The organism is Vibrio sp. 10N.261.52.C2 (genome assembly GCF_041471425.1).
Classification (GTDB): Bacteria; Pseudomonadota; Gammaproteobacteria; order Enterobacterales; family Vibrionaceae; genus Vibrio; species Vibrio crassostreae_C.
The window spans coordinates 57,672-146,511 of record NZ_JBFROH010000030.1 but is presented as its reverse complement, the minus strand read 5'-3'; the positions used below and the strand labels follow the sequence as shown (position 1 = coordinate 146,511).

Below are 88,840 nucleotides of genomic sequence, written 5' to 3'. Positions count from 1 at the left end.
GCACCAGTGATCATGTTTTTAACATAATCCGCGTGTCCTGGACAGTCTACGTGTGCGTAGTGACGTGCTGGAGTGTCGTACTCAACGTGAGAAGTTGCGATTGTGATACCGCGCTCACGCTCTTCTGGAGCGTTATCGATAGATGCGAAATCTTTAGCAACACCGCCGTATACTTTTGCAAGAGTAGTACAGATAGCAGCAGTTAGAGTTGTTTTACCGTGGTCAACGTGGCCGATAGTACCAACGTTTACGTGCGGTTTCGTACGTTCAAATTTTTCTTTAGACACAATCGTGTTCCTTCCTAGTTATGATTCGCCACGTTCATTATTGAGCGAGACGCGCCAGAAATTGCTATTTTATGCGCCAACTCTCGTTAGCGCAATATTTGGACGCATTGTTCTTTCAAAAAATGAAAAAAAATGCCTTCCTTTTGTTTAACCACGCTCTGCAATGATTGCTTTTGCAACATTGTTAGGCACTTCAGCGTACTCACTAAACTCCATAGAGTAAGAAGCACGACCTTGTGTCGCAGAACGTAAATCAGTTGCGTAACCGAACATGACAGACAACGGAACTTGTGCACGAATTATCTTCAGGCCAGCTGTCCCCTCGTCCATACCTTCGATGATGCCGCGACGACGGTTAATATCGCCAACAACGTCACCCATCCAGTCTTCTGGAGTAGTTACTTCAACTTTCATCATAGGCTCAAGCAGAACCGGTTGCGCTTCAAGTGCACCCGTTCTGAAAGCCATAGAGGCAGCGATTGTAAACGCCATCTCACTTGAATCTGTTTCATGGTAAGAACCATCATATAGTGTAGCTTTGATATCCAAAACTGGATAGCCAGCAAGCACACCATTGTTCATCTGCTCTTCAACGCCTTTAGCAACTGAAGCGATAAACTCTTTCGGTACGATACCATTGGCAATTTCATCCACAAAGACAAAGCCTTCGCCAGCTTCTGATGGTTCTAGTTTCAGCCATACGTGACCGTACTGACCTTTACCACCATGTTCACGGATAAATTTACCTTCCGCTTTCGCTGTACCACGAATAGTCTCACGGTAAGCCACTTGCGGGTTACCAACGTTGCAGTTCACGCTAAATTCGCGCTTCATACGGTCAACGATGATATCTAAGTGTAGTTCACCCATACCAGAAATCAGAGTCTGGCCAGTTTCCGCATCCATATCAACGCGGAACGATGGGTCTTCCGCTGCTAGTTTACCTAGAGCGATAGTCATTTTATCTTGATCAGCTTGAGAGCTTGGCTCTACAACGATCTGAATAACTGGGTCTGGGAACTCCATGCGCTCAAGAACAATCTTATGGTTCTGGTCACAAAGGGTTTCACCAGTAGTCACATCTTTCAGGCCAATGATGGCTGCGATGTCACCTGCTCGTACTTCTTTTACTTCTTCTCGCTTGTTTGAGTGCATTTGAACAATGCGACCTAAGCGTTCACGTTGTTTCTTCACAGAGTTATAAGCTGTTTTACCGCTTTCAACAACACCAGAGTAAACACGGATGAAAGTTAAAGTACCAACGAATGGGTCTGTTGCAATCTTAAATGCTAGCGCTGAGAACGGTTCTTTGTCGTCTGCGTGACGCTCTGCTTCGTTCTCATCTTCATCGATACCTTTAATTGCAGGTACATCGACTGGAGAAGGAAGGAAATCAACAACTGCATCTAGAACAGCTTGTACACCTTTGTTTTTGAATGCACTACCACAAGTAGCAAGTACGATTTCATTATTAAGGGTACGAGTACGAAGACCTTGTTTGATTTCAGCTTCTGTTAGTTCACCTTCTTCAAGGTACTTATCCATCAGCTCTTCATTTGCTTCTGCAGCAGCTTCAACAAGTTCTGTACGATATTCTTCAGCCATTTCTTGCATGTCTGCAGGAATATCTTCGTACGTGAAAGTCATGCCTTGGTCAGCTTCATTCCAGTTAATTGCCTTCATCTTGATAAGATCGACAACGCCTTGGAAGTTTTCTTCAGCACCAATGTTCAGTTGAATTGGAACAGGAGTTGCGCCTAAGCGGTCCTTGATCTGTTCAACTACGCGCAAGAAGTCAGCGCCGGTACGGTCCATTTTATTAACGAAAACCATACGTGGAACTTGGTACTTATCAGCTTGACGCCATACTGTCTCTGACTGAGGTTCAACACCAGATGAGCCACAGAACACAACAACTGCACCATCAAGCACACGCAGAGAACGTTCTACTTCGATTGTGAAGTCAACGTGTCCAGGAGTGTCGATGATGTTAATACGGTGGTCCGAGAACTGAGCTTCCATACCACGCCAAAACGTAGTGGTTGCTGCTGAAGTGATCGTAATACCGCGCTCTTGCTCTTGCTCCATCCAGTCCATGGTTGCTGCACCATCGTGAACTTCGCCGATTTTGTGAGAAAGACCGGTATAGAACAGAATACGTTCACTTGTGGTTGTTTTACCTGCATCTACGTGAGCAACGATACCGATATTACGGTATTGCTCTATAGGAGTTTTACGAGCCACGGTTGAATCCTCTTATTAGAGACTTAGGGACTATTGCTATGTCTAGATTAGGCGTTAAAAGCGATGCTTCGCTAAAAATTGCTTGCCCTAGAAATAGCAATAGTTCCTAGCATAAGCATAGGAACTAAAGAAGTGCTGCAAGGAACCTTGCAGCACTAAAAAGGTATTACCAACGGTAATGTGCGAACGCTTTGTTTGCGTCAGCCATGCGGTGAACGTCTTCACGTTTCTTAACCGCAGTACCTTTGTTCTCAGACGCGTCTAGCATTTCAGCAGCTAGGCGTTGAGCCATAGATTTTTCACCACGCTTACGCGCAGCTTCAACTACCCAACGCATAGCAAGAGCGTTACGGCGAACCGGACGAACTTCTACAGGTACTTGGTAAGTTGAACCACCTACACGGCGAGATTTAACTTCTACCGCTGGGCGAACATTTTCAAGAGCTTCTTCAAATACAGCTAAGTGGTCTTTACCAGACTTCTCAGCCATTGAATCTAGTGCAGTGTAAACGATTTTTTCTGCAGTAGATTTCTTTCCGTCAACCATAAGGATGTTAACGAATTTTGCCAGCAATTCAGATTTGAACTTAGGATCTGGAAGGATCTTACGCTGACCTATTACGCGACGACGTGGCATGGATATTCTCCGTTGTCTTCTTCAGGTTTTTTCCAAAACTTTTCAGAATAATAAATAAAATAGTGTTTGGCCTTACTTAACGATTTCTTTTTAAAAAAGAGAATCAATTAAGACTTAGGACGTTTCACACCGTACTTAGAACGACCTTGTTTACGGTCGTTAACGCCAGCACAGTCAAGTGCGCCGCGAACAGTGTGGTAACGAACACCCGGAAGGTCTTTTACACGACCGCCACGGATTAGTACAACACTGTGCTCTTGTAGGTTGTGGCCTTCACCGCCGATGTACGAAGTTACTTCGAAACCGTTAGTTAGACGTACACGACATACTTTACGTAGTGCCGAGTTAGGTTTTTTAGGTGTAGTAGTGTAAACACGAGTACATACACCACGTTTTTGTGGGCACGCTTCTAGTGCAGGCACGTTGCTTTTAACAACTTGCTTTACACGAGGTTTGCGAACCAACTGGTTAATAGTTGCCATTAACTAGCTCCTGAAATTTACTTGAAAGTAAGCTTTGTGAAAAATCTATCCCTAATCACAAGTCGTAATTAGGGACGCAAAATTCTATTCAGCAGTGGGAGGTGTGTCAAGAAATATACAGATCTTTTTTAGCCGTCTAGAGCTCAGGATGGTCTACTTTTAACCAAACTGATAAAACACAGCTACCAAGTGACTGATTTGTCGTTCAAAACCGTCAGTTTAACGAAGCCATCGAAGTCAACTTGATCAATGGTACTTGAGACAAGTAGTTGTAAACCTCGGCTATCGAGATCTGGTTTTAACACCGACACCTGCTCTACTGCGCAGATTTGAGTGAATAACTCATGATTGGGAAGGCAAACATACACCGCATCTTCCACCAAAAGATACTGATCTTGTGGCTGAGAATAGGTCAATGCGAGTTTAAGTTTGTCGACTGATTTTACAATATGAAGCATAGCGTCCCCTAGAAAGTCAGTATCTGTTGGCACTGAGCTAACTTCTGCGTTAACTCGTCGGCTTCAACGGTGGTCACATCGATCAGCAGGTTGTCTGCTGAAAGACCAAACTGACTCAGACTACGCTGACACACATACACCTGTTCGATGTCGTACAGGTCCATAAGTTTGAATGCAGAGATGTAGTCACGCGATAGTGTTTCGTCGGGCTGCTGCGCTTTGAGAAGCTGTGTCACGCCATCGCCAACAAAGAACACGGCAATGTCTTCACTATATGCGGACGCAGCAAGCAGGGCGTCTAACCCTTCTCTACCCGCAGCGGTCGTATGAGGGAAACTGTTAAATATAAAGGCTAACTTTCTCAAAACTGCACAACCCTATCTTGCGTTAGTAGCGCTTCCGATAAGCTTCCTAATCCGGCTTGAGTAAATCCAGTGGCTAGGTTAGAGGCACTTAGTTGATGTTGCTCTGCTTCTTCAGAGCTAATCACTCCGCGTCTTAGCGCAGCTGCCACACAGGTTTCAAGGCTAACATCGTGTTCATCAGCCAGCTTTTGCCAAGCAGAAGCTAAATCAAATTCATCGTTAGCCGGTACGGTAAGGTCTGAGCCGTTACTGATGCCATCTTGATAGAAGAACACACTGTGAAGTTTGTGGCCCTGTTTAATCAGAGCCACGGCAAACTGGTAGGCACTTCTTGCTGACTGTGAGCCATAAACTGGCCCATTCACTAGGAGTGTATAGCTTAGCAACCCTCTTCATCCTCTGTTTTACGTTGGCGGATGTATAGGTACACGGTGTGCTTAGAGATGTTCAGTCGCTCAGCAACGCGGTTGATCGCGTCTTTAATATCGAAAATACCTTTGTCGTACAGCTCCATCACGATCTGACGGTTCTTAGTATTGTTCGATACCGATTTGTCAGCGTTAATTTCTTCAATGGTGCGTTCAACCGTTTGGTCGACAAGTTCTTCAACGTCACTAGCGAAGTTAACCGATGATGCGGCTTCGTCTGCGTCTTGTGTAGGCATGAACGATTGCAGCACTTGTGAGAATGGCGCGTCTAGATTCACGTTAATACACAGTAGGCCAATCACTCGGTCTTCACCGTTGCGGATAGCAACCGTGATCGACTTCATCAACACTCCGCCTTTAGCGCGAGTGAAGTATGAACGTGAGAAGTTACGCTTAGAACCTTCAATATCTTTTAGCATCTTCAATGCAAGATCGGTGATCGGAGAGCCAACCTGACGACCTGTATTTTCGCCGTTGGCAATTTTAATCGCAGAAGTATTGAGGTCTTCTAAAGAGTGCAAAACGATTTCACAAAACGGACCAATAAGGCTCGCAATACCGTCAACAACGGCCTCATAAGATCTTAGAATGATTTTATCGTGTTCACTGAATGGCATAACGTGGACTGATTCCATTTCAAGTAACACATCTGCATTGACTGTTTCTGTAGTAGTCACTTATTCCTTACCTTCGTGTGAAAAATCAACAAATTTATGTAAGTTTATCAGAAAATTTTAATTGCACACCTAGCTAACATTGCAACTAGTGATTTAGAACAAGTTTAAAAATCAAATACTCATCTTCAAATCATAAAAAAAGCCTAACTCAAAGTTAGGCTTTTTATTCAATCAACGTATTTTAGTACGAGGCTTTTAACCGATATTACTGTGCAGGAGCTGCTTCAGCGTTATCGATGTTTAGTAGTTCTACTTCGAATACTAGCGTTGAGTTAGCTGGGATAGTCGGTGTGTCTTGCTCACCGTATGCTAGCTCTGGCGGGATAACGAACTTGTACTTAGAACCAACTTGCATCAGTTGTACGCCTTCAGTCCAGCCTGGGATTACGCGGTTTAGTGGGAATGTTGCTGGTTCGCCACGATCGTAAGAGCTGTCGAACTGAGTACCGTCTGTTAGCGTACCTTTGTAGTGTACTTGAACGGTATCAGTGTCTTTTGGAGAAGCGCCTTCACCAGCAGTCATTACTTGGTAAAGTAGACCAGATTCAGTTTGCTTAACGCCTTCAGTTTTAGCGAACTCAGCGCGGAAGTCATCACCGGCTTTCTTCACTTCTGCAGATTTTTCTGCCGCTTGTGCTTGCATCGTTTCAGCAACACGCTTGTCTAGAGCTTCAAGAGCTGCGCGAGTTTCTTCTTCGTTAAGTGCTGTTTTCTCTGCGAATACGTCTTCGATACCTTGAAGAACCATATCTTTGTCTAGGTTGATACCTAGCTCGCTTGGCTTATCAATGCTTGTGCTTAGGTAGTTAGCGAAAGATACACCGATTGCGTAAGCCGCTTTGTCATCTTCTGTTTTAAAGTTTACTGCTTCAACTTTAACTTCTTCTACCTGTGGAGCTTCTGCCTTTGGTTCTTCTTTCTGACAACCAACTGCTAGCATAACCGTTGCGGCAAGCAGTGATACTTTTAAAACTGATTTCATTGAATTCTCCAATTAATGGCCAAGCCATTGGTTATTGTGCACAAATCTAATGATTAGATTGGTGTGAATACGTTAGTTATAACAATATACTAGTCATATGTCTTTCGACACAAACCGGATTATTAGATGTGATGCGAATATTTTTCCACTCATTGCTATGTACAATTGTCATCACCTTGTTAAATGGTTGCTTTTTCTTCCAAGATGATGAGCAGCGTTGGGAAATTGAGCCCAATGGTGCCACCAGCTTTGCACTCAGCAGAGATGGACGCTTCGCCCTGCTCTACTCTCAGCAAAAGCAACTGCTCCTTTGGGACCTCGCCGAAGACCAAGAGTTGGCTCAGCTTGGTCCACAAGACCAGTTAGAAAACCAAGTATCGCGTATCCGTATCTCGGACAATGGCCGTTTTGCCATTACCGCTAGCCAGATGAACTTCGCCGTTTGGGACTTATCTTGGACTCAAGCACAAGGGCTCTGGTCTATCTCCGACGGCTTGATTCGCGATGTCGATATCTCTAGCAATGGTGAAAAAGTACTGCTTGGCCTTTCTAATGGAAAAGCCATCTATGTGGACTTAGTCACCGGACGCCGTCTGGAGTTCCTTGCTCACCGAGAAAAAGTGAATTCAGTCTCCCTCTCTTCTAATGGCCGCTACGCATTATCAGGCGGCAACGACTACAAAGCTTACCTTTGGGATACCGAGTCGGGCTTGGTGTTGCGCACCTTTGAGCATGAACAAAGAGTAGTACGAGTCGCGCTACAACGCGATGGTGAACTGGCTTTTACCTCTGATGGCGGCAATCAAGCGATGATTTGGGATCTTGAAACGGGCGAACCTCAAGCGCAATTGCAAAGCTGGTCTCGACAGTTGATTTTTTCGAGTGCTCGTTTTTCTGATGACGGCAGCATGTTGGTGACGGGCACGCCATCCAGCCAAGTGAGTGTGTGGAATACTCAGGATGGCAAACGAATTTCTCGCCACGATGCTGAGCCATTAAAAGATGCTCGCCCTCCTCGTGCGGTAGTGTATGATGCAGCCTTTGATGATAAGAACCGTGTGATATCGGGCACCTCTGCGGGCATTGCCCAAGCTTGGAATGTGGATTAAGAACGATGACAGAAAAGCGAGTTGAACAACTAGAAAGCCGCGTAAATGACCTAGAGTGTCAGCTAGCTTTCCAAGAACAGACCATTGAAGAACTCAATGAAGCGCTTAGCCAACAACAAATGTTAATCACGAGAATGCAAGATCAGATGAAGTTCGTGGTTGGCAAAGTAAAAAATATGGATGGCTCTAATCTAGCTGACGCATCAGAAGAGACGCCACCTCCACACTATTAAGTGCGGTTCAAAATAACCAATTAAATCTAACGACGCATATCGTTAGTTTCTCGTCCTCAATGTGTAAACACATTTCAGGACGGGACATAGAAAACTAAAAGGGCGACAGATACTTATCTGTCGCCCTTTTGTTTATTTCATCTCAGTGAATAAGCTAAAGCCAATTAAGCCGATACCAACTTAGTCGTCGGCATAAATCTTCACTTCAACACGACCTTGAGTATCAACGCTTGCACGATACATTCCTGAGCTGTTCATACCAAAATGTATATCGCCTTGGCCATCGATAGCGATCAAGCCACCTTCTCCACCCATGGTTTTCAATTCACCTTGAATGATCGTTTCACAAGCGGTGTGCACATCTTCTTTCAGATAACGCATTCGTGCTGCGACATCACTGGCGACCATTTTACGTAGGAAGAACTCACCCATCCCGGTTGTTGAGACGGCAACATTGCCATTTTCAGCGATGGTTCCTGCACCAATGATCGGAGAGTCACCCACACGACCGTATTTCTTATTGGTCACGCCACCGGTACTGGTTGCTGCCGCTAAGTTACCCGCTTGGTCTAATGCGACCGCACCAACCGTGCCGTACTTTTTATCGTCAGGGTATTTCTCAGCTTGCTGCTGATCATATTTCGCTTCAGACAGAGCAAAGATGCCTTTCTCTTTCATCGACTGAAGTTGGTCATAGCGGCGCTCAGTAAAGAAGTAGTCTTGCTCGGTAAAGGTGTAGTCATGCTCAAACGCAAACTTCTCGGCACCTTCACCAATCAGCAACACATGGTCGCTTTTCCGCATCACATCACGTGCAAGCTCAATTGGGTTTTTGATATGGCGAACGCCTGCAATAGCACCTGCATCCATTTCGCGGCCATGCATCACAGAAGCGTCCATCTCAACAAATTCATCATGCGTTAAAACAGAGCCCCTACCGGCATTAAAGTGCGGGCTGTCTTCCATCACCTTAACCGATGCCACTACCGCATCCAGAGCATCACCACCCGATTGCAATATTTGATAACCAGCCAAAACCGATTTTTCCAAAGCCTCGGTAATACCCGCTTTTAATTCATAGCTCATTTGCTCGCGCAAGATGGTTCCTGCACCACCATGAATGGCAATTGAAAAAGGCTGTGACATACAAACTCTCCACTGACGTCGTCTTATAATGTTGTGCTATCAATACCACATCCATGGTTCGATGTCTGATAACGAAAACCAAACTTTTACGAATGCTTAGATTTGCGGACACTTAGTTTGGTAGAGAAAAGCGAGGTCAAAAAGCGAGACTCCTAAACGCAAAAAGCCTCCACAAGGGAGGCTTTCAAGATTCTTAAACTAAACCGTTAATTCGGTATTAGTGAGAACCACAGCTACCGCCGCCGCAGCAGCCGTCTTTTTTCTCTTCACCGTGGTCATGGCCTTCGCCACCACAGCAACCGCCTTCGTGGTCATGATCGTGGTCGTGACCGCCACAGCCGCCTTCTTGGTGTACGTGACCGTGTTGAACTTCTTCTTCAGTCGCTTCACGAACCGCTACAACTTCAACGTCAAACGTTAGAGTTTGGCCAGCTAGCATGTGGTTACCATCAACAACAACTTCGTCGCCATCTACTTCAGTAACTTCAACTGGGATTGGACCTTGGTCAGTATCCGCTAGGAAACGCATGCCAACTTCGATTTGCTCAACACCTTGGAATACGTCAGCAGGAACACGTTGAACTAGTGCGTCGTTGTGTTCGCCGTATGCGTCTTCTGGAGTAACAGTTGCAGAGAACTTGTCGCCAGCTACTTTGCCTTCAAGCTCTTTTTCAAGACCTGTAATTAGGTTGTTGTGACCGTGAAGGTAATCTAGTGGAGCTTCTGCAGTTGATTGGTCAACTACTACGCCATCTTCAAGTTTCACTTGATATGCAACACTAACTACTACGTTCTTTTCAATTTTCATGAGAGCTCCAAGGAGGTTTGGACTAAGCTCGAACAGTTGAGCTTAGGAAAAATTCTGTACCGAGATATTATGGGGATCAATTAACGAAACTCAATCATTCTGGCTTAAAAATACCGATCATTTCTTGATTCGCGTGTTCAGATTTCTCTACAGTTTTCGGTTTACGCTGTTCTGTGAAGTCACAATCGACACATTCCACCAGCTCGATATTATTTTCAATCCACCAACGGAGTGTGTCTTGAGTGTTGCAACTTGGGCAGCTTGCCCCTGCGATAAAGCGTTTTTTCTGTTTCACGTTCATATCCTTTACTACTCTGGATTCGCGGTTCTTCCCACTCACTTTATTGATAAGTTAAGCAGAGACCGCGTTTATTATTAGGTTAGTTCTATAGTCTGTTATTTCTATGCCCAAGCTCTATTTCTAAGCTCAAGCATGAGTTATCACTTCAAGCTACTGCCAATAGTTTCGAGATTGGTGATCGTTTTCCATCTCGTGTCCAAAGATCTCTTCAAGTTCTTTACGAGCCTCTTTCGCTCTTTGGGCTAACTCGTCATCTTCGTTATGCTGAGGCAGCAACTCTTTCAGCATACCATTATCCAACTTTCTAAAGTGTGCTTCTGCTCGCTTCGCTTTATATGGATGCATGCCAAGTTCAGTCAATGTTTGACGACCTAAATCCAATGCTCCAAGGAAGGTTTCACGCGAATAGTTACTCACACCGTGGTTAAGTAGTTGATACGCTTCAACACGGCTTCGTGCACGCGCCAAGATCTTTAAGCGTGGGAAGTGCTGCTTACATAAATCGACGGTTTTCATGATTTCATCTGGGGAGTCAGTACACAACACAATCGCCTCTGCTTTATCAGCACCGGCTGCGCGTAATAGCTCTAGGTGAGTCGAGTCTCCGTAAAACACCTTGTAGCCGAACTTTCTAAGGATGTGTATTTGGCTGGCATCACTTTCAAGGACAGTGATACGAATCTTGTTGGCATACATCAGACGACCAATGATCTGACCAAAACGACCAAAGCCCGCAATAATCACTCGAGGGCTGCGATCAACCACATCCGAAGACATCGCACTTTCACTGATTTGATTAAGCTGACGTGCAAAGAATCGGTCTTGCAGTTTAAGCATCAATGGCGTGGTCACCATAGAAAGGCTCACAACCACCAGTAAGAACGACACTTGTTCGCCACTTAAGATGCCTTGAGCACTCGCCGCAGTAAAAATAACGAAAGCGAACTCACCACCTTGGCTAAGGATCATCGCCATTCGGCTACGTGCTTTAGCTTGAGTGCCGAAGATACGAGCCAGCGCATACAGCACCAAACCTTTCAATACGACTAGCGACGACACTGCAATAAGTATTGCGAATGGGCTTTCTGCCAGTAGACCTAGGTTTACCGCCATACCCACAGAGATAAAGAACAGACCAAGCAGTAAACCTTTGAATGGATCAATCGCGATCTCAAGCTCGTGTCGATATTCACTTTCAGCCAGAAGGACGCCCGCCAAGAAAGTACCTAATGCCATCGATAAGCCAATCTGCTGCATGATGACGGCAATACCAATCACCAATAACAACGCTGCAACCGTGAAAAGCTCACGGACACCGCTCATCACTACGTATCGGAACAGTGGCCTCAACAAGAAGTGACCACCGACCAGCAGACCAATCACACCGCCTAGCATCCACAGCATGTCAGCCCAACTGCCGCCCGTATTGCCAGCGAGCAAAGGCAGCATCGCCAACATAGGGATAACAGCTATATCTTGGAAAAGCAGTACTGCAAAGCCTGACTGCCCGGCTTCTTTACCACCAAGTTCTCGCTCTTCAATAACGCGTAAAGCAATGGCTGTCGAAGACAACGCTAAACCCATACCTATTACCAGGCTGGTTTGCCAAGTTAATCCAAATAGACAGGCGATGGCGGTAATAATCAGAGTGGTGATCAGCACTTGTGCGCCACCGAGTCCTAGAATCGGCGCTCGCATCTGCCACAGTTTTTTCGGATTAAGTTCGAGACCAATCAAGAAGAGCAGCAGTACCACCCCGAATTCGGAGAAGTGTAGAATCGCTTCGACATCACTGATTAAGCCAAGCCCCCATGGGCCAATTGCCACGCCCGCTAATAAGTAACCAAGTACTGAACCCAAACCGGCGCGCTGTGCGATAGGAACCGCAACCACAGCAGCCGCTAAAAATATAACGCTACTTTGTAGAAAATCATTAGTCAGAGCCATCATCTGCTCCTATATCTTGTAGCGGGTCTCGCAACCAATTTCGATACGCTTCGGCGTGTTGGTAACGCGTCATATCGGTGACATTTCGTGCCCAGTGTAAAACCAAAGGGGATATCCAGTTCATTTGACACAAAGCAGCGGTGAGCTCGAATGGTTGCAAGATCTCTTGTAATGGATATTTATTATAACCTGCGGCACCAAACGCCTCTTCTTTACCACCGGTAGTAATCACACTGCGCCAGTGTTTGCCTTTAAGCGCACTTTGCTCACCAAAAGCAAAGCCCTTGCCTAACACGCGATCAAACCACTCTTTTAACAATGAAGGACAGGAATACATGAACAGAGGATGCTGAAACACGATCACATCGTACTGAAGGAGCAATTCATGCTCATAAGGCACATCAATAAAGAAGTCAGGGTAGATGGCGTAGAGATCATGAACTTTGACATGACCGAGCGACTCTACCTTCTTAACCATCATCTGGTTAGCAATAGAGGTTTGCGGCTCTGGGTGCGCGTAGATGATCAACACCTTTGGCACGACTTTGTCTGTCGAGGGAGTATTACTCATTCCTTTGAAACATTCCTTTGAGGGCTAAACGGTGGCAAGGCCACAAGAATTTAAGCAAAAGTTATTAATATGTTATTGGCATCATAACGCAAATTGCATTGTGATCGACTTTTATCTGGTTTCAGCCTACTATGCAGGCGTCTGTTCACCTCTAATTTCTATGCTATTTCAATTATGATTACTTTCTCTGATATTCAATTGCTACGCGGCGGTAAGCCACTCCTCGACCAAGCATCTGCGACTTTTCACCCTGGCGACAAGATCGGTTTGGTTGGTAAAAACGGCTGTGGTAAATCTACGCTATTCGCCTTAATTAAGGACGAACTGTCTATTGATGCGGGCTCATTCAGCAAACCTGCCCATTGGGAAATGGCTTGGGTTGCTCAAGAAACCCCTGCATTAGAAAGAACAGCAATTGAATACGTGATTGATGGTGACCGTGAATACCGCGGCCTTGAAGATCAACTAGAGAAAGCTGAACAAGCCGACAATGGCACATTGGTAGCAGAGATCCACGGCAAGATTGAAACCATTGGTGGTTACAGCATAAAGGCACGTGCTGCCGAGTTACTGGATGGCCTAGGCTTTAGCCAAGAACAAATGACATGGAACCTGACTCAATTCTCAGGTGGTTGGCGTATGCGTTTGAACCTAGCGCAAGCCCTACTGTGTCGCAGTGACCTACTGCTACTCGATGAGCCTACCAACCACTTGGATTTAGACGCAGTAATGTGGCTAGAGCGTTGGTTACAAAGCTACCCTGGCACGCTAGTGCTTATCTCGCACGATAGAGACTTCTTAGACCCTATCGTCAACCGCATCGTGCACGTTGAAAACCAACAGCTCAATGAGTACACGGGTAACTACTCATCGTTCGAAACCCAACGAGCGCAAAAACTGATTCTGCAACAAGCGATGTACCAAAAGCAGCAGAAACAGATGTCTCACATGCAGAGCTACATTGACCGTTTCCGTTACAAAGCTTCAAAGGCTCGCCAAGCGCAAAGCCGTATTAAAGCGCTAGAGAAAATGGAACAAGTGCTGCCTGCTCAGTTTGATAACCCATTCAGCTTTGAATTTAGAGAACCAGACGCACTACCAAACCCAATCATGATGATGGATGAAGTATCAGCGGGCTATGATGACAATCTGATTCTAGAAAAGATTCGCTTGAACCTAGTACCGGGCAGTCGTATTGGTTTGCTTGGCCGAAATGGCGCTGGTAAATCAACACTGATTAAACTGCTTTCTGGCGAACTGAAACAGCAAGGCGGTGAACTGAGTTATTCGCAAGGCGTTAAGATTGGTTACTTTGCACAGCACCAGTTAGAAACGTTGCACCCAGAAGAAACACCGCTGCAGCACATGATGCAGATTGCCCCTAAACACACCGAGCAACAATTGCGTGATTACCTAGGTAGCTTCGGTTTCCAAGGTGAAAAAGCACTTGATAAAGTAGCACCCTTCTCAGGTGGTGAAAAAGCGCGTTTAGTATTAGCGCTACTGGTATGGCAAAAACCAAACCTGTTGCTACTCGATGAACCAACCAACCACTTGGATCTCGACATGCGTCAAGCGCTGACTTTTGCCCTGCAGACATTTGAAGGCGCAATGGTTATCGTATCGCACGACCGTTACCTACTGCGTGCGACTACCGATGATTTATACCTTGTACACGACCGCCAAGTAGCACCGTTTGATGGTGACTTAAGCGATTACTACAAGTGGCTAACCGAACAGCAGAAAGTTGAGCGCAAAGAAGCACAAGCATTGGCACCAGCAAAAGACGGCGCCAACAGTGCAGCAGCGAAAAAAGAGCAGAAACGAAAAGAAGCCGAGTTCCGTAAACTGACGGCACCACTTCGTAAAAAGCTCACTCAATTTGAAAAGCAGATGGATAAATTAACGTTGGCTCTTGAAGAAGCCGAGCAAGAATTATCCGACACTTCACTGTATGAAGCTGAAAATAAGGCTAAACTGAATAAAGTACTCGCTCTCCAAGCGAGCAGTAAATCACAGCTAGAAGAAGTTGAAATGGATTGGATGTCCACTCAAGAAGAGCTTGAGCAGATGGAACAGGATATGGATAGCTTATGAGCCCAGAGCACGCCCCAATATCACTAACACTGGAACGACTATGGCAATTTAGCCTTCAGTATTACAGTGTGCGTGGTGTAAAGGATGCGTGCCTAGCTTTACAAAACCAGTTTCACGGCAACGTCAATCTACTGCTGCTGCTCAAATGGCTTGATGAGCAGCAATTGTCTTTTGCCGAAGAAGAGTGGCACAAAGTTCAACAGTGCTTGAGCCGCTCTGAAACCCTGCTTCATAGTTATCGAGAGCTACGTAAGCATCTCAAAGCACACGTTGTTGATTCACTCTACCGTGAAGCCTTACAGTTCGAATTACAACTAGAGAAACAACAACAATCTGATCTCGTCGACTACATAAACTCTCTTCAGCTTTTCGCAAACCAACAAGCGCCTCTCGCTTTTCAATACTGTCGATTATTAGGGGCAGAAAACCTCTATGTTGCTTTTTCTGAACCAGCCCCTCAGCCCTAAGGCATTCCCTTTTCCTTTTGTTAGATCAAGATCCAAGCTTATTGGGGACTATCGTTCTTCGTGTTCACGCGATGGTGGCTCGGATTATTAGCAATATATAGAGCTTAACCTCGATAGTATTCAACCAGTTACCTACAACCTGTTTTGTAACCTGTATGAGTGAAACTCTTGCGCTTATGCCGAGAATCAACCAAGCTCAAATAAAAACATGGGCGTTTCACTAAAAGCTCAACACTTTATCAAAGCCCATAAAAGAAGCATGGACTGTTTTATGACAATATTTACCGCAGCGGCTGGTCTCTCTAACCCGCACTTACAAACCTTAGTGCCACGGTTTATTAGAAAGCAGGCGTTATTTGATCCTCAATGGCAAACCTTAGAAACTCCCGACGGTGATTTCCTCGACCTTGCATGGAGCGAGGACCCGAAGGGAGATAGCCCCAATAGTGATAATAAAAGCAGAGGAGATGCGAATAATAAGCCCATTTTCGTTCTATTCCACGGTTTGGAAGGCAGCTTTGAAAGCCCTTACGCCAATGGACTGATGAATGCGTTTGCTAAAGATGGTTGGTTATCCGTGATGATGCACTTTAGAGGATGCAGCGGAAAACCGAATCGCTTGGCTCGCGCGTACCATTCAGGAGAAGTAGAAGATGCTCGTTTCTTTCTACGACACTTACACGCGCAATTTCCCAATAACCCAAAGGTTGCGGTTGGTATATCTCTAGGCGGAAACATGCTGGCGAACTACTTGGCTGAGTATGCGGACGACCCATTACTGTCGGCGGCAACGATAGTTTCTGCTCCTTTTGATTTAGCTTGCTGCTCCAGTCGTATTGAAAGAGGCTTCTCTAGGCTCTATAAAAAATACCTGCTCAACTCACTCAAATCGAATGCCTTGAAAAAGGTTAAGCTGTTACAAGAAAAAATAGGTATCTCCGCTGAAACCATCAAAAAAATAGACAAACTGTATGAGTTTGATGAAAGGATCACTGCGCCTCTGCATGGATTTAAGAATGCTCAAGACTACTATGCTCAATGTTCAGCGCTTCCAAAACTGAATAAGATTAAGCTACCGACTCAGATCATTCATGCTAAAGACGATCCTTTCATGACTGATGATGTTATTCCAAAATTCGTACTACCAGACAATATTGATTATCGCTTGTTTCAGAAAGGTGGCCATGTGGGGTTCATTACCGGTAGCACGCTCAAGCCCAGGTTTTGGCTAGAAGAAGCATTGCCAGCCTACTATGAAAGTATCCAAGATTCGGCATAATGACCGAGCCTTTTTAAGGACTGAGTGGTAGACGTCACTAGACGCAGTAATCAACACATCAATAAACCTATTTATGAACATAAAAGAGAGAAGTATTTATGATCATCCCATGGCAAGACATTGCGCCAGAGACACTGGAAAACCTCATCAAAGAGTTCGTGCTGCGTGAAGGCACAGACTACGGAGACGTAGAGGTTTCACTGCAAAACAAGATTGATCAAGTGAAACATCAATTAGCTTCAGGAGAAGTCAGCATTGTGTTTTCTGAGCTCCATGAAACCGTTGATATTCAAGTCACAAAACGCTTCTAAGCTGCGCTCATAAAGGAGCCGTGTTATAGTGGTAAACGATTGCTAACAAGTAAGTTACTCAAAAGACAAGGGTTGTCATGTCCGCTAAACATCCAATTATTGCGGTGACGGGTTCATCTGGAGCCGGCACCACCACCACCTCAGAAGCCTTCCGTAAAATGTTCAATATGATGGACGTGAAGGCAGCTTGGGTTGAAGGAGATAGTTTCCATCGCTTCACTCGCCCAGAGATGGATGTCGAGATCCGTAAAGCGCGCGAGCAAGGTAAGCACATCAGCTACTTTGGTCCACAAGCCAACGATTTTGGTGCGCTAGAAGAGTTCTTCCGTAAATACGGTAACGAAGGTACAGGCAAGGTACGTAGCTACCTGCACACATTCGATGAAGCCGTTCCTTACAATCAAATGCCAGGCACCTTTACGCCATGGCAAGAGATCCCAGAAAATTCAGATGTGATGTTTTACGAAGGCCTGCACGGCGGTGTGGTTGATGGCGATATCAATGTTTCTCAACACGTCGACTTGCTGATCGGCATGGTACCTATCGTCAACTTAGAATGGATCCAGAAATTCGTTCGCGACACACGCGATCGTGGTCATTCTCGTGAAGCAGTAATGGACTCGATTGTTCGCTCGATGGATGATTACCTTAACTACATTACTCCTCAGTTTTCGCGTACTCACATCAACTTTCAGCGTGTTCCAACGGTAGACACATCAAACCCTCTCAACGCTAAAGGGATCCCAAGTTTAGACGAAAGCTTCGTTGTTATACGTTTGCGCGGCATCAAAAACGTCGATTTCCCTTACCTTTTAGCTATGATTGATGGCTCATTTATGTCTCGCCACAACACGCTTGTGGTACCAGGAGGGAAGATGAGTTTTGCTATGGAGCTCATTGTAAGGCCGATCCTACAACAACTCATCGAAACCGGAAAAATTGGTTAACAGAGCACCATTCTGGTTGATTACTTTTCATACCGTGATCATGTGCACAATTTTGCGTAAAAAATCGTAGCTTGGTCACGATTAAAATCAAGAAATAGTACCTGAAAAAGGATACTATTCTTAAACGAAACACAAGATAGCTTGCAGCGCTCAACGAGTGCTCTTATCCTACAAGTCAATCCAGGCTTAGCTAAAATACGGAAAGCGGCAAGCATACCCTGCAGAGGAAGTGAGATATTATGGTTCTAGGTAAACCTCAAACCGATCCAACATTAGAGTGGTTCCTTTCACACTGTCATATTCATAAGTACCCATCAAAAAGTACTTTGATTCATGCTGGTGAAAAGGCAGAAACCTTGTACTACATTGTTAAAGGTTCTGTGGCAGTTCTTATCAAAGACGAAGAAGGTAAGGAAATGATTCTTTCTTACCTAAACCAAGGCGACTTCATCGGTGAGCTAGGCTTATTCGAAGAAGACCAAGAGCGTACAGCTTGGGTTCGTGCAAAATCTCCTTGTGAAGTAGCTGAAATTTCTTTCAAGAAATTCCGTCAACTTATCCAAGTGAACCCAGACATCCTAATGCGTCTATCAGCGCAAATGGCAAACCGTCTACAAGTAACTAGCCAAAAAGTTGGTGACTTAGCGTTCCTTGACGTAACTGGTCGTATCGCACAAACGCTACTAAACCTAGCAAAACAACCAGATGCAATGACTCACCCTGACGGCATGCAAATCAAGATCACTCGCCAAGAGATTGGCCAGATTGTTGGTTGTTCTCGTGAGACAGTTGGTCGTATCTTGAAGATGCTAGAAGAGCAGAACCTAATTTCTGCACACGGTAAAACTATCGTGGTATATGGCACTCGTTAATCTCGATTAACTGAGCCAAAAATTTGAAAGCCACCAAATGCGAATTTGGTGGCTTTTTTGTTTTCTGAAGACCCAGAGAGCAGATGCGAGATACGATAAAAACTCACAGAATCCTATTTGTAAACTTCCTCGAAGCGAAGCGTACTCGAATCTCTAGGACAAAGTCCGTGCTCGTACCTTTTGTTAACCGTTGGTGCTCTCAAAAATTTTGTCAGCTGATGCTGCAACAAAACCTGTGTAAAGCTCACCGTTGACCATCGCATAACGCTTAGCGAACTCATAGAAGCCGCCAGGAATCATCTCATTGCCTTCAACAAATGAAACTGGGACTTTGTCTGCCATTGTTGATGATTGCTCTAATAAGACCTCTGGAGAGCCTTTAACCTGACCGCCAGATGCATTGATCGTGAAGCCTGACTCGCTCAGGTAGTCATTCACCGCCTGCACTTCATCAAATTCATTTAGCTGGTTCACACTCACCGTAAAGTGGTTTGCACCATATCCATGAGCCGCGAGCCAAGACGCGTATTCGCTCTCTTTCGCTAGTACTTGGAAGTCAGCGAAGCTCAAATCCCAAAGACGACCACCAAACAAGAACTCATGACCTTGAAGCTTACTTGAGTCCACTTGCTCAACCAACTTAGCAACAATCTGTTGCAAGTCACTTGAACACTCTTCTACCTTCAACTCACTAATGAACACTTTTGGTTGTTTTGGATCTGGGTGCTCGTAATGCTTAGCCACCAACTTCTTGCTCTCAAACAAGTAGTCGCCACACGCCTTATAGCCTAACTCTAGGAAAGGCTTCGCTAATGTTTCAATACCCAAAGGAGCAACATTGAAAGTACGCAATGCAATGTGATCATTAATCAGCGCTTCGTCTTCTTTCAGCAAGTGATGCACTTTCTCAGCCGATGGACAAAGCCTGTGAATGTAATCGTCCCAAAGTGATTTAAAGAGTAGATCGGGCGTCATGGTGACTCCTTGTCAATGGTTCTAGCAAGCTAGTAATTTGGATAAGAGAGGGAGAGGCTGAGACACAGAGTCAGCAGCCATCAGCCTGTGACATACTTTTTCTATTATTATCTACCGCCCAATCTAGGTGTCGGACGTGATGGAAAAGGAAAGCGATAACACCACTTCCCTATTTCAAGCTTAACGCATGAGCCTAAGACTCATTAGCCTAAATTAAAGCTCAATACCCGGGCTAAACGTTGCTGGAAGTTGAGTTTCACCGCCTTCCATTGAAGCCATAGGATAAGCACAGTAGTCCGCCGCATAGTAAGCACTTGGGCGTAGGTTGCCTGAAGCACCCGGACCACCAAATGGTGCATCACCACTTGCGCCTGTTAGCTGACGGTTACGGTTAACAATACCCGCACGGATATGGTCAACGAAGTATTCCCATTCAGAATCATCTGTTGATACAAGACCCGCAGACAAACCAAAACGAGTGTCGTTCGCTAACTCAACCGCTTGCTCTAGTGACTGGTAACGAACAACTTGTAGCAATGGACCGAAGTACTCTTCATCCGGCAGTTCAGCAATGTTGGTTGCATCGATAATACCCGGGGTTACGAATGCCGCTTGACCCGCTTTTGCTTCTACTAGGCTGACGCCGCCTAACGATTGTAGATTCGCTTGCGCGTCCAGAATGAACTTAGCCGCCGCTTCAGAGATCTGAGGACCCATGAAGGGTGCTGGTTCAGCGAATGGCTGATCAACACGAATCTTTTGCGTCGCTGCGACCAGCTTATCGAGTAGCAGATCCCCCTTCTCGCCAACAGGAACATACAAACGACGAGCACATGTACAACGTTGACCTGCACTGATGAAAGCCGATTGGATAATCGTATAAACCGTTGCGTCTGCGTCACCATATTGGTCACTGATCACCATAGGGTTATTGCCACCCATCTCTAGTGCCAGCATCTTGCCCGGTTGGCCCGCGAATTGACGGTGAAGGATATGACCGGTATTTGCACTACCTGTGAACAGCACGCCATCAAGACCTTTAGCATCGGCTAGTGCGATACCTGTCTCTTTAGCGCCTTGTACTAGGTTGATTACGCCAGCTGGAAGGCCCGCTTCTTGCCATAGTTTCATCGTAAACTCACCCGTCCAAGGTGTCTGCTCTGAAGGCTTAAATACCACGGTATTACCCGATAGCAGTGCAGGAACAATATGACCGTTTGGTAGGTGACCAGGGAAGTTATAAGGGCCAAATACTGCCATCACGCCTAATGGACGGTGACGAAGTACAATTTGGTTGCCAGCCGCTTCACGTGAAGCTTCACCTGTACGCTCGTGGTAAGCACGGATAGAGATGGCGATCTTGCCTGCCATCGCGCCCGCTTCAGTGCGAGTTTCCCAAATCGGTTTACCCGTCTCTTTTGCAATAATCTGTGCAATCTCTTCGCTGTTCTCTTTTACCTTCTCAGCAAAGTTCAACACGATCGCTTCACGCTCTGCAAAGCTCAATTTTTTCCAAACCAAGAAGGCTTCACGAGCTGCTGCTACTGCAGATTCAACCTGCGCTGGTGTTGCGCTATCACCCTGCCACACTACTTCATTGTTGTATGGGCTTACTGATGTCATGGCGTCACCTTGACCTGCCACCCACTGTCCTGCTATCCACTGAGTCATACTTCTATCCTTAAAATCTTCGACAGATAATCGCCGCTCTTACTGAGCCAACATGCGAACGAATTCGCCTTCTTTTACTTCAAGAGCGCTCGCTACTTCAGATGATAAAATCACTGTGTCGCTTGCTTGGTCATACGCACCTTTCGCGGCTACTGCGCGGAAGTTCTCAAACGAGGTATTACCAATTAGGAAGTCTTTAGAGCTAGAGTGCTCTGCAATTTGAACCTGTGCTCGAATTGAGTGACGCACAGATTCGATGTTTCTTAGATCACACTCAACCGTTGGGCCTGCATCAAAGATGTCGACATAACCACGGTTGGTGAAACCTTCACGTTCCAGCAACTTAAGTGCAGGGCGCGTATTGTCATGTACCTCTCCGATCACCGCTTGAGCTTCTTTGCTCAGTAGGTTCACGTAGATAGGTAGCTTAGGCATTAGGTCAGCAATGAAGCCTTTCTTACCAATACCGGTTAGGTAATCGGCAAGCGTGAAGTCAATCGAGAAGAAATGTTCTTGCAGCCATTGCCAGAAAGGAGAATTGCCTTCCGCATCTGATACACCACGCATCTCAGCAAAGATCGTTTTTGAGAAACGCTCTGGGTGCTCAGCCATCAGTAGGAAACGACACTTAGACATCAGTCGACCGTTTAAGCCTTTGCGGTAATCAGGACGTAAGAACAGCGTACAAATTTCGCTGCAGCCTGTGTAGTTATTACCAAACGTCAACAGCTTAACCACGTTATTCACTTTTAGGCGCTGTGAAGAGTGAACCACTTTACTGATGTGGTACGAGTAAAAAGGCACATCCCAGCCAATGGAAGCTTCGATACCCGTTGTACCAGCAACTTCGCCAGTTTCAGCGTCGAAACCCACCATTAGATAGCCTTCATCACCGGGTTCGGTCACGCCTTGTTTCGCGAAGCTGTATTCAGAGTGAGTAATACGATTGGTTAACAGTTCTTCGTTAACCGGAAGAGATGTGAATCCATGTCCTGACTCAACAGCGCAGGTATGCAACGCGTCGTAATCAGATAGTTTAATTGGGCGAACAACTAGCATCAATATTCCCTCCAGATGCAAAATAGGCCCAAAACCAGAAGCTTGGGCCTTTAGCAAAACGTCATGGGATCGCTCTAATGGCGATCATTCCTATGACGCCGCTTAGGCTAAACTAGCGTAGCGATTGCTTTGTCTAGTTTTGATAAGCCTTCTTCAATTTCTTGTGTAGTAATAACCAGTGATGGCGTAAAACGAACCACGTTTGCACCCGCAACCAGTACCATCAAGCCTTGTTCGCCTGCCGCTACTAATACGTCACGTGCACGTCCTTGCCACTCGTCATTTAGTGCAGCGCCTAACAATAGGCCTTTACCACGAACTTCACTGAATATTTGATATTTGTCATTAATCTTAGCTAAGCCGTCACGAAACAGCGCTTCACGCTCTTTTACGCCAGCTAAGGTTTCTGGTTGGCTAACGACGTCAACAACCGCTTCAGCAACGGCACACGCTAGTGGGTTACCGCCGTATGTTGAACCGTGCGTACCGACTTTTAGGTGTGTCGCGAGTTCAGTCGTTGTTAGCATCGCGCCGATAGGGAAACCACCACCGAGTGATTTTGCTGTACTTAAGATATCAGGTGTCACACCTAGGCCTTGATACGCATAAAAATTGCCCGTACGGCCATTACCTGTTTGCACTTCATCAAAAATAAGCAGCGCATTGTGCTTGTCACACAGCTCACGAACCGTGTTCACAAACTCAGAGGTTGGAGAGATGATGCCACCCTCACCTTGCAGAGGTTCCATCATGATTGCACATGTGCGATCAGAGATGTGCGCTTCTAGCGCGGCAATATCATTGTAAGGCAGGTGAGTTACATCGCCCGGTTTAGGACCGAAGCCGTCAGAATAAGCTTCTTGACCACCTACAGTTACAGTAAAGAAAGTACGACCATGGAAACCTTGTTTGAATGCAATGATTTCAGATTTCTCAGGGCCATGAACATCTGCCGCCCAACGACGAGCCAACTTCAATGCTGCTTCATTCGCTTCTGCGCCAGAGTTGGCAAAAAATACTTTTTCTGCAAAACATACGTCGGTTAGCTTCTTCGCTAGACGCAGTGCAGGTTCGTTGGTCATCACGTTACTCAGATGCCAAATCTTGTTTGCTTGCTCAGTAACGGCATTCACCATTGCTGGGTGACAGTGACCCAAGCAGCTCACAGCGATACCGCCAGCAAAGTCGATATACTCTCGGCCTTGTTGGTCCCAAACGCGTGCGCCTTCCCCTTTTACCGGGATCATTTCCATTGGGTTATAACAAGGCACCATCACCTCATTAAAAAGACTACGTTCTACATTATTTTCCACTGTCATCGTACATTCCTTCTCGATACCGCAAGCTTCGCAAATAAGCGTAATGGTTCATAAGTGAGATAAAGATATTTTGTCCCGCCATAATCCCGCTGCAGCATTATATTTACATTTAATTAACCTTTTCAATAGTAGATTATTCTTTAGCCATCCCTAACAACCAGCTAAACGTCACTACCTATGACTATTTATGCATCAAACAATCTGTTTTATGAAGCTTTTTTTAACTAAACGTCTATCCATCAACAGCAAAGCCTTACTGGTACAGCGGTATAAGGGGTTCGAGAGGAAATAAGGCGAATAATATTGCATAGACTAAAAACTTAGCCTGAAGAGGGAGAAATGTTATAAAAAGTGATCGGCGTCAGAGGGATGAAGACGCGGCGCGCCCGAATTAAAACGCTTAACGAACGAGGTAATACGTTTAACTGGCTTATTTGAACGAATGAAAAGCCAAATTTAAACACTCAACGCGCTAAGAAGTTAGCAAGAAGCTGGTGTCCTTGCTCTGTTTTAATCGATTCAGGGTGAAATTGGACGGCATCAATCGGCAAGGTTTTGTGTTGATAACCCATGATCTCATCCATACTGCCATCTTCAAATTCTGTCCAAGAAGTGAGTTCAAAGCAGTCAGGGAGCGTACCATTTTTCACCACTAAAGAGTGGTAACGAGTCACAGTCAGAGGATTATTGAGACCTTGAAAAACGCTCTTACCGTTATGACGGATCGGAGAGGTTTTACCATGCATCACTTGTCTGGCTCTCACCACTTCACCACCAAAGACTTGAGCAATGGCTTGATGACCAAGACACACACCTAAGATCGGCAACTTACCCACGAAGTGCTCAATGACTTGCAGAGAGATTCCCGCATCATTCGGCGTACAAGGACCCGGAGAGATAACAAGATGGCTAGGGCTCAGCGATTCTATACCCGCAATATCAATCTCATCGTTGCGAACAACTTTCACAGTGACCCCTAACTCACAGAAATACTGATACAAGTTATAGGTAAAAGAGTCGTAGTTATCGATGATAAGTAACATGGGTCGAAATCGTTTGCTAAATACTAAATGATTGAGAGATATAGGGGCGGTATTGTGCAATACCCATGGCGAAAGGCAAGTGGAAACTGCATTTCGCCAATAATTAAGGCCAACCTAAGTTGACCTTAATTGTTTACAGATAGCCCTAAGTTATCTGAATTGGCTTACTTGTATGGCAAGCCAATCTATTTGTGATTGAGCTACTTACGACGACGCCACATTGCTAAGCCAAATAGTGACATAAGAGCACCGAAGCCAAATGAACCGCCTACTCTTAGCTCAAGAACGGCAGGATCATGATCCGATGAACGGAAGTGATCTTGGTACTTAGGTAGGTCACCTTTGTACTCTTCGTTGTAGTCAAACAACGTCGACTCACCACCATTGATGTGCCAATCGGTAGCATCGACAACCCTATCTTTCAGGCTTTCGCTGATCAGCAGGTGGTCTAGAGCGCCAACTTCATCATTGTATGAGTAGCTCCAGCTGTCTGGGTGCTTTTGAGCCACAGCATTGATATAACCGTAGTTCTTCGTAATCACCGCACCGCTATCACCAAACTGCTCAACACCATCAATGTAGGTATTACGAGCTGCTTTGATCTGCTTGCCGTATTTCTCTTCCGAGTAATCGGTTAGCACCAGCATTGGATCTTCCATGCCGTACGAGTTCATATCACCCAGGATCACTTTGTGACCTTTGATGCCATCGAGCGCTTCACCTAATGCAACCGCCGCAGCAACACGGAAGTTCTCACATGAACCTTGCTTATCGGCATCAACGCCGCCTTGGCCGCCCTGCTCAATCGGAGCAGCATCTTCCCAACACTTAGAGCCTTTCGATTTAAAGTGGTTGATCGCTACGGTGAGTTTCTCTTTGGTGCCTTTAACTTTAAAGGTTGGCGCCAATGAGTCACGTTGGTAGTTCTTACCGTCTTCAATCACCTTGCCTGAATCGTCTAACACCTCTGGTGCTTGTTGGCTTGGCATCGCGATAACACGGCTGTCTTTAAGCTTAACCACCTTCTTACGGTAGATAACACCCGTTGTGATAACGTCAGTACCAATAGAGTCCATCTCGTCGGTTACGCCGTCTTCGTTCGAGTCGACAGCCACAAAGGTATAACGGTCTTTCTTACGCTCAATGCGATCATTCAGTTGGTTTACAAGTTGCTGAATGGCAGAGCCTTCACCAAAGCCATTGTTCTCAATTTCCATCAAGCCAATGATGTCTGCATCTAAGCGAAGAATCGCGTTCACAATCTTCTCTTGCTGCATCTCAAACTCAGTGATGGTGTTCGCGCCACGGTTATTGCCGTGCTGATTCGCGTCGCCACCAAATGGAGAGTTGAAGTAGTTCAATACGTTGAAGGTCGCAATACGTAGGTCGCCTTCATCCATGTCTGGTTTGTCGGTACGCGGATCGTTACGCACATAGTTTTCAGCCGAGATCTGGTTAGTCGCAATTAAACGGTACTCACCGTAGCTGTAAGTCAGCACGCCTTCTAGGCCAACAATGGTGTCATCAATGCGGATGTAATCTTCTGTTGAACCATCTTGGTCGATATCAGTGCGGCCAAAATCTGGGTAGAAAGGGACTTGTCCATCAGCCGCTTTTTGATCGGTTTCAACGAAAAGACGGCGGTCTGCGTTGTCTTCAGTTTGCTGCTTCGCTTCGTCAGATCCCGCGGCGAAAAGCTGGTTCGGCTGCATGTTAATACGCTCATGCGCCAGTACCATGTTGTTACGACGACCTGCGTAGTCATAACCAAAGGCACGCGTCACACGCATATCAAGCGCTTCGGTTGTTTTCACCAACATGCCTTCGTAGCGTTCAAGCGTTGCAGCGAAGTTCTCGTCACTGTCTAGCACTTCAATCGCCGTAGCTTCAGGTGCCTGCTGCTCGCCCTGTTTTAGCCATTGGTTGTTTTCTACTTTCAGCTGAGTGTGGCTGTAGTATTCTTGAACCTTGCCTTTCACACACACTACATCACCGGCTACTAGCTCTGAGCTCGACTGGTTGGTATGAATAAATAGACCCTCAGAAGTGCTTGAGTTGAAATCATCCTCAAGTGCTTGCAGGTAGAAGCCTTTAGTTAGGCCTGTTGTTACCGCACTTACCACACCTTTTACGAAATATTCATCGTCGGTGATGTATGGGTAGCCATCGATGAATGGCGATGTAGCGCCCTCACCTTGGATTTCTTGAATGGTGGTGAATACTGGGTCAGAGCCATCTTGTGTACAAGTGAACGCTTCTGGCAGTTCAACGCTGTCTAGTGAACCTAGGCCTTCAATGCTGTCTTTTGGTAGCGATACCCATTGTGAAGCATCAAACGTCGCAGAAGGTGTTTGTGTCGCACGAACCAAAGTAACATCTTTGCCCCAGTCCACATCGCCCATCAAACCAACAACATCATGTACCGAGCCGTCTGAATTCAAGATAGCCAGCGGGTCGTCACCATTATGATTGGCGATAGAGGCATTAATGATGTCAGCTTGAGCTTTAATCTCATCACTCGCACTAGAATGTGCGACCACGAGTACTTCACCGGGTGCTAAAACGTGTCCATCTAAAGGTAAAGTGGCACCCCATGATCCGTTGCCATTGGCAGATTTCGCCAATGAGTAACCATCTAAACTAATGCTGCTATCGCCACTATTGGCAATCTCAACCGCTTTGTTATAGCTGCCGCCTTCCACATATTGTGAAATAAACAAATCAGCGTGTGCGCTTGTAGTTAACAAGCTACCAATTGCCACTGCTAGCAATGAAGGTTTGTGTAAAAGAGCCATCCGTTTCACCTGAGTTCATCGAGTTATAGTCACTGCCATCTATGGGCAGTCATGTATTTTGTGGTAACTATCAGGTTTATTTATGAAAGGAATAAGTCAGTTGGCAAGAAAATGAGGAACTTATCACTTTGGAATCATCAATTGTTTGGCACGTTATATATTTCCAACATATATAGAAACGAGTGTGATTTTATAAAGCTTGAGGGTACCAAATAAGATCATCTGCACAGCATTACAGCGATGGATATGCTAGCTAAATACTGGGTAAATTATCAATTCAAACAAGGGGGTTTCGAGGAAGGCAAATGGAATGGGCATGAAAAAGCCCAAAGTAAACAACAGCTACTTTGGGCTCAAATTCTCAAGCGAGTTGTGTTAGTTCACCCTATGGGCGAGTAACAAAACCTACTGCTTCGTATGCTTTTTTCAGTGTCACTGCAGCACGTTCAGAGGCTTTTTCAGCACCGGCTTTCATTACTGCGTCCATGTAGGCACGGTCAGCACGGATACGGTGATATTCAGCTTGAATCGGCTCAAGCATCTCAACCAATGCTGCGCCTACGTCTTTCTTGAACGGACCGTACATTTCAACGCCTTGGTACTGCGCTTCGATCTCTTCGAACGTTTTACCCGTCGCTGCAGAGTACAGACCCATTAGGTTAGAGATACCCGCTTTGTTTTCCCAATCGTGAGCAATGCGTGGTGGTGTTTCTGCATCGGTTTGCGCTTTGTTGATCTTCTTGATGATCGACTTAGGCTCTTCTAGCAGAGTAATCACGTTCTTACGGTTGTCGTCTGACTTAGACATCTTCTTCGTCGCGTCTTGCAGGCTCATTACACGTGCATTCACTGTTGGAATGTAAGGTTCTGGTACTTGGAAGATTGGCGTTTCAGGACCGTAGATGTTGTTGAAGCGAGTTGCGATATCACGCGCTAGCTCTAGGTGTTGTTTCTGGTCGCTACCTACAGGTACTTGGTGAGCACCGTAAAGCAGGATGTCTGCAGCCATCAACACTGGGTAGTCGTATAGGCCTACGTTTACGTCGTTTGAGTGACGTGCAGACTTATCTTTAAACTGAGTCATACGGCTCAGTTCACCCATTTGTGTGTAACAGTTAAGAAGCCAACCAAGTTGAGCATGCTCTGGTACGTGTGACTGAACAAATAGCGTGCTCTTCTTTGGATCAACACCGACAGCAAGACAGATTGCTAGTGCGTCTAGAGTCGCTTCATGCAGTGCTTTCGGATCTTGGCGAACCGTAATTGCGTGAAGGTCTACAACACAGTATTGGCAATCGTAATCATCTTGCATCTGTTGCCATTGACGTAGAGCACCCAAGTAGTTACCGATACTTAGTTCACCAGATGGTTGAACACCACTCAATACGATGGGCTTGCTCATGGTTTTAATTCCTTTGCTTATTCGCTAAGTTTATTGAACGCTTAGCTTCTTAACTTAAATATAGAAAAGCCGCACAGCTCTTCTGTACGGCTCATCCAGTGTACTCATTGATAAGTATTTTGCCAGTAGGTTAGCTAACTTTTGTCCGCTTTATGCTGAAACTAGAACGACATCTAGTAATTGCGCGACGTTATCCGCGACATAGTCAGGGTTTGATGCTGAAATCGGCTCGCCGTGGTTATAACCGTAAGTCAGACCAAACGAGTGACAACCTGCATTCTTAGCCGCTTTAATGTCGTTGCTTGAATCACCAACCATCAACATCTCTTCCGCTTTAACGTTGTGCTTTTCTAGCAACCAGTTCAGCGCTACTGGATTCGGTTTTTTCTCTGGGAAAGAGTCGCCGCCTAAAACATCAACAAAGTACTTATCGATACCGTGTTGCGCCAGAACGTCGGGTACAAACTTCGATGGTTTGTTGGTCACAAGCGCCATAGTGAAACCCGCATTATGCAGCTCTGCCAGCGTCTCTTTTACTGATGGGTAAAGGTGGCTCAGCTTGTGGCCGCCCTGCTCGTAGAAATCATCAAACAAGATGCGTGCTTTCTTCAGCAGCTCAGGATCTAGGCTTGGATCAACAGTTAGGTTACGGCTGAGTGAACGCCCGATAAGCACGTCAGCACCATTGCCAACATAGTCGCGAACTTGTTCTTCACTCACTGAAGGGAAGCCCAACTCCTGACAAGCTTGGTCAGCAGCAACGGCCAAATCAGGCACGCTGTCTAACAAGGTTCCATCCAAATCAAAGGCGATCAGTTTTATTGAGCTTAATGACATCTTACTTTCCTATTTATTATGTTCGTCTTATGAGTTGAGCTATAAGACGTAAAAAAGGGGCAAATTAGCCCCTTAATATTCAATCTATCTGTAGTTTTACGATTATGCGTTTACTTTTGCAAGCTCTGCACGCATCTCATCAATCACTTCTTTGTAATCTGGTTGATTGAAGATAGCTGAACCCGCAACGAACATATCTGCGCCCGCTTCTGCGATTTCACGGATGTTATCAACCTTCACGCCGCCATCAATCTCAAGGCGAATGTCACGGCCTGACTCATCAATCAGCTTACGAACAGCACGTAGTTTATCTAGCGTGTGCGGAATGAAAGATTGACCGCCGAAGCCTGGGTTCACAGACATCAGTAGAATCATGTCTACTTTGTCTAGGATGTAATCTAAGCAAGAAAGCGGCGTTGCAGGGTTAAGAACCACACCCGCTTTACAGCCGTGCTCTTTGATTAGCTGTAGAGTGCGATCGATGTGCTCTGAAGCTTCAACGTGGAAGGTAATCATTGATGCGCCGGCTTTAGCAAACTCAGGCACGATGCTGTCTATTGGCTTAACCATAAGGTGAACATCGATAGGAGCCGTAATACCGTAGTCGCGCAGCGCTTTACAGATAGGCGCGCCAAAAGTCAGGTTAGGTACGTAGTGGTTGTCCATCACATCGAAGTGCACAACATCAGCACCAGCTGCGAGTACTTTTTCTACGTCTTCACCAAGACGAGCAAAATCTGCAGACAAAATCGATGGAGCGATTAGAAAATCTTTCATACCAAACCTCTTAAGAGTGAGTAAATTGCGAATATCACCGCCTTGTGACATCTCATATACAAATACAAGACTCAATTCCAAGACTATTTGGTGTGCAATTCTACCTAAGCAACTAAGCAGATCCTAGCAGTTCGAAAGATTAGTTTATGAAAGTACCCGTTGGTCACTCAATTTAATGAGTTCGAGGGTTATGTTGGCCGCTACAATTCTTCTGAAGCGTGTTGCTGGTTTTTCTCTTTATGAAAAAGTGCCAGTAACTCATCGACTTTATTGCGCCCTGCGCCATTACGGCTAATGGTGCGCTTAACCTTGACCACGTTCAGTTCTGCACCATGGTATAAACGGCGCGTTAAGGTGGTGTCATGGTTTGAGATCAAGACAGGGATGCCTCGTTCCATCGCTGCTTTTTCAGCAACATCCGCCAGTGCAGCTTGGTCATCTAAGCTAAAGCCATTACCTGCGTAAGAGGTAAAGTTTGCCGTGTTCGACAGTGGTGCGTATGGAGGATCGCAGTAAACCACACAGCCTTTGCGCGCGCGGCTAAAGGTTTCATGGTATCCCTCGCAGACGAAGGTGGCTTTTTTCGCTTTCTCGGCAAAAAATTCCAGCTCAGCTTCTGGGAAGTAAGGTTTTTTATAAGAACCGAATGGAACGTTAAAACCGCCCTTCTTGTTGTAACGACATAGGCCATTGAAGCCAAATCGGTTCATATACAAGAAAGCCAATGAACGATACATGACGTTATCTGTACCATTGAACTCAGCGCGAATATCTAAGAAGGCTTCTTTACGGTTGTTCTCAGGACAGAACCAGCGCTTCGCTTCCGTGATATAAGTTTCAGGATCGGTTTTAAGCAGGTTGTACAGGTTGATAAGATCGGGATTGATATCTGCAAGCAGGTACTGTTCAAAGTCAGTATTCAGAAATACTGAGCCGGCACCGACAAACGGTTCTACCAATTTACGAGCAGGTGGCAGGTGACGTTGGATGTCTTCAACTAGGCCATATTTACCACCAGCCCATTTTAGAAAGGCACGCTGCTTTTTCATTTACTGCTCTATCTATCAACTCAAAAATAAGGCTGCGGAATGTAACATATTTTGAGGCTAAGCTCAGGGTTATTTCGCACGTTCTATCTCTCGATGCACTTGATTCATCGATTTTGCCCAAGGTTCCAACTGTTGAAGGGGTTTTGATAACGCACTTACCGCGTCTCTCGCCACTTGAATCGTTGGGTAATCTTGATAAGTGATAATAAACCACTTGGTGTCGTTGCGAAGTGTTGGGTAAATACGAACCTTGTTCTCAAGGTCATACTCTTCAATGAAAGACTGTACGTCGTCCAATGAGGTCATCGCACTCAACTGCAAAGTATAAGCTCGCGGAGAGATAGCTTGTAACTCTTCGCGAGAAAATGAGAATGTAATTTTCTTAGTCGGTGGCGTGGACTGTGTTAGGTCTGTTGCTTCATCGGCTGAAGGCTGTGACTCCACTTTGTCTGCATCTGATTGCGAACTCACCGCGGCACCTGTGTTTTCTTCAACAGCAGCATCAATCGCACTGGTATCGGCACTTTCAGGTTTATCATCAAGCAAGGCATCAACCACATCAGAGGTGATTACGACACGCTGCTGATCTTGTTCGACTTCTCCAACACTCGCGGTATCTTCAACGACAGTCGGTGGCAAAGATGAGCTGTCGTCATCAGCACCTTGATAACTCATGTCAGCTTCGGCTTCAGAATCGTCCATTCCGTCGATTCCAGCTTGCTCGGTACCACTTTCCACTTCAAAAGTTGGGATAGCTGTCTGTTCAATCGGAGCGATAAGAGATTGCGCTTTATCGTCAGGGGTTGGTTGACTGAACATCCACCAATAACCACCACCAATTAAAATCAACAGCAAGGCCACCACAATCGCGATATTGATGGGTGAGCCAATAATTGAGCGAATAATAATCCTTTTTTCCACTTTCAATTCTCCTAAAGCCATTAACTCACCGGGCAGAGGTTGCGCTTTATTAAACGCACGTCGCACGCAAGTTTCAGACTCATCATCAACATATCGAATCACCAGTGATTCAAAGAAATGTTCAGCTTCTGGTTGCGAAAGGTCATCGATCTCAAGATCGATAGGTTTGTGTTGTTGACCGTAGCTCAAACGCGTTAATAACGTATCTAAGTGGCCAGGTTCCGAGAAGAGAACGATATTGATCGTCCATTGAGGGTTTGATTGAGCTTCCAGTACCAACATCCATAATTCGGATACCAATAGCTCAGAAAGTCGTTGGGCATCATCAACGACGATAACCACATTACACGGTTCTCCATCCAGTAACCTTGTTAGGCTATCCGATAAAGAATCATGTTGATTAAACAGGGGATCAGAAACAATTTGGCTAAGAATGAGCGCACGGCGTTGTTGATCGTCTTGGCTTGGATGACAAAGCAGTAAACACTGATTTTTTTCTGTCGACCATGCTTCAAGATAACGCTGAGCCAACCAAGATCGGCCAGAGCCAGCTTTGCCCGCCACCGTCACAAGGTTTGAACCAAAGTTAGTCAAAAGCTGTAAGCGCTCTAGCAGCTCAACTTGAGATTCTAACTCTAATACTCTTAATTCATGAGCCAAACTCATTGGGGATCCCTACTGATAAGATCGATCAGTAAAACGCTTCAGTTGCCTAGAGTTTAGCTAGGCAACCTCACAACCAAATTTAAAGAGTACGGCAGAAATCGATCGCTTGTTTAATGATGTCTTGAGGCACATCAGCAACCACTTCAGCAGTACCAATACTTGTTGGTAATACCAAACGCAACTGACCAGACAGCACTTTTTTATCGCGCATCATGTGCTTCATAAAGTCTTCAAAAGACATGCTTTCTGGCGTATGGATTGGTAGTTTCGCATTCTTGAGTATAGAAATAATTCGCTCAAGTTGCTGCTGAGAGATCAGCCCCTGCAATTGAGCAGTTTTCGCTGCCATTACAGTGCCTGACGACACAGCTTCACCATGTAGCCAATTACCATAGCCTAGTTCTGCTTCAATCGCATGACCAAATGTATGACCTAGGTTCAATAACGCTCTGATTCCTGACTCTTTTTCATCTAAAGCAACCACTTCAGCCTTAATTGCACAACAACGAGCAATCGCGGTGATCAGTGCCTCTTCATCAAGTTGATAAAGTTTCTCTAGATTCTGCTCCAACCAATCAAAGAAGGCTTCATCGTAAATGATGCCGTATTTGATCACCTCAGCAATGCCAGCTGCAAACTCACGCTCTGGAAGCGTTGATAAACAGTTAGTATCGATGATCACAGATTTCGGTTGGTAAAAAGCGCCGATCATATTCTTACCAAGAGGATGGTTTACTGCGGTTTTACCACCAACAGAAGAGTCCACTTGAGAAAGAAGGGTCGTCGGGATTTGAATGAAATCAATACCGCGCTGGTAACAAGAGGCAGCAAAACCGACCAAGTCACCGATTACACCACCACCTAAAGCAATCACCACCACATCGCGGCTGTAATTACCTTCAAGCATGTAGCTCATCACTGAATTGAACGTTTCAAGGGTTTTGTACTGTTCACCGTCTGGCAGCTCGAGAAGAGATGTCTGACAGCCTACTTGATCCAATAGCGATAAAATTTTATCTGCATAAAGAGGCGCTACTGTCACATTACTGATAACAACAACTTTCTGTTTGCCTGATAAAAAAGAAAGGTACGCCGGGTCTTCAAATAACCCGGCGCCAATAGAGATAGGGTAGCTACGCTCAGCTAGATTGACCGTAATCCGTTCCATGGGTTTGCTCTCCGAAAAAATGAACTTAACGTTCTTCTAGCATTTTTACGATCTGGTTGGCTACCACTTTTGCACTTTGGTCGTCAGTACGAACTGTGTAGTCCGCCACTTCTTCGTATAGTGCGTTGCGAGATACAGCTAGATCTTCTAGCACATCACGCGGGTTGTCTGTTTGAAGTAGAGGGCGTTTCTTGTCGCGGTTAGTGCGAGCAAGTTGCTTTTCAATTGTTGTCTCTAGGTATACAACAATGCCTCGTGCAGATAGACGGTTACGGTTTTCTTTGCTCAACACTGAACCACCACCTGTCGCAAGAACAATACCTTGTTCTTCTGTCAGATCATTGATTACAGATTCTTCGCGCTTACGGAAACCTTCTTCGCCCTCAACATCAAAAACCCATGCGATGTCTGCGCCAGTGCGCTCTTCGATCACAGTGTCAGAGTCTAGAAACTCCATATGAAGTTGGGAAGCTAGGTGTCTACCAATTGTACTTTTGCCGGCGCCCATTGGGCCAACAAGAAAAATATTGCGTTTCTCAGCCATGTTTTTAGCAGTAATTTACAACGTTAATTCAATGACATCGCCACAAGGTAGGTCAGTACAAGTACTGAAATTAAAAGGCCCGTGGCACCGATTCCTCACAGATAATTCGTGATAAGACCCGAAATTATCAAGGTTAGGTGCCACTAATGCAACTTTATTTTTAATCTAATTGTTCATTACTGAATCACAACTTTGGGTGTGACAAAAATAAGTAGTTCACTTTTACCCACATTTTCATAGCTGCGACGGAACAATGCACCCAAAACTGGCAGGTCTCCCAACAGAGGAACTTTATCCACCGTGCTGCTTACGCTGTGTTGAAATATCCCGCCAAGAACGACAGTTTCACCATTATTAACAAGCACTTGCGTACCTATTCTTTGCGTGTCAATTGCTACCGCTTCCCCTGTTCCGGTCTTGACCACTTGCCCAGGCCTATCTTGAGTCACGCTCAAATCCAATACCAAACGATTGTCGGGTGTGATCTGCGGCGTCACCTTGAGGCTCAATACCGCTTTCTTAAATGCGACCGACGTTGCACCACTTGAAGAAGACTCTAAGTAAGGGATTTCAGTACCTTGCTCAATATAAGCGGGCTTTTTATTGGTGGTGATTAAGCGTGGACTAGAAATGATTTCAGCTTTTGACTCTTGTTGCAGTGCCGACAGTTCAAGATCGAGTAAGGTATCTGAACCCAGTTTGGCCACCTGAAACGCAATACTCGAGGCGTTCGGCGATGTTGCCCCTAAATTGACGTTGAGGTAGTCATCAATTGCACTGTTGCCACCATCATCGTCATACGGTGTGATTTGTGATGGATGATTACCTTCTATTGAGCCACCAACGGTGAAGCTTCCGTTGGTCGAGGAAACACCCCAGCGCACGCCAAGCTCATCAAGATTACCCTCAGTGACGGTCACGATACGCGCCTCTATCTGCACCTGTTTCACGGGAATATCTAAGGATTCAATGATGCCTCGTATCACGGCAATGTTCTCCTCCAACTCACGAATCAATAAAGAGTTAGTGCGCTCATCAATGGTAATCGAACCGCGATCAGACAACATGCTGACCGCACCTTCACCGCCAATCATGTCGGCAATATCGGTGGCCTTAGCAAAGTTAATCTTGATGATTTCCGACTTAAGCTCCCCAAGCTCCTCTTCTAAACGCGATTTTTCTAACGCTTGTTGCTCTCGAAGATCCAACTCAGCTTTCGGCGCAACCAAGATGACATTGCCATCCACGCGCTTATCCAATCCTTTAACTTGCAAGATAATGTCGAGAACTTGCTGCCAAGGTACGCCATCTAAACGTAAAGTGAGGTTTCCGGCGACCGAATCAGATACGACTAAGTTAAAATCGTTATAGTCAGCAATCAGCTGCAGGACATTTCGTACTGGGATGTCTTGGAAGTTAATCGATATCAGCTTGCCCTCTTTCTCTAGAACGCTTTTTTCTTTGGTCACTTCATCGATAACTGGTTTGCTGATCACCACCTCAATAAAACGTCCCTTTAGATTGTATTCATACTGATAGTCATTGCTAATCGTCGCTAGAAGCCGAGTGCTTGGTGTCTCTTTATAGACTTCAATGCCTTCAACCAAGGTAGCGAAATCCTTCACATCCAGCAGGTAGAGCTTGTCATCATCAACTTGAGTATTGATTAGCTCGATACTTAACCCTTCCTGAGCTCGTTGAACATCCACCACTGCTGTGCTGGTCGCCAGCTCAATAATGATGACGGCGTCTTTATCCTTATTGACCCTAAAATCAATATTCTCCAATTTGTTCGGTAAGCTCTCGGCATGGCTGAGCACGCTAACAACCAACATCACAGACACAGCAAAACCTTGTAGAGCCTTGCTCACTAATCCACTTATTCCTTTAATCATATTTACATCTCATATCCACATCATGTGACATTGGTTTACTTCAGAGCCAGCCTAACGTTGCGCTTATGCCAACAACCTAAGCCATCTGGAAGAGTTTCATTAATCTGAACGTATTGGCTCGTCACCTTAGTAACTCGGCCATTGTTTAAGCCGATAAACTGGCCTTTCTTGACGTTTACCACGTTGCCTTTGGGTGTTTGCACTAAGCCAAACACGCTTGAGCCACTGCCCATCACGCCTCTTAAACGAAGCTTACTCAGCGGGTACTTCTCTAACTTGCCATTACGAGAACGGGCGCTGGGTTGCCAACAGTCTTTCTTAACCAAGGGTTGGTTTTGCACAATGGCTTCTTTAGGCAGTTCAAAGGGAGGACGCAAAGATCGGCGCTGATAAGTCGCCGCCGTGAATTCAGTTGCTGGGACAAGTTGCTCGACATCTTTTCTCGCCTTGGCTTCAACCTGCGCCACAAAATCTTGCAGTGAGTCTTGATTAGCTTTGCAGCCTGACAGTGCAAGCATCAATACGATTGAGTAAAACGCGCTATTGGGTTTCATCATTAACCTCCGATTTAAACTGGTAGGTATAAGCTCGAACCCTAAAGTGCAGCGTGCTGCTTTCTTGGCTGACTCGTTGCCAATTCACATCATCAAAGCTAATGATGCGCGGTAGCTTAGCGATGGCCGCAGAGAAGTCGCCAATCTCATGGTAGTCACCCGTCAGTTCGATATTGAGCGGTAAACGATAGAGGAACTCCTTGTTCTGCTTTTGTCCCCAATCGATTCGAGTGAAGGTCAGCGAGTTATCCAAGCCGAGTTCATTCACAGACGCCAACATACTGGCCAGCTCTTTTTGAACCGGCAGCTGCTCCAACAGATAATCGTAGCGACTAGTTAGCTCATCCAACTGGCTCTGCAACTTAGGTAAGGCTGCAACCTTGTTGGCCTTTATTCGCAAGGTCGCCTTTAAGGTTTGTTCTTGTTGCTTCATCTGTTGCAGTTCATCGTCGAGTGGCAACACATAAAGCCAAGTGCCTACACCTTGGATTAACACTATCAACACCAGAATCACGAGAAGCTGAGGCAGCAATGGCCATTCGGTGATCTCATCAACATCGAGATCTTGCAAGCTCATCCTGTTTTGTCTACTAATCCTATTTTGAAGGTTAGCCATGATGCGCCCCCTTATCTTTTCTGCTCGCGGTTGTGTTTTCTAAAGACACAGGGCTAAACACAAAAGAGACCTTGAAGGTCTGAAACTCTTTATTGAAGCGCTTGCGGTTATGAACGATAGAGTGCATCTCGACCCCTTTCAAAGAATCTGAACGTTCGAGGTTGTCCAACATGGTGGCGAGACGAGCAGTGCTGTCGCTGATGCCCGACATTTCAATCTCCTGACCATTCATCTTTATCTTGTCGACATAGACACCCTCTGGAATCAGCTCCGGCATCAAGTTCATGAAGTCGGTGGTCTTATTACGGCCAAGCTGCAGCGACTCAACCACATCAAGTCGAGTCAGAATGGCTTTGTGTTCTTGCTCTGCGACTTTTAACGACTGAATTTGTCGGTCGAGCTCAGCAATGTACTGATTGAGGTAATTGAGGCGAGCTTGCTGCTTGGCTTGTTGATCGTGAAAATAGTGACCAACCGCCCATTGCCCTATAAGCGCAATGATGACGCCAAGAATGACCAGATGGATAAAACGCTTCTTGTGCTGAGCACGAATCTCATCACGCCACGGCAGCAGGTTAATTTGATGCAACATGCTTCTCTCCCTGCCACTTGAGCCCACTCATCGCCATACCCGCCGCGATACCAAAGTGTTGCCAGTCAATCGGCAGTCGGCGTCTCTTGGCGACCTTATTCTCAAATAAAGACAAAGGATTCAATGACTCGCAGCTCAACTGAAAATGGCGTTCTAGCTCTTCGGTTACCATAGGGATGCTGGCGCCCTCGCCCATCAACCAAATCCCTGAGATAGGTTGCTGCGCATTTCCCGATGAATAGAGCTGCAATTGACGCTTGAGCTTCTCAATCAGGTTAACAATGAATTGATGTGTCTCTTCCATAGTACCGAACACGCTCTCGATATCACTCGGGTCATCTGAGCTGCGAAGATCTTGAGTGCCAAAGGCGATGTCTTTATAGAAAGGCGCCGAATTCTGCGGGATAACCCCTAGCGAGGTTTGGTCGATTCCAACATCCACTAGCAACCAGTTTTTCTTATCGGGATACAGGCGCGAGGCCAATTGCCAGATATTAAGTAGCCCATGCGCCTGTGTATCCACCACCACAGGTTTGAAGCCAGCCTTGGTTAATGCATCCGCTCGGCTATCCACAACTTCTTTACGAGTGGCGTATACCTGATAACTGCTTGTCGAACCTTTACCAAATCGTTTGTCTTCCAGCTTTACAAAATCTAAACTCAGCTCCTCGATAGGAAAGGGAGATTGATGGGCGAAGGTTTGATAGATAGAAAACTCTTTTTCTCTGTCTTCTAACTCACTCTCTATTTGCAGTACTTTGCTGATCACCGTGTTATCAGGTACCGAAATGGCGACGTTGCGACAGCCAAAAGGCAGTCCTTTCCTAAGTTCTTTAAGTTTCTTAACAGTTTTCTGATACTCCAAAGTATGGTTAGCTGTAAAAATGTCGTCCGAAATCGGCAGCTCTTTGTATCCCACTAGGGCATACAACTCCCCCACGGGTTTTAGTACCACGGCTTTGATGCTGTGATGATTTATATCTATACCTGTAATTAATGATGAACCCATGTGACCTAGCTCCTGAAGTGCCAAGCATTTCGTTGATTATCTAGGGGTTGTGATTATTAGTTAAATAAGCGTTAATAAACGAAAGCTAAGTTTTTAGCCTAGAGTACAAGGGTTTGCTGCTTATCAGCCTTAACTAATCAGGGATTATCCGGTGAAGTTCATAAAGCGATTATTCATATTTACATTGATTTGCATGATTCTTGGAGTCAGTACAATTTTCGGGTTTTATTTTTACGTAAAACCAGAGTTGCCTGATGTTGCCACTTTGCGCGACGTAGAACTCCAAACGCCGATGCAAGTCTTCAGTCAAGACGGTAAGCTGATCTCTCAATTTGGTGAAAAGCGTCGTAATCCAGTCACTTATGACGAGATTCCTCGCCACTTAGTTGAGGCTCTGATTGCCACCGAAGATAGCCGTTTCTATGAACACCCAGGTATTGACCCAATCGGTATCACACGTGCAGCACTCGTGGTTGCAATGTCGGGTTCAGCCAAACAAGGTGCTAGTACCATTACTCAGCAGCTTGCGCGTAACTTCTTCTTATCTAATGAGAAAAAGATCATGCGTAAGATCAAAGAGATCTTCATTGCGATCCACATTGAGCAACTTCTTAGTAAAGAAGAGATCATGGAGCTTTACGTCAACAAGATCTTCCTTGGTCACCGTTCGTATGGTTTTGGCGCGGCAGCACGTGTTTACTTCGGTAAAGATCTTCCTGATCTCACGCTGAGTGAAATTGCGACCCTTGCGGGTATGCCAAAAGCACCTTCGACAATGAACCCTATTTACTCTGTTGAGCGCGCGACTAACCGTCGTAACGTTGTATTGCGTCGTATGTTAGACGAGAAATACATCACTCAAGCAGAGTTCGATGACGCTCGTAGCGAAGAGCTTATCTCGAAATACCACGGTGCAGAGATCGAACTGAGCGCGCCATATGTTGCTGAAGTTGCACGTGCTTGGATGGTGGAACGCTATGGTGAAGAAGCTTATACATCAGGCATGAAGGTCTACACGACCGTTGATTCGAAACTGCAAAAAGCAGCGAACCAAGCCGCAATTAAGAACCTACTTGGCTACGATGAGCGTCACGGCTACCGTGGTGCTGAAAAAGTATTGTGGCAGACTGCGCAATCAGCGTGGGATCAAGAACAAATCGTTAAACACCTTAAGTCTCAACCAACCTATGGTGACCTAGTCCCTGCTGTTGTTACCGCGGTTGATTCGAAAAGTGCTCAAATTTGGGTTAAGAACCAAGGTGAAGGCACTATCGAATGGCAAGGCATGAACTGGGCGCGTAAATTCCTAACGGATAACCGCCAAGGACCAGCGCCTTCTCAAGCGAAAGAAATTCTGGCGGTTGGTGAACAAATCTGGGTTCGCCATGAAGCCGTTACCGGCGATGAAGTCTCTGAAGAGCCGACAGAAGAGTCAGCGACTGCAGAATCAGAAACACCGATTGTATGGCGACTAAGCCAAGTACCGAATGCGAACACAGCATTTGTTGCAATGAACCCGAACAACGGCGCGGTATTGTCGATGGTCGGTGGCTTTAACTTTGTCCACAACAAGTTCAACCGTGCAACGCAATCTATTCGTCAGGTGGGTTCTGGTATCAAACCCTTTATCTACTCAGCAGCGATTGAGAAAGGCTTAACGCTAGCCTCACTGATCAACGATGCACCGATTAACCAATGGGATAAGAGCCAAGGTACCGCATGGCGACCAAAGAACTCGCCACCGACTTACGTGGGTCCAACTCGTTTACGTATTGGCTTAGCTCAGTCTAAAAACGTAATGGCGGTACGTGTACTGCGCGAAGTAGGTCTAGATGATACTCGTAACTACCTAACTCGATTTGGCTTTGATATTGATGAAGTTCCGCGCTCTGAAACCATTGCTCTGGGTGCGGGTAGCTTAACGCCAATGAAAGTAGCTCAAGGTTACTCAGTATTCGCTAATGGCGGCTACTACGTTGAACCTTTCTACATCAGCCGCATTGAGACACCATTTGGTGAGACTGAATTTGAAGCGACACCAAAAGTGGTTTGTAAAGACGATTGCCAACAGCAAATGACCTCAGACCCAATGGCTGATGTGTTTGCAGAGCAAGATGTGGATGCCAAAGTACAATACGCACCTCAAGTTATCTCTGAACAGAACGCATTCCTTGTTCGTGAAATGATGTACAGCAACATCTGGGGTGGCGGTGATTGGAGCGCAGGTACGGGTTGGAACGGTACAGGTTGGCGTGCACAGCCGTTGAAGCGTCGTGACATTGGCGGAAAAACGGGTACCACCAACGATTCGAAAGATACTTGGTACAGCGGTTACGGCCCTGGCATGGTTGCAACGGTATGGGTTGGTTTTGATAACCACAACCGCAACCTAGGCAGAACCAAAGCGAACTCAAATCTTGGTAAGAACCAAATTACGGGTGCAGAAGCTGGCGCGAAAACAGCAGAACCTGCATGGGTTGATTTCATGGGTACGGCGTTAGCGGGTGTTCCTGCTGAGCGTAAAGAGATTCCTGAGAACATCGTCCGTGTTCGTATCGACCGTGAAACTGGCTTACTGACCAACAAGTTCGATAGCTCATCAATGTTCGAGTACTTCGAGAAAGGCACAGAGCCAACCGAGTACATCACTGAACGTTTCAATGATGACATCTACTCAACCTCATCAGGTGAAGCAGTAGAAGAACTGTTCTAACTAAGGTTTGTAGAACCTAGTAACATGAACCAACCAAAAGGGTTGATATGCATTCATATCAACCCTTTTTTTATATCTATATCTGACCAGACTAGGCTCTAAATTCAAGCGCTAAGCCGTCTTCTCCAGTTGAGTTCGAATCGTCTCAGCCAATTGCTCGAAACGTCCCTTCAATGGAGAGCCCGGACGGTAGGCAACAACAATGCGACGTGAAGGTGTTGGATTCACAGCAGGTACGTAACACACACCGTCTTTCTGCTTCTCTTTCGGCACCGATAGCTGAGGAAGCAAGGTAATCCCCGCCCCCGCCGCGACCATGTTACGCAGCGTTTCTAAGCTGGTTGCCTTAAAGCGCTCATCATCTTTGGCGCCCGCAGCAAAACAGAAGCCCAAGGCTTGGTCTCTCAAACAGTGACCGTCACCTAGCGCAAGTACGGTTTGTCCATTTAGCTGCAGCATATCGACAGTGTCTTGCTGAGCCCACTCGTGGTCACATGGAACGGCAACACTTAACGGCTCGTCATACACATCGATCTCTTTGAACACCGCCGTTTCATCAACCGCAGCCAGTACCAAGCAGTCCAGCTTGCCATCTTCAAGTTGACTCACTAACTGGTGGGTCTGAGCTTCATGAAGGTAAAGCTCAAGATCTGGGAAGCTCTCTTTAAGATGAGGAACAATCTTAGGCAGAATGTAAGGACCAACGGTTGGAATAAAACCAATGTGCATTGGTCCGGTCATCGCTTCACCGTGTCCACTCGCCATATCCTTAAAAGTTTTCACTTCATTGAGAATACGCTTGGCTTGTTCAACAAGTTGTAACCCTGATTCTGTAAATATTACCTTCCTTGGACTACGCTCGGTTAACTGAAGTCCAATTTCATCTTCTAGTTTGCGTATTTGACCGCTTAGTGTCGGCTGACTGACAAAGCACGCTTCTGCCGCTTTTCGGAAGTGTTTATGCTCTGCGAGCGCCACCAAGTATTCAAAGTCACGAATGTTCATGATCAGTCTCTTACCTCAGGTTTTAATAAGAACAAGAGTTCTAATAGAAACATTTAAAAGAAAAATGCTCTTGATAGAATTTACCTATCAAAACCATAACATCAAACGATTAGAGCTATCAAAGGATTTATCTAATAATGGGCTCAACAAAACGAAACAGAGCAACGAAAAACGTTAAGCTCTAATAGAACAAAATTAAAAATACTATTTAAGGAAATCAATATGTTTGCATCTAAAGAAGGTCAATCAATCCCTCAAGTAACATTCCCAACTCGCCAAGGCGATGCATGGGTTAACGTAACGACAGAAGAGCTTTTCAAAGACAAGACAGTTATCGTATTCAGCCTACCAGGTGCGTTTACTCCAACATGTTCTTCAAGCCACCTACCTCGTTACAACGAGCTACACTCTGTATTCAAAGAAAACGGTGTTGATGACATTCTGTGTGTTTCTGTAAACGATACATTCGTAATGAACGCTTGGAAAGCAGACCAAGAAGCGGAAAACATCACATTCATCCCAGATGGTAACGGTGATTTCACAGACGGCATGGGTATGCTAGTTGAGAAAAACGACATCGGCTTCGGCAAACGTTCATGGCGTTACAGCATGCTGGTTAAAAACGGCGTGGTAGAGAAAATGTTCATCGAAGAAGACGTACCAGGCGACCCGTTCAAGGTTTCTGATGCTGATACTATGCTTAACTACCTTGCTCCTGAGCACAAAGAGCAAGAGTCAATCACAGTATTCACTAAGCCAGGCTGTCCTTTCTGTATGAAAGCAAAACAGAACCTAATCGACAAAGGTCTGAACTACGAAGAAGTGGTTCTAGGTAAAGATGCAACAACAGTAAGCCTACGTGCTATCTCTGGTCGCACTACTGTTCCTCAAGTATTCATCGGTGGCAAACACATCGGTGGTAGCGAAGAACTAGAAACTTTCCTAGGCTAATCGCTTCATCGCCGATATAGGCTTAGAAGTATCAGCTAACCCACCCTCTTGTGGGTTAGCTATTCCAAACACTCTTATCTGAGTATTGGCAAAAGAATATAGCTGGTGACTCGCCCGTCTTTAACTAACCTATAGTTAGCAATAAAAGCAGAGTCACAAGCTAAACCTAATAAAACAGAATCACAAAACTGACCCACTATCCTGACTCTCAAAAAATCACCAGAGTTGGAGGGGTTCGTTCAAACCAAATTTAGCCATTGCGAGAAAATTATTATGAAACAAGTCAATGTAGATGTAGCAGTTATCGGGGGCGGTACGGCAGGTCTAGGTTCTTACCGCGCTGCAAAAGCACAGACTGACAGTGTCGTGATGATTGAAGGCGGCCCTTACGGTACAACCTGTGCTCGTGTTGGTTGTATGCCATCTAAACTGCTTATTGCAGCTGCAGAAAGTGTGCATCACATCGAGAAAGCTCCTGCTTTTGGCGTTCACCCACAAGGTGATATCGTGATTAACGGCCGTGAAGTGATGGACCGAGTGAAGTTCGAACGTGACCGTTTTGTTGGTTTTGTTTTAGAAGGTGTTGATGAAATTCCAGAGCAAGACAAGATCTCTGGCTACGCAAAGTTCTTAGATGACAACACGCTACAAATTGATGACCACACGCTTGTCACCGCTAAACGTATTGTTATCGCAACCGGTTCTCGCCCTGCATATCCTGCAGTTTGGAATGAGCTTGGTGACCGCCTAATCATTAACGATGACGTGTTCAGCTGGGATGATTTACCAGAATCGGTTGCGGTATTTGGCCCTGGTGTTATTGGTCTTGAGCTTGGTCAGTCACTGCACCGCTTAGGTGTGAAGACCAAACTGTTCGGTTTGGGTGGTCAAGTTGGCCCAGTAACTGATCCAGAGATCATGGCTTATGCAGATAAAGCTTTCAATGAAGAGTTCTATCTCGATGCCGACGTGAAAATCGAAAGCATGAAGCGCATTACCACTGAATCGGGTGAGCCACGTGTCGAAATCCAGTTCATCAATAAACAAGGTGAATTAGAAACTAACGTCGTTGAATACGTACTAGCAGCAACAGGTCGTCGCCCTAACACTGACAAGCTTGGCTTAGAGAATACCTCTCTAGAGCTTGATGAACGTGGTGTGCCAATCGCAGACCACTACACGCTACAAACATCACTACCATCAATATTTATCGCTGGTGATGCGAGTAACCAACTGCCTCTACTGCATGAAGCAGCAGACCAAGCTCGTATTGCGGGTGACAATGCAGGTCGCTTCCCAGAGATTCGTGCAGGCCTACGCCGCTCTAAAATCTCGGCAGTATTCTCTGACCCGCAAATCGCGATGGTTGGTGAAACCTACAAAGAGATCACCACACGCTTAGGCACATGTGGCTGTTTCGCAACGGGTGAAGTGTCTTTCGAAAACCAAGGTCGTTCACGAGTGATGCTTCGCAACAAAGGTATTCTGCACGTATACGGCGAGCAAGGCACAGGCCGTTTCCTTGGTGCTGAAATGATGGGACCAAACGCGGAACACTTGGCTCACTTGTTAGCATGGGCACACCAGAACAAAATGACGGTTTCTGAGATGCTGGATATGCCTTTCTACCACCCAGTAATCGAAGAAGGTGTACGAACAGCGCTACGTGACCTGAATGCAAAACTGCACCTAGGTCCAGAGATGGTGAAACACTGTCTGGATTGTGGTCCGGGTTGTTAATCTCAGACTACCGCTAGCAGTTAGCAAACGCTAGATACTAAAAAGGAAAGCCATTGGCTTTCCTTTTTATGTTTTGGCAACGAGCAAATAATAGATTCCCGACCACGCTCCTTCGTCGCTTTCGGGAATGACGCTGCTTTGAATACAGAGCAAACCCGAAGCGCAATAAGAACAACGCGTCAACTAAACCAAGCTTTAACTCGTCATTCCAGAACCGAGGGACGAGGTATCTGGAATCTCTTGAAGCAATTGCCGGTAGCTAAAGACTTAGCTATTACTTCTCAGCAGCAATCACAGAGATCTCAACAAGTAGCGCCTCTCGAGCCATGTCGCCAGTCACACATGCGCGAGCTGGAGCGTGACCTTCTGGAACCCATGCATCCCAAACTGCGTTCATTTCTTGGAAGTCTTTCATGTCTTTCAAGTAAATCGTTGCTGACAGCATGTGCTCTTTGTCGCTGCCTGCTTGATCAAGTAGGGCTTCGACTTTATCCAGCATCGTTTGTGTTTGCTCAGTGATGTCTTTGGTTGCATCAGCACACACTTGGCCACATAGGTAGATAGTGCCGTTGTGTTTCACAATACGGCTCATGCGTTGTTTGGTTTCTTGGCGCTCAATCATCGACTTTCTCTCTCTGTGTCACCGTGATCCAATATCTTGTGACGTGTTATTATCAGGGCAACAAGCATAACGCGAATCAAACCCAAGGTGACATGCATTCATTGCAATAAAAGTGAAAAAATCCGTAACAAGCTCGGTCGTTGCCAGCGTTGCATGAATCAGCTGATGGTGTTGTCGATTTTGAGTTGGGGAGTATGGTGGCTATTTTTCAGAGAAGACCCAAAAACCATCAATGCCATCGCTTTGATGATGGCCGCTTTCGCATTCAGTGGCTTGTTGTCGTTGCATTGGATAATGAAGTTTGTCGTGCTGCCTTTAAGGAACAAAAAGCGTTAACAGAGAGACTTTGCTAGATAAGTGATAAAGGCTAGATGTCCAATTAAATGACTCGCCTTAGCAAGCCGTCATCATTTCCCAAACAGCAGATAGAAAAAAGCCCCAGAACCAATCGATTCTAGGGCTTTCTTAGAAAATTCTAAGAAAAAGCAGTGGTACTTTAATAGACCGAGCTTTTCTTAGTTTGTTCCCAAAAAAGATCATATTTTTGATCTTTTTTTTAGGGACTATAAAATCAATGCCTTATGCAACATTAACCTTAGCAATAATCTGCTCTACCAAGTTCACTTCCAAGGCCACTTCATCACATGCATGTTGACGAGGACACTGGTCACAATCTTTCAGTACCTTCTCAGGCAGCAAAGATTTCGATGTCGGTAAGAAATCATGCTTCATGAAGAACTCAGGTGTACGAGTCAGCACAAACACCTTCTTGATGGCCATTTGTCGCGCTTTCTCAACCAAGTGCTGCACAATTGCGGTACCCTGCCCTTGACCTTGCCAGCCAGCTTCGACACCCAGTGAACGGATTTCCGCTAGGCCAGAGTCATACACATAGAGTGATGCACAACCTGTCACCTCACCATGATGCTCTGCGACCGCAAACGAGCCAATATCACGCACCAGTTCATTACGAGAACGAGGTAGGTTTTCACCCATGTTCGCCCAGTAAGCGACCATACCTTCCAACGCTTCAATATCGGTCAGACGAGCAGGACGAACCTTGACGATGGACGTATCACGCTGTGATAAACGTTTCTCAGCTTGGTCAACCGCGTAAGCCACTTGCTGTGGAGATACACCGCCTAGCGCGCTACGTTTTTCAAGACACGATTCAATGGTCAGGATGTCATACACATCTTCCTCAATCACCTCAGAGAACTCTTTCATCTCTGCGATGGTTAATTCTTCTAATGCACAGCCTTTAGCAATCGCCGCCACTACCGTCACACCAACAATATGGTGAGCTTCACGGAAAGGAATCCCTTTCGCTACTAGGTAATCAGCCAATTCAGTTGAGTTCGCGTAGCCTTGTTTCGCGGCTTCAAGTGTACGTTCGCCGTTCACTTTAATGCCGTCAAAACAGAGTGCTGCCATTTCCATACAATCATTCCAAGTATCTAAAGCGTCGAACAGACCTTCTTTATCTTCTTGCATGTCTTTGTTGTACGCCAAAGGCAGAGCTTTTACTGTCATCATCATTGCCGCTAATGAACCGTAAACACGGCCAGTTTTGCCACGGATAAGCTCTAGCGCATCTGGGTTTTTCTTTTGTGGCATCAGAGATGAACCTGACGTCACGGTATCCGCTAACTCGATGAAGTTTGATTCACCTGAGTTGTAGAAAATCATATCTTCTGCAAGACGCGAAAGGTGAAGCATAGAGATAGAAGCAATCGACATTAGCTCCATCACATGGTCGCGGTCAGAAACTGAATCTAGAGAGTTGCGCGTTGCACGACGGAAACCTAAGTTGTGAGCTAACTCTTCACGGTCCATCGGGTAAGCTGTTCCAGCAAGGGCACCAGAACCCAGCGGACATGTGTCTAGACGCTTAATCGCATCATTCAAACGTGAATAATCACGCTCAAGCATTTCAACGTAAGCCAAGCACCAGTGAGCAAAAGTTACCGGCTGAGCACGTTGTAAGTGAGTGTAGCCAGGAAGCACGGTTTCTTGATGCTGAGAAGCAACGTTCACCATTTGGCTTTGTAGGCGATCCAATGCCAGTAGCAGTTGGTTACCTTGCTGACGACACCATAGTTTCAGGTCTGTCGCCACTTGGTCGTTACGAGAACGGCCAGTGTGAAGTTTTTTGCCCAAGTCACCGACTTTGCCGATAAGTTGCTGCTCAACCCAGCTGTGAATATCTTCTGCATCAGAACGTAGAATCTGTTCAGGATCTTCCATCACCTCAAGTTTTAGCTCATTCAGCGCTAACTCAAGCTTCTGTTGCTCTTCTTCTGTTAATACGTTGACCGACAGTAGAGCTTTAGACCAGGCAATTGAGCCCACAATGTCTTGCTCAGCCAATCGGTAATCAAAACGAAGAGAATCGTTAAAATCTTTGAACCGGGTGTCTGCTGCTTGGGTAAATCTACCGCCCCATAATGCCATTGTGTATCTCCTAATTGCACAGTGCTCACTGTTTTTGCAAATGATAATTCTGATTAAGATTCAGTATTTTTCTGATGGTTTAAACTTACGGCAATTCAAAATGAAAATAAAGTATTAATTCATTATTTTCACATATTTATTCACCAACAGTTCAATCCATTGATTATTTTTAGCGTGGAGCGCGAATTATATGCCATCCGATAGGAAAAACCGAAGCTGATTTATTAGGCAAATAGAAAGTAAAAAGCCCACTCACTAATCAATAGTGAATGGGCTTTGCATAATAATGTCTGTTTACTAACCTTCAATCTTTCATCAAAGGCTAGCTCACTAACTCATTGTTAGGATTACTTTTGGCTATTCAAAGCACGGATACGGCTTGATAGCGAGTAAAGGCGGATGAAGCCTTCAGCATGGCTTTGGTCGTAAACTTCATCTTCACCAAAGGTTGCAAACTCTTCTGAGTACAGGCTGTTGTCAGAACGCTTCTGAGTCACCGTTGCATGGCCTTTGTAAAGCTTGATAACCACTTCACCATTCACGTCTTGTGCTAGCTCTTCTGTCGCGGCAAGGATTGACTTACATAGTGGAGTGAACCAACGACCATCGTATACAAGGTGAGAAGCCTTAACACCGAGCTCTTCACGGAATTCGAATGCCGCTTTATCAAGAACCAGTTGCTCTACTGCACGCAGTGCTTCCATCATGATTGTGCCACCCGGAGTTTCGTAACAACCACGAGACTTCATGCCAACAAGACGGTTCTCTACGATATCGATACGACCAACACCGTGCTTAGCACCTTTCTCGTTTAGGTAAACCAGTGCGTTGTATGGCGTCATTGTTTCGCCATCAACCGCAACCACTTCGCCTTTTTCAACTTTAAGCGTCACTGTTTCAGATTCGTTTGGCGCTTGCTCAGGGTCTACAGTCCAAGCCCAGCAATCTTCGTTAGGTGCATTCCATGTGTTTTCTAGAACGCCGCCTTCTGTTGAGATGTGCCATGCGTTTGCATCACGCGAGTAAATCTTAGTAAGAGAAGCCGTACAAGGGATGTTACGCTCAGCCAGGTAATCTAGACACTCTTCACGACTCACTAGATCCCATTCACGCCATGGTGCAATTACGTGTAGATCAGGTGCTAGTGCAGCAAATGCGCCTTCAAAACGAACTTGGTCATTACCTTTACCAGTACAGCCGTGACACAGTGCGTCTGCACCTACTTTACGTGCGACTTCAACCTGTGCTTTCGCGATGATTGGACGCGCCATCGACGTACCTAGTAGGTATTTACCTTCGTAGTAAGCGCCCGTTTTCAGCGTTGGGTAGATGTAGTCAGCAACCATCTCTTCTTTAAGGTCTGCGATGTAACACTCAGATGCACCAGAAGCTTTTGCTTTCTCTTCGATACCAATCAACTCTTCGTCGCCTTGACCAACATCCGCAACAAACGCAACCACTTCACAGTCATAGTTCTCTTTCAACCATGGAATGATTACTGATGTGTCTAGACCGCCAGAGTAGGCTACTACAACTTTCTTTACGTTAACTTTGCTCATTTTCTTTCTCCTAGTTTCCATACTGCACATGGCGGTCAGCGTTGGAAATGACTTCATAATTATATGTTTATTTAATTTGTCTAAATTCTTTAAGTAGTGACTCGTTGTGAGACCTACTGAGGTAAAAACTGTGTTCCTATGCTTTTACCTGAAAACAGTTGTGTTAGCTTTTCTGGGTATCGCCAAGTGGCAACTTCGATTGGTCGTCCAAGGTCGTTAGCGGCTTCTAGTGCAGCTTGAACCTTAACGATCATGCCGTCGGTAATCACTTTGCCGGCAATAAGGTCATCGGCTTGCTGTTGATTAAGACTTGGAATGAGGTGGCCTTTGCCATCCAACACACCACTTACATCAGAAAGCAGTACCAGTTCAGCATCAAGTGCGCCCGCAACGGCAACCGCAGCTTGGTCGGCATTGACGTTCATCAGTTGACCTTGCTCAGTAAGACCAATTGAGCTAATGATTGGCAGTGCGCCCGCATTAAGAATCGCTTGCAGAACGGTTGAGTCGCCCGGCTCCGCTTTTCCTACCGCCCCCAGTTCAGGGTTCAGTTCGCTCACTTTGCATAAACCACCGTCTGCTAGGCTTAAACCAACGGCATTGATACCGTCTTTAATTGCCTGACCTTGAAGTAATTTATTCGCCGTGCCCGCTAATGCACCAGCGATCACTGGGATCTGATCATAAGGAGTAACACGTAGCCCTTCTTTCTTAACGGTTTCTAGATTCAACTTATTCATCAAATCATCAACAAGGTAACCGCCACCGTGAACAATCACGATTGGTCGTTGTGCCTGTTGTTGGTAAGCAGAGATAGCACCAAATAACTTGCTAAGTGTTTCACCACAAGATAGCGCTGCGCCACCTAACTTTATGATTAATGGTTGATTATTAAGGCTCATATCTAGATTTCCTTACACTAACGCAGTTAATGGCGCAAAACCATAACGTAAATTTAAACACTGCATCGCTTGGCTAGATGCACCCTTTAATAAGTTATCAATCGCTGAAACAACGATGATGTGTTGACCTTGAACCTTCCAACCTAAGTCGCAGAAAGGTGTCTGTTCTACATCTTGAATTCTTGGCAGTGTCTCTTCGAGTAGTCTCACTGCTGGTTTACCTTGGTAAGCTTGTTCAAAGGCATCTTGTATCTGTTGTTCTGTCACGCCTTCAGCCAGTTTCATGGTGATGGTCGCTAAAATACCGCGCTTAAAGTTGCCGAGGTGTGGAGTGAAAATCACATCACATCCTAAATGTGCAGCCATTTCAGGTTGATGACGGTGATTGAAGACGCCATAAGCTTGCAGGCTTACTTCGCAGAAGCTGTTAACCATCGTCGCCTTGCGGCCTGCACCAGTCACACCGCTAGTCGCGTTAATCACTGGCCATTGGGTTTCATCCAGTAACTTGGCCTCAACCAAAGGTTTAATCGCCAGTTGTGATGCCGTTGGGTAACAACCCGCGACAGCGACAAGCTGAGCTTCTTTAATTTCTTGTTCGTTCCATTCCGCTAAACCGTAAGCCGCTTTGTCTAGCCATTGTTCGTGTTGATGTTCAAAACCGTAAAACTCTTGATAGAAGTTTTCGCCTTTAACTCTGAATGCTCCCGATAGGTCGAAGACTTGGCAATCGTTCTCTAGAAAGATTGGCGCTAGGTCGTGACTAACCTCGTGTGCCGTTGCTAAGAAAATCACATCAGACTGTTTAGCTACTTCTTCCGGATTTGTTAAAGGTTGTACTGGCATATCAATCAAACCAGCTAACTTACCGTGCAGTGCCGCAATAGGTTTACCTGCGTCTACACTATTGGCTGAGACATATAAACCTGATAGCGTGAGCTCAGGGTGTCTGTTTATCATTAGAGCCAGTTCTGCTCCTGTGTAGCCGCTTGCGCCAATGATCGTGGTTTTCAACATCTCAACACATCCATTTTTGAGGTAAGTTACATTTCAAATTTGACTATTCATACTTAATTTTTAGCTTTATTTGATTTCTTATGCATTAAATATGATTTAATATGTGTTTTACCGACTTATGGTTTTCCTGTCAATAGTAGAAGTGAAGTTATTATGCAATTACCGAGTTTTCTTGAGGTCTACAAAGGCCTAATTTCCACAGACTCTATTAGCTCGACCGATCCAAGCTGGGATCATGGCAACGAGAAAGTGATCGAAAAAATGGCTCAATGGTTTAAAGACGTAGGCTTTAGCGTTGAAGTCGTGGAAGTCGAACCCGGCAAGCATAATATGGTCGCTAAGATGGGATCGGGCGAAGGTGGCTTGCTACTCGCAGGACACAGCGACACAGTGCCATTTGATGAAGGACGTTGGAACTTCGACCCTCACGCACTAACAGAACACAACAATCGCTTCTATGGATTAGGCACAGCCGATATGAAAGGCTTTTTCGCTTTCGTTTATGAAGCGGCAAAGAAGATGGATTGGAGCAAACAGACCAAGCCGCTATATGTATTGGCAACCTGTGACGAAGAGACCACCATGCTGGGTGCGCGTCATTTCACTGAAAATGCACCGTTTAAACCGGATTACTGCATTATTGGTGAGCCAACCAGCCTTGTGCCGATTCGTGGCCATAAAGGCCATGTTGCTAACGCTGTGCGAGTAACGGGTAAATCAGGTCACTCTTCTGATCCTGCATTAGGTGTCAACGCCATCGAGATCATGCATGAAGTGTTGTTCGCTTTAATGCAACTGCGTGACAAGCTAGTCAAAGAGTATCACCACCCGGGTTTCGCAATTCCAAGCCCCACTCTAAACCTTGGCCATATTCACGGTGGCGACAGCGCGAACCGTATCTGTGGTTGCTGTGAGCTGCACTACGATGTACGTCCTTTACCGGGTATCAGCTTAGATGGTTTGGATAACATGCTGCGCAGCGCACTCAAAGAAGTAGAAGCAAAATGGCCGGGCAGAATTGAGATTACGCCACTGCACGAACCTATCCCGGGTTACGAGTGCCAACATGACCATCCATTTATCGGTGGCATGGAATCAGTTTGCGAAACTGAATCACAAACCGTGAACTACTGTACAGAAGCACCTTTCCTTCAAGAACTTTGCCCAACCTTAGTGCTGGGTCCAGGCTCAATCGACCAAGCTCACCAACCAGATGAGTTCCTAAGCTTCGATTTTATCGATCCAACGATTGATGTTCTGAGTAAGTCGATCCGCAAATATTGTTTCTAGTTATTACTTTTCTTCCAATATTTTCGTATAAAAGCTACCCGAAAAGGTGGCTTTTATTCTGTTATCCCAGACACAGCCTGATCTTGTAATTAAATTTCACTTTAATTCCGAACTATTGGGAAATTTACTTCTCCCGCATTTCGAAAACTAATAATTGCAAACTTAGAATGCTTTATTTGACTAGATACAGCACTTTTCGCTAGATTGTGTACTTAACAAGGAACAATGGATGTAATTTTTTTACGAGGCAGGATGACAATGAACGAGAAATACGCCGCTCTCAAGAGTAACGTAAGCATGCTGGGACGCTTGCTAGGTAACACAATCCAAGATGCACATGGTGACGTTATCTTAGAGAAAGTGGAGACTATCCGTAAACTTTCCAAATCCGCCCGCGCAGGCAACAAAGCTGACCGTGACAGCCTAGTTGAAGAAATCAAAAACCTGCCGAACGAACAACTCACTCCTGTTGCTCGTGCATTTAACCAATTTCTCAACCTCACCAACATGGCAGAGCAGTACCACACCATCTCTCGCCACTGTGAGGAGCATGTTTGCGAACCAGACGTGCTGCAATCTCTATTTTCCAAATTAAACCAGAATGACATCAGCAAGCTAGATGCGGCTCAAGCCGTTCGCGACCTGAACATTGAACTCGTTCTGACTGCACACCCAACAGAAATCACTCGTCGCACCATGATCAACAAATTGGTTAAGATCAACGAGTGTCTGTCTAAATTAGAATTAAGCGACCTATCACACAAAGAGCGCGTGAAAACAGAACGTCGCCTAGAGCAACTTATCGCTCAAGGTTGGCACTCAGATGTGATTCGTCAGCAACGCCCTACGCCACTTGATGAAGCGAAATGGGGCTTTGCGGTTGTTGAAAACTCACTTTGGGAAGCTGTACCAGATTTCCTACGTGAAATGGACGGCCGACTAAAAGGCTACCTTGGTGAAGGTCTACCAATTGATGCGCGCCCGGTACACTTCTCATCTTGGATGGGCGGTGATCGCGATGGTAACCCATTCGTAACGCACACCATCACCAAAGAAGTACTGCGCCTATCTCGCTGGAAAGCCGCTGACCTTTACCTAGGTGACGTAAACGAGCTGATTACCGAACTATCGATGACTAAGTGTAATGATGCCGTTCGTGAACTAGCGGGTGATGAGCATGAAGCTTACCGAGCAATCCTAAAGAGCCTACGTACTCTGCTGAACAACACGTTAGAAGTGCTCGATGCAAAACTGCATGATGCTGAAGTACCGAAGAAAGAAACACTACAGAACATCGAGCAACTTTGGACACCGCTTTACGCGTGTTACCAATCGCTGCACGAATGTGGCATGGGCGTAATCGCAGACGGTTCTCTACTTGATACCTTGCGCCGCCTAAAAGCATTCGGTGTACACCTAGTGCGTCTCGATGTTCGTCAAGAAAGTACACGTCACTCAGATGTGCTGTCTGAACTGACTCGCTACCTAGGCATTGGCGACTACGACCAGTGGAGCGAGCAAGACAAGATTGCTTTCTTAACCAATGAATTAAGCTCTAAGCGCCCACTACTTCCTCGTGATTGGGAGCCATCTGAACAGGTTAAAGAGGTTTTAGACACCTGTAAGGTCATCGCTGCTCAACCTCGTGAAGCCTTCGGCGCTTACGTGATTTCTATGGCTCGTACTGCATCGGATGTACTGGCTGTTCACTTGCTGCTGCAAGAGTGTGGTTGCCCGTATCGCATGGACGTGTGTCCACTGTTCGAAACGCTAGACGACTTGAACAACTCAGAAGCAGTGATGAAACAGCTAATGAGCATCGACTTGTACCGTGGCTTTATCCAGAATCACCAAATGGTGATGATCGGATACTCTGACTCAGCGAAAGATGCGGGCGTAATGTCTGCAGGTTGGGCTCAATACGATGCAATGGACAAACTGGTTAAGGTTTGTGATGAAGAAGGCATTGAACTGACTCTATTCCACGGTCGTGGCGGTACGGTTGGTCGTGGTGGTGCTCCGGCGCACGCTGCTCTTCTTTCTCAGCCACCTAAGAGCTTGAAAGGCGGTTTACGTGTAACAGAGCAAGGCGAAATGATCCGCTTTAAACTTGGCTTACCAGACGTTGCTGTAAACAGCTTCAACCTTTACGCAAGCGCGATTCTAGAGGCGAACCTTCTGCCGCCACCTGAGCCAAAACAAGAGTGGCGCGACCTAATGGAAGTGCTATCTCAAGTATCTTGTGAGGCTTACCGCAACGTGGTTCGTGGCGAAGAGAAATTCGTACCTTACTTCCGTCAAGCGACACCTGAACTGGAGCTAGGTAAACTGCCTCTTGGCTCTCGCCCTGCGAAACGTAACCCGAACGGCGGCGTAGAAAGCCTACGTGCGATTCCATGGATCTTCTCTTGGAGCCAAAACCGTTTGGTACTGCCTGCATGGTTAGGCGCTGGTGAAGCGATTCAGTACTCTGTAGATCAAGGCCATCAAGCCCTGCTCGAAGAGATGTGTCGCGAGTGGCCGTTCTTCTCTACCCGTCTCGGTATGTTGGAAATGGTGTACTCGAAGTGCAACATGGAAATCGCTAAGTACTACGACCAACGCCTTGTTGACGAAGAGCTATTACCATTAGGTGAGTTACTGCGTGAACAGCTGCAAAAAGACATCAAAGCCGTGCTAAATGTTGAGAACAACGAGAACCTAATGCAGAGCGACCCTTGGGGACTTGAGTCAATCCGCCTACGTAACATCTACGTTGAGCCACTAAACATGCTTCAAGCTGAACTGCTTTACCGTACTCGTAAGTGTGAAACACCACCAGCAGAGCTTGAAGAAGCGCTAATGGTGACGATTGCAGGCATTGCAGCAGGTATGCGAAACACTGGTTAATTAGTGATTCCTACTATAACCTGATCAGCATTTATATCTAAAAAAAGAACAAAAGGTCGCCACGTGCGACCTTTTTATTTTGCAAGATAACCACTAATAAGTATTTTGTCAGTTTTTTGGGTTATTTTGTCCATGTATTCTACTTTATGCTTATTATTTAGATATACTACTGCTCCGCTGCGGAAGCACTCCAAAAAAATAATCTGCAGCAACTTGACCAATAAACTGGTCAACCTAGGTGATAAACGGCTTTGTAAGGTGACATAACCAACCGATGAGTTGGTGCTACTTAGACATAACCAATATAACGTGCCATTAGAAGCACACTTGTTGTTTAAGTATTTGTTTACTGTTTACCATTTGGATTTCAGACATGTCATTACCACACGTAATTCTAACCGTTTTAAGTACACGCGATGCTACTGGTTACGATATCACAAAAGAATTCTCCGCAAGCATTGGTTACTTCTGGAAAGCTAGCCATCAACAAGTTTACCGCGAGCTAAATAAAATGGCTCAGAACGACCAGGTAACTTGCGTGCTTGAGCCTCAAGAAGGCAAACCTGATCGTAAAGTTTACTCTATCACTGATGCTGGCCGTGGCGCGCTAGGTGAATGGTTTGAACAACCAACTGCACACCCAACCGTTCGTGACGAGTTCTCAGCTAAGCTAATGGCTTGTGCTGTACAACCTTCTGACGCTTACCGTGTACAACTTGCTGAGCTAGTAGAAGAGTCTCGCAAACTGGTTTCTCACTACCGTGAAATCGAAGCAGCTTACTACGCAACGCCATCAACACTAGACAAGCAAGCACGCCTTGAGCGTCTAACACTTCGTCGTAACCTACTTATCCGTGAAGCATGGATTGTATGGGCTGAAGAAGTACTGCTTGAACTTGGCGCTCTAGCTTAAGTTAAGCTAGAAGCTAGAAGCTAGAAGCTAGAAGCTAGAAGCTAGAAAAGCAAAAGGCTTGAACTCTATGAGTCTAAGCCTTTTTTGTATCTATAGGATTTGAAATGTTACTGCCAGAGGCTTTTTACAAGTGCTTAGGCTTTACTTCTTAGACTTTGCTTAAAGCGCAGCGACTTGTGGACGAACACCTAGCGTATGGCAAAGTGCGTAAGTCATTTCTGCACGATTTAGCGTGTAGAAGTGGAAATCTTTCACACCTTCACGGCTCAGCGTACGAACCATATCAATCGCTTGGCTAGCACCTACTAACTGACGAGTGGTTGGATCATCATCCAAACCTTCGAACTGCTTCGCCATCCAGCCAGGTACTTTTACGTTGTTCATCGCTGCAAAGCGAGATGCTTGCTTGAAGTTAGAAACCGGTAAGATGCCCGGTACAATCTCAACATCCACACCAGCCGCAACACAACGGTCACGGAAACGTAGGTAGCTTTCTACATCAAAGAAGAACTGAGTGATTGCACGGTTAGCACCCGCATCCACTTTACGCTTAAGGTTAATAAGGTCAGATTGAGCGCTTTTTGCTTCAGGGTGAACCTCAGGGAATGCCGCTACTGAGATATCAAAATCGTGGCGAGATTTAAGTAGCTCAACCAAATCACATGCGTACATCTCTGGCGCGCCGCCGCCTGCTGGAATGTCACCACGCAGCGCAACAATACTCTCGATACCATTTGCCCAGTAATCGTCGGCAATTTGAATCAGCTCTTCGCGACTCGCATCAATACACGTTAAGTGCGGTGCAGCCACTAGGCCAGTTTGGTTTTTAATTTCTTTAATGATTGAGTGGGTACGGTCACGTTCGCCCGAGTTTGCACCGTAAGTTACCGATACAAATTTTGGTTGAAGTGTTTTAAGACGGTGAACAGAGTTCCACAGGGTCTCTTCCATCTTCTCACTGCTCGGTGGAAAAAACTCAAATGACACATTGATGTTGTCAGAAAGCTCAGCGATATTCTGATTTAAAGCGTCGATATGACTAGCGTGTGTGTATCCCATCTTACTCTCCCTGTGGCAAAAGCAACCACTAAAAACTCAAATCCTTAAACGACGTTTAGACGTCTATATGTCTGTAGAATGTATTGAATACGATTTAATGTCAACAGATCCATTATGAATTTTTCTCAAGTAGATCGTGAGTAAAACTCAAGTCGTTAGATGGGTCGCAAAGCAGAAATAATGTAGAAAAAAGGCTGAAAAACACATCGTGCTTTCAGCCTTATTTATCTTAGTGAATAGTATGCCATTTACGTACTAAAACAATTGATCTGAGTTTCAAACCAACCGATATGAGTATCAGAACAGACTAGACATTCTGTTTAGATCAGATTGAATTGCACCTGCCGTTACTTCACGACCGGCACCTGGGCCACGAATAACCAACGGATTATCTTTGTACCATTTGCTCTCAATCGCAAAGATGTTATCGCAAGGCAGCAAGTTCGCTAGAGCGTGTTCTTTAGATAGGGCTTCAACACCTACGGTTGCCTTACCATTCTTCTCTAAACGCGCTACGTAACGCAGAACCTTCTGTTGAGAGTGCGCTTTCTCTAAGCGCTCCGCCAACTCTTCGCTTAGCACAGAAGCCTTATCAAAGAAGTCATCTACCGACAGGTCTTGCAACTCTTCAGGTACCAGTGATTCCACTTTTACGTTTTCAGGTTCGATATCCAAACCAGATTCACGCGCCAGAATCACCAGCTTACGCATCACGTCTGAGCCATCTAGGTCAGCACGAGGGTCAGGTTCCGTAAGGCCTTGTTGCCATGCTAAGTCAACCAACTCGCTGAACGGCACGGTGCCATCAAACTGTTGGAACAACCAAGACAACGTGCCCGAGAAAATGCCAGACAACGCAATGATGTCATCGCCACTTTCACGTAGGTCACGTACCGTGTGGTTAATCGGCAATCCAGCACCCACTGTCGCGTTGTACAACCAATGACGGCTGATCTTAGCGAAAGCATCTTGTACTTGATGGTAATACTCGCTCGATGCAGAACCTGCCACCTTGTTCGCCGAGATTAGGTGAATACCTTGTTGTGCGATTTGCAGATACTTTGCTGCAAGCACTGGGCTCGCAGTCACATCCAGAACCACTGCTTCGTCATAACCTTGAATAGAGCCCAAACGCTCTAACCAGTCGTTACCATTGTTAGCAATAGCTTCGTCGTCAAAGCGCTTACCTACCGAAGTCGCATCAATGCCTTGATCGTCGAACCAATAGGTTTGGCTATCAACCACGGCAACCAATTCAAAGTTCATTCCACGGCGCTTTTCAAGTTCCGCTTTTTGCTCAGCAAACAGGCTTAACCAGCTTGAACCAATGTTGCCCTTACCACACAAGGCAATCGCAACACGCTTCTGCGCTTGGAACAATTGAGAGTGAATGCCTTTCACTAGGCTTGATGTTTCACTCTTACGAATCACAGCCACCAAGCTTAAGCCAGAGTTCGCTTCTGAGATGAACTCAACCGGCGAGCTCTTAAGCTGCTGGTAGAAACCGTAGCAATGGTTCGGGTTCTTAGTCACACCTGCACCCACTGCAGCAATCAGAGAGAAACCTTCTTTTAGCTTAATTTCCGCTTCAATCGCATGGTCTTGGAGATATTCTAATGCACCACCAGCGATCTCTTCTGTGTAGGCAAGACGCAAACAGTGTTGATCCGGTTCAAGCTCATAAGCAAGCGGCTCAAGTTGAGCACGCTTAAGCCCTTCAAGCACTTCACTCTCTAGACGGTCGAAATCATGGCCGTGACCAAAGGTCAGTTGCACGATAAGCACTTCATCCAAAGAGGTAATGATTTTTGCGCCACGACCCGATGCCAGTACACGCTCGATCTGTGTAGAGCCCGCCTCCGGCTGATAGCTGCAGCGTAAGCTGAGATCCATAGCACTTTGAGCCACAGGCTGTAGCGTTCGGCTGTGAAGCACTGGAGCGGCAAGACGAGCCAATTCGCTGGCTTCATCAAGGCGAAGTAGAGGCAATAGACACGCATCTGAAACCAGACGAGGGTCAGCGCTGTAAACGCCTGCCACATCACTCCAAATCGTCACGCGTTCAACTTCAGCCAAAGCACCAATCACGGTTGCTGAGTAATCCGAACCGTTACGGCCAAGCAATACCGTTTCACCCTCGCAGTTCTGAGCCATAAAGCCCGTAATCACCACGCGGCAATGTGCATGCTGCGCCAAGGCTTCTTTGATCAGAGGGTAAGAACGTGCGCGGTCGACTTCAGGCTGAGCGCCCACTTCTGCACGTAAAAAAGCACGCGCATCTTGAGCAACGGCTTGTAAATCATGCTGGCACAACAAAGCCGCGAGTAGACGTGAAGACCAAACCTCACCGTGTCCAAGCACTTTTGCTTTTTGTGCTTCGCTCAAGGGAGCCGTTAGCTCACCCAAAGCGGTAAATTCTTGTTGAATGGTTGAAGTAAGTTGTGCGGCTGATTCACCCTCAAGCAGTGCTTCAATCAGATCGAGTTGGAACTGACGAAGTGCTTGTAGGCATTCATGGGCAATACGACCATCTTTGTCGAGCGCTTCAACAAATTCAATCAAACGGTTGGTTGTTTTGCCTGCTGCCGATACCACCACCAAATCAGATGCTGATGAGTATTCTCTAAGAATGTTGACCACGCGTTGGTAACATTCAGGATTCGCTAAACTGCTGCCACCAAATTTATGTAGCTGGCGAAAGGTTGCCATTATTAACCCTCCCCTTCAGCGATAAAGCGCTGTGTTCTTTCAAACGCTTGCTTGAGGTCATCGATTAGGTCTTCTGCATCTTCAAGGCCAACAGATAGACGCAGTAGTTGCTGAGAAACACCCGCTTCTGCTAAGGCTTCTTCACCCATCGCGCGGTGAGTCATCGACGCAGGGTGACAAATCAGACTTTCAACACCGCCCAATGATTCTGCCAAAGAGAACAGCTCTAACTTATCAACAAAGTATTTAAGCGCCTCGAATGAGCCCGCAAACTCAAAGCTGAGCATGGAACCAAAGCCCGATTGCTGTTTCTTCGCGATATCATGACCCGGATGTTCAGGAAGGCTTGGGTGGTAAATAGTGCCGACGAGATCTTGTTGCTGTAGAGACGCCAGAATTTCACGTGAACTCTCTTCGTGAACACGCATACGCGCACCTAGCGTACGAATACCACGTAAAGTCATGTAGCTATCAAATGGTGTGCCGGTCGCACCAATACAGTTGCCCCACCATGCTAACTCTTCAGCGTGTTCTTCTGTCTTAGTGACCACAACGCCACCAATAACATCTGAGTGTCCATTGATGTACTTAGTGGTTGAGTGGATAACAAAATCAGCACCCAGCTCTAAAGGCTTTTGGAACACAGGTGTCAAAAACGTGTTGTCGACAGCAACCAGAGCACCAACCTCTTTCGCTTTACGGCAAGTTTCTGCAATATCAACCACGCGAACCAGTGGATTCGATGGGGTTTCAATTAAGATCAACTTTGGCTTAAGCGCGAGCGCCGCATCCAGCGCTGCTTGATCCGATTGATCAACGAACAGAACTTTGAAGTCACCTTTTAGCGAGCGAGTGTTAAACAGACGGTAAGTACCGCCGTAGCAATCGTGCGGTGCAATAATAAGATCATCGCCGCCTAAGAAAGCCGAAACCCATAAGTTAAGCGCCGAAGTACCACAGTTAGTCACAACCGCGCCTTTGCCTGATTCAAGCTCAAACAGTGCCGTCTCTAATAAACCGCGGTTTGGGTTACCAGAACGGGTGTAATCGTACTTTGGCACTTCACCAAAAGCGGGAAACCCATAGTTAGTCGAAAGATAAATGGGTGGGACAACGGCATGGTGTTGCGTGTCTGACTCGATACCAGTACGTACTGCGATTGTTGCTGGCTTCCGGCTGCTCATAGGTGCTTCCTTACAAGTTTTGCGTCTGAGAATCACAGCGGCTTGTCGGCATTTTGCGGCTGTGTTAGATATATGTTATTCACTTTACTTTCATAAACGTGAGACGTCAACACTTCTAGACGTCTATATGTCTTTGCTTATGGCAGTAAATCCCGCTAAAATCACCACTATTAATTTATTCTAACAACTAAAGTGATGAAGGTACGCAATGGCCGACTGGAATGGTGAATACATAAGCCCATATGCTGAGCATGGAAAGAAAAGCGAACAAGTAAAGAAAATTACAGTTTCTATCCCTCTAAAAGTGTTAAAGGTTCTTACTGACGAGCGTACTCGCCGCCAGATTAATAACCTACGCCATGCAACAAACAGTGAGCTACTGTGCGAAGCCTTTCTACATGCGTACACAGGCCAACCACTACCAACGGATGAAGACCTTCGTAAAGACCGCCCAGACGATATTCCTGCTGAAGTGAAAAAGCTGATGACAGAGATGGGTATCGAGTTCGAAGCGTTTGACGAAGAATAAAAACAACTCAGTCACTGCCTTCATTATTGATTCGCTCTAGCTGAACCTTATTTATCACATCGCGCATAGCTTTTTATGATTGCGCTGTGAATGATAGACATAAAAAAACCGACTCCAGATGAGTCGGTTTTTTATTATTCTTTTTGGCTCAATAGAGCAACAGCTATTAAGCCATATAGTTAGCAGGCATCTCGATACGAGCTACGCCAGATTCAACAGCCGCTTCCGCAACTGCTCGTGCTACGCGAGGAAGTAGACGTGGGTCCATTGGCTTAGGAATGATGTAACCCTTACCGAACTCCAGTGCAGTCTCGCCCGCAGCTGCTAGTACTTCAGCTGGAACTTCTTCTTTCGCCAGTTCACGAATCGCTTTAACCGCCGCTAGCTTCATTTCGTCATTAATTTCGCTCGCACGCACGTCTAGTGCACCACGGAAAATGAATGGGAAACAAAGTACGTTGTTTACTTGGTTAGGGTAATCACTGCGGCCTGTACCCATGATTAGGTCAGAACGAACTTCGTGTGCAAGCTCAGGCTTGATCTCTGGATCTGGGTTTGAACATGCAAACACAACAGGCTTATCAGCCATCAGCGTTAGTGCTTCAGCAGGCAGTAGATTCGGCCCCGATACACCCAAGAACAGGTCAGCGCCTTCGATAACATCTTCAAGCGTACGCTTATCAGTGTTATTTGCGAACAGCTCTTTGTATTCGTTTAGGTCATCACGACGAGTATGGATCACACCTTTACGGTCAAGCATGTAGATTTTTTCACGCTGAGCGCCACACTTAATCAGTAGTTCCATACAAGCAACCGCCGCTGCGCCAGCACCTAAACAAACGATCTTACACTCTTCAAGTTTCTTACCTTGAAGCTCGATCGCATTCAGCATACCCGCTGCCGTTACAATCGCAGTACCGTGTTGGTCATCGTGGAATACCGGAACATCACAACGTTCAATCAGGCGACGTTCAATCTCAAAACAGTCTGGTGCTTTGATGTCTTCCAGGTTAATACCGCCGAATGTATCTGCGATATTCGCAACTGTATCAACGAACTCATCGATTGTGCGGTGTTTTACTTCAATATCGATAGAATCTAAACCAGCAAAACGCTTAAACAGGAGCGCTTTGCCTTCCATAACAGGTTTAGAAGCAATAGGGCCAAGGTTACCTAGGCCAAGAATCGCTGTACCGTTAGAGATAACTGCAACCATGTTGCCTTTACCTGTGTACTTATAAACGTTATCAACGTTCTGTGCGATCTCGCGAACAGGCTCAGCCACGCCTGGGCTGTATGCAAGTGCTAGGTCTTCTGCAGAGTTTGCAGGCTTCGTCAGTTCTACGGCAATTTTGCCTGGAATTGGGAACTCATGATAATCAAGAGCTTGCTGACGGAATTGTTCTTGAGGTGATAATTCTTGAGAGGATTGATCTTGGCGGCTGTCTTCAGACATAGGTGTAGGTTCCTAGGATATTATTATTTGGGGGATCTTGTTCATGTTAATGGATGTACTTCAAAGTTCCTAGGTGGTAAAAGCCTCTGTCTCATTAAAAAACGAGATTTCACTACTAATAAGACCAGTGAGCAGTTGAAATTACTATCGCTTGTTGAACTTTCGTGCGGATTTACAGTGGTGAGCGATAAGCCAAGAATGACCCGATAATATTCAGTTAAGCGGCTTATTGTTGAAGAGAGTGAAAGCTTGAAGGGAAAGTTTGTATTTTATCGGATTTCAGGCAACAAAAAAGGACACCGAAGTGTCCTCTTTATGTCTAAATAGCGAGAATTACTTCTTGCTAGAAAGAGCACCGAAACGCTTGTTGAAGCGATCAACACGGCCGCCTGTATCTACGATACGTTGCTTACCAGTGTAGAACGGGTGACATTTGTCACATACGTCTAGGTGGATTGATTCTTTTGCTAGCGTTGAGTTGAACTCAAAAGTGTTGCCGCAAGAACAAGTAGCAGTAACTGCTTTGTATTCTGGGTGGATTCCAGCTTTCATGGGATAACCTCAAGTAGGCCGTGTCGCTATACGATTCTAAGCCGCACACCACACGTAGTTTAAAAAAGAAATAAAGACACCGCTCATCACTAAAGCGCGACGAAGCCATACCTTTAAGGCGCAGTATAGTAATGAATCTGTGAAGTAGGATCAACTGATTTGATACATTTTTCGCCAATATCGGCATTATTTCCTTTGCTGACTGTGATTCTTGGCTTGGCCCCAACCTCACCCGCTTCTCTGCCACATCACATTCAAACTGCTTCTCGAATTTAACCGCCTTATCCTTTAGACTGTTCGCTCTCGTCAATTCAGATAAAGCCGTCCCTTTATGCGTCCAATGATTGCCCGTGTGGCGCTGCCTGTTCCACTCGACAAGCAGTTCGATTACAAGATTCCAAACCACCTATTCCCGATTATTGGTGGTCGAGTCTCTGTGCCTTTTGGACGACAAACCTTAACTGGGATTGTCACGGCTCTAGTTAACGAATCAGAATTCGAGTTAGATAAGCTCAAGCCAATAAAAGCGCTATTGGATAACCAACCTGTTTGGCCTGAATCTGTCTACTCACTATTAACCTGGTGCAGTCAGTTCTATCAATACCCACTCGGCGAAACCTTTGCTAATGCGCTACCGAGTGCTTTACGCAAAGGCAAAGCAGCAGACTTCGCAACACTCGTCGAATGGCAGTTAACGCCATCAGGCCGCGACCAACTGATGCAAGGATTTGGTCGCGCCGTTAAGCAAGCCAAAGTGATGCACATGCTTGAGCACGGCCCGGTACCTCATCAAGAGTTCATTGATGAAGAAGTGGCTAGCGCCGTACTCAAGACGCTAGAAGAAAAAGGCTGGATTGAATCGGTTGAGAAAAAGCCGAAGCGCCAACCTTGGCCTGCCGAGCTCGAAAACGACCAAGACAAACCTAAGCTCAATGAAGAGCAAGCCATAGCGATTGCAACAGTAAATAGTCAAAACAACTTTGGTTGCTTCCTTCTCGAAGGTGTCACAGGTTCAGGTAAGACCGAGGTCTACCTGAATATGATTAAGCCGATTCTTGACCAAGGTAAACAAGCGTTAGTGCTAGTGCCAGAGATCGGCCTAACACCGCAAACCATTAACCGCTTTAAGCGACGCTTTAATGTGCCTGTTGAGGTTATCCACTCTGGTTTAAACGATTCAGAGCGACTGAACGCTTGGCTATCGGCTCGCGATAAGATTGCAGGCATTGTGATTGGTACCCGTTCGGCTTTGTTCACACCGTTTGCAGATTTGGGCATTATTATTGTCGATGAAGAGCACGACGCCTCTTACAAACAACAAGATAGCCTGCGCTACCATGCGAGAGATGTGGCGATCATGCGTGCGCACAAAGCGCAGATTCCAGTAGTATTAGGCTCAGCAACGCCAGCCTTCGAAACCCTGCACAACGCTCAGATCGGCAAATACAGTTATCTCACCCTGACTTCACGTGCGGGTGTCGCACTGCCGACCACCAATAAGGTGTTGGATGTTAAAGGTGAATATCTAGAAAGTGGTTTGTCTGCGTCGTTAATTGCAGAGATGCAAAGACACCTCAAAGCTGGCAACCAAGTGATGCTGTTCCTCAATCGTCGAGGGTTTTCTCCGGCATTAATGTGTCACGATTGTGGTTGGACGGCCGAGTGTAAACGTTGCGATGCTTACTACACCTATCACCAATACAGCAATGAGATGCGCTGCCACCACTGTGGTTCTCAGCAGCATATCGTGCACAATTGCCAAGGCTGTGGATCTGCAAACTTAGTGACAGTGGGTGTCGGGACCGAGCAGTTAGAAGCTCAACTTGGTCAACTATTCCCGGAATACAAAACCATTCGTATTGACCGCGACAGCACCCGCCGTAAAGGCAGCTTAGAAAGCGCGCTCGAGTCGATTCGTAAGGGTGAATTCCAAATTCTTATCGGCACGCAGATGCTTGCTAAGGGTCACCATTTCCCTGACGTGACACTTGTGGCGTTATTGGATGTGGATGGCTCTTTATATAGTAGTGACTTCCGTGCCTCTGAACGTCTTGCGCAGCTATTCATCCAAGTAGCGGGACGCGCAGGACGAGCAAGCAAACCCGGTGAAGTGATCTTACAGACTCACCACCCAGAACATGGGTTGTTGCAAGCCTTGCTACACAAAGACTATAACCACTTTGCTCAGACGGCGCTAGCAGAACGTAAGCAGGCAATGTTACCGCCCTATACCTTTATGACGCTGTTTAGAGCAGAAGCCAATGACACTCGCTTGGTGGAAGAGTTCTTGCGTCAGGTTCGTCACACATTGGAATCGCACCCGCTGTTTGACCAATATTGCATGGTGTTAGGGCCAACCCCGGCTCCGTTAGCAAAACGAGCGGGCAAATCTCGCTGGCAGTTAATCTTACAAACTCAGACGCGCTCGTTAATGCAGAAGCTATTAATGAGTGCCAAGCCGGCCATCAATATGTTACCTGCTGCGAAAAAAGTCCGTTGGTCACTCGATATTGAGCCGCAAGATCTGAGCTAAACCCCTTCGGGTTAAAACTAATGATAAGTTTGTTCACAAATATTTCATATTTCTCGTGAGCAAGTTCACACGAGTCATGTGATTTTTGTTAATCTAGCCGTAACTTTACACGGATTAAACGAATAAAATATTGCAATAAAAAAAGTGTTAGCAACACTTTCATAATATCTATTCGATTACATTTATTATTCACGCCTTAGATACTTAGGCGACAAAGGAACTTAAAAGAGGGTTTAATTTATGGCGACAATGAAGGATGTTGCCCAGCTAGCAGGCGTCTCAACAGCCACGGTATCACGTGCATTGATGAACCCTGAGAAAGTCTCAGTTTCGACTCGTAAACGAGTGGAAACAGCAGTACTTGAAGCTGGATACTCACCCAATACATTAGCTAGAAACTTACGTCGCAACGAATCAAAAACCATCATCACTATCGTTCCTGATATCTGTGACCCTTATTTCGCCGAGATCATTCGTGGTATCGAAGATGCCGCAGTAGAAAATGACTACCTTGTCTTACTGGGTGATAGCGGCCAACAAAAGAAGCGTGAGTCTTCGTTTGTTAACTTAGTTTTCACCAAACAAGCTGACGGTATGCTATTGCTTGGCACTGACCATCCATTTGATGTCAGTAAATCTGAACAAAAGAATTTACCACCAATGGTGATGGCGTGTGAGTTTGCCCCTGAGCTTGAACTGCCTACGGTACACATCGATAACCTGACCTCTGCCTTTGAAGCGGTGAACTACCTAGCTCAGTTAGGTCATAAGCGTATTGCTCAAATTTCAGGACCAGTATCGGCAACACTGTGTAAGTTCCGCCAACAAGGCTACCAGCAAGCGCTGCGTCGCGCCGGAGTCTCAATGAATCCAGCCTATAGCACGGTCGGTGACTTCACCTTTGAAGCGGGCGCTCAAGCGGTTCGTCAATTACTGGCACTTCCTGAACAACCTACAGCTATCTTCTGTCACAACGATGCGATGGCGATTGGTGCGATTCAAGAAACGAAGAAGCTGGGCTTGCGCGTTCCTCAAGACCTATCGATTGTCGGCTTCGATGACATCCAATTCGCTCAATACTGCGATCCACCGCTAACCACCATTTCTCAGCCTCGTTATGAGATTGGACGCCAAGCGATGTTGATGATGCTTGATCTATTAAAAGGCAACGATGTGCAAGCAGGTTCGCGTCTGCTTGAAGCTAAATTAGTGGTTCGAGGCAGTACAGCGCCACCTCGAATATAACCCTTAGAAATACCCTTATAAATCTGCGGCACATTTTGATGTGCCGCTTCCATTTCTGCACTATTATCCTCGCGCAATCTGGATTACCATGAGGGCAGAATCAGCAACTATTGAATTGTCTTGTGGCTAATAGAGATTATGTAAAGCGCGGTCGTGGCACGAAAAAACCGACCAAAAAACAAGCCCCTCGCCGTAAACCTTGGCGCAGTGGTCTTTTGGCGATCCTCCTTGCCGGTGGTTTTGGTTACGGACTTTACCTATTGAGTAATGATCCTGAGCCGCCTGCACCAACGCCTGTGGCAACCAAACCAAAACCTAAGCCAAAACCAGCGAAAGTGATTCCGCCGCCTCCTGAAGAGAAGTGGGACTACGTTGAAACGCTGCCAAGCCGCGAGATTGAAGTAAAAGCCAAAGAGCAACAGATCTCTAAGATCCCTTACATCATGCAGTGTGGCGCTTACAAAACCTCGTCGCAGGCAGAAACGCGTAAGTTGGATATTGCCTTCCAAGGTATCTCAAGTGAGATCCGCAAGAAAGATGGCAGTAGCTGGTACCGTGTGGTTTTAGGGCCATACAAGTTGAAGCGTGACGCAGAACGCGATCGCCATAAGCTGCAACGAGCGAAAATTGAACCTTGCGCTATTTGGAAAGACGGGTCTTAATCAACTCAATATATAATAGGGGGAAGAGGATTCCCCCTATTGCTGTTTGAAAGCGTTCAATAGTTCATCGCACAAGCAATACCAGTATGTTAATCAAAAGAGTGCGTTTTAACGAAACTGAGGTACTTGTTCGTAGTACTCAAGCCCAAAGTCAGTCAGGTAGACCTGCTCCTTATTTATCTCGATGTAACCAAAAAAATCCAAGTGCGCTAAAACGTTAGGAAATGGACGTTTAAGAAAAACGTTGACCGAGTTTTTTAGATGTTCTGTTGAACACTCGCCCGCCTCCTGATACATCAGATGATGCAGTATAGACAGCTCATCCAGATCCATATCTCTATTAAAAAAACTGATATTGTCACTATTCATCACACTACTCCTTATGTAGTGAATACCACTGATTAGTGAACATCATTCCTTATAAATCAAACAAAAAGTGTTAACCATTTCACGTTAGAAATTTGTTTTATCTTTTTTTATATTTATCACAAACTATTAACCCACCAACCCTTGCCACACATAGGCTCAACAGGTAATGGATGCTTGAAACAACTGGTAACATTTAGTTTTTTTGATATGACATACCATTAAAAGTGGCACTTGAATTCATGATAGTGGAGCCACATATAAGTAGTAACCATAAATAATAATCAAAAGAGGTCGACTCGTGACTACCATTGTATCTGTACGTCGTAATAATAAAGTCGTCATCGCGGGTGATGGACAAGTATCTCTGGGCAATACAGTAATGAAGGGCAACGCCCGTAAAGTACGTCGCCTATACAACAACAAAGTACTGGCCGGTTTTGCTGGCGGTACGGCTGATGCTTTCACGCTATTCGAAAAATTTGAAAGCAAGCTGCAAATGCACCAAGGCCATCTCACCAAAGCGGCAGTTGAGCTAGCGAAGGATTGGCGTAGCGACCGTGCTCTACGTAAGTTAGAAGCACTGTTAGCAGTAGCGGATGAGACCGCTTCACTGATCATCACAGGTAACGGTGACGTAGTTCAACCTGAGAACGACCTGATTGCGATCGGTTCGGGCGGAAACTTCGCTCAAGCAGCCGCTACTGCACTATTAGAAAATACTGATTTAGATGCGCGTGAAATCGCAGAAAAGTCGCTGAACATTGCAGGCGACATCTGTGTCTTCACCAACCATCACCACACTATTGAAGAACTAGAAAGCACCGTTGAGCTGCCAAAGCCAGAGTAACGACCGCTTCCATCAATAACGTTGTATTCAACAGTGATTAAAGAATTAAGGAAAAACCATGTCTGAGATGACTCCTCGCGAAATTGTTCACGAACTCAATCGCCACATTATCGGCCAAGACAACGCTAAGCGCTCAGTGGCTATCGCTCTTCGTAACCGCTGGCGCCGTATGCAGCTTGAAGAAAGCCTACGTGTTGAAGTATCGCCAAAAAACATCCTGATGATTGGCCCAACGGGTGTAGGTAAAACTGAAATCGCTCGCCGCCTAGCGAAATTAGCAAACGCGCCTTTCATCAAGGTAGAAGCGACTAAGTTCACCGAAGTGGGTTACGTTGGTAAAGAAGTTGAAACCATCATCCGTGATCTAACGGACGTTGCGATCAAGATGACGCACCAACAAGCGATGGAAAAAGTACAATACCGCGCTGAAGAACAAGCTGAAGAACGCATTCTTGATGCCCTTCTACCACCAGCGCGTGATGCTTGGGGTCAGAACGAGCAATCAACTGAAGAGACAACCTCTTCAAACACTCGTCAGATTTTCCGCAAGAAACTGCGTGAAGGTAAGCTAGATGACAAAGAGATTGAAGTTGATGTAGCCGCACCGCAAATGGGCGTTGAAATCATGTCACCTCCAGGCATGGAAGAGATGACAAACCAGCTGCAAGGCATGTTCCAAAACCTAGCGGGCGACACCAAGAAAAAGCGTAAGATGAAAATCAAAGACGCATTCAAAGCACTGACGGAAGAAGAAGCTGCGAAGCTTGTGAACCAAGAAGAGCTGAAAGAGAACGCGATCTTCAACGCTGAAAACAACGGCATCGTATTCATCGATGAGATCGACAAAATCTGTAAGCGTGGCGACAGTTCAGGCCCAGATGTATCTCGCGAAGGTGTTCAGCGTGACCTACTGCCTCTTATCGAAGGCAGCACAGTATCAACCAAGCACGGTATGGTTAAAACTGACCACATCTTGTTTATCACATCAGGCGCATTCCAAGTGGCTAAGCCATCTGACCTGATCCCTGAGCTACAAGGTCGTCTACCAATCCGCGTAGAACTTGAAGCACTATCAGCACATGACTTCAAACGCATCCTAACTGAGCCAAAAGCATCTCTAACAGAGCAATACATTGCCCTAATGAAAACAGAAGATGTCAACATTGAGTTCACTGAAGATGGCATCAACCAGATTGCGGACGCAGCATGGCGCGTAAACGAAACCACTGAGAACATCGGTGCGCGTCGTCTACACACAGTGATGGAGCGTCTAATGGATGAGATTTCATTCGAAGCAACAGACAAAGCTGGCAGCAAGCTAGTGATTGATGAAGCTTACGTAACATCGAAACTTGGCGAATTCGTTGAAGACGAAGACCTAAGCCGCTTCATCCTGTAGCACACCAAACTCTAACTTATTGCTCTATCTCAAAGAAATAGCAGCTAATAAGCGAATTCAAGGCCCACTTTCGAGTGGGCTTTTTATTACCCGAAAAATGGGCGTATACTCAAATCACAGTATGAAACGAAGACTTACAAAGAATTAGACCTACGATGAAACAATCTCTACTGATCTGGCTTGATGCCGCACGACCAAAAACTCTGCCTCTCGCACTTGTCTCTATTCTTACAGGAAGTAGTTTAGCGTTCGCCGGTGGTCAGTTTTCTTTATCGATAGCCCTACTGGCATTTTTAACCGCCACCCTATTACAGATTTTATCGAACCTAGCCAATGACTATGGCGACGCCGTAAAAGGCACAGACAACGAAAATCGTCTGGGGCCAACACGTGCCATGCAATCTGGCGCGGTAACAGCGAAAACCATGAAGCAAGCGATCATCCTCAACATCGTGTTTACTATGGTCGCTGGGCTGATTCTTATTTTTCATGCCTTAACCTCGATTGAAAGTATCTTATCTTTCATTGCGTTAGGCATATTAGCCATTGTTGCTGCCATCGCTTATACCGTCGGTAATAAGCCTTATGGCTATATTGGCCTTGGCGACTTATCGGTATTTATCTTCTTCGGTTTATTAGGTGTTTCAGGGACTTACTTCTTGCACACTGGCCATGTTGAACCAAGCCTATTCCTTCCGGCATTGGGCTGTGGCTTGATGGCGGTTGCGGTACTCAATATCAACAACATGCGTGATATCGAAAACGACAGCGAATGTGGTAAGCGCACCATGGCGGTTCGCCTAGGACAACGCAAAGCCAAACACTATCATTTTGCTCTGCTTGGCCTCGCCCTTGCGTCTTTCGCTATCTACCTGCTTATTCAAGAAAAGCCGGTCTGGATCAGCCTGCCGTTTTTGCTGAGCATTATTATTGTTTACAAGCATGGCAAAGCCGTTTGGGAAACCGAAAAGCCAGCGCAAATTGCACCAATGATGCCCGTGATTGTGAAATGCTCACTGGTCACTAACCTATTGTTTGCAGGGGTTGTCGTAGCTCAAACTCTATTGAGTTAAATGAGACTAATCATTGCAAAGGGATCAAGCGCCGATATACTCAAAGTAAGCTCATTGTTCAAAAGGTATACTAATGGAATACAACACTTCAGCACTGTGCGACATATATTTGGATCAAGTTGATGTCGTGGAGCCAATGTTCAGCAACTTCGGTGGACGTGCATCCTTCGCAGGACAGATCACGACATTAAAGTGTTTTGAAGACAACGCTTTGATTCGCTCTGTACTAGAGCAAGACGGTCTGGGGCGTGTGTTGTTAATCGATGGGGGCGGCTCACTACGTAAAGCGCTGATCGATGCTGAGATAGCCCTACTTGCCGAAGACAATGAGTGGGAAGGGATTGTGGTTTACGGGTGCGTTCGTGAAGTCGATGAGCTTGAAGACATGAACCTAGGTATCCAAGCCTTGGCTTCTATCCCTGTTGGTGCGAGCCAAGAAGGTGTCGGTGAATTAGACGTTCCAGTGAACTTTGGCAGCGTGACCTTCTTACCTGAAGATTACCTCTACGCAGACAACACTGGCATCATTCTTTCTGCCGAACCTCTAGATGTAGAACTCGATTTGGATGTCGAGGAAGAAGAGGTCGAGTAACTCTCACTCAGCTTCAAATAATAAAACAAATCATAAGAACACAAACAAAAACGCCCGCTACTGAGTAGCGGGCGTTTTTTTAAATCTGAAGAGTCGATTACTCTACTTCATCCATTTTACCAAGAAGGTTACGGATGCGATCTTGCCATGCTGAATGCTCTTCCTGCATTTGCTGAGTTTTTTGCTCTAGCTCGTGACGGCTTGCTTTAAGCTCACCAGCTTCTGTTGCTAGTGCTTGTTTCTCTTCTTTAAGCTCTTCCACTTCCATTTGAAGAAGTGCAATTGTATCTACTGCTGTTTGAATTTTTGCTTCTAGCTGCTCTAGTACTTCAAAAGACATTCTGGCCTACCTTTAAGTTATCCGTTTGATGGTGAAGGTTCACTCCACTTATTTCCCCATTCTACTCAGCAGAGCAAGGATAAACACTCAATATATTCGATATTTTGCGCCATTCGATGAAAAAAACAGCGCTTTTTACCGAATATTGACGTGAACGATTACCGCCACAACGGCAAACCGATTATTTTGATGAATAATAACTGTTTTCCACTGCGAATTGATCGAGAGCAATCTCCAAAAAACAAAAAGGCAAACGTTTCCTTTTGGATATGGTAAAATTCGCCGCGAAATTTCTATTCCCCCTTTGAAAATTTTGGAGTCCGCATGAAACGCGATTTAGCAATGTCATTCTCTCGTGTCACAGAAGGTGCAGCACTAGCTGGTTACAAGTGGCTTGGCCGTGGCGATAAAAACGCTGCAGATGGCGCTGCTGTAGAAGTAATGCGTAGCCTATTAAACAAAACCGAAATTAGCGGTGAGATTGTTATCGGCGAAGGTGAAATCGATGATGCACCTATGCTATACATCGGCGAAAACGTAGGTGTGGGCGGCGACGCTGTCGACATCGCAGTTGACCCAATTGAAGGGACACGCATGACAGCAATGGGCCAATCAAATGCATTGGCTGTATTGGCTGCGGGCGAAAAAGGCAGCTTCCTTAAAGCGCCTGATATGTACATGGAAAAGTTGGTTGTTGGCCCTGGCGCTAAAGGCGTGATTGACCTAGAACTGCCACTAACAGAAAACCTAGAAAACATCGCTAAAGCACTAGGTAAAACACTTGATACTCTAGTCGTAACCACGCTTGCTAAGCCTCGTCATGATCAAGTCATCGCCGACATGCAAGCAATGGGCGTTCGTGTATTTGCTGTTCCAGACGGTGATGTTGCGGCTTCTATCTTAACCTGTATGCCAGACAGTGAAGTAGACGTCATGTACTGCATCGGCGGCGCACCTGAAGGTGTGGTCTCGGCGGCGGTAATTCGCGCACTCGACGGCGACATGCACGGTCGTCTTCTACCTCGCCACGAAGTGAAAGGCGACACAGAAGAGAACCGCAAGCACGGTGAACTTGAACTTGAGCGCTGCGCAGAAATGGGCGTAACGGCGGGTATCGTATTGAAGATGGAAGACATGGCACGCAGCGACAACGTTGTATTCTCAGCAACAGGCATCACTAAGGGTGACTTGCTAGAAGGTATTTCTCGTCAAGGTAATATCGCAACCACAGAAACCCTGCTTATCCGTGGCCGCTGCCGTACAATTCGCCGCATCAAATCTATCCACTACCTAGAGCGTAAAGATCCAGAAGTAGTAGGTCATATCCTGTAAGCCTAAATTCGGTGAAACAGAATATTCCAAGGCTGATACCTAGTATCAGCCTTTTGTTTTATTAGCGCACCAGAATCTGACCATGGCAGCCAATAGAGTAAAACGCTATCTATAGAGTAAATTATCATCAATATAGTAAATGGTTTGCTTTATAAACACCTTGCCTCATAATAGTAAGGTTCATTAGGTAGGGATAGTATGAAAACAAGCGACAGAATCTTACAGACCATTAAGCGTCAAGGCGCGGTAACCGCGAAACAACTGTCAGAAGAATTTGGCATGACGACAATGGGGGCAAGGCAACATCTGCAAAGCCTGGAAGATGACGGTATTCTTGCGTTTCATGATGTGAAAGTGAAAGTGGGTCGCCCGACTCGCCACTGGTCCCTGACTCAACAAGGTCATAACCAATTTTCAGACCGACATGGTGAACTCACTATTCAAGTGATTGATGCTGTCGAGAATCTATTTGGTAAAGAAGGGCTGGCTAAGGTTGCTGCCGAGCGTGAACAACACACTCTTAAGCAGTATCAAACTGCGCTGTCTGGCTGTGATTCACTCATCAGCAAGCTTAAAAAACTCACCCAGCTTCGTGAAGACGAAGGCTACATGGCTGAGCTTCAAGAACATGATGATCACTACATCTTGATTGAGAACCACTGCCCTATCTGTAAGGCTGCAACTCGCTGCCCTAGCCTGTGCCAATCTGAGCTCAACGTGTTTACTGAGTTACTAAAAGATGAGTGTCACGTGAGCCGTACAGAGCACATCATTGCTGGCGAACGACGCTGCACTTACACCTTAACACCCGCCCTTTGATTGCAAAGGTAATCGGCTAATACCGTCTCAATATTGAGAAAATACAAATAGATTAAAATTTGTACAGATTTCTTTCTTAAGCTTAGAGCATATGAAACACGCTTAATGCTAAGGAAGGAATGATGGCGCATCCACAACCCGCTCAAAAACTGCCACCCTTTGATGAACTTGTCCAACTCGCGAAAAGCGACCCGAAAGCATTCAATCAATTCAAACACGAGATGTGCGAACAGATGATTTGTTCGGCTTCAGACGTGATGCAAGACCGACTTCGTGCGCAGCAAAGTCACATCGACTTAGTGGTTAGCCGTTGTAAAAACCCACACCACGCCAATGTCGTACTCATGCAAGAGCTGCGCTGTCAGGTCTGTAAGTTCCAAGATGCACTCGAAGGGCGCTGCGGCTTTGAAGAATCTCTGCCTGAAAATGTCGTGCCTTTTAAGCCGAATACCGAACCTAAAATGTACTGAAATTAGCAAAGCACTAAAAAGAAAAAGGGAGCGTAATGCCCCCTTCTTATTGGTTCGCTGTTCAATATTCACATGGGTCTTCGCCGTAGTCATTACGGCCTTCTGTACCTTTCAACAAACCACACTCAATCAGAATCCAGAAACCACACACTAATGCCGCGACGGTTGCCGCCATATGAATTGGCGATACCGACTCTGTCGTCGTTGCAACCATTGGCGAAGCTAAACGACCCAATACTAATGGCACATTCAATAGTAGCCAGTAATTAGACTTATTGCGGTCGTGCCAGCGCTTAGCGGTTACCGCAAGGTCTGGGATCACAAGCATCAATAGGATGATTGGTAGCAGGATATAAGAGTAAGCAGGGAACAACACAGAGATACCTGAAGCAAAACCGGTAATCGCTATGTAGTAGAAAACATTCCAAATCCAGTAAGTCTTACGACCAATTCTCCCCTTGAAAGAGAGCAGTAATTCTTTCATCGACATCTTAAATACTCAAATTTATACGCCGCTAAAAGTCAGCAGCAATGGTTAGTTTATTACTTTTTGAAAGCAACTTTTATCCATATCACGAATATTCACCGTTAAGCTTCTTACATGACTCGCTTGTTCTTGCAGGATCTGCATTAACGATCGTGACAATTCTCGCTTTTGCTCTTCCGTTCGTCCCGAAAGTAACTCAAAGCTGATATGAATAAAGTCTACACTATCTTCCTCATCACCGACCAACCAATTATGGCAACGCAGTGAACGAGATTTCACTGATGGCACATCAAACAAGCCACATGTGAGAGCGACTTGGTGGAGATCTTCCAGTAAGCCTTGGATATTTACTCGCTCATCCACTGAATTGGAGTACTCTAGAACTAGATTCGGCATTGTTACTTCCTGTTGTTAACGCAATCGTTTGTCCCTTAATAACAACTAACGATGAAAAATCCGAGAAGTTAGCTATTATTCTGTCTGCCGGATCACTGATATATGCTCAAAATCTACTCTGACCATTGAGTAAGATCCAAGAAAGTCATGACCACAGTCATGATCTGTTGATATTAATCTGTTATATTATTTCGTAATAAAGTTTACTTTTTTACATTCGATTTATTTAAATACTTTGGAGATATTCCTATGCGTCATCCTGTAGTTATGGGTAACTGGAAACTAAACGGCAGCAAAGAAATGGTTGTTGATCTACTAAACGGTCTTAACGCTGAACTTGAAGGCGTAACAGGCGTAGACGTAGCAGTTGCTCCACCAGCACTTTTCGTTGATCTAGCAGAGCGTACGCTTACTGAAGCGGGCAGCGCGATCATCCTAGGTGCTCAAAACTCTGACCTAAACAACAGCGGTGCATTCACTGGCGACATGTCTCCAGCAATGCTTAAAGAGTTCGGCGCATCTCACATCATCATCGGTCACTCTGAGCGTCGTGAATACCACAACGAATCAGATGAGTTCGTAGCTAAGAAATTCGCATTCCTAAAAGAGAACGGCCTAACTCCAGTTCTTTGTATCGGTGAATCTGAAGCACAAAACGAAGCAGGCGAAACTGTTGCAGTATGTGCTCGTCAACTTGACGCTGTTATCAACACTCAAGGTGTTGAAGCTCTTGAAGGCGCTATCATCGCTTACGAACCAATCTGGGCTATCGGTACTGGTAAAGCAGCTACAGCTGAAGATGCACAACGCATCCACGCTCAAATCCGTGCACACATCGCAGAGAAATCTGAAGAAGTTGCTAAGAAAGTTGTTATCCAATACGGCGGTTCTGTTAAGCCAGAAAACGCAGCAGCTTACTTCGCACAACCAGACATCGACGGTGCTCTAGTTGGCGGCGCAGCTCTAGACGCGAAAAGCTTCGCAGCTATCGCTAAAGCAGCAGCTGAAGCAAAAGCTTAATTTAAACCTCACCGTTTAGATTAGATGAAAGGTCAACTTAGGTTGGCCTTTTTTTATTACCTGTCGTTTCTGAAACCCAAACGGCAGGCACAAAAAAACCGCTGAATAATCAGCGGTTTTTAAATTCTTTAAGAGAACGCTAAGCGTGGCTTAGAACAACTCTTCTGCAACGCGGAACAGCTCAGAACGGTCTGGGTTCTGCATGTTCTCGATACAATCGATGATGTCGTGGTGAACAAGTTCTTCTTTCTCGATACCCACACAACGACCACCGTGACCTTCTTGAAGAAGGTGAACAGCGTAGTTACCCATACGAGAAGCCAATACACGGTCAAATGCAGTAGGACGACCACCACGTTGGATGTGACCAAGAACCGTTGCACGAGTTTCACGACCTGTGGAAGATTCGATCTCTTTAGCCAGTTCGTTAGCATCCATCATTAGCTCAGTTAGAGCGATGATTGCGTGCTTCTTACCTTTCGCAATACCATCTTGGATGTTGCTGATAAGCTGTTCTTTATCTAGGCCAGTCTCTGGAGTAATGATGTACTCACAACCACCCGCGATTGCTGACATAAGCGTAAGGTCACCACAGTGACGGCCCATGATTTCAACAATAGAAATACGTTGGTGAGAAGAAGACGTGTCACGTAGACGGTCAATTGAATCAATAACAGTGTTAAGCGCTGTTAGGTAACCGATTGTGTAGTCAGTACCCGCGATATCGTTATCGATTGTGCCTGGAAGACCAATACATGGGTAACCCATTTCAGTCAGCTTCTTAGCCCCCATGTAAGAACCGTCACCACCGATAACAACAAGTGCTTCGATACCGTGTTTCTTAAGGTTCTCAATGCCTTTCTCACGAACAGCAACGTCTTTAAATTCAGGGAAACGTGCAGAACCTAAGAAAGTACCACCACGGTTGATCACGTCAGATACGCTTGAACGGTCAAGCTTTTCGATACGGTCTTCAACAAGGCCTTGGTAGCCATCGTAAATACCGTAAACTTCAATGCCAACTGATAACGCAGTACGAACAACGCCGCGAACTGCTGCGTTCATACCTGGAGCGTCACCACCACTGGTCAAAACACCGATCTTCTTAATCATGCTCACCCTCGATTTTTGGGAATCTATTATTCAATTCTTGTTCTTGCTGATTGTATATCAACAAGATTTTAAATCTATATTTGTGCGTTATGTTACATTTCCTCAACAGGAATAGCACTCAAATCGCGTAAAATTATGTAACATTTCTACTTCTGTAAGAGTATTACAGTTTTACTCAATAACTTTGTTGATTCACATCAGAATCAACATTAATTGTTACTAAGGTGGTTTTTGAATCACCTAACAGTTAGTAATTTTTACTCACTTTAGTTCAAAAGCCACTCACTTACCATTTGCCCGCTGATTTTTAGCACGCATTACCACGAGTGGAATTTCTGCTGCTTCTCTGGTCCAAATACGACCGAATACGGGTCTTGGTGAATTAATACATCAGCATCAGGGAACACGGAGATAAGCTTAGCCTCTACTTCGTCAGAAATGCGATGCGCTTCAATTAGTGGGATATTATCTTCCAATTCTAGATGCAGTTGGATGAAGCGTATTGGCCCCGAGCGACGCGTTCGTAATTGATGCACACCCAGCACGCCTTCCACGCTCAATGATGTCTCTTTAATCTGTTTTAGCTCATCATCTGGCAGCTTATGATCAAGCAGAGACTGAACCGCTTCCATCGCCATTTGATAAGCGCTGTACAGAATGTAGATACCGATACCCACCGCGAATACTGAGTCCGCCTGACCAATCCCAAACCAGCTCAATGCCAGTGCCAGCATGATCGCAGCGTTCATATAAAGGTCTGATTGATAGTGCAATGAATCGGCTGCAATTGCTTGGCTGCCCGTTTTGTTGACCACATGTTTTTGGAAACGAACCAGACCAAACGTCATCACTATCGCGAACAGGCTGACGTAGATACCAATTTCTGGAGAGTTCAGTTCATGAGGTCGGAAGAAGCGTTCAATACCATTGAGAATAAGGAAACATGCAGAGCCTGAAATAAACATTGCCTGCGCTAATGCAGCGAGAGATTCAGCCTTACCATGACCAAAGGTGTGCTCTTTGTCGGCAGGCTGCAGAGAGTAACGAACCACGATAAGGTTAACGACAGAGGCCGCGATATCCAGCATTGAATCCACGACGGAAGCCAACAGACTCACGGAACCTGTCACCCACCAAGCTGCGACTTTCACTATCAATAAAATAGTGGCGATGGTGGTGGCTGCCCAAGCGGCGAGCGTAACTAAACGTGCGTATTCTTGTTTCATAACTTGGCTATAAAGTGACTGATAGCACAAAGTATAACCTGCAAACCACCAATTGAATATGACAGCCATGATGTAAAACATTCATTTTTAAGGATCAAAAAAAGCGACACTCGGCCGCTTCTTTCTAAACACTTTCATTCAACGCTGATTTTTCAAGCAATGAATTACTTGTCTTTGTTCATGCGTTTTCCCATTTTGTCAGCACACTTAGTCATGCGCTCTTGTTGGATTTCTTTCAGTTGAGTCTTTTGCTCAGCCGTTAGTACGCTCATCATTTGGTGTTGCTTCTTAAGCATTGCTACGCGACGCTCAGTTTGCTTCTCAACCATTTGGCTTGCTAGGTCGTTTGCTGCTGCTTCGTCAAAGTTGTCAGCAAGTACCAATGCTTGAACCTTTTCGTGATGCGCTTTCATTTGCGCCATTTTTGCCGTTTTGTTTGCACCGCGCTTTGCTTTCATCTCAGCACGGTCTGCTTCACGCATCTCTTTTAACTGTTCTTTTTGAGCGTCGGTTAGGTCTAGTTGGCGCATTACTTTTTTATCGAAACCGCCACACTTGTCGTGCATACCTTTGTGGTCACCTTTATCACCACCACCGTAAGCATACGCGCTTGCTGTACCTAACATTAGTGGAAGTGCCGCAGCTGCTAGTACAAGTTTCTTAGTCATTTTCATAATTGTTGCCTCAATTCGGTATAATAAGTCATGTGTTGCGTCTGTTTCTCAGCGCTTAGATATAGATTAGTCTTTCCCTCGTAAAGTGACGTTTAGAAAGCGTAAAGAATCGTAAAGAGTGAAAGTTGACGAATAATTAGCAGTATTATTAACCTGTAAATAGTAGATAACCGATTAAGGCTTCCCAATGGCGAACATTCTTCTTATTGATGACGACACCGAGTTAACCAGCTTACTCAAAGACATTCTGAGCTTTGAGGGCTTCACTGTTTCCGAAGCCAATGATGGCTATGCAGGGCTGGAAGCTATCAATGATGAGATTGACCTGATTCTTTTGGATGTGATGATGCCGCGTCTTAATGGCATGGAAACACTAAAGAAACTGAGAGAAAATTGGGAAACACCAGTGCTGATGCTGACCGCAAAAGGCGAAGAGATCGACCGTGTGATTGGTCTTGAACTTGGCGCGGATGATTACCTGCCTAAACCTTTCAGTGACCGAGAGTTGTTAGCTCGTATTCGAGCTATCTTGCGTCGTACTCAAACCAACACCGCACCTAAGGCGGCCAGTGATAGAGTTCAATATCAAGACATCGAAGTCTTCCCTGGCAAACAAGAAGCCTACTGCAATGGGGAGCTCATCGACCTCACCACAACCGAGTTCGCCCTACTGAGTCACCTTATCCAAAACCCAGGGCAAGTGATCACCAAAGAAGCATTGAGTTTGGATGTGCTGGGTAAAAGGCTCGCAGCGTTTGACCGCGCGATAGACATGCACATCTCTAATCTACGTAAGAAGATTCCTGAGCGCACTGACGGCAAATCACGCATCAAAACCTTACGAGGCCGTGGCTACTTATTGGTAGAGGAAGATTAATGCGTATACCTAAAATCACCAGCTTATATGGACGTATCTTTGCTATCTTTTGGTTCACCATGTTACTGGTGCTTTTGTCGGTGCTGTCACTTCCCCATTTAGACCCTCGAGTCGCGCGAGATGTGCCCGCAGATCACCTCGATAAACTCGAGCGTATCGCTAAAATCACAGAGAAACGCTACGCCAAAGAACCTAATCTGGGCAAGATTGTCTTCCAACTGGAGGCGCCACGCAGCCGCAAGGATTCTAGAGCTCGCATCTACCTGACCGATCTTGAGGGCGCAGTCCTTACCTCGAAAAGGCATTCAGACTATAAGCTAAAGGCGATTCGTAACTTTGTTACCTCGATTGATAACCCTGAGATACCGAAGCAAAAACTCTACGGACACTACATGGTCGCAGGGCCAGTGCCAATTACTCTCGCTGGTGAAGAGTTGCTGATGTATGCCGGAGTGAAGTGGAACCAACCACCGCCATTCTTACTGCGCCTGTTTGATAGACCTCTGCAGCTATTGCTTGCCGTGATGTTGGCGAGTACCCCGCTATTACTTTGGTTAGCTTGGGCACTGAGTCAACCCGCTCGCAGGCTAGAACGCGCGGCACAACGCGTGGCGAAAGGTCAATTCGAGGTCGATCCAACACTCGAAAAAGGTACTTCAGAGTTCAGACAAGCAGGTGAGAGCTTTAACCAGATGGTCGAAGCGGTGAACCAGATGATCTCAGGGCAGCAGCGCCTACTCTCTGATATTTCACACGAACTACGCTCCCCACTGACTCGCCTGCGCATGGCCAATGCACTGGCGATTCGTAAACAAGGCGAGAGCCAAGAGTTAGAACGCATTGATACCGAAGCACAGCGTTTGGAACAGATGATCAGTGAGCTGCTGACGCTATCTCGTATGCAGGTCGACAGCCATATTACTCGTGAGGTTCAGCCTATCTCGAGCCTATGGGAAGAGATCTTAAAAGACGCAGAGTTTGAAGCCGAACAGATGGGCAAACAACTGACGTTCTCGGAGATCCCAGAACGCTCTATTTCGGGGAACCCTAAACTGCTGATGAGTGCGCTAGACAACATTACACGCAATGCCATCTACTACGGTAAAGACCAAGTGGATGTACAGTTCCATGTGGTTCAAGATCAGCTAACAATTTGCGTCAATGATAATGGTGATGGTGTTCCAGAGGATGAACTCGATTCTATCTTCAGACCTTTTTACCGTGTCTCAACAGCGCGTGACAGAAACTCTGGCGGCACAGGGCTTGGATTAACCATTACTGAAAGTGCGATTCGCCAACACAGCGGAACCATCACCGCAACCCGCAGCCAGCTCGGTGGATTACAACTCGAAATCACCCTGCCTATCTTACCGGTGTAATACCCCCACAAAGATCGCAGTTGATAATGATTGTCATTACCATTATGGTAAATCCTCTAATTAAGGAGGATTTACCATGTCGCACACTTTCCCTGCTTTACCCTACGCTTACGATGCCCTAGAGCCTTACATTGACGCTAAGACAATGGAAGTGCATTACAGCAAGCACCATAGAACCTACTACGATAAGTTTGTTGCGGCGGTGTCTGGCAGCGAGCTAGAACAGCAATCTCTGACCGAGATCTTCGCCAACATCTCTCAGCACAGCCCGGCTGTTCGTAACAATGGCGGTGGCTACTACAATCACATCTTGTACTGGAACTGCATGTCGCGAGACGGCGGTGGTGAACCTACGGGCGAGCTTGGTGAGGCTATCAAGAGTACCTTCGGTGATTTCGAGACATTCCAAGATCAGTTCGCCCAAGCGGCGATCAATACCTTTGGCTCCGGCTTTGCTTGGCTAGTGGTAGAGCAAGGGCAACTGAAGATCATCTCAACCTCGAACCAAGATAATCCGTGGATGGATACCGTTGTCAGTGATGGCGAACCGATTCTCGCGCTCGATGTTTGGGAACACGCCTACTACATCAGCTACCAAAACCGTCGTCCTGATTACATCAATGCATGGTGGAATGTGGTGAATTGGAAGGCGGTTGCTGAAAACTACGCACAAGCACTCGCGAATAAAGCGTAAGCGAATGGTGGTGAACTGTACTCACTCAGCTTGCCACCGTATACTCGGGCTATCTTTGATTACTCTTGTGAACCAACATGTTTGATATCGCTCTATACGAACCAGAAATTGCACCCAATACGGGTAACATCATCCGCCTATGTGCTAACTGCGGCGCAAACCTGCACCTGATTGAACCGCTTGGCTTTGATTTTGAAGAGAAGAAGGTTCGTCGTGCTGGCTTGGATTACCACGACCTTGCGCGAGTTAAGCGTCACAAGAACCTAGAAGCTTTCCTTGAGTATCTTGAGAATGAACGCGAGGGTGACTTCCGCATCTTTGCCTGCACCACTAAAACGACAGGTCACCACGTTGATGCAAAATTCCAACAAGGTGATGTGTTGATGTTTGGCCCAGAGACTCGCGGGCTGCCTGCTGAATTCATCGAAAGTATGCCAATGGAACAACGTATTCGTATTCCAATGATGCCAGACGCACGCAGCCTCAACCTGTCTAACGCAGTGGCAATCATTGCTTTTGAAGCATGGCGACAAATGGGTTTTGAAGGCGCGGTATAACCGAACACTCAAGCTTATCTGTTATCTGTTATCGATAGTAAACAGTAAGTAACAGCTAGCGACAGACAATAAAAAAGGCTCTTACCATTATCACTTTCTTGCGAAGGATAAAGGTAAGAGCCTTTTCTGTTTTCCCTCTATATAAAGAGAGAAAAAATTAATTAGTTTAAGCGGTTACGATCGTTGTCGTCGTCTTTCTTCTCAAACTCACCTTCAAAGGTGTTGCCGTCTTTTGATTGGTCAGATGGATCGCGATTGAATGGGTCTTGTCCAAATGGGCTCTGGCCAAAACCAGCTTGTCCACCGGCATGGAAACCACCAGACATGTTGGTCACCACCATTTTTTCCATCATTTTCTTGGCAATCATCGCTCTTGGTGCTGGCAATAATACCAACATACCGAGTGCGTCCGTCATAAAACCCGGAGTCAGCAGCAATACACCGGCAACTGCAAGCATCACGCCTTCAAGAATCTGTTGTGCTGGCATTTCGCCTTGTTGCAAACGACCTTGCACAGACATAAGTGTCTGAATGCCTTGGCTACGAACCAGCGATGCACCCACAAATGCAGTGATCAAAACCAACGCAATAGTTGGCCACAATCCTAAGAAGCCACCAACTTGAATAAATAGCCCAATCTCAATGATGGGTACGAAGATAAATAGTAATAATAAGATAGGAAACACACGCCCTCCTTTGTTACTTGCAGTTTACGCTGAAAGCCCTAACAATCTCAAATTTATCCTGTAAATAAGCGTGTTTATTGACCAAGAATAACTTTGCAAAATATTGACGAAACAAAACCGAAAAAGGTGATCCACTTAATATTTTTATGCGCTAAGTACAGTATCATGTGCCACATAAGTCAGGACGGATTTATCAGCCCAATATTCTAGCGAACGGAGTATTTGCACACAGAATAGGCTAATAACTAACTATATAATCAGAATAATTCTCTAAGGATCCTGTTATGGCTACTCAATCAGAAGCTCAAGTTGAAGCTCCTCAAGCTACTCGTCTCGAAGAAGATCTATTAGGTCAACGTCATGTTCCGGCTGATGCTTACTACGGCATCCACACTCTACGCGCAGTTGAAAACTTCAACATCTCAAATGTAACGATCTCAGATGTACCTGAATTCGTTCGCGGTATGGTGATGACTAAGAAAGCAGCGGCTTTAGCAAACAAAGAGTTAGGTGTAATTCCAAGCGAAGTGGCTAAATACATCATCCAAGCTTGTGACCTAATTCTAGACACGGGTAAGTGCATGGATCAGTTCCCATCGGACGTTTTCCAAGGTGGTGCTGGTACTTCTGTAAACATGAACGCAAACGAAGTTGTTGCGAACGTGGCTCTTGAACTTATGGGCAAAGAAAAAGGCCAATACGAGTTCATCAACCCGAACGACCATGTAAACCGCAGCCAATCTACAAACTGTGCTTACCCAACTGGCTTCCGTATCTCTGTTTACAACAGCGTTCGTAAACTGATTGATGCGATCGAATACCTAAAAGGTGCATTCGAGCTTAAGAGCCAAGAATTCAACACGATTTTGAAGATGGGTCGTACTCAGCTTCAAGACGCAGTTCCAATGACGGTTGGCCAAGAGTTCCACGCTTGGGCTGTAACCATCAATGAAGAAATCAAAAACCTAGAATACACTTCAAAACTACTGCTTGAAGTAAACCTAGGCGCAACGGCTATCGGTACAGGTCTGAACGCAGCACCGGGTTACCAAGGCCTAGCAGTGAAACACCTAGCAGAAGTAACAGGCCTAGAGTGTGTAGCGGCTGAAGATTTAATCGAAGCAACGTCTGACTGTGGCGCATACGTAATGACGCACGGCGCACTTAAGCGTCTAGCAGTTAAGCTATCTAAGATCTGTAACGACTTGCGTCTACTTTCTTCAGGTCCACGTACTGGTTTGAACGAGCTAAACCTACCTGAACTGCAAGCAGGTTCTTCAATCATGCCTGCTAAAGTAAACCCAGTTGTACCTGAAGTAGTAAACCAAGTTTGCTTCAAAGTTCTAGGTAACGACAACACGGTTTCTTTCGCTGCGGAAGGTGGTCAACTTCAACTGAACGTAATGGAACCTGTTATTGCACAAAGCATGTTTGAGTCTCTAGACATTCTGACAAACGCTTGTGTGAACCTGCGCGACAAGTGTGTAGACGGCATTACGGTAAACAAAGAAGTATGTGAAGCGCACGTATTTAACTCTATCGGTATCGTCACTTACCTAAACCCATACATTGGCCACCACGAAGGTGACATTGTTGGTAAGATCTGTGCAGAAACAGGTAAGAGTGTTCGTGATGTAGTTCTAGAACGCGGTTTATTGACCGAAGAAGAACTTGATGACATTTTCTCTGTTGAAAATTTGATGCATCCTCAGTATAAAGCGAAGCGCTACGAATAAAGTTAGCGAGAAAGGGTTCCAAACGGAGCCCTTTTTTAGGCTCCAATACGGTTAACCATGATTATTTTGTGGATTTCCGTTGGTTGCGCTTTTGCCAAATTGAATCTAAACCATAGAACTATTATGTGAACATTCCAGCGGCGAATGTTCACATAATAAAATCTAAATGAGGTGTTACTTATGATTGCAGTAGAACTGTTTGTCGTCCTGCTCTTTATCTTTTTGGGGGCCAGAATTGGCGGTATCGGTATTGGTTTTGCCGGTGGTGCTGGTGTTATTGCCCTTTCACTTATTCTTGGCGTTCCAACAAGCCAATCTTTCATCCCGATCGACGTAATCTTGATCATCATGTCAGTTATCACCGCAATTGCTGCAATGCAAGTTGCTGGCGGTATGGACTGGTTGGTACAAATTGCCGAAAACTTTTTGCGTAAACACCCTGAACGCATCACCTTTTACGCGCCGATTGTGACCTTTGTAATGACATTAATGGCGGGTACTGGTCACACAGCATTCTCTACGCTTCCTGTTATTGCAGAAGTAGCAAAAGGCCAAGGTGTTCGTCCTTCTCGTCCACTGTCTATCGCAGTTGTCGCTTCTCAAATTGCTATCACAGCTTCGCCAATCTCGGCTGCAGTTGTGGCTTTCGCAGCAATGTTGGCACCATTTGGTGTTGATTACCTAACGCTATTGATGGTTTGTATCCCAACAACCTTCATCGCTTGTATGGTTGGTGCGGTTGTTGCTAACTACATGGGTAGCGAATTGAAAGACGATCCTGTTTATCAAGAACGTCTAGAGAAAGGTCTAATCAAGCTAGCAACAGAAGAGAAACGCGAAATTCTACCTACAGCGAAGAAAGCAACGTACATCTTCCTAGCTGCAATTGGTTTCGTGGTTTGTTACGCAGCGGCTATCTCTAGCTCTGTTGGCCTAATTGAAAACCCGGCGCTAGGTCGTAACGAAGCGATCATGTCTGTAATGCTGGCAGCAGCAGCGGCTATCGTGATGTTCACTAAGATTGATGCAGCGAAGATTTCTTCAGCACCAACGTTCCGTTCTGGTATGACGGCATGTGTATGTGTACTTGGTGTGGCTTGGTTAGGTTCAACGTTTGTAAACGCACACGTTGCTGAAATCAAAGACGTAGCAGGCGCTCTACTGGCTGACTACCCATGGATGCTGGCTCTTGTTCTGTTCTTCGCTTCTATGCTGCTTTACTCTCAAGGC

85 protein-coding genes (1 of these 85 running past the window's edge) are annotated in these 88,840 nt (G+C 45.8%); 34 read left to right on the top strand and 51 right to left on the bottom strand.

The annotated features are described in order from the left end of the window. From AB4307_RS12240 to fkpA, 9 genes are all read right to left on the bottom strand, one after another. Positions 1 to 287 (bottom strand): GTP-binding protein (locus AB4307_RS12240; RefSeq protein ID WP_240698135.1); only part of this gene is annotated, 287 nt, incomplete at its 3' end. A gap of 147 nt (positions 288 to 434) precedes the next feature. Then, positions 435 to 2,531, bottom strand: coding sequence for an elongation factor G (gene fusA / locus AB4307_RS12235; protein WP_017061101.1), 2,097 nt, complete (start codon positions 2,529 to 2,531; stop codon positions 435 to 437). Between the two features lie 166 nt (positions 2,532 to 2,697). Then, positions 2,698 to 3,168, bottom strand: coding sequence for a 30S ribosomal protein S7 (gene rpsG, locus AB4307_RS12230; RefSeq protein WP_010435163.1), 471 nt, complete (start codon positions 3,166 to 3,168; stop codon positions 2,698 to 2,700). A gap of 107 nt (positions 3,169 to 3,275) precedes the next feature. After that, a complete protein-coding gene (gene rpsL / locus AB4307_RS12225; RefSeq protein ID WP_004737194.1) occupies positions 3,276 to 3,650 on the bottom strand; it encodes a 30S ribosomal protein S12 in 375 nt (124 codons plus the stop codon). A gap of 182 nt (positions 3,651 to 3,832) precedes the next feature. Next, positions 3,833 to 4,108: a sulfurtransferase complex subunit TusB gene (gene tusB, locus AB4307_RS12220; protein WP_017063711.1), complete on the bottom strand. Its 276-nt coding sequence runs from the start codon at positions 4,106 to 4,108 to the stop codon at positions 3,833 to 3,835. Positions 4,109 to 4,116: 8 nt separating this feature from the next. Next, positions 4,117 to 4,473, bottom strand: a complete 357-nt coding sequence (gene tusC, locus AB4307_RS12215) for a sulfurtransferase complex subunit TusC (protein WP_017063710.1) — start codon at positions 4,471 to 4,473, stop codon at positions 4,117 to 4,119. Further along, the gene (gene tusD, locus AB4307_RS12210; RefSeq protein WP_372128632.1) at positions 4,470 to 4,859 is read right to left on the bottom strand and encodes a sulfurtransferase complex subunit TusD; all 390 of its coding nucleotides are present in this window, start codon (positions 4,857 to 4,859) and stop codon (positions 4,470 to 4,472) included. The genes tusC and tusD overlap by 4 nt, the downstream gene beginning before the upstream one ends. Further along, entirely contained in the window at positions 4,853 to 5,578 is a 726-nt protein-coding gene (locus tag AB4307_RS12205; RefSeq protein WP_004729851.1) for a helix-turn-helix transcriptional regulator, read from the bottom strand. The genes tusD and AB4307_RS12205 overlap by 7 nt, the downstream gene beginning before the upstream one ends. A 205-nt stretch (positions 5,579 to 5,783) precedes the next feature. Then, a complete protein-coding gene (gene fkpA, locus AB4307_RS12200; RefSeq protein WP_017061105.1) occupies positions 5,784 to 6,560 on the bottom strand; it encodes an FKBP-type peptidyl-prolyl cis-trans isomerase in 777 nt (258 codons plus the stop codon). Positions 6,561 to 6,691: 131 nt separating this feature from the next. On the opposite strand from fkpA, the gene AB4307_RS12195 reads away from it, so the two are divergent. After that, positions 6,692 to 7,669 (top strand): WD40 repeat domain-containing protein, encoded by a 978-nt coding sequence (locus AB4307_RS12195; RefSeq protein WP_017063707.1) that lies wholly within the window; start codon positions 6,692 to 6,694, stop codon positions 7,667 to 7,669. Positions 7,670 to 7,674: 5 nt separating this feature from the next. Further along, on the top strand, positions 7,675 to 7,902 hold the full coding sequence (locus AB4307_RS12190; protein ID WP_009848930.1) for a SlyX family protein: 228 nt from the start codon (positions 7,675 to 7,677) through the stop codon (positions 7,900 to 7,902). A 180-nt stretch (positions 7,903 to 8,082) separates the two neighbouring features. Here AB4307_RS12190 and AB4307_RS12185 read toward each other — a convergent pair whose 3' ends face one another. From AB4307_RS12185 to kefG, 5 genes are all read right to left on the bottom strand, one after another. Continuing rightward, positions 8,083 to 9,048: an isoaspartyl peptidase/L-asparaginase family protein gene (locus tag AB4307_RS12185; RefSeq protein ID WP_017066209.1), complete on the bottom strand. Its 966-nt coding sequence runs from the start codon at positions 9,046 to 9,048 to the stop codon at positions 8,083 to 8,085. A gap of 217 nt (positions 9,049 to 9,265) precedes the next feature. Further along, a complete protein-coding gene (gene slyD, locus AB4307_RS12180; protein WP_017061108.1) occupies positions 9,266 to 9,856 on the bottom strand; it encodes a peptidylprolyl isomerase in 591 nt (196 codons plus the stop codon). Positions 9,857 to 9,950: 94 nt separating this feature from the next. Further along, positions 9,951 to 10,151, bottom strand: coding sequence for a YheV family putative zinc ribbon protein (locus AB4307_RS12175; protein WP_029235422.1), 201 nt, complete (start codon positions 10,149 to 10,151; stop codon positions 9,951 to 9,953). A 156-nt stretch (positions 10,152 to 10,307) separates the two neighbouring features. Next, positions 10,308 to 12,104 (bottom strand): glutathione-regulated potassium-efflux system protein KefB, encoded by a 1,797-nt coding sequence (gene kefB, locus AB4307_RS12170; protein WP_372131971.1) that lies wholly within the window; start codon positions 12,102 to 12,104, stop codon positions 10,308 to 10,310. Then, positions 12,091 to 12,675: a glutathione-regulated potassium-efflux system ancillary protein KefG gene (gene kefG / locus AB4307_RS12165; protein WP_017061111.1), complete on the bottom strand. Its 585-nt coding sequence runs from the start codon at positions 12,673 to 12,675 to the stop codon at positions 12,091 to 12,093. The genes kefB and kefG overlap by 14 nt, the downstream gene beginning before the upstream one ends. Positions 12,676 to 12,849: 174 nt before the next feature. On the opposite strand from kefG, the gene AB4307_RS12160 reads away from it, so the two are divergent. The 6 genes from AB4307_RS12160 (at position 12,850) to crp (ending at position 18,648) form a co-directional block, all read left to right on the top strand. Then, positions 12,850 to 14,772: an ABC transporter ATP-binding protein gene (locus AB4307_RS12160; RefSeq protein ID WP_372131969.1), complete on the top strand. Its 1,923-nt coding sequence runs from the start codon at positions 12,850 to 12,852 to the stop codon at positions 14,770 to 14,772. Further along, positions 14,769 to 15,239, top strand: coding sequence for a TIGR02444 family protein (locus AB4307_RS12155; RefSeq protein ID WP_010435202.1), 471 nt, complete (start codon positions 14,769 to 14,771; stop codon positions 15,237 to 15,239). The genes AB4307_RS12160 and AB4307_RS12155 overlap by 4 nt, the downstream gene beginning before the upstream one ends. A gap of 271 nt (positions 15,240 to 15,510) precedes the next feature. Beyond that, positions 15,511 to 16,518, top strand: coding sequence for a hydrolase (locus AB4307_RS12150; protein ID WP_016783703.1), 1,008 nt, complete (start codon positions 15,511 to 15,513; stop codon positions 16,516 to 16,518). A 98-nt stretch (positions 16,519 to 16,616) separates the two neighbouring features. Next, the gene (locus tag AB4307_RS12145; RefSeq protein ID WP_010435208.1) at positions 16,617 to 16,829 is read left to right on the top strand and encodes a YheU family protein; all 213 of its coding nucleotides are present in this window, start codon (positions 16,617 to 16,619) and stop codon (positions 16,827 to 16,829) included. Between the two features lie 77 nt (positions 16,830 to 16,906). Beyond that, a complete protein-coding gene (locus AB4307_RS12140; protein WP_010435210.1) occupies positions 16,907 to 17,776 on the top strand; it encodes a phosphoribulokinase in 870 nt (289 codons plus the stop codon). Positions 17,777 to 18,015: 239 nt separating this feature from the next. Continuing rightward, positions 18,016 to 18,648 (top strand): cAMP-activated global transcriptional regulator CRP, encoded by a 633-nt coding sequence (gene crp, locus AB4307_RS12135; RefSeq protein WP_004729651.1) that lies wholly within the window; start codon positions 18,016 to 18,018, stop codon positions 18,646 to 18,648. A gap of 183 nt (positions 18,649 to 18,831) precedes the next feature. Here the strand turns inward: crp and AB4307_RS12130 are convergent, their stop codons facing one another. From AB4307_RS12130 to pilM, 18 genes are all read right to left on the bottom strand, one after another. Continuing rightward, positions 18,832 to 19,623, bottom strand: a complete 792-nt coding sequence (locus AB4307_RS12130; protein WP_017071309.1) for a DUF1338 domain-containing protein — start codon at positions 19,621 to 19,623, stop codon at positions 18,832 to 18,834. 213 nt (positions 19,624 to 19,836) lie between these two features. Continuing rightward, positions 19,837 to 21,294 carry a succinylglutamate-semialdehyde dehydrogenase gene (gene astD / locus AB4307_RS12125; RefSeq protein ID WP_372131967.1) on the bottom strand — a complete coding sequence of 486 codons (1,458 nt, stop codon included), beginning with the start codon at positions 21,292 to 21,294 and terminating at the stop codon, positions 19,837 to 19,839. A gap of 39 nt (positions 21,295 to 21,333) precedes the next feature. Further along, positions 21,334 to 22,353, bottom strand: a complete 1,020-nt coding sequence (astA, locus tag AB4307_RS12120) for an arginine N-succinyltransferase (RefSeq protein WP_372129666.1) — start codon at positions 22,351 to 22,353, stop codon at positions 21,334 to 21,336. 107 nt (positions 22,354 to 22,460) lie between these two features. Then, positions 22,461 to 23,672, bottom strand: a complete 1,212-nt coding sequence (locus AB4307_RS12115) for an aspartate aminotransferase family protein (protein WP_010435225.1) — start codon at positions 23,670 to 23,672, stop codon at positions 22,461 to 22,463. A gap of 464 nt (positions 23,673 to 24,136) precedes the next feature. Beyond that, on the bottom strand, positions 24,137 to 24,715 hold the full coding sequence (locus AB4307_RS12110; protein WP_372131965.1) for an aminodeoxychorismate/anthranilate synthase component II: 579 nt from the start codon (positions 24,713 to 24,715) through the stop codon (positions 24,137 to 24,139). Between the two features lie 200 nt (positions 24,716 to 24,915). Then, positions 24,916 to 27,510, bottom strand: a complete 2,595-nt coding sequence (locus AB4307_RS12105; RefSeq protein ID WP_102319997.1) for an ExeM/NucH family extracellular endonuclease — start codon at positions 27,508 to 27,510, stop codon at positions 24,916 to 24,918. Positions 27,511 to 27,895: 385 nt separating this feature from the next. Next, positions 27,896 to 28,912: a tryptophan--tRNA ligase gene (gene trpS, locus AB4307_RS12100; protein ID WP_016796005.1), complete on the bottom strand. Its 1,017-nt coding sequence runs from the start codon at positions 28,910 to 28,912 to the stop codon at positions 27,896 to 27,898. Between the two features lie 150 nt (positions 28,913 to 29,062). Then, a complete protein-coding gene (locus AB4307_RS12095) occupies positions 29,063 to 29,749 on the bottom strand; it encodes a phosphoglycolate phosphatase (protein ID WP_048659158.1) in 687 nt (228 codons plus the stop codon). 102 nt (positions 29,750 to 29,851) lie between these two features. Continuing rightward, the gene (gene rpe, locus AB4307_RS12090) at positions 29,852 to 30,526 is read right to left on the bottom strand and encodes a ribulose-phosphate 3-epimerase (RefSeq protein ID WP_372131963.1); all 675 of its coding nucleotides are present in this window, start codon (positions 30,524 to 30,526) and stop codon (positions 29,852 to 29,854) included. Between the two features lie 200 nt (positions 30,527 to 30,726). Then, on the bottom strand, positions 30,727 to 31,575 hold the full coding sequence (locus AB4307_RS12085; RefSeq protein ID WP_017061122.1) for a Dam family site-specific DNA-(adenine-N6)-methyltransferase: 849 nt from the start codon (positions 31,573 to 31,575) through the stop codon (positions 30,727 to 30,729). 69 nt (positions 31,576 to 31,644) lie between these two features. Beyond that, entirely contained in the window at positions 31,645 to 33,162 is a 1,518-nt protein-coding gene (locus AB4307_RS12080; protein ID WP_017068836.1) for an AAA family ATPase, read from the bottom strand. A gap of 79 nt (positions 33,163 to 33,241) precedes the next feature. After that, entirely contained in the window at positions 33,242 to 34,330 is a 1,089-nt protein-coding gene (gene aroB / locus AB4307_RS12075; protein WP_017061124.1) for a 3-dehydroquinate synthase, read from the bottom strand. A 25-nt stretch (positions 34,331 to 34,355) separates the two neighbouring features. Further along, entirely contained in the window at positions 34,356 to 34,874 is a 519-nt protein-coding gene (gene aroK, locus AB4307_RS12070) for a shikimate kinase AroK (RefSeq protein WP_017061125.1), read from the bottom strand. Between the two features lie 176 nt (positions 34,875 to 35,050). Continuing rightward, entirely contained in the window at positions 35,051 to 36,769 is a 1,719-nt protein-coding gene (locus AB4307_RS12065; protein WP_372131961.1) for a type IV pilus secretin PilQ, read from the bottom strand. A 35-nt stretch (positions 36,770 to 36,804) separates the two neighbouring features. After that, positions 36,805 to 37,323, bottom strand: coding sequence for a pilus assembly protein PilP (locus tag AB4307_RS12060; RefSeq protein WP_017063694.1), 519 nt, complete (start codon positions 37,321 to 37,323; stop codon positions 36,805 to 36,807). Continuing rightward, entirely contained in the window at positions 37,310 to 37,939 is a 630-nt protein-coding gene (gene pilO / locus AB4307_RS12055) for a type IV pilus inner membrane component PilO (RefSeq protein WP_372131959.1), read from the bottom strand. Before pilO ends, AB4307_RS12060 begins: the two co-directional genes overlap by 14 nt. Then, positions 37,932 to 38,531, bottom strand: coding sequence for a PilN domain-containing protein (locus AB4307_RS12050; protein ID WP_017061129.1), 600 nt, complete (start codon positions 38,529 to 38,531; stop codon positions 37,932 to 37,934). Before AB4307_RS12050 ends, pilO begins: the two co-directional genes overlap by 8 nt. Then, complete coding sequence (gene pilM, locus AB4307_RS12045; protein WP_017061130.1) at positions 38,515 to 39,540, bottom strand: type IV pilus assembly protein PilM; 1,026 nt, start codon at positions 39,538 to 39,540, stop codon at positions 38,515 to 38,517. The genes AB4307_RS12050 and pilM overlap by 17 nt, the downstream gene beginning before the upstream one ends. A 151-nt stretch (positions 39,541 to 39,691) precedes the next feature. Between pilM and AB4307_RS12040 the strand changes: the two genes are divergently transcribed. Continuing rightward, positions 39,692 to 42,253 carry a penicillin-binding protein 1A gene (locus AB4307_RS12040; protein ID WP_170963319.1) on the top strand — a complete coding sequence of 854 codons (2,562 nt, stop codon included), beginning with the start codon at positions 39,692 to 39,694 and terminating at the stop codon, positions 42,251 to 42,253. A gap of 111 nt (positions 42,254 to 42,364) precedes the next feature. Here the strand turns inward: AB4307_RS12040 and oxyR are convergent, their stop codons facing one another. After that, the gene (gene oxyR, locus AB4307_RS12035) at positions 42,365 to 43,258 is read right to left on the bottom strand and encodes a DNA-binding transcriptional regulator OxyR (protein WP_017061132.1); all 894 of its coding nucleotides are present in this window, start codon (positions 43,256 to 43,258) and stop codon (positions 42,365 to 42,367) included. Between oxyR and AB4307_RS12030 the strand changes: the two genes are divergently transcribed. The 3 genes from AB4307_RS12030 (at position 43,257) to AB4307_RS12020 (ending at position 45,949) form a co-directional block, all read left to right on the top strand. Beyond that, positions 43,257 to 43,436, top strand: a complete 180-nt coding sequence (locus AB4307_RS12030; protein WP_372131957.1) for a hypothetical protein — start codon at positions 43,257 to 43,259, stop codon at positions 43,434 to 43,436. The genes oxyR and AB4307_RS12030 overlap by 2 nt on opposite strands. A gap of 44 nt (positions 43,437 to 43,480) precedes the next feature. Next, positions 43,481 to 44,209, top strand: a complete 729-nt coding sequence (locus tag AB4307_RS12025; RefSeq protein WP_017061133.1) for a glutathione peroxidase — start codon at positions 43,481 to 43,483, stop codon at positions 44,207 to 44,209. A 273-nt stretch (positions 44,210 to 44,482) separates the two neighbouring features. Continuing rightward, positions 44,483 to 45,949: a dihydrolipoyl dehydrogenase gene (locus AB4307_RS12020; RefSeq protein WP_372131956.1), complete on the top strand. Its 1,467-nt coding sequence runs from the start codon at positions 44,483 to 44,485 to the stop codon at positions 45,947 to 45,949. 274 nt (positions 45,950 to 46,223) lie between these two features. On the opposite strand, the gene AB4307_RS12015 is transcribed toward AB4307_RS12020, so the two are convergent. Next, the gene (locus AB4307_RS12015; RefSeq protein ID WP_372111363.1) at positions 46,224 to 46,571 is read right to left on the bottom strand and encodes a RidA family protein; all 348 of its coding nucleotides are present in this window, start codon (positions 46,569 to 46,571) and stop codon (positions 46,224 to 46,226) included. A gap of 120 nt (positions 46,572 to 46,691) precedes the next feature. Between AB4307_RS12015 and AB4307_RS12010 the strand changes: the two genes are divergently transcribed. Next, the gene (locus AB4307_RS12010; RefSeq protein WP_372103632.1) at positions 46,692 to 46,907 is read left to right on the top strand and encodes a DUF3624 domain-containing protein; all 216 of its coding nucleotides are present in this window, start codon (positions 46,692 to 46,694) and stop codon (positions 46,905 to 46,907) included. A 243-nt stretch (positions 46,908 to 47,150) separates the two neighbouring features. Here the strand turns inward: AB4307_RS12010 and argH are convergent, their stop codons facing one another. From argH to argC, 4 genes are all read right to left on the bottom strand, one after another. Further along, positions 47,151 to 49,025 carry an argininosuccinate lyase gene (gene argH / locus AB4307_RS12005; protein WP_017061136.1) on the bottom strand — a complete coding sequence of 625 codons (1,875 nt, stop codon included), beginning with the start codon at positions 49,023 to 49,025 and terminating at the stop codon, positions 47,151 to 47,153. Between the two features lie 347 nt (positions 49,026 to 49,372). Then, entirely contained in the window at positions 49,373 to 50,584 is a 1,212-nt protein-coding gene (locus AB4307_RS12000) for an argininosuccinate synthase (protein ID WP_017061137.1), read from the bottom strand. A gap of 113 nt (positions 50,585 to 50,697) precedes the next feature. Continuing rightward, positions 50,698 to 51,486: an acetylglutamate kinase gene (gene argB, locus AB4307_RS11995; protein ID WP_017063686.1), complete on the bottom strand. Its 789-nt coding sequence runs from the start codon at positions 51,484 to 51,486 to the stop codon at positions 50,698 to 50,700. A 12-nt stretch (positions 51,487 to 51,498) separates the two neighbouring features. Beyond that, on the bottom strand, positions 51,499 to 52,503 hold the full coding sequence (argC, locus tag AB4307_RS11990; RefSeq protein WP_372111368.1) for an N-acetyl-gamma-glutamyl-phosphate reductase: 1,005 nt from the start codon (positions 52,501 to 52,503) through the stop codon (positions 51,499 to 51,501). Between the two features lie 153 nt (positions 52,504 to 52,656). On the opposite strand from argC, the gene argE reads away from it, so the two are divergent. From argE to AB4307_RS11975, 3 genes are all read left to right on the top strand, one after another. Continuing rightward, a complete protein-coding gene (gene argE / locus AB4307_RS11985) occupies positions 52,657 to 53,793 on the top strand; it encodes an acetylornithine deacetylase (protein WP_009848891.1) in 1,137 nt (378 codons plus the stop codon). A 252-nt stretch (positions 53,794 to 54,045) separates the two neighbouring features. Next, positions 54,046 to 56,682, top strand: coding sequence for a phosphoenolpyruvate carboxylase (ppc, locus tag AB4307_RS11980; protein ID WP_372111371.1), 2,637 nt, complete (start codon positions 54,046 to 54,048; stop codon positions 56,680 to 56,682). Positions 56,683 to 57,055: 373 nt separating this feature from the next. After that, the gene (locus AB4307_RS11975) at positions 57,056 to 57,595 is read left to right on the top strand and encodes a PadR family transcriptional regulator (protein ID WP_017061141.1); all 540 of its coding nucleotides are present in this window, start codon (positions 57,056 to 57,058) and stop codon (positions 57,593 to 57,595) included. 159 nt (positions 57,596 to 57,754) lie between these two features. Here AB4307_RS11975 and metF read toward each other — a convergent pair whose 3' ends face one another. The 3 genes from metF to AB4307_RS11960 all read right to left on the bottom strand — a co-directional run bounded on the left by metF (position 57,755) and on the right by AB4307_RS11960 (position 62,547). Then, the gene (metF, locus tag AB4307_RS11970) at positions 57,755 to 58,654 is read right to left on the bottom strand and encodes a methylenetetrahydrofolate reductase (RefSeq protein WP_229647419.1); all 900 of its coding nucleotides are present in this window, start codon (positions 58,652 to 58,654) and stop codon (positions 57,755 to 57,757) included. 297 nt (positions 58,655 to 58,951) lie between these two features. Beyond that, positions 58,952 to 61,363, bottom strand: a complete 2,412-nt coding sequence (gene metL / locus AB4307_RS11965) for a bifunctional aspartate kinase/homoserine dehydrogenase II (protein ID WP_372122100.1) — start codon at positions 61,361 to 61,363, stop codon at positions 58,952 to 58,954. A gap of 2 nt (positions 61,364 to 61,365) precedes the next feature. After that, a complete protein-coding gene (locus tag AB4307_RS11960; RefSeq protein WP_017063681.1) occupies positions 61,366 to 62,547 on the bottom strand; it encodes an O-succinylhomoserine (thiol)-lyase in 1,182 nt (393 codons plus the stop codon). Between the two features lie 208 nt (positions 62,548 to 62,755). Between AB4307_RS11960 and metJ the strand changes: the two genes are divergently transcribed. Next, positions 62,756 to 63,076 carry a met regulon transcriptional regulator MetJ gene (gene metJ / locus AB4307_RS11955; RefSeq protein ID WP_004415993.1) on the top strand — a complete coding sequence of 107 codons (321 nt, stop codon included), beginning with the start codon at positions 62,756 to 62,758 and terminating at the stop codon, positions 63,074 to 63,076. Positions 63,077 to 63,242: 166 nt separating this feature from the next. On the opposite strand, the gene AB4307_RS11950 is transcribed toward metJ, so the two are convergent. Both AB4307_RS11950 and rpmE read right to left on the bottom strand, forming a co-directional pair. Next, positions 63,243 to 64,532 (bottom strand): malic enzyme-like NAD(P)-binding protein, encoded by a 1,290-nt coding sequence (locus tag AB4307_RS11950; protein ID WP_372131954.1) that lies wholly within the window; start codon positions 64,530 to 64,532, stop codon positions 63,243 to 63,245. Between the two features lie 333 nt (positions 64,533 to 64,865). After that, positions 64,866 to 65,084, bottom strand: a complete 219-nt coding sequence (rpmE, locus tag AB4307_RS11945) for a 50S ribosomal protein L31 (protein WP_004737142.1) — start codon at positions 65,082 to 65,084, stop codon at positions 64,866 to 64,868. A 331-nt stretch (positions 65,085 to 65,415) separates the two neighbouring features. On the opposite strand from rpmE, the gene priA reads away from it, so the two are divergent. The 3 genes from priA to AB4307_RS11930 all read left to right on the top strand — a co-directional run bounded on the left by priA (position 65,416) and on the right by AB4307_RS11930 (position 69,524). Continuing rightward, positions 65,416 to 67,617: a primosomal protein N' gene (gene priA / locus AB4307_RS11940; protein WP_372131952.1), complete on the top strand. Its 2,202-nt coding sequence runs from the start codon at positions 65,416 to 65,418 to the stop codon at positions 67,615 to 67,617. Between the two features lie 240 nt (positions 67,618 to 67,857). After that, positions 67,858 to 68,862, top strand: a complete 1,005-nt coding sequence (cytR, locus tag AB4307_RS11935) for a DNA-binding transcriptional regulator CytR (RefSeq protein ID WP_102393044.1) — start codon at positions 67,858 to 67,860, stop codon at positions 68,860 to 68,862. 122 nt (positions 68,863 to 68,984) lie between these two features. Beyond that, positions 68,985 to 69,524, top strand: a complete 540-nt coding sequence (locus AB4307_RS11930) for an SPOR domain-containing protein (protein WP_372131950.1) — start codon at positions 68,985 to 68,987, stop codon at positions 69,522 to 69,524. Between the two features lie 108 nt (positions 69,525 to 69,632). On the opposite strand, the gene AB4307_RS11925 is transcribed toward AB4307_RS11930, so the two are convergent. Beyond that, positions 69,633 to 69,893 carry a hypothetical protein gene (locus AB4307_RS11925; protein WP_017061149.1) on the bottom strand — a complete coding sequence of 87 codons (261 nt, stop codon included), beginning with the start codon at positions 69,891 to 69,893 and terminating at the stop codon, positions 69,633 to 69,635. Between the two features lie 298 nt (positions 69,894 to 70,191). Between AB4307_RS11925 and hslV the strand changes: the two genes are divergently transcribed. The 4 genes from hslV (at position 70,192) to rraA (ending at position 73,804) form a co-directional block, all read left to right on the top strand. Next, positions 70,192 to 70,740, top strand: a complete 549-nt coding sequence (hslV, locus tag AB4307_RS11920; protein WP_004729692.1) for an ATP-dependent protease subunit HslV — start codon at positions 70,192 to 70,194, stop codon at positions 70,738 to 70,740. Positions 70,741 to 70,798: 58 nt separating this feature from the next. Next, positions 70,799 to 72,139 (top strand): ATP-dependent protease ATPase subunit HslU, encoded by a 1,341-nt coding sequence (gene hslU, locus AB4307_RS11915; protein ID WP_137001064.1) that lies wholly within the window; start codon positions 70,799 to 70,801, stop codon positions 72,137 to 72,139. A 155-nt stretch (positions 72,140 to 72,294) separates the two neighbouring features. Continuing rightward, positions 72,295 to 73,212, top strand: coding sequence for a 1,4-dihydroxy-2-naphthoate polyprenyltransferase (locus tag AB4307_RS11910; protein WP_017061151.1), 918 nt, complete (start codon positions 72,295 to 72,297; stop codon positions 73,210 to 73,212). A 73-nt stretch (positions 73,213 to 73,285) separates the two neighbouring features. Next, entirely contained in the window at positions 73,286 to 73,804 is a 519-nt protein-coding gene (gene rraA, locus AB4307_RS11905; protein WP_017071322.1) for a ribonuclease E activity regulator RraA, read from the top strand. 97 nt (positions 73,805 to 73,901) lie between these two features. Here the strand turns inward: rraA and zapB are convergent, their stop codons facing one another. Continuing rightward, entirely contained in the window at positions 73,902 to 74,144 is a 243-nt protein-coding gene (zapB, locus tag AB4307_RS11900) for a cell division protein ZapB (RefSeq protein ID WP_008219652.1), read from the bottom strand. Positions 74,145 to 74,468: 324 nt separating this feature from the next. Here zapB and glpX point away from each other — a divergent pair, with 324 nt between their 5' ends. From glpX to AB4307_RS11885, 3 genes are all read left to right on the top strand, one after another. Continuing rightward, on the top strand, positions 74,469 to 75,476 hold the full coding sequence (gene glpX, locus AB4307_RS11895) for a class II fructose-bisphosphatase (RefSeq protein ID WP_017061153.1): 1,008 nt from the start codon (positions 74,469 to 74,471) through the stop codon (positions 75,474 to 75,476). 198 nt (positions 75,477 to 75,674) lie between these two features. Further along, a complete protein-coding gene (locus tag AB4307_RS11890) occupies positions 75,675 to 76,295 on the top strand; it encodes a helix-turn-helix transcriptional regulator (RefSeq protein WP_017063674.1) in 621 nt (206 codons plus the stop codon). Positions 76,296 to 76,417: 122 nt separating this feature from the next. Beyond that, positions 76,418 to 76,765, top strand: a complete 348-nt coding sequence (locus tag AB4307_RS11885) for a DUF3135 domain-containing protein (RefSeq protein ID WP_017061155.1) — start codon at positions 76,418 to 76,420, stop codon at positions 76,763 to 76,765. 61 nt (positions 76,766 to 76,826) lie between these two features. On the opposite strand, the gene AB4307_RS11880 is transcribed toward AB4307_RS11885, so the two are convergent. Together AB4307_RS11880 and AB4307_RS11875 are read right to left on the bottom strand one after the other, a co-directional pair. Next, on the bottom strand, positions 76,827 to 77,255 hold the full coding sequence (locus AB4307_RS11880) for a DUF805 domain-containing protein (RefSeq protein WP_372128622.1): 429 nt from the start codon (positions 77,253 to 77,255) through the stop codon (positions 76,827 to 76,829). A 45-nt stretch (positions 77,256 to 77,300) separates the two neighbouring features. Continuing rightward, entirely contained in the window at positions 77,301 to 77,648 is a 348-nt protein-coding gene (locus tag AB4307_RS11875; protein WP_017061157.1) for a 5-carboxymethyl-2-hydroxymuconate Delta-isomerase, read from the bottom strand. Between the two features lie 249 nt (positions 77,649 to 77,897). Here AB4307_RS11875 and tpiA point away from each other — a divergent pair, with 249 nt between their 5' ends. Beyond that, the gene (tpiA, locus tag AB4307_RS11870; protein WP_017061158.1) at positions 77,898 to 78,668 is read left to right on the top strand and encodes a triose-phosphate isomerase; all 771 of its coding nucleotides are present in this window, start codon (positions 77,898 to 77,900) and stop codon (positions 78,666 to 78,668) included. Positions 78,669 to 78,818: 150 nt separating this feature from the next. Here tpiA and pfkA read toward each other — a convergent pair whose 3' ends face one another. The 3 genes from pfkA to AB4307_RS11855 all read right to left on the bottom strand — a co-directional run bounded on the left by pfkA (position 78,819) and on the right by AB4307_RS11855 (position 81,681). Continuing rightward, positions 78,819 to 79,781: a 6-phosphofructokinase gene (pfkA, locus tag AB4307_RS11865; protein WP_017061160.1), complete on the bottom strand. Its 963-nt coding sequence runs from the start codon at positions 79,779 to 79,781 to the stop codon at positions 78,819 to 78,821. Positions 79,782 to 80,098: 317 nt separating this feature from the next. Continuing rightward, positions 80,099 to 81,007, bottom strand: coding sequence for a CDF family cation-efflux transporter FieF (fieF, locus tag AB4307_RS11860; protein WP_050649603.1), 909 nt, complete (start codon positions 81,005 to 81,007; stop codon positions 80,099 to 80,101). A gap of 164 nt (positions 81,008 to 81,171) precedes the next feature. After that, entirely contained in the window at positions 81,172 to 81,681 is a 510-nt protein-coding gene (locus tag AB4307_RS11855) for a CpxP family protein (protein ID WP_229647415.1), read from the bottom strand. Between the two features lie 187 nt (positions 81,682 to 81,868). Between AB4307_RS11855 and AB4307_RS11850 the strand changes: the two genes are divergently transcribed. The 4 genes from AB4307_RS11850 (at position 81,869) to trmL (ending at position 85,188) form a co-directional block, all read left to right on the top strand. Next, entirely contained in the window at positions 81,869 to 82,558 is a 690-nt protein-coding gene (locus AB4307_RS11850) for a response regulator (RefSeq protein WP_017061163.1), read from the top strand. Further along, positions 82,558 to 83,937, top strand: a complete 1,380-nt coding sequence (gene cpxA / locus AB4307_RS11845) for an envelope stress sensor histidine kinase CpxA (protein WP_017068848.1) — start codon at positions 82,558 to 82,560, stop codon at positions 83,935 to 83,937. Before AB4307_RS11850 ends, cpxA begins: the two co-directional genes overlap by 1 nt. 76 nt (positions 83,938 to 84,013) lie before the next feature. Then, positions 84,014 to 84,631: a superoxide dismutase gene (locus tag AB4307_RS11840; RefSeq protein WP_017066564.1), complete on the top strand. Its 618-nt coding sequence runs from the start codon at positions 84,014 to 84,016 to the stop codon at positions 84,629 to 84,631. 77 nt (positions 84,632 to 84,708) lie between these two features. Further along, the gene (trmL, locus tag AB4307_RS11835) at positions 84,709 to 85,188 is read left to right on the top strand and encodes a tRNA (uridine(34)/cytosine(34)/5-carboxymethylaminomethyluridine(34)-2'-O)-methyltransferase TrmL (RefSeq protein WP_009844716.1); all 480 of its coding nucleotides are present in this window, start codon (positions 84,709 to 84,711) and stop codon (positions 85,186 to 85,188) included. 161 nt (positions 85,189 to 85,349) lie between these two features. Here the strand turns inward: trmL and AB4307_RS11830 are convergent, their stop codons facing one another. Then, the gene (locus AB4307_RS11830) at positions 85,350 to 85,874 is read right to left on the bottom strand and encodes an FxsA family protein (protein WP_012604974.1); all 525 of its coding nucleotides are present in this window, start codon (positions 85,872 to 85,874) and stop codon (positions 85,350 to 85,352) included. 284 nt (positions 85,875 to 86,158) lie between these two features. Between AB4307_RS11830 and aspA the strand changes: the two genes are divergently transcribed. Together aspA and AB4307_RS11820 are read left to right on the top strand one after the other, a co-directional pair. Next, a complete protein-coding gene (aspA, locus tag AB4307_RS11825) occupies positions 86,159 to 87,610 on the top strand; it encodes an aspartate ammonia-lyase (RefSeq protein ID WP_017063668.1) in 1,452 nt (483 codons plus the stop codon). 180 nt (positions 87,611 to 87,790) lie between these two features. Next, on the top strand, positions 87,791 to 88,840 hold the 5' portion of the coding sequence (locus tag AB4307_RS11820; protein WP_017061168.1) for an anaerobic C4-dicarboxylate transporter. 258 nt of this gene lie beyond the right edge of the window; only the first 1,050 of its 1,308 coding nucleotides appear in the window; it begins with the start codon at positions 87,791 to 87,793; its stop codon lies off the right edge, out of view.

Excerpts from the sequence above, each read along its gene's own strand:
- rraA (WP_017071322.1), top strand. The coding sequence starts at position 73,286 with ATGGAATACAACACTTCAGCACTGTGCGACATATATTTGGATCAAGTT.
- AB4307_RS11875 (WP_017061157.1), bottom strand. The coding sequence starts at position 77,648 with ATGCCGAATCTAGTTCTAGAGTACTCCAATTCAGTGGATGAGCGAGTA.
- trpS (WP_016796005.1), bottom strand. The coding sequence starts at position 28,912 with ATGAGCAAGCCCATCGTATTGAGTGGTGTTCAACCATCTGGTGAACTA.
- AB4307_RS11840 (WP_017066564.1), top strand. The coding sequence starts at position 84,014 with ATGTCGCACACTTTCCCTGCTTTACCCTACGCTTACGATGCCCTAGAG.
- metJ (WP_004415993.1), top strand. The coding sequence starts at position 62,756 with ATGGCCGACTGGAATGGTGAATACATAAGCCCATATGCTGAGCATGGA.
- argC (WP_372111368.1), bottom strand. The coding sequence starts at position 52,503 with ATGTTGAAAACCACGATCATTGGCGCAAGCGGCTACACAGGAGCAGAA.
- argE (WP_009848891.1), top strand. The coding sequence starts at position 52,657 with ATGCAATTACCGAGTTTTCTTGAGGTCTACAAAGGCCTAATTTCCACA.
- glpX (WP_017061153.1), top strand. The coding sequence starts at position 74,469 with ATGAAACGCGATTTAGCAATGTCATTCTCTCGTGTCACAGAAGGTGCA.
- AB4307_RS11950 (WP_372131954.1), bottom strand. The coding sequence starts at position 64,532 with ATGTCTGAAGACAGCCGCCAAGATCAATCCTCTCAAGAATTATCACCT.
- argH (WP_017061136.1), bottom strand. The coding sequence starts at position 49,025 with ATGGCATTATGGGGCGGTAGATTTACCCAAGCAGCAGACACCCGGTTC.
- AB4307_RS12130 (WP_017071309.1), bottom strand. The coding sequence starts at position 19,623 with ATGACGCCCGATCTACTCTTTAAATCACTTTGGGACGATTACATTCAC.
- AB4307_RS11960 (WP_017063681.1), bottom strand. The coding sequence starts at position 62,547 with ATGAGCAGCCGGAAGCCAGCAACAATCGCAGTACGTACTGGTATCGAG.
- trmL (WP_009844716.1), top strand. The coding sequence starts at position 84,709 with ATGTTTGATATCGCTCTATACGAACCAGAAATTGCACCCAATACGGGT.
- AB4307_RS12050 (WP_017061129.1), bottom strand. The coding sequence starts at position 38,531 with ATGTTGCATCAAATTAACCTGCTGCCGTGGCGTGATGAGATTCGTGCT.
- AB4307_RS12095 (WP_048659158.1), bottom strand. The coding sequence starts at position 29,749 with ATGTCATTAAGCTCAATAAAACTGATCGCCTTTGATTTGGATGGAACC.
- AB4307_RS12030 (WP_372131957.1), top strand. The coding sequence starts at position 43,257 with ATGATCAGTCTCTTACCTCAGGTTTTAATAAGAACAAGAGTTCTAATA.
- AB4307_RS12155 (WP_010435202.1), top strand. The coding sequence starts at position 14,769 with ATGAGCCCAGAGCACGCCCCAATATCACTAACACTGGAACGACTATGG.
- AB4307_RS11880 (WP_372128622.1), bottom strand. The coding sequence starts at position 77,255 with ATGTCGATGAAAGAATTACTGCTCTCTTTCAAGGGGAGAATTGGTCGT.
- AB4307_RS12185 (WP_017066209.1), bottom strand. The coding sequence starts at position 9,048 with ATGTCACAGCCTTTTTCAATTGCCATTCATGGTGGTGCAGGAACCATC.
- cytR (WP_102393044.1), top strand. The coding sequence starts at position 67,858 with ATGGCGACAATGAAGGATGTTGCCCAGCTAGCAGGCGTCTCAACAGCC.
- AB4307_RS12020 (WP_372131956.1), top strand. The coding sequence starts at position 44,483 with ATGAAACAAGTCAATGTAGATGTAGCAGTTATCGGGGGCGGTACGGCA.
- AB4307_RS11885 (WP_017061155.1), top strand. The coding sequence starts at position 76,418 with ATGGCGCATCCACAACCCGCTCAAAAACTGCCACCCTTTGATGAACTT.
- AB4307_RS12195 (WP_017063707.1), top strand. The coding sequence starts at position 6,692 with ATGCGAATATTTTTCCACTCATTGCTATGTACAATTGTCATCACCTTG.
- astD (WP_372131967.1), bottom strand. The coding sequence starts at position 21,294 with ATGACTCAGTGGATAGCAGGACAGTGGGTGGCAGGTCAAGGTGACGCC.
- rpsL (WP_004737194.1), bottom strand. The coding sequence starts at position 3,650 with ATGGCAACTATTAACCAGTTGGTTCGCAAACCTCGTGTAAAGCAAGTT.
- AB4307_RS12025 (WP_017061133.1), top strand. The coding sequence starts at position 43,481 with ATGTTTGCATCTAAAGAAGGTCAATCAATCCCTCAAGTAACATTCCCA.
- AB4307_RS11925 (WP_017061149.1), bottom strand. The coding sequence starts at position 69,893 with ATGAATAGTGACAATATCAGTTTTTTTAATAGAGATATGGATCTGGAT.
- AB4307_RS12145 (WP_010435208.1), top strand. The coding sequence starts at position 16,617 with ATGATCATCCCATGGCAAGACATTGCGCCAGAGACACTGGAAAACCTC.
- metF (WP_229647419.1), bottom strand. The coding sequence starts at position 58,654 with ATGGGATACACACACGCTAGTCATATCGACGCTTTAAATCAGAATATC.
- fkpA (WP_017061105.1), bottom strand. The coding sequence starts at position 6,560 with ATGAAATCAGTTTTAAAAGTATCACTGCTTGCCGCAACGGTTATGCTA.
- argB (WP_017063686.1), bottom strand. The coding sequence starts at position 51,486 with ATGAGCCTTAATAATCAACCATTAATCATAAAGTTAGGTGGCGCAGCG.
- AB4307_RS12140 (WP_010435210.1), top strand. The coding sequence starts at position 16,907 with ATGTCCGCTAAACATCCAATTATTGCGGTGACGGGTTCATCTGGAGCC.
- aroB (WP_017061124.1), bottom strand. The coding sequence starts at position 34,330 with ATGGAACGGATTACGGTCAATCTAGCTGAGCGTAGCTACCCTATCTCT.
- AB4307_RS12060 (WP_017063694.1), bottom strand. The coding sequence starts at position 37,323 with ATGAAACCCAATAGCGCGTTTTACTCAATCGTATTGATGCTTGCACTG.
- zapB (WP_008219652.1), bottom strand. The coding sequence starts at position 74,144 with ATGTCTTTTGAAGTACTAGAGCAGCTAGAAGCAAAAATTCAAACAGCA.
- tpiA (WP_017061158.1), top strand. The coding sequence starts at position 77,898 with ATGCGTCATCCTGTAGTTATGGGTAACTGGAAACTAAACGGCAGCAAA.
- slyD (WP_017061108.1), bottom strand. The coding sequence starts at position 9,856 with ATGAAAATTGAAAAGAACGTAGTAGTTAGTGTTGCATATCAAGTGAAA.
- astA (WP_372129666.1), bottom strand. The coding sequence starts at position 22,353 with ATGCTAGTTGTTCGCCCAATTAAACTATCTGATTACGACGCGTTGCAT.
- AB4307_RS11975 (WP_017061141.1), top strand. The coding sequence starts at position 57,056 with ATGTCATTACCACACGTAATTCTAACCGTTTTAAGTACACGCGATGCT.
- oxyR (WP_017061132.1), bottom strand. The coding sequence starts at position 43,258 with ATGAACATTCGTGACTTTGAATACTTGGTGGCGCTCGCAGAGCATAAA.
- AB4307_RS12160 (WP_372131969.1), top strand. The coding sequence starts at position 12,850 with ATGATTACTTTCTCTGATATTCAATTGCTACGCGGCGGTAAGCCACTC.
- priA (WP_372131952.1), top strand. The coding sequence starts at position 65,416 with ATGCGTCCAATGATTGCCCGTGTGGCGCTGCCTGTTCCACTCGACAAG.
- AB4307_RS11890 (WP_017063674.1), top strand. The coding sequence starts at position 75,675 with ATGAAAACAAGCGACAGAATCTTACAGACCATTAAGCGTCAAGGCGCG.
- pilM (WP_017061130.1), bottom strand. The coding sequence starts at position 39,540 with ATGGGTTCATCATTAATTACAGGTATAGATATAAATCATCACAGCATC.
- AB4307_RS12015 (WP_372111363.1), bottom strand. The coding sequence starts at position 46,571 with ATGATTGAGCGCCAAGAAACCAAACAACGCATGAGCCGTATTGTGAAA.
- AB4307_RS11850 (WP_017061163.1), top strand. The coding sequence starts at position 81,869 with ATGGCGAACATTCTTCTTATTGATGACGACACCGAGTTAACCAGCTTA.
- kefB (WP_372131971.1), bottom strand. The coding sequence starts at position 12,104 with ATGGCTCTGACTAATGATTTTCTACAAAGTAGCGTTATATTTTTAGCG.
- AB4307_RS12080 (WP_017068836.1), bottom strand. The coding sequence starts at position 33,162 with ATGAGTTTGGCTCATGAATTAAGAGTATTAGAGTTAGAATCTCAAGTT.
- AB4307_RS12000 (WP_017061137.1), bottom strand. The coding sequence starts at position 50,584 with ATGAGCAAAGTTAACGTAAAGAAAGTTGTAGTAGCCTACTCTGGCGGT.
- aspA (WP_017063668.1), top strand. The coding sequence starts at position 86,159 with ATGGCTACTCAATCAGAAGCTCAAGTTGAAGCTCCTCAAGCTACTCGT.
- rpe (WP_372131963.1), bottom strand. The coding sequence starts at position 30,526 with ATGAAAGATTTTCTAATCGCTCCATCGATTTTGTCTGCAGATTTTGCT.
- AB4307_RS12190 (WP_009848930.1), top strand. The coding sequence starts at position 7,675 with ATGACAGAAAAGCGAGTTGAACAACTAGAAAGCCGCGTAAATGACCTA.
- cpxA (WP_017068848.1), top strand. The coding sequence starts at position 82,558 with ATGCGTATACCTAAAATCACCAGCTTATATGGACGTATCTTTGCTATC.
- AB4307_RS12085 (WP_017061122.1), bottom strand. The coding sequence starts at position 31,575 with ATGAAAAAGCAGCGTGCCTTTCTAAAATGGGCTGGTGGTAAATATGGC.
- pilO (WP_372131959.1), bottom strand. The coding sequence starts at position 37,939 with ATGGCTAACCTTCAAAATAGGATTAGTAGACAAAACAGGATGAGCTTG.
- ppc (WP_372111371.1), top strand. The coding sequence starts at position 54,046 with ATGACAATGAACGAGAAATACGCCGCTCTCAAGAGTAACGTAAGCATG.
- rpsG (WP_010435163.1), bottom strand. The coding sequence starts at position 3,168 with ATGCCACGTCGTCGCGTAATAGGTCAGCGTAAGATCCTTCCAGATCCT.
- AB4307_RS12115 (WP_010435225.1), bottom strand. The coding sequence starts at position 23,672 with ATGACAGTGGAAAATAATGTAGAACGTAGTCTTTTTAATGAGGTGATG.
- rpmE (WP_004737142.1), bottom strand. The coding sequence starts at position 65,084 with ATGAAAGCTGGAATCCACCCAGAATACAAAGCAGTTACTGCTACTTGT.
- AB4307_RS11910 (WP_017061151.1), top strand. The coding sequence starts at position 72,295 with ATGAAACAATCTCTACTGATCTGGCTTGATGCCGCACGACCAAAAACT.
- metL (WP_372122100.1), bottom strand. The coding sequence starts at position 61,363 with ATGGCAACCTTTCGCCAGCTACATAAATTTGGTGGCAGCAGTTTAGCG.
- AB4307_RS12110 (WP_372131965.1), bottom strand. The coding sequence starts at position 24,715 with ATGTTACTTATCATCGATAACTACGACTCTTTTACCTATAACTTGTAT.
- aroK (WP_017061125.1), bottom strand. The coding sequence starts at position 34,874 with ATGGCTGAGAAACGCAATATTTTTCTTGTTGGCCCAATGGGCGCCGGC.
- AB4307_RS12105 (WP_102319997.1), bottom strand. The coding sequence starts at position 27,510 with ATGGCTCTTTTACACAAACCTTCATTGCTAGCAGTGGCAATTGGTAGC.
- crp (WP_004729651.1), top strand. The coding sequence starts at position 18,016 with ATGGTTCTAGGTAAACCTCAAACCGATCCAACATTAGAGTGGTTCCTT.
- pfkA (WP_017061160.1), bottom strand. The coding sequence starts at position 79,781 with ATGATTAAGAAGATCGGTGTTTTGACCAGTGGTGGTGACGCTCCAGGT.
- hslU (WP_137001064.1), top strand. The coding sequence starts at position 70,799 with ATGTCTGAGATGACTCCTCGCGAAATTGTTCACGAACTCAATCGCCAC.
- fieF (WP_050649603.1), bottom strand. The coding sequence starts at position 81,007 with ATGAAACAAGAATACGCACGTTTAGTTACGCTCGCCGCTTGGGCAGCC.
- tusB (WP_017063711.1), bottom strand. The coding sequence starts at position 4,108 with ATGCTTCATATTGTAAAATCAGTCGACAAACTTAAACTCGCATTGACC.
- AB4307_RS12150 (WP_016783703.1), top strand. The coding sequence starts at position 15,511 with ATGACAATATTTACCGCAGCGGCTGGTCTCTCTAACCCGCACTTACAA.
- AB4307_RS12065 (WP_372131961.1), bottom strand. The coding sequence starts at position 36,769 with ATGATTAAAGGAATAAGTGGATTAGTGAGCAAGGCTCTACAAGGTTTT.
- kefG (WP_017061111.1), bottom strand. The coding sequence starts at position 12,675 with ATGAGTAATACTCCCTCGACAGACAAAGTCGTGCCAAAGGTGTTGATC.
- AB4307_RS11855 (WP_229647415.1), bottom strand. The coding sequence starts at position 81,681 with ATGAAAATGACTAAGAAACTTGTACTAGCAGCTGCGGCACTTCCACTA.